The sequence below is a fragment of the Marinobacterium sp. YM272 genome, from assembly GCF_050908845.1.
Classification (GTDB): Bacteria; Pseudomonadota; Gammaproteobacteria; order Pseudomonadales; family Balneatricaceae; genus Marinobacterium_D.
In genome coordinates this window covers 3863045-3978387 of sequence record NZ_CP194171.1, presented here as the reverse complement: position 1 = coordinate 3978387, position 115343 = coordinate 3863045, and the positions used below count along the sequence as shown (strand labels likewise).

Annotated in this window: 101 protein-coding genes, 2 tRNA genes and 1 other RNA gene (1 of these 104 cut by a window edge); 71 read left to right on the top strand and 33 right to left on the bottom strand. The window is 58.3% G+C overall.

Annotation, left to right across the window (positions count from 1 at the left end):
- On the bottom strand, window positions 1–345 hold the start of the coding sequence (gene mltF, locus ACQUQP_RS17725; protein ID WP_432696362.1) for a membrane-bound lytic murein transglycosylase MltF. The gene continues 1158 nt to the left of window position 1, outside the view; only the first 345 of its 1503 coding nucleotides appear in the window; its start codon is at window positions 343–345; its stop codon lies beyond the left edge, outside the window.
- A gap of 106 nt (window positions 346–451) precedes the next feature.
- On the opposite strand from mltF, the gene purL reads away from it, so the two are divergent.
- Window positions 452–4354, top strand: coding sequence for a phosphoribosylformylglycinamidine synthase (gene purL, locus ACQUQP_RS17720; RefSeq protein ID WP_432696361.1), 3903 nt, complete (start codon window positions 452–454; stop codon window positions 4352–4354).
- A gap of 160 nt (window positions 4355–4514) precedes the next feature.
- Here the strand turns inward: purL and ACQUQP_RS17715 are convergent, their stop codons facing one another.
- The 3 genes from ACQUQP_RS17715 to ACQUQP_RS17705 all read right to left on the bottom strand — a co-directional run bounded on the left by ACQUQP_RS17715 (window position 4515) and on the right by ACQUQP_RS17705 (window position 6097).
- Window positions 4515–5117, bottom strand: coding sequence for an OmpA family protein (locus ACQUQP_RS17715; protein WP_432696360.1), 603 nt, complete (start codon window positions 5115–5117; stop codon window positions 4515–4517).
- A gap of 115 nt (window positions 5118–5232) precedes the next feature.
- Entirely contained in the window at window positions 5233–5532 is a 300-nt protein-coding gene (locus ACQUQP_RS17710) for a YciI family protein (protein ID WP_432696359.1), read from the bottom strand.
- Between the two features lie 19 nt (window positions 5533–5551).
- Entirely contained in the window at window positions 5552–6097 is a 546-nt protein-coding gene (locus tag ACQUQP_RS17705) for a septation protein A (protein WP_432696358.1), read from the bottom strand.
- A gap of 52 nt (window positions 6098–6149) precedes the next feature.
- On the opposite strand from ACQUQP_RS17705, the gene ACQUQP_RS17700 reads away from it, so the two are divergent.
- The 4 genes from ACQUQP_RS17700 (at window position 6150) to rluB (ending at window position 9228) form a co-directional block, all read left to right on the top strand.
- Window positions 6150–6986, top strand: coding sequence for a PHP domain-containing protein (locus tag ACQUQP_RS17700; RefSeq protein WP_432696357.1), 837 nt, complete (start codon window positions 6150–6152; stop codon window positions 6984–6986).
- A gap of 142 nt (window positions 6987–7128) precedes the next feature.
- Entirely contained in the window at window positions 7129–7749 is a 621-nt protein-coding gene (locus tag ACQUQP_RS17695) for an L-threonylcarbamoyladenylate synthase (RefSeq protein ID WP_432696356.1), read from the top strand.
- Window positions 7750–7859: 110 nt separating this feature from the next.
- Complete coding sequence (locus ACQUQP_RS17690) at window positions 7860–8252, top strand: H-NS histone family protein (RefSeq protein WP_432696355.1); 393 nt, start codon at window positions 7860–7862, stop codon at window positions 8250–8252.
- Between the two features lie 76 nt (window positions 8253–8328).
- On the top strand, window positions 8329–9228 hold the full coding sequence (rluB, locus tag ACQUQP_RS17685; protein WP_432696354.1) for a 23S rRNA pseudouridine(2605) synthase RluB: 900 nt from the start codon (window positions 8329–8331) through the stop codon (window positions 9226–9228).
- Window positions 9229–9287: 59 nt separating this feature from the next.
- Here the strand turns inward: rluB and ACQUQP_RS17680 are convergent, their stop codons facing one another.
- Genes ACQUQP_RS17680 through ubiG form a run of 3 tightly spaced genes read right to left on the bottom strand, consistent with a single transcriptional unit; the run spans window position 9288 to window position 11451 of the window.
- Window positions 9288–10043 carry a YciK family oxidoreductase gene (locus ACQUQP_RS17680; RefSeq protein WP_432696353.1) on the bottom strand — a complete coding sequence of 252 codons (756 nt, stop codon included), beginning with the start codon at window positions 10041–10043 and terminating at the stop codon, window positions 9288–9290.
- Between the two features lie 26 nt (window positions 10044–10069).
- Window positions 10070–10732 carry an HAD family hydrolase gene (locus ACQUQP_RS17675; RefSeq protein ID WP_432696352.1) on the bottom strand — a complete coding sequence of 221 codons (663 nt, stop codon included), beginning with the start codon at window positions 10730–10732 and terminating at the stop codon, window positions 10070–10072.
- Entirely contained in the window at window positions 10732–11451 is a 720-nt protein-coding gene (gene ubiG / locus ACQUQP_RS17670) for a bifunctional 2-polyprenyl-6-hydroxyphenol methylase/3-demethylubiquinol 3-O-methyltransferase UbiG (RefSeq protein ID WP_432696351.1), read from the bottom strand. Before ubiG ends, ACQUQP_RS17675 begins: the two co-directional genes overlap by 1 nt.
- A 228-nt stretch (window positions 11452–11679) precedes the next feature.
- On the opposite strand from ubiG, the gene gyrA reads away from it, so the two are divergent.
- The 12 genes from gyrA (at window position 11680) to ACQUQP_RS17610 (ending at window position 25410) form a co-directional block, all read left to right on the top strand.
- Window positions 11680–14340, top strand: coding sequence for a DNA gyrase subunit A (gene gyrA / locus ACQUQP_RS17665; protein WP_432696350.1), 2661 nt, complete (start codon window positions 11680–11682; stop codon window positions 14338–14340).
- Between the two features lie 56 nt (window positions 14341–14396).
- Window positions 14397–15479: a 3-phosphoserine/phosphohydroxythreonine transaminase gene (gene serC, locus ACQUQP_RS17660; protein ID WP_432696349.1), complete on the top strand. Its 1083-nt coding sequence runs from the start codon at window positions 14397–14399 to the stop codon at window positions 15477–15479.
- A 12-nt stretch (window positions 15480–15491) separates the two neighbouring features.
- Window positions 15492–16598, top strand: coding sequence for a prephenate dehydratase (pheA, locus tag ACQUQP_RS17655; RefSeq protein ID WP_432696348.1), 1107 nt, complete (start codon window positions 15492–15494; stop codon window positions 16596–16598).
- A 35-nt stretch (window positions 16599–16633) separates the two neighbouring features.
- Complete coding sequence (gene hisC, locus ACQUQP_RS17650) at window positions 16634–17740, top strand: histidinol-phosphate transaminase (RefSeq protein WP_432696347.1); 1107 nt, start codon at window positions 16634–16636, stop codon at window positions 17738–17740.
- Entirely contained in the window at window positions 17734–19944 is a 2211-nt protein-coding gene (locus ACQUQP_RS17645; protein WP_432696346.1) for a bifunctional prephenate dehydrogenase/3-phosphoshikimate 1-carboxyvinyltransferase, read from the top strand. Before hisC ends, ACQUQP_RS17645 begins: the two co-directional genes overlap by 7 nt.
- Complete coding sequence (gene cmk, locus ACQUQP_RS17640; RefSeq protein ID WP_432696345.1) at window positions 19944–20639, top strand: (d)CMP kinase; 696 nt, start codon at window positions 19944–19946, stop codon at window positions 20637–20639. The genes ACQUQP_RS17645 and cmk overlap by 1 nt, the downstream gene beginning before the upstream one ends.
- A gap of 28 nt (window positions 20640–20667) precedes the next feature.
- Entirely contained in the window at window positions 20668–22347 is a 1680-nt protein-coding gene (gene rpsA / locus ACQUQP_RS17635; protein ID WP_432696344.1) for a 30S ribosomal protein S1, read from the top strand.
- Between the two features lie 66 nt (window positions 22348–22413).
- A complete protein-coding gene (gene ihfB / locus ACQUQP_RS17630) occupies window positions 22414–22710 on the top strand; it encodes an integration host factor subunit beta (protein ID WP_432696343.1) in 297 nt (98 codons plus the stop codon).
- Window positions 22711–22730: 20 nt separating this feature from the next.
- Window positions 22731–23036, top strand: coding sequence for a LapA family protein (locus ACQUQP_RS17625; RefSeq protein ID WP_432696342.1), 306 nt, complete (start codon window positions 22731–22733; stop codon window positions 23034–23036).
- Window position 23037: 1 nt separating this feature from the next.
- Window positions 23038–24234, top strand: coding sequence for a lipopolysaccharide assembly protein LapB (gene lapB / locus ACQUQP_RS17620; RefSeq protein ID WP_432696341.1), 1197 nt, complete (start codon window positions 23038–23040; stop codon window positions 24232–24234).
- Window positions 24235–24249: 15 nt separating this feature from the next.
- Entirely contained in the window at window positions 24250–24963 is a 714-nt protein-coding gene (gene pyrF / locus ACQUQP_RS17615; RefSeq protein WP_432696340.1) for an orotidine-5'-phosphate decarboxylase, read from the top strand.
- 171 nt (window positions 24964–25134) lie between these two features.
- The gene (locus tag ACQUQP_RS17610) at window positions 25135–25410 is read left to right on the top strand and encodes a ComEA family DNA-binding protein (RefSeq protein ID WP_432696339.1); all 276 of its coding nucleotides are present in this window, start codon (window positions 25135–25137) and stop codon (window positions 25408–25410) included.
- A 53-nt stretch (window positions 25411–25463) separates the two neighbouring features.
- Here the strand turns inward: ACQUQP_RS17610 and ACQUQP_RS17605 are convergent, their stop codons facing one another.
- From ACQUQP_RS17605 to ACQUQP_RS17595, 3 genes are all read right to left on the bottom strand, one after another.
- Window positions 25464–26357, bottom strand: coding sequence for an AEC family transporter (locus tag ACQUQP_RS17605; protein WP_432696338.1), 894 nt, complete (start codon window positions 26355–26357; stop codon window positions 25464–25466).
- Window positions 26358–26441: 84 nt separating this feature from the next.
- A complete protein-coding gene (locus ACQUQP_RS17600; RefSeq protein ID WP_432696337.1) occupies window positions 26442–26930 on the bottom strand; it encodes a universal stress protein in 489 nt (162 codons plus the stop codon).
- Window positions 26931–26962: 32 nt separating this feature from the next.
- Window positions 26963–29806 (bottom strand): FAD-binding and (Fe-S)-binding domain-containing protein, encoded by a 2844-nt coding sequence (locus ACQUQP_RS17595; RefSeq protein WP_432696336.1) that lies wholly within the window; start codon window positions 29804–29806, stop codon window positions 26963–26965.
- 232 nt (window positions 29807–30038) lie between these two features.
- On the opposite strand from ACQUQP_RS17595, the gene pdhR reads away from it, so the two are divergent.
- The 3 genes from pdhR to aceF all read left to right on the top strand — a co-directional run bounded on the left by pdhR (window position 30039) and on the right by aceF (window position 35707).
- Complete coding sequence (pdhR, locus tag ACQUQP_RS17590) at window positions 30039–30800, top strand: pyruvate dehydrogenase complex transcriptional repressor PdhR (protein WP_432696335.1); 762 nt, start codon at window positions 30039–30041, stop codon at window positions 30798–30800.
- 266 nt (window positions 30801–31066) lie between these two features.
- Window positions 31067–33715 carry a pyruvate dehydrogenase (acetyl-transferring), homodimeric type gene (gene aceE, locus ACQUQP_RS17585; RefSeq protein WP_432698715.1) on the top strand — a complete coding sequence of 883 codons (2649 nt, stop codon included), beginning with the start codon at window positions 31067–31069 and terminating at the stop codon, window positions 33713–33715.
- 42 nt (window positions 33716–33757) lie between these two features.
- On the top strand, window positions 33758–35707 hold the full coding sequence (gene aceF / locus ACQUQP_RS17580) for a pyruvate dehydrogenase complex dihydrolipoyllysine-residue acetyltransferase (protein WP_432696334.1): 1950 nt from the start codon (window positions 33758–33760) through the stop codon (window positions 35705–35707).
- Between the two features lie 235 nt (window positions 35708–35942).
- Here aceF and ACQUQP_RS17575 read toward each other — a convergent pair.
- Together ACQUQP_RS17575 and ACQUQP_RS17570 are read right to left on the bottom strand one after the other, a co-directional pair.
- Window positions 35943–36019 (bottom strand) — tRNA-Pro (locus ACQUQP_RS17575).
- 318 nt (window positions 36020–36337) lie between these two features.
- Window positions 36338–36414: transfer RNA gene (locus ACQUQP_RS17570), tRNA-Pro, on the bottom strand.
- 181 nt (window positions 36415–36595) lie between these two features.
- On the opposite strand from ACQUQP_RS17570, the gene ACQUQP_RS17565 reads away from it, so the two are divergent.
- The 10 genes from ACQUQP_RS17565 to ACQUQP_RS17520 all read left to right on the top strand — a co-directional run bounded on the left by ACQUQP_RS17565 (window position 36596) and on the right by ACQUQP_RS17520 (window position 44028).
- The gene (locus tag ACQUQP_RS17565) at window positions 36596–36955 is read left to right on the top strand and encodes a CidA/LrgA family protein (RefSeq protein WP_432696333.1); all 360 of its coding nucleotides are present in this window, start codon (window positions 36596–36598) and stop codon (window positions 36953–36955) included.
- A 53-nt stretch (window positions 36956–37008) separates the two neighbouring features.
- Window positions 37009–37662 (top strand): LrgB family protein, encoded by a 654-nt coding sequence (locus ACQUQP_RS17560; protein WP_432696332.1) that lies wholly within the window; start codon window positions 37009–37011, stop codon window positions 37660–37662.
- Between the two features lie 89 nt (window positions 37663–37751).
- Window positions 37752–38861, top strand: coding sequence for a cell division protein ZapE (zapE, locus tag ACQUQP_RS17555; protein ID WP_432696331.1), 1110 nt, complete (start codon window positions 37752–37754; stop codon window positions 38859–38861).
- Window positions 38862–39053: 192 nt separating this feature from the next.
- Window positions 39054–39485 (top strand): 50S ribosomal protein L13, encoded by a 432-nt coding sequence (gene rplM / locus ACQUQP_RS17550; protein WP_432696330.1) that lies wholly within the window; start codon window positions 39054–39056, stop codon window positions 39483–39485.
- A 14-nt stretch (window positions 39486–39499) separates the two neighbouring features.
- The gene (rpsI, locus tag ACQUQP_RS17545) at window positions 39500–39892 is read left to right on the top strand and encodes a 30S ribosomal protein S9 (RefSeq protein WP_432696329.1); all 393 of its coding nucleotides are present in this window, start codon (window positions 39500–39502) and stop codon (window positions 39890–39892) included.
- 285 nt (window positions 39893–40177) lie between these two features.
- A complete protein-coding gene (petA, locus tag ACQUQP_RS17540) occupies window positions 40178–40774 on the top strand; it encodes a ubiquinol-cytochrome c reductase iron-sulfur subunit (RefSeq protein WP_132296977.1) in 597 nt (198 codons plus the stop codon).
- Window positions 40774–42030, top strand: a complete 1257-nt coding sequence (locus ACQUQP_RS17535) for a cytochrome b (RefSeq protein WP_432696328.1) — start codon at window positions 40774–40776, stop codon at window positions 42028–42030. The genes petA and ACQUQP_RS17535 overlap by 1 nt, the downstream gene beginning before the upstream one ends.
- On the top strand, window positions 42030–42803 hold the full coding sequence (locus tag ACQUQP_RS17530; protein WP_432696327.1) for a cytochrome c1: 774 nt from the start codon (window positions 42030–42032) through the stop codon (window positions 42801–42803). The genes ACQUQP_RS17535 and ACQUQP_RS17530 overlap by 1 nt, the downstream gene beginning before the upstream one ends.
- 97 nt (window positions 42804–42900) lie before the next feature.
- Window positions 42901–43533, top strand: coding sequence for a stringent starvation protein SspA (gene sspA / locus ACQUQP_RS17525; protein WP_432696326.1), 633 nt, complete (start codon window positions 42901–42903; stop codon window positions 43531–43533).
- 78 nt (window positions 43534–43611) lie between these two features.
- Window positions 43612–44028 (top strand): ClpXP protease specificity-enhancing factor, encoded by a 417-nt coding sequence (locus ACQUQP_RS17520; protein WP_432696325.1) that lies wholly within the window; start codon window positions 43612–43614, stop codon window positions 44026–44028.
- A 7-nt stretch (window positions 44029–44035) separates the two neighbouring features.
- On the opposite strand, the gene ACQUQP_RS17515 is transcribed toward ACQUQP_RS17520, so the two are convergent.
- From ACQUQP_RS17515 to ACQUQP_RS17500, 4 genes are read right to left on the bottom strand one after another with little or no spacing between them, the layout of a single operon-like run.
- Window positions 44036–44611, bottom strand: coding sequence for a BON domain-containing protein (locus tag ACQUQP_RS17515; protein ID WP_432696324.1), 576 nt, complete (start codon window positions 44609–44611; stop codon window positions 44036–44038).
- A gap of 2 nt (window positions 44612–44613) precedes the next feature.
- A complete protein-coding gene (locus ACQUQP_RS17510; protein ID WP_432696323.1) occupies window positions 44614–45201 on the bottom strand; it encodes an SIS domain-containing protein in 588 nt (195 codons plus the stop codon).
- 19 nt (window positions 45202–45220) lie between these two features.
- Window positions 45221–45580 (bottom strand): YraN family protein, encoded by a 360-nt coding sequence (locus ACQUQP_RS17505; protein WP_432696322.1) that lies wholly within the window; start codon window positions 45578–45580, stop codon window positions 45221–45223.
- Between the two features lie 14 nt (window positions 45581–45594).
- Window positions 45595–47349 (bottom strand): penicillin-binding protein activator, encoded by a 1755-nt coding sequence (locus ACQUQP_RS17500; RefSeq protein ID WP_432696321.1) that lies wholly within the window; start codon window positions 47347–47349, stop codon window positions 45595–45597.
- Window positions 47350–47452: 103 nt separating this feature from the next.
- On the opposite strand from ACQUQP_RS17500, the gene rsmI reads away from it, so the two are divergent.
- From rsmI to ACQUQP_RS17485, 3 genes are all read left to right on the top strand, one after another.
- Window positions 47453–48283 carry a 16S rRNA (cytidine(1402)-2'-O)-methyltransferase gene (gene rsmI / locus ACQUQP_RS17495; RefSeq protein ID WP_432696320.1) on the top strand — a complete coding sequence of 277 codons (831 nt, stop codon included), beginning with the start codon at window positions 47453–47455 and terminating at the stop codon, window positions 48281–48283.
- Between the two features lie 51 nt (window positions 48284–48334).
- Window positions 48335–48689: RNase P RNA component class A (gene rnpB / locus ACQUQP_RS17490), an RNA gene on the top strand.
- A gap of 128 nt (window positions 48690–48817) precedes the next feature.
- A complete protein-coding gene (locus ACQUQP_RS17485) occupies window positions 48818–49525 on the top strand; it encodes a hypothetical protein (protein ID WP_432696319.1) in 708 nt (235 codons plus the stop codon).
- Between the two features lie 46 nt (window positions 49526–49571).
- On the opposite strand, the gene ACQUQP_RS17480 is transcribed toward ACQUQP_RS17485, so the two are convergent.
- Complete coding sequence (locus ACQUQP_RS17480) at window positions 49572–50399, bottom strand: peptidoglycan-binding protein (RefSeq protein ID WP_432696318.1); 828 nt, start codon at window positions 50397–50399, stop codon at window positions 49572–49574.
- A 526-nt stretch (window positions 50400–50925) separates the two neighbouring features.
- Here ACQUQP_RS17480 and mraZ point away from each other — a divergent pair.
- The 21 genes from mraZ to ACQUQP_RS17375 all read left to right on the top strand — a co-directional run bounded on the left by mraZ (window position 50926) and on the right by ACQUQP_RS17375 (window position 74940).
- Window positions 50926–51381 (top strand): division/cell wall cluster transcriptional repressor MraZ, encoded by a 456-nt coding sequence (mraZ, locus tag ACQUQP_RS17475; protein ID WP_432696317.1) that lies wholly within the window; start codon window positions 50926–50928, stop codon window positions 51379–51381.
- A gap of 18 nt (window positions 51382–51399) precedes the next feature.
- A complete protein-coding gene (rsmH, locus tag ACQUQP_RS17470; protein WP_432696316.1) occupies window positions 51400–52338 on the top strand; it encodes a 16S rRNA (cytosine(1402)-N(4))-methyltransferase RsmH in 939 nt (312 codons plus the stop codon).
- 29 nt (window positions 52339–52367) lie between these two features.
- On the top strand, window positions 52368–52727 hold the full coding sequence (ftsL, locus tag ACQUQP_RS17465; RefSeq protein WP_432696315.1) for a cell division protein FtsL: 360 nt from the start codon (window positions 52368–52370) through the stop codon (window positions 52725–52727).
- Window positions 52717–54459: a peptidoglycan D,D-transpeptidase FtsI family protein gene (locus tag ACQUQP_RS17460; RefSeq protein ID WP_432696314.1), complete on the top strand. Its 1743-nt coding sequence runs from the start codon at window positions 52717–52719 to the stop codon at window positions 54457–54459. Before ftsL ends, ACQUQP_RS17460 begins: the two co-directional genes overlap by 11 nt.
- The gene (locus ACQUQP_RS17455; RefSeq protein ID WP_432696313.1) at window positions 54456–55952 is read left to right on the top strand and encodes a UDP-N-acetylmuramoyl-L-alanyl-D-glutamate--2,6-diaminopimelate ligase; all 1497 of its coding nucleotides are present in this window, start codon (window positions 54456–54458) and stop codon (window positions 55950–55952) included. Before ACQUQP_RS17460 ends, ACQUQP_RS17455 begins: the two co-directional genes overlap by 4 nt.
- Window positions 55949–57325 (top strand): UDP-N-acetylmuramoyl-tripeptide--D-alanyl-D-alanine ligase, encoded by a 1377-nt coding sequence (locus ACQUQP_RS17450; RefSeq protein WP_432696312.1) that lies wholly within the window; start codon window positions 55949–55951, stop codon window positions 57323–57325. The genes ACQUQP_RS17455 and ACQUQP_RS17450 overlap by 4 nt, the downstream gene beginning before the upstream one ends.
- A 6-nt stretch (window positions 57326–57331) precedes the next feature.
- On the top strand, window positions 57332–58414 hold the full coding sequence (gene mraY, locus ACQUQP_RS17445) for a phospho-N-acetylmuramoyl-pentapeptide-transferase (RefSeq protein ID WP_432696311.1): 1083 nt from the start codon (window positions 57332–57334) through the stop codon (window positions 58412–58414).
- Between the two features lie 9 nt (window positions 58415–58423).
- Window positions 58424–59779 carry a UDP-N-acetylmuramoyl-L-alanine--D-glutamate ligase gene (gene murD / locus ACQUQP_RS17440; RefSeq protein ID WP_432696310.1) on the top strand — a complete coding sequence of 452 codons (1356 nt, stop codon included), beginning with the start codon at window positions 58424–58426 and terminating at the stop codon, window positions 59777–59779.
- Window positions 59770–61038, top strand: coding sequence for a putative lipid II flippase FtsW (ftsW, locus tag ACQUQP_RS17435; protein WP_432696309.1), 1269 nt, complete (start codon window positions 59770–59772; stop codon window positions 61036–61038). The genes murD and ftsW overlap by 10 nt, the downstream gene beginning before the upstream one ends.
- Complete coding sequence (gene murG / locus ACQUQP_RS17430; RefSeq protein ID WP_432696308.1) at window positions 61028–62104, top strand: undecaprenyldiphospho-muramoylpentapeptide beta-N-acetylglucosaminyltransferase; 1077 nt, start codon at window positions 61028–61030, stop codon at window positions 62102–62104. Before ftsW ends, murG begins: the two co-directional genes overlap by 11 nt.
- A 44-nt stretch (window positions 62105–62148) precedes the next feature.
- Entirely contained in the window at window positions 62149–63555 is a 1407-nt protein-coding gene (gene murC / locus ACQUQP_RS17425; protein ID WP_432698714.1) for a UDP-N-acetylmuramate--L-alanine ligase, read from the top strand.
- A complete protein-coding gene (locus tag ACQUQP_RS17420; protein WP_432696307.1) occupies window positions 63548–64504 on the top strand; it encodes a D-alanine--D-alanine ligase in 957 nt (318 codons plus the stop codon). Before murC ends, ACQUQP_RS17420 begins: the two co-directional genes overlap by 8 nt.
- 5 nt (window positions 64505–64509) lie before the next feature.
- Window positions 64510–65334 carry a cell division protein FtsQ/DivIB gene (locus tag ACQUQP_RS17415; protein ID WP_432696306.1) on the top strand — a complete coding sequence of 275 codons (825 nt, stop codon included), beginning with the start codon at window positions 64510–64512 and terminating at the stop codon, window positions 65332–65334.
- Window positions 65324–66592 carry a cell division protein FtsA gene (ftsA, locus tag ACQUQP_RS17410; protein WP_432696305.1) on the top strand — a complete coding sequence of 423 codons (1269 nt, stop codon included), beginning with the start codon at window positions 65324–65326 and terminating at the stop codon, window positions 66590–66592. The genes ACQUQP_RS17415 and ftsA overlap by 11 nt, the downstream gene beginning before the upstream one ends.
- 65 nt (window positions 66593–66657) lie before the next feature.
- Window positions 66658–67842, top strand: a complete 1185-nt coding sequence (gene ftsZ, locus ACQUQP_RS17405) for a cell division protein FtsZ (protein ID WP_432696304.1) — start codon at window positions 66658–66660, stop codon at window positions 67840–67842.
- 94 nt (window positions 67843–67936) lie between these two features.
- Window positions 67937–68854: a UDP-3-O-acyl-N-acetylglucosamine deacetylase gene (gene lpxC / locus ACQUQP_RS17400; protein ID WP_432696303.1), complete on the top strand. Its 918-nt coding sequence runs from the start codon at window positions 67937–67939 to the stop codon at window positions 68852–68854.
- 216 nt (window positions 68855–69070) lie between these two features.
- Window positions 69071–71839 (top strand): preprotein translocase subunit SecA, encoded by a 2769-nt coding sequence (secA, locus tag ACQUQP_RS17395; protein ID WP_432696302.1) that lies wholly within the window; start codon window positions 69071–69073, stop codon window positions 71837–71839.
- Window positions 71840–71942: 103 nt separating this feature from the next.
- The gene (gene argJ, locus ACQUQP_RS17390) at window positions 71943–73160 is read left to right on the top strand and encodes a bifunctional glutamate N-acetyltransferase/amino-acid acetyltransferase ArgJ (RefSeq protein ID WP_432696301.1); all 1218 of its coding nucleotides are present in this window, start codon (window positions 71943–71945) and stop codon (window positions 73158–73160) included.
- A gap of 6 nt (window positions 73161–73166) precedes the next feature.
- Entirely contained in the window at window positions 73167–74120 is a 954-nt protein-coding gene (locus tag ACQUQP_RS17385) for a Nudix family hydrolase (protein ID WP_432696300.1), read from the top strand.
- Window positions 74117–74731, top strand: a complete 615-nt coding sequence (coaE, locus tag ACQUQP_RS17380; RefSeq protein ID WP_432696299.1) for a dephospho-CoA kinase — start codon at window positions 74117–74119, stop codon at window positions 74729–74731. The genes ACQUQP_RS17385 and coaE overlap by 4 nt, the downstream gene beginning before the upstream one ends.
- Window positions 74728–74940: a DNA gyrase inhibitor YacG gene (locus ACQUQP_RS17375; RefSeq protein ID WP_432696298.1), complete on the top strand. Its 213-nt coding sequence runs from the start codon at window positions 74728–74730 to the stop codon at window positions 74938–74940. The genes coaE and ACQUQP_RS17375 overlap by 4 nt, the downstream gene beginning before the upstream one ends.
- Before the next feature lie 151 nt (window positions 74941–75091).
- Here the strand turns inward: ACQUQP_RS17375 and ACQUQP_RS17370 are convergent, their stop codons facing one another.
- The 3 genes from ACQUQP_RS17370 to pilB all read right to left on the bottom strand — a co-directional run bounded on the left by ACQUQP_RS17370 (window position 75092) and on the right by pilB (window position 79040).
- Window positions 75092–75973 carry a prepilin peptidase gene (locus ACQUQP_RS17370; protein ID WP_432696297.1) on the bottom strand — a complete coding sequence of 294 codons (882 nt, stop codon included), beginning with the start codon at window positions 75971–75973 and terminating at the stop codon, window positions 75092–75094.
- Between the two features lie 88 nt (window positions 75974–76061).
- A complete protein-coding gene (locus ACQUQP_RS17365; RefSeq protein ID WP_432696296.1) occupies window positions 76062–77291 on the bottom strand; it encodes a type II secretion system F family protein in 1230 nt (409 codons plus the stop codon).
- A 36-nt stretch (window positions 77292–77327) separates the two neighbouring features.
- On the bottom strand, window positions 77328–79040 hold the full coding sequence (gene pilB / locus ACQUQP_RS17360) for a type IV-A pilus assembly ATPase PilB (protein WP_432696295.1): 1713 nt from the start codon (window positions 79038–79040) through the stop codon (window positions 77328–77330).
- 130 nt (window positions 79041–79170) lie between these two features.
- Here pilB and ACQUQP_RS17355 point away from each other — a divergent pair, with 130 nt between their 5' ends.
- From ACQUQP_RS17355 to ACQUQP_RS17345, 3 genes are all read left to right on the top strand, one after another.
- Complete coding sequence (locus ACQUQP_RS17355) at window positions 79171–80796, top strand: two-component system sensor histidine kinase NtrB (protein ID WP_432696294.1); 1626 nt, start codon at window positions 79171–79173, stop codon at window positions 80794–80796.
- Complete coding sequence (locus ACQUQP_RS17350) at window positions 80786–82138, top strand: sigma-54-dependent transcriptional regulator (protein ID WP_432696293.1); 1353 nt, start codon at window positions 80786–80788, stop codon at window positions 82136–82138. Before ACQUQP_RS17355 ends, ACQUQP_RS17350 begins: the two co-directional genes overlap by 11 nt.
- A 184-nt stretch (window positions 82139–82322) precedes the next feature.
- Entirely contained in the window at window positions 82323–82799 is a 477-nt protein-coding gene (locus tag ACQUQP_RS17345) for a pilin (RefSeq protein ID WP_432698713.1), read from the top strand.
- A gap of 149 nt (window positions 82800–82948) precedes the next feature.
- Here the strand turns inward: ACQUQP_RS17345 and ACQUQP_RS17340 are convergent, their stop codons facing one another.
- The 4 genes from ACQUQP_RS17340 to ACQUQP_RS17325 form a co-directional block, all read right to left on the bottom strand.
- Complete coding sequence (locus tag ACQUQP_RS17340; protein WP_432696292.1) at window positions 82949–83476, bottom strand: transposase; 528 nt, start codon at window positions 83474–83476, stop codon at window positions 82949–82951.
- Window positions 83477–83582: 106 nt separating this feature from the next.
- Entirely contained in the window at window positions 83583–84113 is a 531-nt protein-coding gene (locus ACQUQP_RS17335; protein WP_432696291.1) for a helix-turn-helix domain-containing protein, read from the bottom strand.
- Window positions 84114–84282: 169 nt separating this feature from the next.
- Window positions 84283–84738, bottom strand: coding sequence for a transposase (locus ACQUQP_RS17330; protein WP_432696290.1), 456 nt, complete (start codon window positions 84736–84738; stop codon window positions 84283–84285).
- Window positions 84739–84935: 197 nt separating this feature from the next.
- Window positions 84936–85631 carry a transposase gene (locus ACQUQP_RS17325; protein ID WP_432696289.1) on the bottom strand — a complete coding sequence of 232 codons (696 nt, stop codon included), beginning with the start codon at window positions 85629–85631 and terminating at the stop codon, window positions 84936–84938.
- Window positions 85632–85854: 223 nt separating this feature from the next.
- Here ACQUQP_RS17325 and ACQUQP_RS17320 point away from each other — a divergent pair, with 223 nt between their 5' ends.
- The gene (locus ACQUQP_RS17320; RefSeq protein WP_432696288.1) at window positions 85855–86199 is read left to right on the top strand and encodes a hypothetical protein; all 345 of its coding nucleotides are present in this window, start codon (window positions 85855–85857) and stop codon (window positions 86197–86199) included.
- A 69-nt stretch (window positions 86200–86268) separates the two neighbouring features.
- Here ACQUQP_RS17320 and nadC read toward each other — a convergent pair whose 3' ends face one another.
- Entirely contained in the window at window positions 86269–87108 is an 840-nt protein-coding gene (nadC, locus tag ACQUQP_RS17315; RefSeq protein ID WP_432696287.1) for a carboxylating nicotinate-nucleotide diphosphorylase, read from the bottom strand.
- A 114-nt stretch (window positions 87109–87222) separates the two neighbouring features.
- Here nadC and ampD point away from each other — a divergent pair, with 114 nt between their 5' ends.
- Together ampD and ACQUQP_RS17305 are read left to right on the top strand one after the other, a co-directional pair.
- A complete protein-coding gene (gene ampD, locus ACQUQP_RS17310; RefSeq protein WP_432696286.1) occupies window positions 87223–87789 on the top strand; it encodes a 1,6-anhydro-N-acetylmuramyl-L-alanine amidase AmpD in 567 nt (188 codons plus the stop codon).
- A gap of 107 nt (window positions 87790–87896) precedes the next feature.
- Window positions 87897–88949, top strand: a complete 1053-nt coding sequence (locus tag ACQUQP_RS17305; RefSeq protein ID WP_432696285.1) for an ABC transporter ATP-binding protein — start codon at window positions 87897–87899, stop codon at window positions 88947–88949.
- Between the two features lie 49 nt (window positions 88950–88998).
- On the opposite strand, the gene ACQUQP_RS17300 is transcribed toward ACQUQP_RS17305, so the two are convergent.
- The 3 genes from ACQUQP_RS17300 to ACQUQP_RS17290 form a co-directional block, all read right to left on the bottom strand.
- Window positions 88999–90690, bottom strand: a complete 1692-nt coding sequence (locus tag ACQUQP_RS17300; protein ID WP_432696284.1) for an ABC transporter permease — start codon at window positions 90688–90690, stop codon at window positions 88999–89001.
- Between the two features lie 16 nt (window positions 90691–90706).
- Complete coding sequence (locus ACQUQP_RS17295) at window positions 90707–91726, bottom strand: Fe(3+) ABC transporter substrate-binding protein (RefSeq protein ID WP_432696283.1); 1020 nt, start codon at window positions 91724–91726, stop codon at window positions 90707–90709.
- 248 nt (window positions 91727–91974) lie between these two features.
- Window positions 91975–92688 carry a 16S rRNA (uracil(1498)-N(3))-methyltransferase gene (locus ACQUQP_RS17290; RefSeq protein ID WP_432696282.1) on the bottom strand — a complete coding sequence of 238 codons (714 nt, stop codon included), beginning with the start codon at window positions 92686–92688 and terminating at the stop codon, window positions 91975–91977.
- A 175-nt stretch (window positions 92689–92863) separates the two neighbouring features.
- Here ACQUQP_RS17290 and ACQUQP_RS17285 point away from each other — a divergent pair, with 175 nt between their 5' ends.
- The 3 genes from ACQUQP_RS17285 (at window position 92864) to ACQUQP_RS17275 (ending at window position 96704) form a co-directional block, all read left to right on the top strand.
- Window positions 92864–94207: an MATE family efflux transporter gene (locus ACQUQP_RS17285; RefSeq protein WP_432696281.1), complete on the top strand. Its 1344-nt coding sequence runs from the start codon at window positions 92864–92866 to the stop codon at window positions 94205–94207.
- Window positions 94208–94451: 244 nt separating this feature from the next.
- Window positions 94452–95201 (top strand): acetoacetyl-CoA reductase, encoded by a 750-nt coding sequence (gene phbB / locus ACQUQP_RS17280; protein WP_432696280.1) that lies wholly within the window; start codon window positions 94452–94454, stop codon window positions 95199–95201.
- 102 nt (window positions 95202–95303) lie between these two features.
- On the top strand, window positions 95304–96704 hold the full coding sequence (locus ACQUQP_RS17275) for an IS1182 family transposase (protein WP_432696279.1): 1401 nt from the start codon (window positions 95304–95306) through the stop codon (window positions 96702–96704).
- A 163-nt stretch (window positions 96705–96867) separates the two neighbouring features.
- On the opposite strand, the gene ACQUQP_RS17270 is transcribed toward ACQUQP_RS17275, so the two are convergent.
- Complete coding sequence (locus ACQUQP_RS17270) at window positions 96868–99459, bottom strand: DUF349 domain-containing protein (RefSeq protein ID WP_432696278.1); 2592 nt, start codon at window positions 99457–99459, stop codon at window positions 96868–96870.
- Window positions 99460–99673: 214 nt separating this feature from the next.
- Window positions 99674–100102 (bottom strand): YchJ family protein, encoded by a 429-nt coding sequence (locus tag ACQUQP_RS17265; protein WP_432696277.1) that lies wholly within the window; start codon window positions 100100–100102, stop codon window positions 99674–99676.
- 67 nt (window positions 100103–100169) lie between these two features.
- Between ACQUQP_RS17265 and sbcB the strand changes: the two genes are divergently transcribed.
- Complete coding sequence (sbcB, locus tag ACQUQP_RS17260; protein ID WP_432696276.1) at window positions 100170–101621, top strand: exodeoxyribonuclease I; 1452 nt, start codon at window positions 100170–100172, stop codon at window positions 101619–101621.
- Window positions 101590–102027, top strand: coding sequence for a hypothetical protein (locus ACQUQP_RS17255; protein WP_432696275.1), 438 nt, complete (start codon window positions 101590–101592; stop codon window positions 102025–102027). The genes sbcB and ACQUQP_RS17255 overlap by 32 nt, the downstream gene beginning before the upstream one ends.
- Window positions 102028–102050: 23 nt before the next feature.
- On the opposite strand, the gene ACQUQP_RS17250 is transcribed toward ACQUQP_RS17255, so the two are convergent.
- Window positions 102051–104891: an insulinase family protein gene (locus ACQUQP_RS17250; RefSeq protein WP_432696274.1), complete on the bottom strand. Its 2841-nt coding sequence runs from the start codon at window positions 104889–104891 to the stop codon at window positions 102051–102053.
- A gap of 166 nt (window positions 104892–105057) precedes the next feature.
- On the opposite strand from ACQUQP_RS17250, the gene ACQUQP_RS17245 reads away from it, so the two are divergent.
- Genes ACQUQP_RS17245 through ACQUQP_RS17235 form a run of 3 tightly spaced genes read left to right on the top strand, consistent with a single transcriptional unit; the run spans window position 105058 to window position 108060 of the window.
- Window positions 105058–105441 (top strand): DUF6394 family protein, encoded by a 384-nt coding sequence (locus tag ACQUQP_RS17245; protein ID WP_432696273.1) that lies wholly within the window; start codon window positions 105058–105060, stop codon window positions 105439–105441.
- 7 nt (window positions 105442–105448) lie between these two features.
- A complete protein-coding gene (locus ACQUQP_RS17240; protein WP_432696272.1) occupies window positions 105449–107161 on the top strand; it encodes a potassium channel family protein in 1713 nt (570 codons plus the stop codon).
- Entirely contained in the window at window positions 107158–108060 is a 903-nt protein-coding gene (locus tag ACQUQP_RS17235) for a DMT family transporter (protein ID WP_432696271.1), read from the top strand. The genes ACQUQP_RS17240 and ACQUQP_RS17235 overlap by 4 nt, the downstream gene beginning before the upstream one ends.
- Before the next feature lie 163 nt (window positions 108061–108223).
- Here ACQUQP_RS17235 and ACQUQP_RS17230 read toward each other — a convergent pair whose 3' ends face one another.
- On the bottom strand, window positions 108224–108613 hold the full coding sequence (locus ACQUQP_RS17230) for a universal stress protein (protein WP_432696270.1): 390 nt from the start codon (window positions 108611–108613) through the stop codon (window positions 108224–108226).
- A 191-nt stretch (window positions 108614–108804) separates the two neighbouring features.
- On the opposite strand from ACQUQP_RS17230, the gene ACQUQP_RS17225 reads away from it, so the two are divergent.
- Window positions 108805–109665 (top strand): Tim44 domain-containing protein, encoded by an 861-nt coding sequence (locus tag ACQUQP_RS17225; protein ID WP_432696269.1) that lies wholly within the window; start codon window positions 108805–108807, stop codon window positions 109663–109665.
- 546 nt (window positions 109666–110211) lie between these two features.
- Here ACQUQP_RS17225 and ACQUQP_RS17220 read toward each other — a convergent pair.
- Window positions 110212–111102, bottom strand: coding sequence for a LysR family transcriptional regulator (locus tag ACQUQP_RS17220; RefSeq protein WP_432696268.1), 891 nt, complete (start codon window positions 111100–111102; stop codon window positions 110212–110214).
- A 137-nt stretch (window positions 111103–111239) separates the two neighbouring features.
- Between ACQUQP_RS17220 and ACQUQP_RS17215 the strand changes: the two genes are divergently transcribed.
- Window positions 111240–112802: an NADH-quinone oxidoreductase subunit L gene (locus ACQUQP_RS17215; RefSeq protein ID WP_432696267.1), complete on the top strand. Its 1563-nt coding sequence runs from the start codon at window positions 111240–111242 to the stop codon at window positions 112800–112802.
- 35 nt (window positions 112803–112837) lie between these two features.
- On the top strand, window positions 112838–115219 hold the full coding sequence (locus ACQUQP_RS17210) for a YbcC family protein (protein WP_432696266.1): 2382 nt from the start codon (window positions 112838–112840) through the stop codon (window positions 115217–115219).
- Window positions 115220–115343: the final 124 nt, after the last annotated feature.

Below are 115343 nucleotides of genomic sequence, written 5' to 3'. Positions count from 1 at the left end.
TTTGTCGGAAATAGTCAGGTTTGAAGCCGCCAGGTGGGCGTTGCGCATGCGCATGGTTTCAAACAGGTCGGCAAAGGTCGGTGGGATGACCAGCTCCAGTCGCACGCCGAGATGATCGGCGAATGCGCGCGCCAGCTCATACTCGAACCCGGCCGGGCGGCCTTTGTCGATGTAGTAGGTCATCGGCATGTTGCGGGTGGCAACGCGCAGGACCCCTTTGCTCTTGATCGCTTCCAGTTGTGTTGGTGTGTTTACGCTGATCAAAACCAACAGGAAGGCGATGGCGGTCAGGCCCCAGAAATAGATCAGTGCACGAAAGTGCGGTTTTTGGCGGAGTACAAACATCTCTCAGCTCTTCTGGTTCCCATGTCCGCGATCAGGTAAAATTCGGGCCTTATTATCCGCTGTCACCGCCTGCCCCGGCAGGTCTATCAAGAGGCTCGAAACTAACATGCTCGTACTGCGTGGAGCGCCCGCTCTCTCAGCTTTCCGTCATGACAAACTGCTAACGCTGCTCAGCGAAAAACTGAGCACTGTCACCGGTGTCTATGCTGAATACGTTCACTTCGCCGATCTCTCTGCGGACCTGGACGAGCAGGAACAGCAGGTGCTTGATCGTATCCTGCGATATGGTCCCAACGCCAGTACAGAAGAGCCAAAAGGCGATATATATCTGGTAGTTCCGCGTCCTGGCACCATTTCCCCCTGGTCTAGCAAGGCAACGGACATTGCTCACAACTGTGGTCTCGACAAGGTGCTTCGTCTGGAGCGCGGTGTCGCCTACTACGTTCAGTGCAGCGGGGAGCTGACTGCAGAAGGGCGCGAAACTGTCTCTGCTTTGATTCACGATCGTATGGTAGAAGCCGTACTGGATTCTGTCGATGCTGCAACTGCGCTGTTCCGTCATGAGCAGCCGCGACCGATGTCGACGGTGGATATCCTGGGCGGCGGTCGTGAAGCCCTTGTCACTGCCAACAGCGAGCTTGGCCTGGCGCTGGCGGAAGACGAGATCGATTACCTGGTGACAAGCTTTACCGAGCTGGGACGCAATCCCAACGATGTAGAGCTGATGATGTTCGCCCAGGCGAACTCCGAGCACTGCCGCCACAAGATTTTCAACGCCTCCTGGGATATCGACGGAGAAGCCCAGGAACACTCGCTGTTTGGCATGATCCGCAACACCTACAACGAAGGTGGCGAGAATGTCCTGTCCGCATACAAGGACAATGCGGCGGTGATGGTCGGCCATCATGCAGGTCGTTTTTTCCCGACCCCGCAGAGCCACGAGTACGGTTATTCGCAGGAAGATATCCACATCCTGATGAAGGTGGAGACCCACAACCATCCGACGGCCATTGCACCCTTTTCCGGTGCGGCGACCGGTTCCGGTGGTGAAATCCGTGACGAAGGTGCCACCGGTCGAGGTGCCAAGCCGAAAGCGGGTCTGACCGGCTTTACCGTATCCGACCTTAACATCCCGGGCTTCGAGCAGCCCTGGGAATCCGGCTACGGCAAGCCGGAGCGCATCGTTTCTCCGCTGGATATCATGCTGGAAGGCCCGATCGGTGGCGCTGCATTCAACAACGAATTCGGTCGACCGAACCTGGTGGGTTACTTCCGTACCTTCGAGCAGAAGGTAAACGGTGCTGCCGGCGAAGAGGTACGCGGCTACCACAAGCCGATCATGATCGCGGGCGGCATGGGTAACATCCGTGGCGACCATGTGGAAAAAGGCGAGATTACCGTAGGCGCCAAGCTGATCTGTCTGGGCGGTCCGGCGATGCTGATCGGTCTGGGTGGTGGCGCTGCTTCCTCCATGTCATCCGGCAGCTCATCCGCGGACCTGGATTTTGCCTCGGTTCAGCGCGGTAACCCGGAGCTGGAACGCCGCTGTCAGGAGGTGATCGATCAGTGCTGGCAGCTGGGTGATACCAACCCGATCGCCTTTATCCACGATGTGGGTGCCGGTGGTCTGTCCAATGCGTTCCCGGAACTGGTCAAAGATGGTGGTCGCGGTGGCGACTTTAACCTGCGCAACGTGAACAACGATGAGCCGGGTATGTCGCCGCTGGAGATCTGGTGTAACGAAGCGCAGGAGCGCTACGTTATGGCGGTCAAGCCGGAAGACCTGGCCCGCTTTGAGGAGATCTGCAAACGTGAGCGCTGCCCTTACGCTGTGGTTGGTGAAGCTACAGAAGACCACCACCTGACGCTTGGCGATACTCACTTCGAGAACAAGCCGGTGGATCTGCCGATGAGCGTGCTGTTCGGCAAACCGCCGAAAATGCACCGCAGCGTGGAACGCATCGCATACGAAGTGCCGGAGTTCGATGCCGGCAAAATCGACATGGGTGAAGCGATCGAGCGCGTACTTAAGCTGCCGGCGGTTGCATCCAAGTCTTTCCTGATCACCATCGGTGACCGCTCCATCACCGGTCAGGTGGCACGTGACCAGATGGTCGGTCCCTGGCAGGTGCCTGTGGCTGACTGTGCGGTGACTACCAGCAGCTACGAAGGCTACACCGGTGAAGCGATGAGCATGGGTGAGCGCACGCCGCTGGCGCTGGTCGATGCACCGGCCTCCGGCCGCATGGCGATCGGTGAAACCCTGACCAACCTGGCGGGTGCGCCGATCAGCGATATCTCCGACATCAAACTGTCCGCGAACTGGATGTGCGCCGCAGGCCACCCAGGCGAAGACGAAAAGCTGTATGACACCGTCAAGGCGGTCGGCATGGAGTTGTGTCCGCAGCTGGGGATTACTATTCCGGTCGGTAAGGACTCCATGTCCATGCGTACCGTTTGGGAAGACGACGGCGAACAGAAGAGTGTCACAGCGCCCATGTCGCTGATCATCTCCGGTTTCGCTCCGGTGACCGACGCGCGCGCCGTGCTGACGCCGCAGTTGCGTACCGACAAGGGTGAGACCGACCTGATCCTGCTGGACCTGGGGGGCGGTCAGAACCGTCTGGGCCTGTCTGCGCTGGCACAGGTGTACAACGAAGTCGGCCGTGATGTGCCTGACGTTGATGACGCCGAACAGCTGGCCACCTTCTTCGCGGCCGTTCAGGAGCTCAACAAGCAGGGGCTGCTACTGGCTTACCATGACCGCGCCGATGGCGGTCTGCTGGCAACGGTTGCCGAGATGGCGTTTGCCGGCCGTACAGGTGTGGATCTGAGCCTGGACCTGCTCGCCTCCAATGAATCAGAGCTTGTGGCTGCACTGTTCTCGGAAGAGCTGGGTGCGGTCGTGCAGATTCGTCGCGAGGATACCGAACAGGTTCTGACCGAGCTGAATGCGGCAGGTCTGGGTGATGTGGCCAAGGTGGTTGGTGCTCTGAACCCGGACGATCAGCTGAATATCTTCTTCGATGATGAAGAGATCTACTCGGCCGGCCGGGTACAGTTGCAGCGCTGGTGGGCAGAGACCTCTTACCGTATGCAGGCGCTGCGTGATAACTCCGAATGTGCAGTGCAGGAGTTTGATGCATTGCTGGACCGTGAAGACCCGGGGCTGCATGCCGATCTGAGCTTCGATATCGATGAAGATGTTGCGGCACCGTTCATCGCCAGCGGCGCCAGGCCGAAAGTGGCTGTGCTGCGTGAGCAGGGTGTAAACGGTCAGATCGAAATGGGTGCGGCATTTGATCGTGCCGGCTTCGCTGCTGTAGATGTTCACATGAGCGATATTCTCAGTGGTAACGTCACTCTGGATCAGTTCAAGGGCCTGGTGGCCTGCGGTGGTTTCTCCTACGGTGATGTCCTCGGTGCCGGTGAAGGCTGGGCCAAGTCTATCCTCTTTAACGCCCGTGCACGGGAACAGTTTGCCGGGTTCTTTACCCGCGAAGACACTATTGCTCTGGGCGTCTGCAATGGCTGCCAGATGCTCTCCAACCTGCACGAGCTGATTCCGGGTGCCGATCTCTGGCCGCACTTCGTGCGTAACCAGTCCGAGCAGTTCGAGGCGCGTGTCGCGATGGTGGAGGTTCAGTCCTCACCGTCTATCTTCCTGGAGGGTATGGCCGGCTCCCGGATGCCGATCGCGGTTGCCCATGGTGAAGGTCAGGCCGAGTTCCGTGACGCACAGCACCTGGCTGCGCTGGAGAACTCGGGCGCGGTTGCGCTGCGCTATGTGGATAACCGTGGCGAACTGACGACCCGCTACCCCGCTAACCCGAACGGTTCGCCGAACGGCATCACCGGTATCACCACGCCGGATGGACGCGTCACCATCATGATGCCGCATCCTGAGCGAGTCTTCCGGGCGATTCAGAATTCCTGGGCGCCGGATGAGTGGCAGGAAGATGGTGCCTGGATGCGGATGTTCCGTAATGCCAGAGTACGTCTGGGCTGATAGTCCGGGATTTGAAAAAGGGCGGCCACTTGGTCGCCCTTTTTAGTTGTGGCCAGCTGAGGGAATGATGCCGGTGCCGATGCCCTCGGCGCGAGGGTGAGTTTCCTGCAGATACAAAAAAAGCCGGCAGATGCCGGCTTTTTTGTCAGGAAGCGTGCGATTACTGCTCTACGCGCTTGCTACCCATGATTTCAACGTCTACACGACGGTCCGGACGCAGGCAGGCGATCAGCTCGGCGCCGCGGCCAGTGCAGTTAGCAACCGGAGCGGATTCGCCCAGGAAGCCGATGCTCATTTTGCTGGAATCAACACCAGCGTCTGCCAGTTCAGCGGCAACCGCTTCAGCACGACGCTTGGACAGCTGCTGGTTGTATTCGCTGCTACCGATCGGGTCAGCGTGACCAACCAGGTTTACTTCTTCCAGGCTGGACAGGGTGCCGATGTAGTTAACGATGTTGGAGGTATCGCCAACTTCGGTGCTGTCGAAGTCGAAGTAGAGAGCGAACTTCTTGGTGTCATCCATCATGACATAAGCCGGAGCAACGGGCTTAGGTTCCGGCTCGGCCATGGCAACTTTGCCGTCACAACCTACGACTGCTTTATCTTCAGTCCAGGATGAGTCATGCCAGCACTCACCGAAGCCGGTGCGCCAGATGGTGTCCGCGCTGTTTGTAACGTAACCCGCATTTTCCTCGTGTGCCTGGGCCAGTGATGCGCCCATAGCCAGAGTCAGGCCTGCAGCAATCGCAAATTTTTTCATCATCATCATATCCTTGTGACAGTCTTTATCAATTTGTCTACAACGTATAGACCATTAGTATTGAATTTTCCTTAATCTTGGTAAATACCTTGTTCGTCCTTATTTTACCAGTTTTGCCTCAAGGCAGAACTTTTTTAAACGGTTTCACGGTTACACTTTTGTATACGCCCCCTTGCATATACGGATCGGCATCTGCCCAGCTTTTCGCCTCTTCCAGAGAGTCGAACTCTGCGATGATCAGGCTGCCGGTGAAACCGGCCGGGCCAGGATCGCTACTATCGATGGCGGGGCAGGGGCCAGCCAGCAACAGCTTGCCATGTTCCTTGAGCTGTTCCAAGCGTGCCAAGTGGTCCGGCCGGACCTCAAGGCGTTTGTTCAACGAATTTTCTTTATCTTCCGCTACGATTGCGTAATACATCGTTAATCCCTGTCCATTCTCAGTCTTGGTTGGGTTGTTGCGGCATATGTCGGGAGATGTAGACCCCCTGACCCAGAATAAACAACAGCGTCAATCCCAGCATTCCGAACAGCTTGAAGTTGACCCAGGTGGCCTCGCTAAAGCCATAAGCGACGATCAGGTTAAGGATGCCCATTGCCGTAAAGAACAATACCCAGCCGATATTCAGGCGGCGCCAGGTCTGCTGAGCCAGTTCTATGCTGTTTTCCATCAATCGCTGTACCACCGTTTTGCTACCTATAAAGTGGCTGCCGAGGAAGGCGATGCCAAATAACCAGTTCACGATTGTGGGTTTCCACTGAATAAATGCCTTGTCGTGAAAAATGATCGTAGCTCCACCGAGAAGGACAACCAGCACAAGCGTGACGAGTTGCATTTTTTCTATACGGTGTTGTTTAAACCATGTATAGGCCATTTGAGCGAGTGTGGCCGGAATCAGCACTGCGGTCGCGAGGATGATGTCCCCTGTCATCTTGTAAACGACAAAAAAGACGATAACAGGCAGGAAATCGAGTAGAATTTTCATAGTATCCAAGGATGGTTGTTGTCTCTAATAGTATAAAGGGCGCCCGTAGAGAGTGAAACAGTACGCTGGTTACGATTTACACACTCACAGTACGGCTTCCGACGGGGCGCTGGCTCCCGCGGCCCTGGTCCGGGCTGCCTATGAGGCCGGGGTTCGTCAGTTGGCGCTCACCGATCATGATACGCTGGCGGGGCTGGATGAGGCCGCGCGTGAAGCCAGTGGTTATGAGGATATGCAGTTTTATCCGGGAGTGGAGCTTACCTGCATCTGGCGGGGGCGGGTTATACATCTCCTGGGTGTGGGTATAGACCCGCAAGCGCCGGTCTTTGTCGACTATATGAAAGAGCTGCGTTGCCTGCGTGCAGCGCGGGCGGAAAAAATAGCCGAGCGTCTGGTGAAAAAAGGTTTGCCTGACATACTGGAAGCGGCGCGGAAAATAGCGGGCAGCGGCCAAATAGGGCGGCCTCATTTTGCCCAGGCGCTGATCGATAAAGGTGTGGTAACAACTGCCCAGCAGGCATTTGATCTGTGGCTGGGGGCCGGTAAGGCCGGTGATGTAAAAGCAGAATGGCCCTCTCTCGAAGAGGCGGTGCACCTGGTTAAATCGGCTTCCGGCTATGCCCTTGTGGCCCATCCGACTAAATATAATATGACATTCACGCGCCTGAGGGAGTTAATGGATGCCGTTATCCAGGCCGGTGGGGATGGGCTGGAGGTCAGTTATCCGGGGGTTACGCCCAATCACCTTCGGGATCTGCTCAACCTGGCCGATAGAAAATCACTGCTTGTTTCAGCGGGAAGCGATTTTCACTCGCCGGCACAGCGCTGGACAGCACTCGGTCGCTTTTCTGCGTTTACCAGTTCACGCCACCTGCTAAGCTGTTTATAGAGCTTTTAAGTTATAGAGTCTTTTAGCCTGACATAGGGGCCGCAGGGGCGCTGGTCGACCTGAATGCATGAGTGCGTGTACCCGCACCTCCCCCGATCTTGGTGCTGTATATCCTATGAAAGAGAGTAATCAGGAGTCTGAGTTGAGTCAGCTTTTTCAGATCCATCCCGTTAATCCACAGTCGCGTCTTATTCAGCAGGCTGTCGATATAATTCGCTCGGGTGGGGTTATCGTTTATCCGACCGACTCCGCTTACGCGCTCGGTTGTCATTTGGGTGACAAAAAAGCGGTAGATCGCATTAAGCGAATACGTCAGCTTGATGACAAACACAACTTTACGCTTGTATGCGGCGACCTGTCAGAGCTGTCCACTTATGCCAAGGTGGATAACCAGGCATTTCGTGCGATTAAAGCCCATACTCCCGGGCAGTATACGTTTATTTTGAATGCGACCAGCGAGGTGCCGCGACGTTTGTTGCACCCCAAGCGGAGAACCATCGGTATACGTATTCCTGATAATCCTATTGCACTGGCATTAGCGGATGCCCTCGGCGAGCCGATAATGAGTACGACGCTGCTTATGCCGGGAGACGATATGCCATTAACGGACCCTTATGAAATCAGGGATCTGCTTCAGCATGAGGTTGATCTGGTTATTGATGGTGGCTTCTGTGGTATGGAGGCAACAACCGTGGTTAGTCTCTTAAACGAGCTGCCAGAGGTAATTCGTCAGGGAGCCGGTGATAGTTCTGTCTTTGATTAAAATGGCTTGATCGAGGTTTTTATAAAAACTCTGTCTGGAGTTCTTGCAAATGGTCATTTATTAACGATAATTGCCATTATATTTAGTATCGAATGGCTGAAGAGATTAAAATGACAGACTTCATCAAGACACTTACGCGTAAAAACTCCCTTCGTAAGCAGACTCAGGAACTGGGCGTTGCTGAAATCGAAAAGGTTATGTCTGACCTGACTGATATTCTCGAAGAGCGTCGTGCCGAGGAAGCTGCGCAGGCAGAAGCAGAAGCAGCCAAGGCAGCGGCTATCGATGCGATCCGTAAGCAGATGTTGGAAGCGGGTGTTGATCTCAGTGAACTGGCCGACCAGGTCGACTCATCGCCACGCAAGAGCGTAAAAGCTAAATACGTTATCGAAGTCGATGGCGAAGAACATTACTGGTCTGGTCGCGGACGTACGCCGGTTGTGTTTGCTGACTACATGAAAGAACAAGGTATCGAAAAGGATCAGCTGCCGACTGTTAGCTGATTCTTTACTGTTTTTTAAAAATAAAGCTCTTCGGCCTGAATGCTGAGGAGCTTTTTTAGTTTGAGGCGACGTCAGAATGCAAGATGAAAAGCTGCAAAAGGTTTTGGCGCGCTCCGGTTTGGGCTCACGTCGTGAGATGGAGCGTTATATTAGTGAAGGGCGAGTAACGATCAATGGCGAGTCGGCCCAACTCGGTGATCGTGTGAAAGAGGGTGATGAGGTTACAGTCGATGGCCGTTCCGTGCCGCTTGTATACTCATCCGAAAGTCCCTGTCGCGTACTGATTTACAATAAGCCGGTGGGTGAGGTTTGTACCCGTCATGATCCTGAGGGGCGGCCCACGGTATTTGATAATCTGCCGCCACTTAAAGTTGGGCGCTGGATAGTGATCGGCCGGCTGGATATAAACACCACCGGACTTCTGATTTTTACCACGGATGGTGAATTAGCCAACAGCATGATGCACCCCTCGGCGAATATCGACCGGGAGTATGCGGTGCGTGTGCTGGGTACTGTCGATGAGCCGATGCTGGAGCGTCTTAAGCAGGGAGTGCTGCTTGAAGACGGCATGGCGAACTTCAGTGACGTGCAGTTCTTTGACGGTGAAGGGGCCAATAAATGGTACCACTGTGTCGTCATGGAGGGGCGTAACCGTGAGGTTCGTCGCCTTTGGGAATCACAGGGACTGCAGGTTAACCGGCTGAAGCGGGTACGTTTTGGTCCGGTATTTCTGCCCTCCGACGTGAAGGTCGGTACCTGGCGCGAGTTGGGTGTAACCGAGATCAATGTGCTGCGTGATGAGCTGGCACTGGAACGGATTAAACCCCAGGCCCGCTCCCGGGAAGAGCAGATCGATCAGAAACGTCGTTACACCCGTCAGCGTGCCCGCCAAACCACCGAAAAACAGGTGCCTGAACGTCAGCACACCAAACCTCGGGGCCGGTCGGTGGGGCGCCGTGTAGGTAAGAAGCGCTAAGGCTTATGCATAAAAAACGCTGCTCGAAAGGCAGCGTTTTTTTTGTGGGTGGAATGCTGTCAGGCCTGTCCATTGCCCTGGGCATCCAGAGATTCGCCATTGACCTGTTTGCTGTCCGGCCCCATAAGATACAGGTAGGCTGGCATGATCTCTTCCGGTGTCGGGTTGGTCTCCGGCGGTTCGGCCGGGTAGGCGTAAGCACGCATGGCGGTGCGGGTAGCGCCCGGATTGATGCAGTTCACCCGGATCTGGGACACGTTTTCCAACTCGTCCGCCATTACCTGGCTCATTCCCTCTGTGGCGAATTTCGATACCGCGTACGCGCCCCAGTGAGCACGGCCTTTGCGGCCAACCCCAGAGGAGGTGAAGATGACGCTGGCATCTTCGGCTCTGTGTAGCAGCGGCATGAGGGTCTGGGTCAGCAGGAACGGCGCGTTAACATTCACCTGCATCACCTGCTGCCAGATAATCGGGTCATAGTTTTCCAGCGGTGTTCTGACGCCAAGAATACCGGCGTTGTGCAGGATGCCATCCAGGTGCCCGAATGTCTCTTCCAGCTGGTTGGTCAGTTCGATGTAGTCATGTTCGGCGGCGGTTTCCAGGTTCATCGGCACTATGGCCGGCTGTGGATAACCCTGGGCCTCCAGGTCGTCGTAGACTTTTTCCAGTTTTTCCAGCGTGCGTCCGAGGAGAATGACGGTGGCGCCGTGAGCAGCATAGGCGTGCGCGGCCGCTTTGCCGATACCGTCTCCGGCACCGGTGACCAGGATAATGCGGCCGGCGAGCAGGTCCTGCGGAGCGTTATAGGTGAACATCGTCGTACAGCTTCCTTATCAACTTGTTACAGGCAGTTTAGCAGTGCGCCCAGCTCCCGAGTATCCCGGATGACATGGTCTGCCTGCCAGGACTCGGGGTCATCATCTTTGTGCAGATAGCCCCAGGCGCAGGCAATGGTAGGCATGCCGGCGGCCAGTCCCGCTTCGATGTCGCGCAGGTGGTCGCCCAGGTAGATCGCTTCCTCAGGACGACAGTGAAGTTGCTCGCAGGCGAGGTGGAGCGACTCGGGGTCGGGTTTGCGGTTGCTGACATGTTCGGGGCAGATCAGTGTGGCGCAGCGTCGGTCGAGCTTGAGTTTCTGCAGAATAAGACGGCTGAACCGCTCCGGCTTGTTGGTGACGATGCCCCAGGGGATTTCGCGTGCCTCAAGCTGTTCTAGCAGCTGCTCAAGCCCTTCGAACAGCCTGGCCTCAACCATCAGGTTGTGCTGGTAGAGGGTGAGAAACTCGGTCAGAAGCTGGTCGGTCTGCGCGGTGGTGGCCGGGAGGTCGAACGCCTGGCTAACCATGGCGCGCGCGCCCTCTGAGACGTACTGCCGGAAAGTGGCGCGATCAACAGGCGGGCGCTGTCGATCGGCCAGCATCTTGTCGATCACCCAGTAAAAATCGAGTGCAGTATCGAGCAGGGTGCCGTCCAGGTCGAACAGCACCGCCCGGACGGCTGGCATCAGAGGTCGCCCCGGCGTGTGGCGATCATGTAGTTGACGCTCACATCCTGGCTGTCCAGACGATAGGTCTGGGTGAGGGGGTTGTATACCAGCCCCGACATCTCGGTGATCGCCAGCTGGTTTTGCCGGATCCACTGGCCTAGTTCCGCCGGCCGGATAAATTTCTGGAAATCATGGGTGCCGTTGGGTACCAGCTTCAGGACGCGCTCGGCTCCCAGGATCGCGAACAGGTAGCTTTTCGGGTTGCGGTTCAGTGTCGAAAAGAACAGCTGTCCACCGGGCTTGGCCAGTTTGGCGCAGGCGGCGATGATCGAGGCAGGGTCCGGTACGTGCTCGAGCATCTCCATGCAGGTTACCACGTCGTAAGAGGCGGGCTCGTCGGCCGCCAGCTCTTCCACGGTGATCTGCCGGTAACGTACCTGCACACCGCTTTCCAGGCCATGCAGCTTGGCCACTTTTAACGGTGCTGCGCCCATGTCGATGCCGGTGACCTCGGCGCCGCGCTTGGCCATGGACTCCGACAGGATGCCGCCGCCGCAGCCCACATCCAATACGCGTTTACCGGCCAGGGGTGCAATGCGGTCGATAAAGCCTACACGCAACGGGTTGATGTCATGCAGGGGTTTGAACTCGCTCTCTTTATCCCACCAGCGGCTGGCCAGCTCTTCGAACTTGGCGATTTCCGCCGGATCGATATTTTGGGCCTGGTTTTCGGTCATGGGCAGCTCTCAGCATTCTCGAATAGAAAGGGGCGTAAATCGCGCATTCTAGCACCGCCCTCAAGGCGCGGAAAATTACTCGACCCTGTGAGTGTAAAGAGACCAGGAATTGTGAGTTGGCCCGGGCTGGGGGCGAGTGTATGGAACAGCATTGTGATATACTCGCGCGGTTAAAAATTACAGCGAATTTCCAGCTGTAAGCCTTACGAACCAAGGAAAGCTGAGCGAATGGGTGATCTAGCCAAAGAAGTTCTGCCAGTCAATATCGAAGATGAGCTGAAACAGTCTTATCTCGACTATGCGATGAGTGTCATTGTCGGCCGGGCACTGCCCGATGTGCGCGACGGCCTGAAGCCGGTGCACCGCCGCGTACTCTTCGCCATGAACGAGTTGAACAACGACTGGAACAAGCCTTACAAGAAGTCCGCCCGTGTGGTCGGGGACGTGATCGGTAAATATCACCCTCACGGCGATAGCGCGGTCTATGACACCATCGTTCGCATGGCGCAGGACTTTTCCATGCGCTACATGCTGGTCGATGGTCAGGGCAACTTCGGCTCGGTGGATGGCGACTCGGCGGCAGCAATGCGTTACACCGAGATCCGCATGGCGAAGATCTCTCACGAGCTGCTTGCCGATCTGGACAAAGAAACCGTCGACTACGTTGATAACTACGACGGCACCGAGCGCATCCCCGCCGTACTGCCGACCCGGGTGCCGAACCTGCTGGTCAACGGCTCCGCCGGTATCGCCGTCGGCATGGCAACCAATATCCCGCCGCACAACCTGGGCGAGGTGGTGCGTGGTTGTATCGAACTGATCAACAACCCGGAGCTGACCATCGATGAGTTGATGGAATTCATCCCGGGTCCCGATTTCCCCACCGGCGGCATCATCAATGGTCGCGCCGGTATCCTGCAGGCGTACCGCACCGGTCGTGGCCGTATCTACGTGCGTGCCAAGCATCATATCGAAGATCATCCGAAGAACGGCCGGCCGATGCTGGTCATCACCGAGATCCCTTACCAGCTGAACAAGGCGCGCCTGATCGAGAAAATCGCCGAGCTGGTCAAGGAGAAAAAGCTCGAGGGGATCAGCGAGCTGCGTGATGAGTCCGACAAGGACGGTATGCGCATCGTGATCGAGCTGCGTCGCGGTGAAGTGCCGGAAGTGATCATCAACAACCTGTTTGCCCAGACTGCGCTGCAGAGCGTGTTCGGCATCAACATGGTGGCACTGGTCGACGGTCAGCCGAAGATTCTGGACCTGAAAGGCACCCTGGAATGCTTTATCCGCCACCGTCGCGAAGTGGTGACCCGTCGTACCGTATACGAGCTGCGCAAGGCGCGCGAGCGTGGGCATGTGCTGGAAGGTCTCGCCGTGGCGCTGGCCAATATCGATCCGGTAATCGAGCTGATCAAGGCTTCGCCGACACCGGCAGAAGCCAAAGAAAAGCTGATTGCTACCCCCTGGGCGCCGGGCTCCGTACTCGAGATGCTCGAGCGCGCCGGTGAAGACGCCTGCCGCCCGGACGACCTGGAGCCGCAGTTCGGCATGCACGATGGCAACTACCATCTGTCACCGGTTCAGGCCCAGGCGATCCTCGATCTGCGTCTGCACCGCCTGACCGGCCTGGAACATGAAAAGCTGCTCGGCGAATACCGCGAACTGATCGAAAAGATCGCGGAGCTGCTGGCGATTCTGGGCTCCTACGAACGCCTGATGGAGGTGATCCGCGAGGAACTCGAAGCGATCATCGCCGAATACGCTGACGAGCGTCGCACCGAGATCCAGGCTTCCATGCAGGATCTGACCGTGGCTGATCTGATTACCGAAGAGGATATGGTGGTCACCATCTCCCACGGTGGCTACGCCAAGACCCAGCCGCTGAGTGCATACCAGGCGCAGCGTCGTGGCGGCAAGGGCAAGTCGGCAACGGCAATGAAGGATGAAGACTTCATCGAGCACCTGCTGATCGCCAATACGCACGATACGATTCTCTGCTTCACCAACCACGGCAAGGTTTACTGGCGCAAGGTCTACGAGATCCCGCCGGCGAGTCGTACCTCCCGTGGCCGCCCGGTGGTCAATATTCTGCCGCTGGCCGAGGATGAGTGGATCAGTACCATTCTGCCGGTGAAAGAGTTCGACTCCGAGCGCTTCATCTTTATGGCGACCGCCAACGGCACGGTCAAGAAAACGCCGCTGGAAGCGTTCTCGCGTCCGCGCAGCACTGGCCTGATCGCCCTGGATATCGTTGATGGCGACCGTCTGATCGGCGCGTCCATTACCAGCGGTCATGACGACATCATGCTGATCACCAGCGCCGGCAAGGCGATCCGTTTCAACGAGGCGGATGTGCGCTCCATGGGGCGTACCGCGCGTGGCGTGCGTGGCGTGAAAATGGATGAAAGTGCAGCGGTGATCTCGCTGATCATTCCGCGCGAGGGTGGTCGTATTCTGACCGCTTCAACCCGCGGCTATGGTAAGCAGACCGCTGTTGAGGACTTCCCGATCCGCGGTCGTGGCGGCCAGGGTGTGATCGCCATGCAGTGTACCGAACGTAACGGTGATCTCGCCGGTGCGGTGCAGATGATGGAAGGCGACGATGTCATGCTGATCAGTGATCGCGGCACCCTGGTGCGAACCCGTTCCGAGGAGATATCGGTGCTTGGGCGTAACACCCAGGGCGTGATGCTGATCCGCCTGGCGGAAGAGGAAAAACTCTCCGGTATTGCCCGTATTGAAGAGCCGGATGACGAAGAGATCGAAGATGCTCTGGAAGCCGGTGCTGAATCCGAAGGCGCTGGCGCTGAGAGTAATAGTGGCGAAGAAAACAGTGCTGACGACAGTGCTGAGGACAACGCGGATAGCTCGTCCGAAGAGTGATTGAGCGGGGCCCTCGGGCCCCGCTGCTGTATCTATGTCTGGAGTTGATACCAAAAATGACACGTAAGCATAACTTCAGTGCCGGCCCCGCCGCACTGCCTGTCGAGGTTCTGGAGCAGGCCCAGCAAGAGATGCTGGATTGGCAGGGGCTGGGTTTATCCGTGATGGAGATGAGCCACCGCGACAAGGCATTTGTCGACGTGGCTGAAACGGCTGAGCAGGATCTGCGTGACCTGCTGGCGATCCCGGATAACTACAAGGTGCTGTTCCTGCAGGGGGGCGCTACCAGCCAGTTCGGCATGGTGCCGATGAACCTGCTGCGCGGCGGCAACAGCGCCGACTATATCAACACCGGTGTCTGGTCACGCAAGGCGATCAAGGAAGCTTCCCGATACGCCAGTGTCTCCCTGGCCGCCAGCACCGAAGCGGAGGGTTACACCCGCGTACCGGTGCAGAGCGAGCTGGCCCTCAACGGCGATGCCGCCTACGTCCACTACACCACCAACGAAACCATCGGTGGTCTCGAGTTCGACTATGTGCCGGACACCGGCAGTGTGCCCCTGGTGGCGGATATGTCCTCCGATATCCTGGCGCGGCCGATCGATGTCAGCCGCTACGGCCTGATCTACGCTGGCGCGCAGAAGAATATCGGCCCGGCGGGTCTGACCGTGGTTATCGTGCGGGACGATCTGATCGGTGACACTCTGGCTGGCACGCCGACCATGTTCGACTACAAGGTTCACGCCGAAGCCGGCTCCATGAACAACACCCCGCCGACCTTTGCCTGGTACATGACCGGCCTGGTATTCAAATGGCTCAAGCAGCAGGGCGGTGTTGATGCTATGGCCCTGCGCAACCAGCGCAAGGCGGAAAAGCTGTATGCCGCCATCGATGGCTCCGATTTCTATGCCAACCCGATCGTAAAGCCTAACCGCTCGCTGATGAACGTGCCGTTCACCCTGGCCGACAGCAGCCTCGATGCGCGTTTCCTTGAAGAGGCCCAGGCCAACGGTCTGCTGAACCTGAAAGGGCACCGCTCGGTAGGCGGTATGCGTGCCAGTATCTACAACGCGGTACCGGAAGCATCCGTGGATGCGCTGATCGCCTTTATGCGTGAATTTGAACGCACAGCAGGATGAGCGGCGTAACCGATGAGCGATAGTAAACAGCAGCAGGAGCAGGCGCTGGGTAAAGTGCGCGACCGCATCGACGAGATCGATCGCGAGATCCATCGCCTGCTGAACGAACGTGCACGTTGCGCCCAGAGTGTGGCGGAAATCAAAACCCGCGGCGGCACTGAAGAGGCGGTATTCTACCGCCCCGAGCGCGAGGCTCAGGTGCTGAGAAAGGTGATGTCCCGCAACGAAGGGCCGCTGCCGGATCAGGAGGTGGCACGCCTGTTTCGTGAGGTGATGTCGGTCTGTCTGGCGCTGGAGCAGCCGCTTGATGTGGTGTTTCTCGGTCCCGAGGCGAACTTCACCCAGCAGGCGGCACTGAAGCATTTCGGTCACTCGGCACGTTGCAAGGCGCTGGACAGCCTGGATGCGGTGTTCCGTGACGTGGAGGCAGGGCACGCAAACTATGGTGTCGTGCCGATCGAAAACGCGGAAGATGGCGCAGTCAATCACGCCCTGGATCTGTTCAGCCGTTTTAATCTCGGCATCTGTGGCGAGGTAGAGCTGAGTACCCATCAACATCTGCTGATGACCGATCCGGCTGAGCTGGAGCGTCTCGATGTTATCTATGCCCACCCCTTTGCGTTTAATCAGTGCCGTCACTGGCTGGAAGCCCGCTGTGCCGACGTAAAGTGCGTTGAGGTTGAATCCAACGCCGAGGCGGCGCGTAAAGCGGCCGAGTCCAGCAGCGCCGCCGCGATAGGCGGTGATGTATCGGCGGATCTGTTCGGTTTGCAACTGGCCCAGTCCAACATCGAAGACCAGCCCGATAGCAGAACCCGCTATCTGGTCATCGGTCGTCAGGCGGTGGGCGCCAGTGGGCAGGATAAAACCTCTATCCTGTTGATGGCCCACGACCGTCCCGGCGCGCTATACGAGCTGCTGGAGCCGTTCCGTAAGCGCAACATCAGCCTGACCCGTGTGGAGAGTCGCGCCGCGCCGCAGTCGGCCTGGGATATGCTGTTTTACGTGGATTTTGAAGGCCACGCAGACAGCCCGGAAGTGGCCGAACTGCTGCAGGAGCTGGAATCCGGCTCGGTGGAGTTGAAACGCCTGGGATCCTATCCGAAGGCTGTGTTGTAAAGGCACGTTGTAGAGAGTGGGAGCAGTGCATCTCCATGAGTTTTGATCTTTATAGTCTTGCGTCTGCAGGCGTTTCCGACCTTGCTCCCTATCGTCCGGGCAAACCCGCCGCAGAGCTGGAGCGTGAGCTGGGTCTGACCGATATCGTCAGCCTGGCGAGTAATGAGAACCCGCTGGGCCCAAGCCCGGCGGCGCTGCAGGCGGCGACCGCGGCGCTCAGCGGTATGACCCGTTATCCCGATGCCGCCGGTTTTCGCCTGAAGGCGGCGTTGCGAGAGCGGTTCGGCCTGGCGTCGGAGCGCCTGACGCTGGGTAACGGCTCGAATGAACTGATCAGTCTGGCAGCACGGGTTTTCGTGCGCCCGGGCGAGCAGATCATCTATTCCGAGTACAGCTTTATCGCCTACGCGCTGGCAGCGCGTTTCGTCGATGCGGAGCCGGTCGTTGTGCCAGCGAAGGATGCCGGCCACGATCTGGATGCCATGGCCGCGGCCATCGGCGAGAAAACGCGGCTGATTTTCCTGGCCAACCCCAACAACCCCACCGGTACCTGGTTCACCCGTGAGCAGCTGGTGCGCTTTATGGACGCCGTGCCGCCCCAGGTGCTGGTGGTGCTGGATGAAGCCTATACCGAATATGTTGATCCATCCGCCGGTCTGCCGGACGGTCTGAGTCTGATCGACGACTATGCCAACCTGATCGTACTGCGCACTTTTTCCAAGGCCTATGGTCTGGCGGGGTTGCGGGTTGGTTTCGCTGTGGCGGATCCGGCGGTGACCGATCTGATGAACCGGGTGCGGGATCCGTTCAACGTCAATTCGGCGGCGCTTGCGGCTGCCGAGGCAGCGCTGTTCGACAGTGAACATCTGCAGAAAACCCTGGAGGTAAACCGTAAGGGGGTGGCTCAGCTAAGCGAGGGTTTCAGCCAGCTTGGGCTTGGATACCTGCCGACCCAGGGCAACTTTCTGCTGCTTGATCTCAAGCGTCCCGCTCAGCCGGTGTTTGACGCGCTGCTCAGAGAGGGAGTGATTCCACGCCCGCTGGCGCCCTACGGCCTCAATGATCACCTGCGTGTCACCGTGGGGCTTGCCGAGGAAAACCGCCGCCTGCTGGTGGCGCTGGAAAAGGTGCTGGCGTGTTGAACTTCTCCACTGCACGGGTGCTGGTCATCGGCCTTGGACTGATCGGCGGGTCGCTGGCGCGGGCGCTGAAACAGCGCGACCTCATTGACGAGGTGGTTGGCTACGACCTGAACCGGGCCGAGTGTGAGCTGGGCCTGTCGCTCAATGTCATCGACCGCATCGGTGAGGATCTTGAAACCGAGGTCAGGCAGGCCGGTCTGGTGCTGCTGGCGGTGCCGGTCAAGGTGATGGAAACCGTGCTGGCGACGATCAGGCCCTGGCTGCGCGAAGATACGCTGATCACCGATGTGGGCAGCACCAAGGGTAACCTGGTGATGGCTGCGCGAGCCCTGTTTGGCGAGCTTCCGCCCGGTTTCGTCCCTGGACATCCGATCGCGGGTGCGGAAAAAAGCGGCGTGGGTGCTTCCGACAGTGATCTGTTTGTGCGTCGCAAAGTGATCCTGACACCGCTGCCTGAATCGGATCCGCAAGCCACCCTGGCGATCGCACGACTCTGGCAGGGGGTCGGCGCAGAGGTGTTGCAGATGGATGTGGCGCGGCACGACGAGGTGCTGGCAGCGACCAGTCATCTACCGCATCTGCTGGCGTTTTCCCTGGTCGATACCCTGGCCCATGAGGCAGAAAATACCGATATCTTTCGTTATGCGGCCGGTGGGTTTCGTGACTTTACCCGCATTGCCGCCAGCGACCCCAGCATGTGGCACGACATCTGTTTTGCCAACCGGCAGCAGTTGCTGACGCAGATTGACCGTTTCAGTGGCGGTGTTGCCCGTCTGCGTGATGCCATAGACCGGGGCGACAGCCAGGCGTTGCTGGGCATATTTACCCGGGCGCGCTCGGCGCGCGAACATTTCTCCCGCATTCTGGCACGCTCGGCGTACTCACCCGAGCAGCAGCGACCGGCACGTTTTCTGGTGCGCCCCAAGGGTAAAATTACCGGCACGGTGGCGGTATCGGGCGATCGCTCGATCTCCCATCGCGCCATCATCCTCGCCGCTCTTGCCGACGGTATTACCGATATTGAAGGCTTCGTCGATGGCGAAGACAGCCTGGCGACGCTGCAGGCGTTTCGGGATCTCGGCGTGGTTATCGAAGGGCCCCATCAGGGGCGGGTACGTGTTTATGGCGTCGGGTTGAACGGTCTGCAACCGCCGGTGGGGCCGATCTATCTGGGTTCATCCGGTACCTCGATGCGCCTGCTGTGTGGTCTGTTATCCGCTCAGCCGTTCGCCAGCGAACTTTGTGGTGATGAGGCGCTGAGCGAGGTATCCATGCAGACAGTGGTTGAATCGCTGCGTCTGCTCGGAGCCAAGATTGAAACCGGACCAGGATTCCGCCCACCGTTGAAGATCAGCCCGGCGGAGCTGAAGAGCCCGGCGCAAGCCGTCAAAATCAGCAGCGCTCAGGTCAAATCCGCGCTGCTGCTGGCAGGTCTCTATGCCGAAGGTCCTCTCTGTCTGGAGCAGCTTGGCCGCAGTCGTGACCATACCGAACGTATGCTGGGTCGCTTTGGCTGCGCGCCGGAACAGCTGAATGACAAACTGTGTATCGAGCCGGGTAAACGCCTGCAGGCGACGCAGCTGCGCATACCGGGGGATCTGTCACTGGCAGCCTACTTCCTGGTGGCCGCGACCATAACGCCGGGCGCTGAGCTGACGCTGGAGCACCTGGGAATCAACCCGACGCGCATAGGACTGGTCGAGCTTTTGCGGCTGATGGGCGCGGATATCGAACTCTGTAATGCGCGTGAGGATTGCGCCGAGCCGGTGGCCGATATCCGGGTGCGTTATGCGCCGCTGACCGGGGTGAGGATTCCGGCAGAATTGAGCCGGCTGGCACTGGACGAGTGCCCGGCGTTGCTGGTGGCTGCGGCCTGTGCCCGGGGGGAAACCTGCCTGTCTTTTGCCGGCGCGGAGACGCCGTTGTCAAATAAACGGCTTAAACTGATGGCAGAGGCGTTGCAGCAGGCAGGCGTAGATATATCGATAACAGATAAAGAGTTGAGGCTGAGCGGGGGAGAGATAAAGTCCGGCGTGGTTAATTCCGGCGGCGATCCCCGGGTAGCGATGGCGCTGGTCATTGCTGCTCTGCGCGCCGAAGGCCCTCTCGAAATTACCGGCTGCGAATCGGTTACCTCATTCAGTCCAGAATTTTCGGATCTGGCAAGACGTATTGGAATTGCTTTATTTAAGGAGGAGGACTGATGTCCTGCCAAGAACAACAAGTGCCCGTTATTACTGTCGATGGACCGAGTGGGTCCGGAAAAGGCACTCTGTGTAAACTGCTGGCGCGTTCGCTGGGGTGGCATCTGCTTGATAGCGGTGCACTCTACCGTCTCACCGCCCTGGCGGCGCGGCACCACGGTGTGAGTCTCGATGACACCGAAGCGCTGGAGGTTCTCGCCGCGCACCTGGATGTTAAGTTTATTGCCGGTGACAAGGATGAAGACCTTCAGATAGTGCTTGAAGGAGAAGAGGTTACCCTGGCGATCCGGACCGAAGAGGTCGGTGCCGATGCTTCCGTCGTTGCCGCTCTGGGACCGGTGCGGGAGGCGCTGCTGAGCCGCCAGCGCGATTTTGTACAGCCCCCGGGGCTGGTCGCGGACGGCCGTGATATGGGGACAGTGGTGTTCCCGCAGGCGCCGCTGAAAATCTACCTGGATGCCAGTGCGGAGGAGCGCGCGCGGCGTCGTTATAACCAGTTGATTAGCAAGGGGCTGGGTGCTAGCCTTGATTTAATACTGGACGATATAAAGGCTCGTGACGATCGCGATATGAATCGCGCCGTCGCGCCTCTTAAACCGGCGCCTGATGCAATTATTCTTGATTCCACCAAGATGACGATAGATGAGGTTTTGCTGGCGGTGCTGGACGAAGCGAGACACAGAGGGCTGCGCTGACGCGGCTCCATTTTGAGGACCGAGGGTGATGAGCGAGAGTTTTGCTGAGCTGTTCGAGGAGAGTCTGAAAGACCTGGATATGGCCCCAGGGTCGATCGTAACGGGCACCGTGGTTGCGATCGATAATGATTTTGCCATCGTCAATGCTGGGCTGAAGTCTGAAGGGGTTATCCCGCTGGACCAGTTCCGCAATGAGGATGGCGAGGTGACTCTCCAGGTGGGTGACGAGGTACGCGTGGCGCTTGAGGCGCTCGAAGACGGCTTCGGATCTACCCAGCTTTCTCGTGAAAAAGCCAAACGCGCTGAAGCCTGGGCGGTGCTGGAACAGGCCTATGAGTCTGAAGAGACCGTTACCGGGCACATCACCGGCAAGGTGCGTGGTGGCTTAACCGTCGACGTTAACGGCATCAACGCCTTCCTCCCCGGTTCTCTGGTTGATATTCGTCCCCTGCGTGATACCTCTCACCTCGAAGGGCAGGAGCTTGAGTTCAAACTGGTCAAGCTGGATGCCCGCACCAACAATATTGTCGTCTCCCGTCGTGCCGTGCTCGAGGCTGTATACAGTGAAGAGCGCGAAAAACTCCTTGAGAAGATGGAAGAGGGCCTGGTTCTCAAGGGTGTGGTCAAGAATCTCACCGACTATGGCGCCTTTATCGATCTGGGGGGCATAGACGGCCTGCTGCATATAACCGATATCGCCTGGAAACGCGTGAAGCACCCGAGCGAAGTGCTCAATATCGGCGATGAAATCGACGTTAAAGTGCTCAAGTTTGATCGCGAACGTAGCCGGGTATCCCTGGGCCTCAAGCAGCTTAAGGAAGATCCGTGGAACCAGCTGACCAAGGATTATAACGTTGGCGATAAAGTCACGGCGAAGGTGACCAACCTCACCGATTACGGTTGCTTCGCGGAGATCGCAGAAGGCATTGAAGGCCTGGTGCATGTCTCCGAGATGGACTGGACCAACAAGAACATTCACCCCTCCAAGGTTGTCTCCGTCGGTGAAGAGGTCGAGGTGATGATCCTCGATATCGATCAGCAGCGGCGACGCATCTCCCTGGGGATGAAACAGTGCAAGCAGAACCCCTGGCAGGCATTCGCCTCCAGCTACAAGAAAGGCGACCGTATTAGCGGTGCCATCCGCTCGATCACCGATTTCGGTGTGTTCATCGGGCTGGAAGGGGGCATCGACGGTCTGGTTCATCTTTCCGACCTGTCCTGGGATGAGTCGGGCGATGAGGTCGTCAAGCAGTATGCCAAGGGGCAGGAGGTTGAGGCCCAGGTACTCTCCATCGACCCCGAGCGAGAGCGCATTGCGCTGGGTATCAAGCAGCTTAATTCGGACCCGTTCATCGAGTATGTCGATCAGAATCCGAAAGGGGCTGTTGTCAAAGGTCAGGTAACCGAGGTGACTCCGCGCCAGGCCACGGTCAACTTGCAGGAAGGGATTGACGGGATACTGAAGGTATCGGAGCTGTCCCGTGATCTTATCGACGACCTGACCAGCGAACTCAGTGTTGGCGATGAGGTTGAAGCGGCGATTCAGAGTGTTGATCGCCGTAATCGAGTGATCAATCTGTCGGTCAAGCAGGTGGAGATCCGGGAACAGAAGGAAGCGCTCAAGTCGGTTCAGGAACAGGCTGACGAGTCGGGACCAACCACGATCGGTGATCTGATCAAGGCACAGATGGACAAGCGGGATTCCTGATCGGGCACTCGGGTCAGCCGGCCTGGGGTCGGCGTCCCGGCCCCGTAACTTCGGCGAGGAGCTGATATGACAAAGTCGGAATTGATTGAGCACCTGATAGATGCTCATCCTCAGTTATCGGTTAAGGATGTCGAGCTGGCGGTTAAGACCATGCTGGATCATATGACGGAAGCGTTGGCCGAAGGCGATCGTATCGAGATACGAGGCTTTGGCAGTTTCTCGCTGCATTACCGGGCGCCGCGTATTGGACGTAACCCCAAGACCGGTGAATCGGTCCCCTTACCTGAAAAGTACGTACCCCACTTCAAACCTGGCAAGGAACTCCGCGATCAGGTCAACGATAGCCTTCAGGACGATTCCTGAGGCAAGCTAGAGGTCTTTTTGTGAACTGGATTAAAACCCTGGTAGCCGCGGTGATCGGTTTAGCGATACTTGCCGTGGGTATACTGTTTACCGTACATAACACCGAGCCGGTAACCATAGACCTGGTGTTCTTCACGTTGCCGGAAGCGACCCTTTCCCTCTGGCTTATTCTTGCCTTTGTGGCTGGCGGGTTCTGCGGTGTGTTGTTAAGCAGTCTGACCATCATGGCGCTCAAGACGCGCTTGAGCCGTGCGCAACGCAAAGTGACCCACAGTAGAGAAGAGATAGACCGGCTTCGCGCCATGGCGCTGAAAGACTCAGCCTGAAATGCCCTTTGATCCACTGCTCCTGCTTCTGCTGGTTGTCGCGATAGCGATAGGTTGGTCGCTCGGGCGCGGCTGGCCTCTCTTGGGACACAGAGCCTCCCCGGCGGATAATCAGGCATCAGGTCTGAGCCGGGAGTATTTCCAGGGGCTGAACTACCTGATGAGCGATCGCACGGATGAGGCGATCGAAAGCTTTGTCCGCGCTCTTGAGATAAATTCAGATACCATCCCCGCGCATCTGGCGATCGCCCGGTTACTGCGCCGCAAGGGTGACGTCGATCGTGCTATCAGGGTGCATCAGACACTGCTGGCCCGCCCCGGGCTTGAGCATGCAGACTTTATCCGAATCCAGATGGCGCTCGCCCGTGACTACGAGGCGATCGGACTGCTCGATCGCGCTGAAAATCTGCTCCACGATATAATCCGCGAAAACCCTTCTCCGGAGATGAAAACCAGCGCTCTCGAACTGCTGGTCAAACTCTATGAAAAAGAGGGGGAGTGGAGTGATGCCCTGCGCATGGGGCGGCAGCTGGAGGCGGAAGGGCAGCAGCGTATCGGTCGCGAGCTGGCGCAATATTGCTGTGAACTGGCCGAAAACAGCCTGGCGCGAAAGCGTTGGAAAGAGGTCCAGACCTGCCTTGCCGAGGCGCTCAGATTTAACGCTGACGCAGTGCGGGCCAACCTGCTCCAGGCCCGGATGGCGATGGAGCGTGGTCAGTGGCAGGTGGCGATAACTGCGTTGCGAGCCGTGCGCGAGCAGGACCCGCTGTTCGTATCGGAAACGATTGCTGACCTGCAGCGCTGCTATCGGGAGCTGAATCGGCTTACGCAGTTTGAAAGCTACCTTGAAGAGTGTATGGTTCACGCGCCGTCAACGACGGTGTTGCTGGCCAGGGCAGAACTGCTGCAAGAGCGTGACGGTGTAATGGCAGCCGGGCAATTCATTACCGATGAACTGAAAAGCCGCCCGTCGATACGCGGCTTTAACCGGCTGATAGATCTGCACCTCGAATACGGCGCCAGCAGTGCGCGGGAGAGTCTCTCCATACTGCGCGGGCTTACCGGTCAGCTGGAACTGAGCAAGCCCGTCTATCGATGCGGTCATTGCGGCTTTGCCGGGCGTACGCTCCATTGGCACTGCCCTTCCTGTCGTCAGTGGGACAGTACAAGGCCCATACAGGGGCTGGAAGGCGAATAAACAGGTTTGGAAACGATGAAGAAAATAGAAAAGCCGGTCATTGTTGCACTGGATTATCCGGAACAGGCAGCGGCGCTGGATATGGCCGCCAGGCTGGATCCGTCCAAGTGCCGGGTAAAGGTGGGTAAGGAGCTTTTTACCCGCTCGGGTCCGGCCGTTGTCGAGGCGCTCCAGGCGCAGGGCTTCGATCTGTTCCTGGATCTCAAGTTTCATGATATCCCCAACACGGTCGCCAAGGCGGTGCGTGCGGCAGCAGAGCTGGGCGTCTGGATGGTTAATGTCCATGCCAGTGGCGGGCGCAGAATGATGACCGCCGCGCGGGAAGAGCTGGAACAGGTTTCCGGGGATACCAAGTTAATCGCAGTGACCGTATTGACCAGTATGGAGCGTAGCGATCTTGCCGAGATCGGCCTGGATCTGGAGCCGATGGAACAGGTGCGTCGCCTGGCAGGACTGACCCATGACTGCGGTCTCGATGGTGTCGTCTGCTCGGCGCAGGAAGCCGAGATGCTGCGCCGTGAAATTGCGGGTGAGTTTGATCTGGTGACGCCGGGCATCCGGCCGGCTACTGCCAGTGCCGGCGATCAGCGCCGTATTCTGACACCTGCTGATGCCGTTCGGGCCGGAGCCAGCTACCTGGTAGTCGGCCGGCCGATTACCCAGGCGGCGGATCCGTCACGGGCCGTCGAAGAGATTCTCGCCGAAGTGGATGCGGCGCAGCAGGCTTGATTTAGCGGCGCTCGGGTTTGGGGAGCCTGGTCGAAACCAAGCCCGACATCGACTGAATTTTGCGCTGTGTTGTTGAATTCGTGTTTTGGGGCGATATAGTGGAAGCAGGTCAGGACGACCTGCCGGTGACGTCACGTTGCCGATACATGCACTGAAAAAAGGAATTTTCCCATGCGTAATTTCGTTAAGGCGTTTGGTTTGGCGCTGTCTATCGCTTCCCCGTTCGCTATTGCCGCTCCCGTGGATATCAATACAGCGTCTGCCGAGCAGATTGCCGCCGCACTTAATGGTGTTGGTCCCTCGAAAGCGGCAGCGATCGTGGCGTATCGTGACCAGTTTGGTCCGTTCACCAGTGTCGATCAGCTGGCGGAGGTCAGTGGCATTGGGCCGGCCACCGTGGATAAAAACCGCGATCAGATCCAGCTTGAGGCGGTTGCGCCGCAATAACTGAGTGAACTGAGCGAGTCATTGAGCCGGCCTCTGGGCCGGCTTTTTTGCGTTTACAGAATGAATGCCAGTGTCAACGGAATCACCACAAGGCTGGCGACATTGCCGATCAGTACGATGGAGGCGACCTGGTGTGGCTCCTGGTTGTAACGTTCGGAGACCATATAGTTCAGTACCGCAGGGGGCAGGGCGCCGAAGAGGATAAGAAAGGCTGCATCCCGGCCTTCCAGCCCCAGCAGCCAAATGGTGGGAATCGCCACGATAATACCGCTCAATGGCGTCAGTACCGCTCCCCAGAGTCCCGTTTTCCAGTTGGAGAAATCGATACTGGTCATCCGCACACCCAGCGCAAAGAGCATCAGCGGAATCGCAATCTGCCCCAGCATGTCGATGGGTGTTTTGATTGCCTGGGGAAGCGGAAGGTTGAACAGGCTCCAGGCCAGGCCGGCCACCGTTGCCACAATCATCGGGTTGCGCACCAGTTTCAGCGGGTTGGTCCGGCTATCGAGAATAAACATGCCCACCGTGAAATGGAGCAGGTTTTCCACCACGAACAGTACAACGGCAGCGGCCAGCGCCTCTTCACCGAAAGCCAGCACGATCAGCGGCAGGCCCAGGTTACCGCTATTGTTGAACATCACCGGCGGGACCAGGGTTTTCGGTGACACGCCGATAAAACGACAGAGTGGCCAGACAAGTAACCCGGAGGCAAGGACCACCATTAGTCCTGCCAGCGCCAGGTTCTGATGCGCGATCGGGTCAAAGGATTTTGCTGACATGACGGAAAAAATCAGTGCCGGTGCGAACAGGTCGATATTCAGGCGGTTCGCGACAGACATATCGGTGTGAGTCCGGCGGGCACATAAATAGCCAAGGCCCACGATGGCTACGAGCGGGAAGACAGTCTGAAAAATACGTTCGAGCAGAACTGATACGGTGGCGTCCATCCTAGGTCCTTAAGTTCGGGCGCCGTGAAATGGAGTTAAAACGGTGCCGGGACACCTGAAGGCGTCCCGGCAGGCGTCGAAAAATTACAGGTATTCTTTGCCGGTAGGCACGACAAAGACAGGGATCTTAGCGCGTCTTACCACTTGATGTGTAGTGGCGCTGTGGTGGCCGAAGGTGTTCTCCTGCCCCATTACAATGATGTCTGCATTGAGCTTGGCAGCCTGTGACAGAATGGTATCGGCATGCTGGCCTTCGGCGATCACCGGCTCTACATCAAAGGCGATATCGTGGTCGAGTTCCTTGAGTTCTTCGTCACGGTATTTTTCCAGCCTTTCTTTCATCTGGCCCAGAACCCGATCGATCCCCTCATCGTGCATTTTCGTGATCACATCCTCGGGCAGGTAGGTGTGGATAAGTGCACGCCCCATTTCGCCAACGGGCTCAACCACATGCAGCATCAGCAGATGTGCCTGGAACTGGTTGGCGAGATTCACCGCTTGCCGGAATACCGGACGGGTGTGCTCACCGAGTGATGTGGTGTACAGGATGGTCTTGATCTGCGGTAGTGACATGGCGTTCTCCTTAACCGGCTTTAAGCTGTCGATCAGCGCGCAGCCCGGTCCTCTGTTGGGTTGTATTCGGCACACTGTTCCAGCAGGTACACGAGGGATCGGTACTCGATCCCGCTGTGTTGGCTGAGGCCGATCTCGCAGGTTCGGCTGCTGGAGTAGCCACCGCTGCAGTGATCGACCTGCTCTTTAAGTGTTCGCAGGGCATTGGCGTTGAGTTCCGGCGTGCTGAAGCCTTTATCGCCGGCAAAACCGCAACAGCCGATCCCTTCCGGGATCACCACGTTTCGCGCCAGGCGCGAGGCGATCCGCTTAAGTTTTTCTGCCTGCCCCATACGGGTTGCACTGCAGGTGATATGCAGGGCAATTTCCTCGTCGGTCGGTGTAATCCTGAGCCGTTCCAGCAGAAACTGATCGATAAAGTCGATGCTATCGAAAAGCTGCAGGGCGGGGTCAAGCTGGTCACCGAGTCTCAGACTGCATGGACTGGTATCAGAATAGACCGGGATGCGGCCATTTTCCGTGATATGCAGCAACTCCCGGTTCAGCTCTGCAGATTTTCTGTCGGCCGTATCAAACAGGCCCTTGGACTGGAACGGCATACCGCAACAGAGTGCGTCCAGGTTTTGCGGGTAAAGCACCTCGAAGCCGGCCTTGGAAAGCAGTGCCTCTGTCACCTCCATCAAGCTGGATTGCAGCTCGGTGTCACGTTGCGGCCCCATCACGCGGCTGGCGCAGCTGGGCAGGTAGACGACTTTTTCCCGCTGGCTGGTCACCTCCGGTTTGCGTTGCCTGGGTCTGGAGGCTGCTGTGGGCATGGTTGGCAGCCATTTTTGGACTCTGTTGCCCGATACCCTGCGTGCCGCGTTGGTCAGGCGCTGCATATTGTCGGTGCCAATAAGCCCGTGCAACGCATCGGCACTTTTCAGTGCAATACGCCCGGCCTGGCTGACGCCGCTGAAGTGGTTGGCGATCCAGTTCGCGCTGCCTTCTTTACCTTGGTTGCGTTCGTGACGGATCGCCCGTGTCAGATCGCCGGTATTGATACCAACGGGACAGGCGATGGAGCATAAACCGCAGCCGGCACAGGTTTCCTCGCCATGGTAGGCGTAGTCTCTGCGCAGAGCTTCGAGTCTTTTCGGGTCCTCTCCACTGGCTTCCAGTCGCGCGATCTCGCGCCAGATCGCAATACGCTGGCGCGGTGTGGTGGTCAGTGCACGGGAGGGGCAGGTCGGCTCACAGAAGCCGCATTCTATGCAGGTATCAATGCGTTGATCGGCTGCCGGCATAGGTTTGAGGTTGCTGAGATGGATCTGTGGATCAGAGTTCAGGATGACTCCCGGGTTAAGTATCTCCTGTGGATCGAGCAGGCGCTTCAACTCCCACATCAGCTCGTAGGCATCTGTACCCCATTCAAGCTCCACGTAGGGCGCCATATTGCGGCCGGTGCCGTGCTCTGCTTTCAGAGAGCCGTCGTACCGTCCCGTAACCAGGTTGGATACATCGTCCATCAGCCCCGAGTAGCGCTCGATCGCCTCCCGGGTATCAAATGCCTGGGTGAAGACGAAATGAAGGTTGCCCTCAAGTGCATGTCCAAAAATGATCGCTTCCGTGTAACCCCAGTGCTCGAACAGCTTGTGCAGTTCGGCCACCGCTTCGGCGAGCTGCGGAACCGGCACCGCTATATCCTCGATAATTACCGTGGTGCCGGTCGTTCGAACTGCGCCAACCGCCGGGAAGAGCCCCTTGCGAATGGCCCAGTATTGCGCGCACAGTGCAGGATCTGTTGAGAACTCGACCGGTCGAGTCGTGGGTAACTCACTGATGGCCGCTGAGATCTCGCTGATCTGTTGCGAAAGCGTATGCTCGTCAGCGGCTCGGGTTTCGATCAGCAGGGCGGCGGCGCTGTCCGGCAGCTCCTTTATAAAGGCGGGCATCCCCGCTTTGGTTTCGATAGAGCGAAGGCCGGCCCTGTCGATCAGCTCGACGGCATCGACCGGTGTGGACTTGACCCTGGCGACGGCCTCGCAGGAGGTCTGCAGCTGATCGAAAAACACCAGTGCCGAAGCCTTGTGTGGGTGATCCGGGACGGTGCGGTAGACAATTTCCGAGATGAAGCCGAGCGTACCCTCAGAGCCGATCATCAAGTGCTGAAGAATGTCGATGGGATCTTCGTAATCGATCAGCGCATTGAGCGCGTAGCCGGTGGTGTTTTTCAGCCGGTACTTGTGCGCGATCCGTTGCGCCAGGGGCTCGTTGGTACGCGTCAGCTTGGCGAGGGACTCCAGCGCATCGAGCAAGGCGTGATGACTCTCTTTAAATGCGTCGATGCTCTGCGGGTCGGCAGTATCCAGCACTGTGCCATCGGCTAGAATCAGGCGCATGGAGTCGAGCGTGCGATAACTGTTATGCGCGGTACCACAGCACATGCCGCTGGCATTGTTAGCGGCGATTCCGCCTATCTTGGCGGCATTGATCGAAGCCGGATCCGGGCCGATCTTGCGTCCATAGGGTGCCAGGTACTGGTTGGCCTGGGCGCCGATAACGCCGGGTTGCAGTCGAATGCGTCGGGCGTCATCCAGAATTTCATGACTGTTCCAGCCATCCCCAAGCACCAGCAGCACCGAATCGGTTATTGCCTGGCCCGACAGGCTTGTGCCCGCTGCGCGGAATGTCAGGGCGATCTCGTGTTGCCGGGCGGCGGTGACGATGCGTGCTACTTCGCACTCGCTTTCCGCCTTGACCACAATGCGGGGAATCAGCCGGTAGAAGCTGGCGTCAGTACCGTAGGCCAGTGTCCTCAGTGGGTCGGTCACGAGGCGCTCGGCGGGGATGAACTGCTCTAGGGTTGAGAGAAACTCCCGGTATTCTGCACGCATGGGGTCGGGTACCTCTTTTACAGGTCTTGCCCCTGTGGGGGATGCATTTCCCCAAGGGCGATTTTTTATAGGGATGATAGGGCTGGCGGACAACTTGAAAAATTGGTAATACCAATTTACCATCAGCGTTGGGGTACTGTATTTTTTTTAACCGTGACTTGTCAATTTTCAGCCAGCGTAATAGGTCGTCAGTCCCGGGGAGTCAGGCACCTTCCGTGCCGTGGAGAAGCAGATGAATTATCGCAGCGTGAAGCAGCCCAAGCTCTCGGATGTAATCATGCAAAGAATAGAAGAGATGATTATGGAAGGGGCTTTGCGTCCCGGTCAGCGTTTGCCTCCGGAAAGGGAGCTGGCCCAGGAGTTTGATGTCTCCAGGCCATCGATTCGGGAAGCGCTGCAGAAGCTAGCCGCCAAGGGGTTGCTGGTCAGTCGGCAGGGGGGCGGTACCTTCGTGGCGGAAAATCTGGGCGATGGCCTGGTTGACCCGCTGCTCGACCTGTTCCGCAGCCATCCGGAAGCGCAATATGACCTGCTCGAGTTCCGCCACGCCCTGGAGGGCGTCTCGGCCTACTATGCTGCACTCAGATCGACAGTCGCCGATCGGGAGGTGATAGCGGCAAGGCTTGATGACCTGCAGCGTTACCACGATCGCAAGGAGTTTGATAAAGAGGTGGCGGCCGATGTGGAGTTTCATCTGGCCATCGCCGCGGCGGCTCACAATGTGGTGCTGTTACATATGATGAGAGCGCTGTTCCAGCTGTTACATCAGCACATTGGCGATAACCTGAGCAGTATTTACCCCAAGGCTGAGATCCGTCAGCGTATCCATGAGCAGCATCGGTTATTGATGGAAGCGATCTGTGCGGGGGAGCCTGAACACGCCCGTAAGGCGGCGCACGATCATTTGGTCTATGTTGAAGAGGCTTTGCTGGAGCAGGGGCGAGAAAACTCCCGACTGCAACGTGCATTGCGACGGGTTGAGCTTAATCCGTAAGAGTTGTGTACGAAAATTACATCGGTTGTTGGTGGTTTGTTGATCAATTTGACCTCAAACGCCATTTTGTAGACTGAATGTAATACTCTGTGTAGTATATTTACACACAATTAAAGCACCCTCATCCCCTGTGCTACGCCGCATTCGGGGTTGTAAAAACCAAGAGGTGCGAGCTGAAAGCGCTCGAAACGCATGATCTGCGCATCGGGCGTTTTCTCTGCAAACTGACGGCTTATGGAATCGGAGAAAGCACAGTGCATGATGAGATGATTGAAGATATCGATCCAATCGAAACAAACGAGTGGATGGAAGCGCTTGAGTCTGTCGCCAAAAACGACAGCAATGAGCGCGCGCGCTACCTGCTGACTAAGCTTGGCACTCGTGCCGCTGAAATCGGTGTTGGCAGTGCCGGTACTCTGAACACGCCGTACGTGAACACGATCTCGCCGCGCGACGAAGTTCGCATGCCGGGCGATCTGTTCATGGAGCGCCGCATCCGTTCATTTATCCGCTGGAACGCCATGGCGATGGTCATGCGCGCCAACGATAACGACGAGGGACTGGGTGGTCACATCTCCAGCTTCTCCTCTTCCGCTACCCTCTACGATATCGGTTTCAACTACTTCTTCCACGGTGCCGAGGGCGACCGTGAAGCTGACATGGTTTTCTTCCAGGGTCACATCTCCCCGGGTATCTATGCCCGCGCTTACCTGGAAGGCCGCCTGACCGAAGAGCAGCTGGATAACTTCCGTCGTGAAGTGGACGGCAACGGTCTGTCCTCCTACCCGCACCCCTGGCTGATGCCGGACTTCTGGCAGTTCCCGACCGTATCCATGGGTCTGGGGCCGATTCAGGCGATCTACCAGGCGCACGTAATGCGCTATCTCTCTGCGCGTGATCTGGTTAAACGTGGCGAGCGCAAGGTCTGGGCGTTCCTGGGTGACGGCGAGTGTGACGAGCCGGAATCCCTGGGTGCTATCTCCCTGGCTGGCCGTGAACAGCTGGAAAACCTGGTCTTCGTGATCAACTGTAACCTGCAGCGTCTGGATGGCCCGGTACGTGGTAACGGCAAGATCGTCCAGGAGCTGGAAGGTATCTTCCGCGGCGCCGGCTGGAACGTCATCAAGTGTCTCTGGGGCCGTCACTGGGATCCGCTGTTCGAGAAGGACACCAACGGCCTGCTGCAGAAGCGCATGGACGAAGTCTGTGACGGTGAACTGCAGAACTACAAGGCGAATGGCGGTGCTTACACCCGTGAGCACTTCTTCGGCAAATATCCGGAACTGGCCGAATTGGTCAAGGATATGACTGACGAAGAGATCATGAACCTGAACCGTGGTGGTCACGACCCGTACAAGGTGTACGCGGCATACCACGCGGCGATGAACCACAAGGGACAGCCGACCGTTATCCTCGCTCAGACCGTAAAAGGTTACGGTACCGGTCAGTCCGGCCAGGCGAAGAACGATACTCACTCCCTGAAGAAAGTTGCGATGGACGACCTCAAGTCCTTCCGTGACCGCTTCAATATCCCGCTGGCTGACGATCAGCTGAAAGAAGTTCCTTACTATCGTCCGTCTCCGGATTCAGCGGAGATGAAGTATATGATGGAGCGTCGCAGCAAGCTGGGCGGTTTCTATCCGGCGCGCCGCACCGAGTTTGAAAAACTGGAAACCCCTGAGCTGGAAGCATTCTCCGGTCAGTTGAAGGATTCCGGCGAGCGTACCCTGTCCACCCAGATGGCTCTCAACCGTGTGTTGAGCACTGTGGCCAAGGACAAGAAGATGGGTAACCGCCTGGTGCCGATCGTGCCTGACGAAGCCCGTACCTTCGGTATGGAGGGTATGTTCCGCCAGCTCGGTATCTACTCCTCTGCAGGTCAGCGCTACGTTCCGCACGATTCCGATCAGATCATGTTCTACAAGGAATCCAAGAACGGTCAGATCCTGGAAGAGGGTATCAACGAAGCGGGCTCCATGTCGGCCTGGATCGCTGCGGCGACCTCCTACGCCAACAACAACTGCACCATGGTGCCGTTCTACATCTTCTACTCCATGTTCGGTTTCCAGCGCGTCATGGACCTGTGCTGGGCTGCCGGTGATATGCAGGCGCGCGGCTTCCTGATCGGTGCTACCTCTGGCCGTACCACGCTGAACGGTGAAGGTCTGCAGCACCAGGATGGTCACAGCCACCTGATGGCGCGGATGATTCCGAACTGCGTCAGCTACGATCCGACTTACGGCTACGAGCTGGCGGTGATTGTTCAGGATGGTATGAAGCGCATGTACCAGGACCAAGAGAACAAGTTCTACTACATCACTACACTGAACGAGAACTATCAGCACCCGGCGATGCCGCAGGGCGCCGAGGAAGGTATCGTCAAGGGTATCTACCTGCTGGAAGAGGGCGGCAAGGCTGATCTGCGTGTCCAGCTGTTCGGTTGCGGTTCGATCCTGCGCGAAGTTCGCGAAGGTGCCAAGCTGCTGCGTGAAGAGTTCGGTGTCGAGGCGGATGTCTGGAGCACTACCTCCATCAACGAACTGAGCCGCGAAGCGCAGGAAGTTGATCGCTGGAATATGCTGCATCCGGAAGCTGAAGCGCGCGTTCCTTACATCCAGCAGGTGCTGGAAGGGCATGAAGGTCCGGTCGTTGCATCTACCGACTACATGCGTATGTTTGCCGAACAGTTGCGCGAGTACATCCCGCGTCGTTACAAGGTGCTGGGTACAGACGGCTTCGGTCGTTCTGACACTCGCACCAAACTGCGTGAATTCTTCGAAGTTAACCGCTACTACGTCTGTATTGCTGCCCTCAAGGCGCTGCAGGAAGAGGGTAAGGTTGAACCTGCCGTCGTGGCCAAGGCTATGCAGAAGTTCAATATCAACCCGGAAAAACCGGCTCCCTGGACCGTGTAATCCGGCTACTGAACATCTGAAGGTTAACGAGAGGACAGTATTGTGAGCACAACAACCATTACAGTGCCGGATATCGGTGGCTACGAAGGCGTTGATATCATCGAAGTTCTGGTAAAAGAAGGCGATACCATTGCCGAAGGCGACAGCCTGATTACCCTGGAGACCGACAAGGCCTCCATGGAAGTGCCGGCAACGGTCGGCGGTATCGTTAAAAAAGTTCTGGTCAGCGAGGGCGGCACCTGCAGTGAAGGTGATGCCGTAGTTGAAGTTGAGGCGGAAGGTGCAGCAGCTGCACCGGCTGCCGAAGCGCCTGCTGCAGAGGCTCCGGCCCCTGCGCCTGCTGCTGAGCCTGCACCGGCCGCACCTGCGGCTGCGGGTGGTACCCGTATTGAATCGGTTCTGATTCCGGATCTGAGCGGTGCCAGCGACGTTGATGTTATCGAAGTTCTGGTCAAGGACGGCGATAGCGTCGAAGAAGGCGACAGCCTGATTACCCTGGAAACCGACAAGGCTTCCATGGAAGTGCCCGCGCCGATGGCTGGTGTGGTCAAGTCCATGAAGATCAGCGAAGGCGACAAGGTCAACGAAGGCGACCTGCTGCTGGAGCTCGAAATTGCCGACGCTGGTGCAGCTCCGGCTGCGCCGGCCGCTGCTGCCGAGGCGCCTGCACCGGCTGCTGCAGCACCTGCTGCAAGTGGTGGTGTGGAGTCGGTTCTGATTCCGGATCTGAGTGGCGCCAGTGATGTTGATGTTATCGAAGTTCTGGTCAAGGACGGTGATAGCGTCGAAGAGGGCGACAGCCTGATCACACTGGAAACCGACAAGGCCTCCATGGAAGTGCCGGCCCCGAAAGCGGGCGTTATCAAGTCCATGAAGATCAGCGAAGGCGACAAGGTCAACGAAGGCGACCTGCTGCTTGAGCTTGAAGTGGCAGGCGGTGCGGCTCCCGCACCAGCGGCGACTCCGGCTCAGGAAGCTCCGAAGCCTGCAGCGCCTGCAGCTGCGGCTCCGCAGAAAGCGGCGGCTGCTCCGGTCTCAGGTGCTGACCTGGCGGCAATGGATCAGAAGAACAAGTCTGTTCATGCCGGTCCTGCGGTACGTGCGATTGCCCGTGAGTTCGGTGTCGATCTGACCAAGGTCAAGGGCTCTGCCCGTAAAGGCCGTATCGTTAAGGAAGACGTCCAGGCTTACGTCAAGTCGCTTATCAAGCAGGTCGAGCAGGGTGGTGGTGCCGCGGCTGCTGTGACCGGTGGTTCCGGCATTCCGCCGATCCCGGCGGTGGACTTCAGCAAGTTCGGCGAGACCGAGATGGTCAAGCTGACCAAGGTTGACAAGATCACCCGCGACAACATGTCCCGCTGCTGGCTGAACATTCCGCATGTGACTCAGTTCGACGATGCGGATATCACCGAGCTGGAAGCCTTCCGTAAGTCCATGAAGGACGAAGCGGCCAAGTCTGGCGTCAAGCTGACTCCGCTGCCGTTCCTGATCAAGGCTGCGGCGATCGCTCTGACCCGTCACCAGAAGTTCAATGCGTCGCTGCACTCCGACGGTGAACATATTGTCTACAAGAAATATGTGAACATCGGTATCGCGGTGGATACGCCGAACGGCCTGATGGTGCCGGTGATCAAGGATGCTGACAAGAAGAGCATCTACGAGCTGTCCAAGGAGGCGATCGAGCTGGCTGGCAAGGCCAAGGATCGCAAGCTGAAGCCGAACGAGATGCAGGGTGCCTGCTTTACTATCTCAAGCCTTGGCGGTATCGGCGGCAACGGCTTTACGCCGATCGTCAATGCGCCGGAGGTGGCTATCCTGGGTGTCTCCCGTGCGGATATCAAGCCGCGCTGGAACGGTAAGGAATTCGAGCCGCGTCAGATGCTGCCGCTGTGCCTGTCCTACGATCACCGTGCCATCAACGGCGGTGATGCAGGTCGCTTCCTGACCGATCTGAATGGACTGCTGAGCGATATCCGTCGCCTGGTTCTCTGATCGATCCAGTCTTAGGCTGATTGAAAAAAGACTCCTTCGGGGGTCTTTTTTTTGTCGCTGCTAACCGGCGCGGGAGGGCTGGCCTGGTCTATGTGGCTGACGGTGTTTTTTGTGCCAGGGCAATAAAGGGTAGTGGTGGATTGCGGCGGATAAATAACGAGGTTTCAGGCCCGGATTCTGGGTCTGAATAGATATTGGAGTGGGAAATAAAAAGGGATAAAACTAACAGAAGAAATGGTCGGGGTGACAGGATTTGAACCTACGACCCCTGCCTCCCGAAGACAGTGCTCTACCAGGCTGAGCTACACCCCGACGATGCTGCCGCGTTTTCCAGGGCGGAAATGCGACTCTGGTACTGCTTGTGTCCTGAATGGCGATTTTTTATTCAGGTCGGGAAACCCGATGTGCCGTTCAAGTGAGCGCGAATTATAAGGGTTTTTCTTTTGCTGTCAACAAGATGCGAGTTTTTTCTTGAAAGAAAATTGTGCTGGTCAATCTGTGCTCAGATTCGGTGTGAGCGGCTCCTGTCTAAAACTTTCAGAGAGCGATAAGACGGCAGCTGTGGTTGGAATCTGTGTTGCTGAGGAGAAATAAGCGTGTTGCGGAAAAAGTCGATGAACCGACCAAAGATGGTCGGGGTGACAGGATTTGAACCTACGACCCCTGCCTCCCGAAGACAGTGCTCTACCAGGCTGAGCTACACCCCGACATTTGATTGGAAGGAAGTGCCCGGTAAGGCCCTTCCATAACGCTAGACTTTGGGCGGGTAGCCCTTGCCGATGCGACGCGGCGCATTATAGTGAGCTGTTTGAAACATGCCAAGGGGCTGTGCAGAAAAATGAACGGGTTTGTTCGGGTGTGTGCCTGTGAGAGGGTGGGAGAGGGTCGATGCTGGCGGGTTTGTTGATACTTCTGGGGTTTCAGTTGGCTGGCGAGTTGCTGGTGGTGGCACTGGGGCTGTCCGTGCCCGGGCCGGTTCTGGGGATGCTGTTTCTGGTGATCTATCTGATGCTGAACCGGGGTGTGGTGCCGGAGTCGTTACGCACCGTGGCCGATGCGCTGCTGTCCAATCTCGCCCTGCTGTTTGTGCCGGCCGGGGTTGGGGTTATGGTGCACCTGGACCTGATCGGGCGTCAGTGGCTGGTGTTTGGCGTGACGCTTGTACTGAGTACCGCGATTACCATGGGGGTAACCGGCTGGGTTCTGGTGCGCCTTATGCGTCGGTTAGAGAAAAAGGGCGGTAGATGACTTCGTTCTGGGTATATTTTGCAGCGCGCCCTCTGTTCTGGATTGTGCTGACAATGGCGGTGTTTCTGTTTACGCGCTGGTTACACCGGCGCCTGGGTGGTCTGTCCATTTTTCATCCGGTGTTGCTTTCCATGGCGGTGTTGATCCTGCTGCTGACCGCTACAGGTACCGACTATGACACCTATTTTGATGGCGCACAGTTCATCCACTTTCTTCTCGGGCCGGCCACCGTGGCGCTGGCGGTGCCGTTGTCGGACTATTTCGACAGGTTGCGGCAGATCTGGCTTCCGGTTCTGGTGGCGACCCTCAGTGGCGTCATTACGGCTGTAGTCAGCGCCAGTGGTATTGCCTGGCTTCTCGGCGGTGAGCCGCGCACTATTTTGACCCTGGCACCCAAGTCGGTCACCTCGCCCATCGCCATAGGTATAGTGGAAAAGATAGGAGGGTACCCGTCGCTCGCGGCCGGCATCGTATTGATGACAGGCATTCTCGGCTGTGTGCTGGCACCGATCGTATTCCGGATCTTCCGAATCGATGATGACGAGGCGCGAGGCTTTGCGCTTGGCATGTCGGCGCACGGCATAGGAACGGCTTATGCGTTCGGTTTGAGTGCGATGGCTGGTGCCTTCGGCGGGCTTGCCATGGGCGTGGCCGGGCTGGTGACTGCGTTTCTGCTGCCCTTGCTAGTGTCGCTTGCGGGATTTTGAACGTCGTCAATTTGATAAATATGTTGCACAGCAGTAAAGTTTGCCGCTTCAATCATTGGGTGATATCTATGCTGGGGGTAAGCGTCTAAATGACACCGCTGGAACGTTATAAGCAGGACCTGCAAAGAGAGGATTTTGCCTACGATCCTACCCAGGAGATGGCAGTGGGGCACTTGCAGCGTCTATATGACGATCTGGTGGCTGCCGAGAGCGCGCCGCAGCCCGGCTTTATGCAGCGCCTTACCGGCAAGTTGCGCCGTGAAGCTGTCGAGCCGGTGAAGGGGCTGTACTTCTGGGGCGGGGTTGGTCGCGGCAAAACCTACCTGATGGATACCTTCTACGACAGTCTTCCGATTGAGCGGAAGATGCGCACCCATTTTCACCGTTTCATGCAGCGAGTCCATCAGGAACTGCGCTTGCTCGACGGCACCAAGAATCCGTTGGTGGCGATCGGCCGCAAGTACGCGGATGAGGCGCGCATCATCTGTTTCGACGAGTTTTTTGTCTCCGATATCACCGATGCGATGATCCTCGGCGGATTGATGGAGCAGTTGTTCAACAACGGCGTCGCCCTGGTTGCAACCTCCAATATCGTACCGGACGGCCTCTATAAGGACGGCCTGCAGCGCGCGCGCTTTCTGCCCGCCATTGATCTGCTGAACCGCTACACCGAGGTGGTGAATGTGGATGGTGGCGTCGATTACCGTCTGCGCACCCTGGAGCAGGCGGAGCTTTATCACTGGCCGCTGGATGCCAGTGCCGACGAAAGCCTCAATAGAAGCTTTGAGGGGTTGGCGCCGGACCTGGAAGAGGTGGTCGAGGGAGCCGTGGTCGATGTAAATAGTCGTGGTATTCAGAGTCGCCGGATCTGCGAAGATGTGGTCTGGTTCGACTTTGATGCGCTGTGCAATGGACCGCGCTCCCAGAATGACTATATCGAGCTGGCGAAGATTTTCCATGCGGTCATTTTGAGCAATGTGCCCCAGCTTGGACGTGCCAATGACGATGCCGCGCGACGCTTCATCAACATGGTCGACGAGTTTTACGACAGTGGTGTGAAGTTGATCATGTCAGCGGAAGTGTCGATCGATCAGATCTACACTGAAGGTCGTCTGGAATTTGAGATTCAGCGTACGCAGAGTCGTTTGCTGGAGATGCAGTCCCACGATTACCTGGTTCGCGAACACCGGGCTGGTTAATTGCTTGATCGGGTGTATTCGGTTCTGGATTTCATGTTTTGACTTGTCTATAATTCGCGCTCCTCTGCAAGGGGTAGGGGATAGTGTACGTTGTCAGGCCGCCCTGTGTGACTGGCAACCAATAACTATAAGGTAAGTCGGAAGCCGGATTTTTTTCGGGTTCGAGACTTAAAGGTTCAAGGTACTAGATCAATGAGCACAACTGTTAGCGCTAAGCCAGCCGAAGTAAAACGCGACTGGTATGTTGTTGACGCCGAGGGCAAAACCCTGGGTCGTCTGGCGACTGAAATCGCACGTCGTCTGCGTGGCAAGCATAAGCCGGAATACACTCCGCACGTTGATACCGGCGACTACATCGTTGTAGTTAACGCCGAGAAGGTTAACGTTACCGGTAATAAGCGCAACGCCAAAATGTACTACCGTCACTCCGGTTTCCCGGGTGGTCTGAAGGAAGCCAACTTCAACAAGATGGTTGAAACCTTCCCTGAGCGTACTGTCGAGCTGGCCGTTAAAGGTATGCTGCCGAAGGGCCCGCTGGGTCGTTCCATGTACACCAAGCTGAAAGTGTACGCTGGTGCTGAGCATCCGCATCAGGCACAGCAGCCGAAAGAACTGAACATCTAAGGGGAAGGCGAATAATGGCTACTACTCAGTACTACGGCACTGGCCGTCGCAAAACGTCCACCGCACGCGTCTTCCTGCGTCCGGGTACAGGCAAAATCACTATCAATCAGCGCACTCTGGAGCAGTACTTCGGCCGCGAAACCGCGCGCATGATCGTCATGCAGCCGCTGGAGCTGACTGAAACTGCAGAGAAGTTTGACGTTTACATCACTGTCGCTGGTGGTGGTGGTAATGGCCAGGCTGGTGCTATCCGTCACGGTATCACCCGTGCGCTGATGGAATACGACGAAACTCTGCGCTCCTCTCTGCGTCAGGCGGGTTACGTTACCCGTGACGCTCGTGCTGTCGAGCGTAAGAAGGTCGGTCTGCGCAAAGCGCGTAAGCGTCCTCAGTTCTCCAAGCGTTAATTTCCGGCTGCGGCCTGGTGCCGCAACCTGCTGGAAACACGAAAAAAAGCCCGCGCCATCTATGGTTGCGGGCTTTTTGCGTTTTGTTATCGGCGCTCTGCTGCAGGTCAGTAAACAGTTGATATTTGGTCGTACGCGGCCTTTTTACCTTGTATCTATAGGGTAATTTAATTACCATTTGCGCCATTTGAAAAATCCAGATTTCGTGGTTTTCATGACTGAAAGGGCGGCCATTCTTTTGTGTGTGTGCAAAGCTGGTTCGTCGATTGAGGGGAGATGAAGTTAATGAGCAATGACGGCGTGAACAAAGGTCGGCGCCGGCTCCTGATTGGAGCTACCTCTGCCGTAGGGGCAGTGGGTGCCGTTGGAGCTGCTGTCCCGTTCGTGGCTTCCTGGAATCCGAGTGCCAAGGCGAAAGCCGCAGGTGCACCTGCAAAGGCGGATATCAGCAAGCTGGAACCGGGTCAGCAGATGATTGTAGAGTGGCGCGGTAAGCCTGTGTGGGTTGTTCGTCGCGGACCGGATGCACTGGCAAATCTGGAAAAGATGAACGACCGTCTCGCGGACCCGACCTCCGAAAAGCCGCAGCAGCCTGATTATATCCCGAATACCCCGGCCCGTGCGATTCGCCCGGAAATCGCGGTAATGGTGGGTATCTGCACTCATCTGGGTTGTTCTCCGACCTACCGCCCGGAAGTGGCGCCGGAAGATCTGGGTCCTGAATGGCTGGGCGGCTTCTTCTGCCCCTGTCACGGTTCCAAGTTTGACCTTTCCGGACGTGTCTTCAAAGGTGTGCCTGCGCCAACCAATCTGGTGATTCCGCCGCACATGTACGAAGACGATAACACGCTCGTTGTTGGTGTCGATCAGGAGGCAGGATAATGGCTGGTTCTCGCAACAAAGGAAATCCCGGCCTGATGGGCTGGATCGACGACCGCTTCCCGGCCACGGCCATGTGGGAAGATCATCTCTCCAAATATTACGCACCGAAGAACTTCAACTTCTGGTATTTCTTCGGTTCGCTGGCGCTGCTCGTACTCGTTAACCAGATCCTCACCGGTATCTGGCTGACCATGAGCTACAACCCCAGCGCCGAAGGCGCGTTCGCGTCTGTCGAATACATCATGCGTGATGTGGAATATGGCTGGTTACTGCGTTACCTGCACTCCACCGGCGCATCGGCATTCTTCGTTGTCGTCTACCTGCACATGTTCCGCGGCATGCTTTACGGCTCCTACCGTAAACCACGCGAGCTGGTGTGGATCTTCGGTATGACCATCTACCTGGCGCTGATGGCAGAGGCCTTCATGGGCTACCTGCTGCCCTGGGGTCAGATGTCTTACTGGGGTGCCCAGGTTATCGTTTCCCTGTTCGGTGCGATTCCGGTGATCGGTCCGGATCTGCAGCAGTGGATCCGTGGTGACTACCTGATTTCCGGCATTACCCTGAACCGCTTCTTTGCACTGCACGTGATTGCACTGCCGATCGTCATTCTGGCGCTGGTTGTACTGCACATCATCGCCCTGCACGAAGTGGGTTCCAACAACCCGGATGGCGTTGAGATCAAGGACAAGAAAGACGCAAACGGCAAGCCGCTGGACGGCATTCCGTTCCACCCGTACTACACCGTCAAAGATATCGTCGGTGTCGTCGTCTTCCTGTTCGTGTTCTGTATCGTTGTGTTCTGGTTCCCTGAAGGGGGTGGCTACTTCCTCGAGAAACCGAACTTCGAGCCGGCTAACCCGCTGAAGACGCCTGACCATATCGCTCCGGTCTGGTACTTCACGCCGTTCTACGCGATGCTGCGTGCGGTGACCTACCCGCTGTTCGGTGTAGATGCGAAGTTCTGGGGTGTTGTCGTAATGGGTGCTGCTATCGCAATCCTGTTCGTACTGCCCTGGCTGGATCGCAGCCCGGTTAAGTCCATCCGTTACAAAGGGATGCTCAGCAAGCTGTGGCTGCTTATCTTCGCCGTCAGCTTCGTGATCCTGGGTGTGCTGGGCGCGCTGCCTTCTACGCCGGGACGCACCCTTGTGTCTCAGATTACTACCGTACTGTACTTCGCGTTCTTCCTCCTGATGCCGTTCTATACACGGATGGAAAAGACTAAACCGGTTCCGGAAAGGGTTACAGGATAATGAAAAAGTATCTTATTGCTCTGATGATGGTGCTGGCCCCGGTTACGGCCAGCGCTGCCGGCGGCGCCGGAGTGCCGCTGGATGAGATGAATGTCGATCTGACCAACAAGGCTTCGCTGCAGCGCGGTATGGCCAACTTCGTCAACAACTGCATGGGTTGTCACTCAGCTCAGTATCAGCGTTTCGAACGCGCGGCGACTGATCTGGAAATGCCGAACGACCTGGTTGTGGAAAACCTGATCTTTGACTCTGAAAAGAAAGTCGGCGATCAGATGACCATTGCGATGCCGAAGGAAGATGCTCAGAACTGGTTTGGTAATCCTCCGCCGGATCTGACTCTGGAAGCGCGTCTGCGTGGTCCGGACTGGGTTTACACCTACCTGCGCAGCTTCTACAAGGATGAGGCGCGTCCCTGGGGTGTGAACAACACGGTATTCCCGGATGTGGGTATGCCGAACGTGCTGGAACACCTGCAGGGTACGGTTATCAACCACTGTACTCCGGAAGAGATGCATGCCGGTGGCCATGAGAAAGTGGACCCGCTGACCGGTGACCGTATCGGTGGCTGCATGTCGGTTGAGCCGGAAACCGGTTCAATGAGCGAAGAAGAGTTCGACCGTTACGTCTACGACCTGGTCAACTTCATGGCTTACATGGCTGAGCCGTCGAAGATGGTATCTGGTAAGATTGGTACTTATGTACTGATCTTCCTGGCGATCCTCTTCGTGTTCGCTTTTGCTCTGAAGAAAGAGTACTGGAAAGACGTTCACTAAACACTCGGCTGTTAGTGACCATAAAAACTACGCGGCTCTTCGGGTCGCGTAGATTTTTTGTTTTAGCATCCGACTTATTTTTATGGGGATATAGTAGATGGGCGTAGTGGCTAAGCGTTCTTCCATGACCTTTTACTCGAATGGCGATGATCATTACAGCCACCGTGTGCGTATTGTTCTGGCCGAAAAGGGCGTGGCGGTTGATATCGTCGACTGCAAGGAGAGCGATCTGCCGGAGGATGTCGCGGCACTTAATCCGTACAACAGTTTGCCGACTCTGCTAGACCGCGAACTGGTGCTCTATGAGCCGAATGTGATGATGGAGTATCTCGACGAGCGCTTCCCGCACCCGCCGCTACTGCCGGTGTATCCTGTTGCGCGCGCCGAGAGTCGTCTCTTTGTTCATCGCATTCAGAAGGACTGGTGTGCGCCGGCTGATCTGATTCTGTCCGGTAACGCATCGGACGCCCAGGTCGAAAAGGCACGCAAAGAGCTGCGTGACGGCCTGGTTGCGGTGTCGCCGATCTTTGCTGAGAAGCCGTTCTTCATGAGCGACGAATTCAGTCTGGTGGATTGCTGTATCGCGCCGCTGCTGTGGCGTTTGCCGGTGATGGGTATCGAGCTCCCTGAAGCGCAGTGCAAGCCGTTGATCGGCTACATGGAGCGCCTCTTTGAGCGCGAATCTTTCCAGGCAAGTCTGTCTGATGCTGAACGGGAAATGCGCGACTGATAGCGAGATCTCGATTCGATGCAAAAGGGATGAAGCTGAACACTTCATCCCTTTTTTGTCATGTTAAGGAGGTAACTGATGTCCGTTACGCCAAGTCGCCCCTACTTGCTGAGAGGGCTGTTCGAGTGGCTTAACGACAATGATCTGACGCCGCATCTGGTGGTCGATGCCGGTGTTGCCGGTGTGGCGGTACCCCAGGACTTTGTCCAGGACGGTCAGATTACGTTGAATATCGCCCCGGGCGCAGTACGCAACCTGTTGATGGATAACACAGGCGTCAGTTTTAACGCCCGCTTTGGCGGCGTCCCGATGGATGTGTTCGTGCCGGTAGCCGCTGTGCTGGCTATCTATGCGCGTGAGAATGGTATGGGGATGGGCTTCGGCATGGAGCCGGGTGCTGCGGAGCTGGAGGTCGGTCATGAGACCGAACCTGATCCAGAGCCGCCCGAACCGGGTCCGGGCGGCGGTCGTCCGTCACTTCGTGTTGTGAAGTAACGCCGTATCAATCGATATATTCGAACACCTTCACGATTTTGCGGACACCCGGCACGCTGCGTACGACAGCGACCGTGGTGTCCGCTTCATTTCTTGAAACCAGTCCCATCAGGTAGACCGTGCTGTTCTCGGTGACAACCTTGACGCGGCTTCCCGGTACGTTCTTGTCGGCCAGCAGCTGAAGCTTGACCCGACTGGTCAGGTAAACATCGTTGGTGCGCACGATGCCCGATGTGGGGCCTGCTATCTCAAGCTCATTGTGAATTTTACCCACCTCACGAACCTGGGCGGTGATCGTTTCCGCTTCCCGCTTGATATTTGCGTCGGGTACCTGCCCGCTCAACAGAACCTGGCCGTTGAAGCTGGTGACATTGACGTGGGATTGGCCGAGCTTGGCCGAGCCCTTGCTGATGTTGACCAGGGTTTTGGTCTCAATCATTTCGTCTTCGATATAGTTGCCAAAGGTGCGGCTGCCGGGTTCCTCATCGATCGGGCCCTCCCGCGTGGCGCTCACAATCGATGAGCAGCCGTTGAGAAATGCTGTGCCCAGTAGAAGCGAAAGAACTACCGCGGATCGTTTCATAGTCAGGCTCCAAATAGCTGGTGATCGATCAGATCACACAGGCAGTGCAAAACGAGTAATTGTGTGTGGTAAACCAGCGATTCGTCGTCGCTCGGTACGCAGATTTCGATCTCATCGCGCGCCAGCAGTGCAGTCATGTTGCCGCCGTCGCCCCCTGTCAGGGCGATAACCAGCATCTCCCGGTCGTGAGCGGCCTGTATCGCCTGGACCATACTTGTGCCGCGCCCGTCAGGTGAGATTGCCAGCAGGATGTCGCCCGGCTGGCCGATGGCTCGAATCTGCTTGGCGTAAACCTCGGCAAAACTGCTGTCCTCGGTGATTGCACTCATTACGGCGCTATCGGCGTTCAGAGACAGTGCGGGCAGGCCCGGGCGCTCATGCCTGAAACGACTCAGCAGCAGTGACGAGAAGTGCTGAGCCAGCGCGCCTGCACCGCCGTTACCGACGCAGAGAATCTTGCTCTCGTTGACCAGGCAGTGCAGGAGAAGTTCACTGGCTTCCGCGATCAGCGGTGTGTAGTGCTCGATGGTTTGTGCATTGATTTCCATCGAGTTGTGAAACTGGCTGACGATGCGGTCTTCTAGTTCCATTCGCTCTTGTATCCGGTAGTCATGGGCGGAAGGCGTCTTTATACCACAAGGGCAGGTGTTGAGCCGAACCGCATTCGAACGCGATAACATCGAATCGACAGGGGCGGGTGCTCCAGTCGGGATGTCGTTGTAGTAGTAGCTGCGCGGTCTGGATCAGTTTGCGCTGCTTGATGCTGTCCACGGACTGGGCAGCGCCGCCGAACTGGCTATGGGTGCGCTGGCGAACCTCGATGAAAACGATGGTGTCTGCATCCTGCATTACCAGGTCGATCTCTCCTAGCCGGCAGTTGGCGTTTCTTAACAGCGGCCTCAGTCCTTGCGCTTTAAGAAACTGTTCTGCGGCCTGCTCGGCTTCCTTGCCTTTGGCTCTGCGGTCCATCGCATCTCCTTGTATCAGTTCATGGGCAGGTTTTGCTGCGTTGACTCTAAGGTCTTCGCGGGCTGTACCCTGGGTACACCATCGCTAAAGACAGCCCAGGGCAGCGCGCGTTTGACCTGGCGCTGGTTGTCCAGGCTGAGCTGGCCGGTTTCCCCTTCGATGTAGGCGCCGGGGCTCTGGCTGAGGCTGTACAGGTAGGGGAACACCCGGTAAGCGTCGATCCCCAACGCATAGAGTCTGCCAAAGCGGCTGTCTGTGTCCTGGCGGGTCTGGTTCAGAGCCAGGTGGGCCTCGCTCGGTGGGTTGAGTACCCAGGGGAGGTCCAGGAACTGAATGCCATTCAGGTCCACATCCCGCATCGGGTCCGGGGTGCCTTCGTAAATATGGGAGGTGGCATAGACCGGGATGTCGCCGGCGAAGTGGAATGCCAGCATCGGTTTGATCTGGCGGGCATCCTGCGGCAGTGCCGTGAGCAGTATGGCATCGATGTCATCGCGGGGGCGCTCGTTGAAATCGATACTCTGGCCGATGATACGTCGCACCTCGCGGGCACGGGCCGCACTGCGGTCGGTGAGCAGGAGCTGGCTTATCTGTGAGGAGAAATCCTGTCCGCTCTGGTAGGCAAGCGTCTCCACGACCTGGCCGCCCAGTGAGGTAAAGCTGTCTGTGAGCGAAGAGGCCAGGTGCTTACCCCAGTCGGCATCGGGGACGATCAGGGCGACGCGGCGGTGCCCATCCTGCCAGGCGCGCTCGGCGACGAGTCGCGCTTCCTGATCTGAAGAGAGCTCCAGCTGGTAAAGCGCCGAGCCCGGTGTCGCCTTATTCAGAGCCAGGATCGGCAGCGGAAAGTTTTGAATCTGGCTCAGCTGCATCACATAGTCCCGCGACAGCGGTCCGATAATCAGTTCAAGGCGCTGCTGCTGAGCCAGAGAGGCTAGTTGTGCTGGTGTGGAGATTCGGGTGCTGTCGATCGTCACCACGTCCGGTGCGCTGTTCGGTTGCTGCGACGTCATCATGGCGCTGTAGAAACCCTCGCTGATGGCACGAGCCGGTTCGGCCAGAGGTCCGCTCAGCGGGAGAAGGAGGCCGATTCGGCCTGCATGCAGCGGGGCGATCTGCGGAGTTGCCAGATCCATCGGCGGTAATGCGAAGGCGGGGTGATCTTCCCACAGTGTGCGCCACTGGCTCAGGGCATCGTTGCTCTCGGTCAGGTTTCGGGTATCGCGAGACGCAAGCGCTAGTTCCAGCCAGCCCTGTTCGTAATAACCGTTGTCCCTTGCGCGGGCGGCCTGTTGCAGCTCTGTGGAGGGGGCCTGCTGTAGCAGAGACCAGATGCGATCGTGCATCGCCTGTTTCTGCTCGGGGCTCTGGGGGAAGTTGGCGATCGCGATCAGCTCCAGCGCTGCAGAAAGCGGCTGCGACTGCTGGCTGTAGGCTTCGGCCCGGAGTTCACCCAGCTCCGTTTGCTGGGGTTGAGAAAGGCTGGGCAGGGCGCGGGTGTCCAGCAGGCTGAGCGCCCGTGAGGCGTCATCAGCTTCCAGCGCCTGGTTGACCCGCAAGCGGGTGATATCGAATGCGAGGCTGGGCGGCAGATTCCGGGTGTCGATGCTGTCGAGCAGCGCGACTGCCTGCTCTGTCTGCTGCTGGCGCATCAGCATCTCGGCAGCGCGCAGCTTAAGCTCGGCGGCCTCGATGGGCGGCGCGCTCTCCGCGCGGGCAATCAGCTGTTCAGCGTCGTTGCCCTGGCTGATCGTGCGGGTAGTGCTCATCGGCGCCGCACATGCGGATAACAGAGAGATCAGCAGGATGCAAAGAGGCAGTCTAGTTCTATTCGTCATATACTCGGACACCCGGAAATATGGATGGATAACGATGTCGGAACCTGTTCTCAATATTGTCGCGACACCTATCGGCAACCTGGGCGATCTATCGCCGCGGGCGCTGGACGTCCTGTCGAGTGCTGACCTGGTTGCAGCCGAGGATACGCGTCACAGCGGTCGATTGCTCGCGCACTTTAACATTAAAGCCGAGATGATATCAGTTCATGATCACAACGAGCGCCAACGGGCTGATCTGATCATTCGTTATCTTCAGGAAGGTAAGCAGGTAGTGCTGGTTTCCGACGCCGGCACGCCGCTGATCTCGGATCCAGGATTTTACCTGGTGCGTGCAGTGCGTGACGCCGGCTTCAGGGTGTCGCCTGTGCCGGGGTGCTGTGCCTTTATTGCGGCGCTCAGTGCATCGGGGTTGCCATCGGACCGTTTTCTGTTCGAGGGGTTTTTGCCGCCCAAGAGTGGTGCCCGCAGGCAGCGTCTTGAGCTTCTCTCTAAAGAGACGCCGACGCTGATTTTTTACGAGTCGACTCACCGTATTCTTGCCAGTCTCTCCGATATGGCTGAGGTTTTCGGTCCGGAGCGGTACGTCGTGGTAGCGCGGGAGCTGACCAAAACCTTCGAGACGATCCATGGCGGGGCCCTGAGCGAGGTGATCGAATGGATGCAGGCTGACCCTATGCAGCAGAAGGGGGAGTTCGTTGTACTGGTTCACGGCGCAGCGGAAAAAGAGAACCTCCTCGATGCCGAAGCGGAACGGATTGTCCGTCTTCTGGCGACAGAGCTGCCGCCGAAAAAAGCGGCTGGTCTGGCGGCGGAGATCACGGGTCTGAAAAAAAATCAGTTGTACCAGGTGCTGATCGAGGACTGAGTCTGGCGCTTGGGCTTGCTATCGTCGCGGCAGTGTTTATACTCCGCCGCGGGAGTCAGCCAGGCAATCGCTGCTGCGTTCGCGCAGGGGAGGAAAGTCCGGGCTCCAGAGGGCAGGGTGCCAGATAACGTCTGGGCGGTGAAAGCCGACGGAAAGTGCAACAGAAAGTATACCGCCTAAGCGATCTTCGGATCGCCGGTAAGGTTGAAATGGTGCGGTAAGAGCGCACCGCGTGGGTGGCAACACTCCACGGCGATGGAAAACCCCACTCGGAGCAAGACCAAATAGGGACCCTTAAGGCGTGGCCCGCGCTGGGTCCGGGTAGGTTGCTGGAGGCCTGTGGTGACGCAGGTCCTAGATGAATGATTGTCCACGACAAAACCCGGCTTATCGGCTGACTCCCATTTCTTTCCCGGCCTGTTCAGCCTTTCTCCTCTTTCCTGATTATTCTCTATACCCATACTAAATGTGGGTGCTTACCCGTGTCCGCTTCTTTGCTAAACTGCCCTTTGGGCAGCCAGCTGGAGGTTTGTGATGAAATTTACTCGTATCCTGGTATCGCTCGTTGCGGTGTCCGCGCTGTCGCTCGGCCCCCTGCTGGCAGGGCAGATCATGCCCATCGACTTTGGCCAGCAGGCCCATGCCAAGGGCGGCAACAGTGGTGGCAACGGCGGCGGTAATGGCGGTGGTAATGCCGGCGGGCAGGGTAAAGGAAAGGGGCAGAGTGCCGCCGGAGGCCTCGGTCGCAGCGCTGGCCCGGGTGCTAAAGGCGCTCAGGGTCGTGGCGTCGGCAATAATCGTGGAGCTGTGGCCAGTTCATTGGGTGCGCTGAATGCGGCCCATGCATCGGCAACGGCCCGTGCGCACGCAGCACCGAATTCCCGCGTCGGCTTAATCGCAGCTTATGAGCGTGTCGTTGAGGATGGTATTAGCCTCGCCGATGATATCGGCGATTTGTCTAAAACCGTCGCCGAGCTCGAGGCTGAGCTTAAAGAGCTGGAAGTGGATACCCCGGCTTATAACCAGGTGTCGGCCCAGCTTGCGCAGGCGAAAGCAGAGTTGGACGCCAAAACAACCACGGGGCTGGAAGAGCAGGCTCGGGTTGAAGTGAGTGCCCTGGCTGAGGCGGCAAACAAAACCCTGTCTGCAGAGGTCGTGGCCGAGGTCAATGCGCTGCTCGGGATTGAATCGGTGGTTGCCGAAGAGGTAGAGGCCGAGTTGTCGGAGTCTGATCAGTATTAAGGCGTCTGTAGCGAGTGAGATGCCAGACAGAAAAGCACTGGGGATCTCAGTGCTTTTCCGCTTTTTGGCGTAACGCGTCGACCAGGCTGTCCAGGGAGATGTCACCGGCGTTCATAAACTGGCGCGCGGCTTTTTCGGTCTTACCTCCCCAGAGGCCGTCCTCTGCACCCGCCGGGTAGCCAAGCTGATTCAGCCGGGTCTGTGCATAGCGGATGCGGTATTTGTTGCGCAGGGCGCTGTCAGAGAGGTTGCTGCCCTGGACGGTGACGCCCGTGCTGCTGATATTCAGCTTTTTCATCAGCTCCCTGGCTCTCAGGCTGCCGTTTTGGTGGGCGCTGCGTAGCCATCTCTGCCCCAGTGGCTGGTTCCTGGAGCTGCCGATACCGGACAGAAGGCTGACGCCCATCAGGTACTGGGATTCCGCATAGCCTCGTTCGGCGGCCTGACCCGCCCACTGGACTCCCCAGGCGGGCGCCTTTTCTGTGCCATAGCCGTTGAAATAGATCTCCCCCAGGTAGTGCATCGCTTCGCGGTGATAGGCGCTGGCCGCCTTTTCCAGCCAGAAACGAGCGTCGTCGTAATCGATATTGGTGCCCCGGCCCAGGTAATAGGCCATGCCGAGCATGTACTGGGCATCTGTATGGCCCTGTCTGGCGGCATCCTTGAAATGCATAACGCCCAGGGCGTAGTCCTGCAGCACGTCGGCGCCATTGGTAAAGCGCAGCCCCAATTGATACTGGGATTCGGCATCGCCCTGTTTGGCGGATTCGGCGAGTGCCCGGGTCGGTGCTGAGGAATTGATCAGGCCGATCTGTGTGCAGCCTGATAAAACAGTCGCGATAAAAACAGGGTAAACGAAGAATGACTTGTTCATAAGGCAGAGGGTTCGTTACTTCGTCAGAGGTTGGAACGGTGTTGATAGATATCCACACTAATCGGTCGGTTGCTGAATAGCCACAGCAGTACACTGATAGTTTGAGGCAGACTCATCGATGCAGCGGTGAACCTCAAGCTTGCCTGGGAAGGCTCGGCAGAAGCGATAATAAGGACCTCGTTACCACATCTGCCGTTTCGGGCGAAAAAAACTGATCTTGGATTTCAGACCTGTCCACCGCGCTTTATGGGGTGGCTGGAAATTCCGCCTTTCCCCGTGCCTGGCTTGGGCTCCTGGGGCGCAGATATCCACAACGTATTGTTTCCTATGGCTCTTTGGCTTCAGGTCCCATTTTGTCTGGTGTTGCGCTGCTTTTAAGAGTGCCCTGGCCGACCCCTGGGGCACGAAATCCAGCGCCTAAAGCCCCTGCAATTAACCTTGATTTGGGTAGTGTTGATACCTATAGTGTCGCATAGTGGTACAAAGTGGGTGAAAGTGGTTAATTTTGGGGTGTCCGGTGGGAATCATGTTCCGCGGAGTGAATCCGATCAATATCGATGGCAAGGGACGCCTGGCGATTCCCTCGCGCTATCGTGAGTCGATCTCGGATCACTGCGATGGGCGCATGGTGGCGACCATCGATACCGAAACCAAATGTTTGCTGCTTTATCCACAGCCCGAGTGGGACCTGATCCAGGAAAAGCTTGAAGCGCTGCCCAGTTATGACCCCGGCGCTCGACGTGTACAGCGCTTGCTGATCGGTCACGCCACGGACCTGGATATGGATGCGGCCGGCCGATTGCTGTTGCCGGCTCCGTTGAGGGAGTATGCCGCGCTGGAGAAGCGCATTGTCCTGTTGGGGCAAGGGAAAAAATTCGAGATCTGGAGTGAGGATCTCTGGAACGCGACCCGGGATACGTACCTGCAGGATGAAAATCCGGGGGCGGAGTTGCCTGAGGAAGTCAAAACACTGTCATTATAATTAAAGGGCCGGGGCATAATGCCACAAGCGTTCAGCCACACAACGGTGCTACTGGAAGAAGCCGTAACCTCACTCGTCACCAATCCCTCCGGATTCTATGTGGATGGAACCTTCGGTCGCGGAGGTCACTCCGAGCGTATTCTGCGCGAACTTGATGATCAGGGTCATATTCTGGCGATCGACAAGGATCCCCAGGCGATCGCCCATGCGGGTGAACGCTTTGGTGATGAGCCGCGTTTTTCCATCTGTCACGGCTCCTTTGCCGAGCTTGATCGTTTCGTCGCCGATGCCGGCATGACCGGCAAGGTCGACGGCATTTTGCTGGACCTTGGTGTCAGCTCGCCGCAACTCGATGATCCCGAGCGCGGCTTCAGTTTTCTCAACGATGGTCCCCTGGATATGCGCATGGATACCAGCAGCGGCGAAAGTGCAGCCGACTGGATCAACCGTGCGCCGGAGGCTGAGATCGCCGACGTTATCTACCACTACGGGGAAGAACGTTTCTCCCGTCGCATGGCCAAAGCGATCGTTGCCGCGCGCGAAGAGGAGCCGATTACCACCACGGCGCGACTGGCGAAGATCATCGCCGAGGCAAACCCCCGCTGGGAAAAAGGCAAAAACCCGGCAACCCGTGCGTTTCAGGGAATCCGAATTCACATCAACCGGGAGCTGGAGGATGTCGAGCAGGTGCTGGAGAAGTCACTGGATGTGCTGGCTGTCGGTGGTCGTCTGGTGGTGATCAGCTTCCACTCGCTGGAAGACCGGCTGGTGAAACGTTTTATCCGCAAGTATGTGAAAGGGGATGAGCACCTGCCGCCAGGCATACCGGTCACCGATGAGATGCTGAACCAGCGCCTCAGCAGCGGTGGCAAGGCGGTCAAGGCCTCCAAGGACGAGGTTGCCGCTAACCCGCGGGCGCGCAGCGCCGTGATGCGAGTGGCGGTTAAAAAGGCATGACGGGGCTGAAGGATAAATTCCAACAGCTTTTGTCGGTTTGGACAGAGCCTGCGGCTCAGGCTGCCGGGAATCAGCCCAGCAGTGATGCTGGCCGGTTGCTGGGACTGGCGGATCTGGCAAAGCCGGCCGCTACGCTGGGCCTGCTGGTGCTGTTGGTGATCGGTTCAGCGATGCTGGTGATCTACTCCGCCTATGAGTACCGGCGCTTGTTCAACCAGCATCAGGTGCTCAGCTCCCAGGGGGAGGATCTTCAGGTGGAGTGGGGACAGTTGCTGCTGGAGGAAAGCGCTTGGGCCTCAAACAGCCGGGTGGAGCGTCAGGCGGATAAAAATCTCCATATGACCTCACCGGAAGCGGACAATATCGAGATAGTGCGGCATGAGCGATAAGCAGACAGACAACAGGGCCTCTGTGGCCGCGGTACAGGCAATGGCTGCCAGAGGTTGGCGGCTGTGGCTTGTATTCGTGCTGCTGGCGCTGATTGCTGTCGGGATCCTGGCAAAAATGCTTTCCCTCTCCACCGAGGATCAGGCGTTTTTGCAGAGTCAGGGGGATGCGCGCTCGCTCAGAACCATGTTGCTGCCCGCGCACCGGGGCCTGATTACCGACCGAAACGGCGAGCCGCTGGCGGTCAGTGCGCCGGTGGCTACGATCTGGGCCGACCCGAAAATGACCGATGTAACACACGCCAGCCTGCGTAAGCTGGCGCAGCTGCTGGACATCTCCCGGGAGGAGCTGCTGCGTGACCTGAACGCGGATCGCGATCGCCGCTTCCTGTACCTGAAACGCCAGGTAACACCGGAGCTGGCGCAGAGCGTATCGGCACTGAAAATCCCCGGGGTTCATGTGGATCAGGAGTACAAACGCTACTACCCGGCCGCCGAGGTCGCCACGCACCTGGTGGGCTTTACCAGCGTGGACGGCGAAGGTCAGGAGGGGCTGGAACTGGCTTATAACGACTGGCTCAGAGGTGAGCCGGGTCGCAAGCTGGTGATGAAGGACCGGACCGGTCGAACCATCAAGCATATACGTTCCCTGGCAGCGGCCCAGCCCGGCAAGGACCTGGCGCTGAGCATCGACCTGCGACTCCAGTACATGGCGTATCGCGAGCTCAAGGATGCGGTGAACACCCACAAGGCGGACTCAGGCTCGGCGGTGGTGATCGATGTGCGTACCGGTGAGGTGCTGGCGATGGTGAATCAGCCCTCCTATAACCCCAATGATCGCAGTAACCTGCTGACCTCGGCGCTGCGCAACCGCGCCATGACCGATATTTTTGAGCCGGGCTCGACAATGAAGCCGATAACGGTGGCCACCGCCATGATGACCGGCCGCTATACGCCGGACACCATCGTTGATACCTCGCCGGGCTACATTCGTGTGCGTAACGCTACCATCCGCGATCACCGCAATTACGGCGAGCTGAGTCTCACCGGCATTATCACCAAGTCGAGCAACGTGGGGGTGACCCGGCTGGCACTGGATATGGAGCCGGATGCGATTCGCAACGTGATGCATAACGTCGGTATCGGCCAGGTCAGCGGTACCGGCTTTCCCGGTGAGCGCAGTGGCACCCTGCCTTATCTGAGCGAACGTCAGACCGTCGAGCGCTCGACGCTGTCCTATGGCTACGGCCTCTCCGTGACGGCACTGCAGCTGGCGCACTCCTATCTGCCGCTGGCATCCGGTGGCATTCAGCGCCCGGTGTCGCTGCTTAAAGTGGAGGATGACGAGGCGCAGGCCGGCAAGCGGGTAATGCCGGAGAAGATCGCAGACGAGGTGCTGGCGATGATGGAAACCGTGATTTCCCGTCAGGGTACCGGCCGGCGTGCAGCGGTGGAGGGTTACCGCGTGGCGGGTAAAACCGGTACCGCGCACAAGGCCAGCGGCGGTGGCTATGCCGCGGACCGTTATATTTCGGTGTTTTCCGGCGTGGTGCCTGTGTCGAATCCCCGCATCGTCATGGCGGTGATGGTCAATAACCCGAAAGGACAGGAATATTACGGCGGCGAAGTGGCGGCACCGGTGTTTTCCAGGATCGCGACAGGCGCGCTGCGCCTGCTTAATGTACCGCCAGATAAATGGCCCAAACCGGACGAGCAGCAGGTGGCAGCGAAATGACAGGTGCTCCTGATATTCAACTCCAGCAGCTTTTGCCCCAGGTGCCGCAGCGTATTGCGGCATTGCGCGTTTCCGGGCTTTGCCTGGACAGTCGCTGTGTGCGTCCGGGAGATCTGTTCTTTGCGCGCTCCGGTGTGCGTCATCGCGGCGTGGATTTCATCCCCGAGGCTGCCAAGAAGGGGGCCGTAGCGGCGGTCGTCGACGAGCGAGAAGTCGATGAGCAGCAGGCGCAGAACCTGGGACTGCCGGTGATTCGTGTCGCGGGCCTGGATACCCAGATCGGCATGGCGGCCAGTCACTTTTACGGTGAGCCGACACGGGAGATGCGGGTGATCGGTATTACCGGTACCAATGGCAAAACCTCCTGCGCTCATTTTCTGGCCCAGGCGTTAAACAGCTGCGGCCTCAAGGCGGCGCTGATCGGCACGATCGGCAACGGCTTTCCGGGACAGCTGCGCGAAGCCACACACACCACGCCGGATGCGATCAGTCTGCATGCGGAGATGGCGCGGCTGCGCAACGAGGGCGCCGATGCCGTGGTGATGGAAGTCTCCAGTCACGCCCTGGATCAGGGCCGGGTCGCCGGTGTTCAGTTCGATGTGGCGGCGTACACCAATCTGACCCATGACCACCTGGACTATCACGGCAACATGGAAGCCTATGCGGCGGCGAAGGCGCGGCTGTTTACCGAATACGGTGCGCCGATCCAGGTGCTGAACGCCGACGACGCCGAGTGCCGCCGGCTGCTCGATCAGGCCTGTCCGGCGGGCGGAGAACGTATCGGCTTTTCGGTGCACTCCAGCGCTGCCCCGGTGTACGCCGACCAGCTCGATATGCGGTCCCAGGGGCTGATGTTCGAACTTCATACCCCCTGGGGCGAGGTCATGGCCTCCTCACCGGTGCTGGGGGAGTTCAACCTCTCCAATCTGTTGCTGGTGTCCGCCGTACTCGGTGGCATGGGCTATGAGCTCAGCAATATCGCCTCCGCGCTGGCATCCCTGAAGGCGGTCAGCGGGCGCATGGAGCGGGTCAGCGAATCCCGTCTGCCGGTGGTGCTGGTTGATTATGCGCATACGCCCGATGCACTTGATAAGGCACTGCAGGCGACCCGCGCTCACCTGAATGGACGGGCGCGTCTCTGGGTGGTATTTGGCTGTGGCGGCGATCGGGATACCGCGAAACGGGCGTTGATGGGAGAGATCGCGGCCAGGGGGGCTGACGAAGTCGTGCTGACCAGCGATAATCCGCGCTCCGAAAATCCGCACAGTATTCTTCAGATGATTAACGAAGGTATTTCTGCCGAGCGGTCCGTCCATGTTGAAGCGGACCGGGCCCAGGCTATTGCCTGGACGATCGCACAGGCGAACGACCGGGATATCGTACTTGTCGCCGGCAAAGGTCACGAAACCTACCAGGAGATAAACGGTGTCCGGCAGCCGTTTAGCGACCAGGAACAGGTATTGAAGGCGCTAGACGCCAGGGGGACGGAATGATCGCAGATTTTCGTCTGTCTGCCCTGGCAGAGATGCTCGGCGCTGAAAAGCTGGGCTGCGAGGAAGACGCAGTCTGCCTGCGTGTCTGCACTGATACGCGAAAAGTTGAACAGGGTGATCTGTTCGTGGCACTGAAAGGGCCGCGATTTGATGCCCACGATTATGTCGGCGACGCCATCGGGAAGGGGGCTGTGGCAGCGGTGGTTGACCACCCGGTTGATCAGGCGTTTGCGCAGTTGGCTGTCGCCGACACCTTAGAGGCCCTGGGGGCGTTGGGCGGTTATAACCGCCAGGCGTTCCAGGGATGCCTGTTCGCCGTAACGGGCAGCAGCGGTAAAACCACCGTTAAAGAGATGCTGGCAACGATGCTGGCACAGCGGGGGGCGACCCTGGCAACCCGGGGTAACCTCAATAACGAAATCGGTGTGCCGCTGACGCTGCTTGAGATCGAACAGAAACATGAGTACGCCGTCATTGAACTGGGCGCCAGCGGGCTTGGCGAAATTGCCCGCACCACACGGATGGCGCGGCCCCGGGTGGCTATCCTGACCAACGCCATGGGCGCACACCTGGAAGGGTTCGGCAGCCTGGATAACGTGGTCCGTGCGAAAAGCGAAATCTACGAAGGACTGCAGGCATCTGGCGTCGGCGTGGTGAACCTCGATGACCCGCATGCATCTTTCTGGCTCGGGAAACTGAACGATCTGGGTCGAGCCGTGGTCACTTTCGGGGTCGATAACGATCAGGCCGATCTCAGGGTATGTAATCCACAGCTCGCTACTGCCGGCACCTGGGGTGGCGAGCTGCATTACCGCGATGAAAAAGTCGCGCTCACCCTGGGCGTTATGGGGCGCCACAACCTGGCTAACGCTGCCGCCGCTGCGGCCGCATGGGTCGCCGCCGGCCTGCCACTAGCGCAGGCGGCCACGGGCCTTGAGGCGTTTCGGGCGGTGCCGGGCCGATTGAGCCCGCATCGGCTGGCGCAGGGTGCGCTGCTGATCGATGACAGCTACAACGCCAACCCGGGCGCGGTGAAAGCGGCGATCGATGTGCTGATGGATCAGCCCGGACCGCACACCCTGCTGCTCGGTGATATGGCTGAACTCGGTGACGAAGCGCCTGAGCTGCATGCGGAAGTGGGGCGTTATGCGGGCGAGGCGGGCGTCGAGCGCCTGCTGACAAGTGGTGTGCTCTCTCAGCAGTCGGCAGTGGCGGCGTCCGAAGCGGGTTGTGAAGCCCGGCACTTCGCCCGTTTTGAAGATCTGCTGGCCGAGCTGAAACAACTGGAACTGACTACCGGAACGCTGCTGGCCAAGGGCTCACGCAGCGCCGGTATGGAAAGGGCGGTTAACGCCCTGATGACTGGAGAATAACAACGCATGCTGCTTTTGCTGACCGAGTTTCTGTCCCAGTTTTACAGCGGATTTGCCGTTTTCGGCTATATCACGCTGCGCGGTATTCTGGGCGTTCTGACCGCACTCGGCCTGTCGCTGTTTTTCGGCCCTCGCCTGATCCGCCAGCTCAAGCTGAAGCAGATCGGCCAGGCGGTCCGTGATGACGGCCCGCAGAGCCATCTGAGCAAGGCGGGAACACCCACCATGGGCGGTGCGATGATCATCCTGGCGATCGCTATCAGTACCCTACTCTGGAGTGACCTGAGTAACCGTTATGTCTGGATCACCCTGGGCGTGCTGCTTATTTTCGGCGCGGTGGGCTGGGTCGACGACTGGCGCAAGGTGGTTGAAAAGAATCCCCGCGGTCTGCCGGCGCGCTGGAAGTACTTCTGGCAGTCGGTGGGTGGTTTCGGTGCGGCAGTACTGCTTTATATGACGGCTCAGAGCCCCGTGGAAACCCAGCTGATCGTGCCGTTCGTCAAGGATTTCGCCCTGGAGCTCGGGATAGGCTTTATCGTCTTCACCTACTTCGTCATTGTGGGCAGCTCCAATGCCGTCAACCTGACTGACGGCCTGGACGGCCTGGCGATCATGCCCACCGTTATGGTTGGCGGTGCGCTGGCTGTTTTTGCCTATCTCAGTGGCCACGTGCAGTTCGCCAACTACCTGAATATCCCCTATGTGGCGGGTGCCGGTGAGCTGATCATTTTCTGCGGTGCCATCGTCGGTGCCGGCCTCGGTTTTCTCTGGTTTAACACCTATCCGGCTCAGGTGTTCATGGGCGACGTGGGGGCGCTGGCGCTCGGTGCCGCCCTGGGTGTGGTCGCCGTGATCGTGCGCCAGGAGCTGGTGCTGGTGATCATGGGCGGAGTGTTTGTGATGGAAACCGTTTCGGTGATTCTGCAGGTGGCGTCTTTCAAACTGACCGGACGTCGCATCTTCCGTATGGCCCCGATCCATCACCATTTTGAACTCAAGGGCTGGCCGGAGCCGCGCGTGATTGTGCGTTTCTGGATCATCACCGTCGTACTGGTGCTGATCGGCCTGGCAACACTGAAAATTCGATAGGCAGTAAAGATGAGTCTGATAGCGACAGATAAAAAGCGTGTGGTGATCGGTCTGGGACAGACCGGGATGGCCTGTGCGCGTTATCTGTACCGCCAGGGTATTCCGTTTATTGCCTGTGACACGCGCGAGAATCCGCCGGCGGCCGATCAGTTCCGCCAGCAGTTCCCGGGCGCCCAGCTTTACTGCGGCCCGCTGGATGCAGAGCTGCTCTCGAACGCGTCGGAGCTGCTGTTAAGCCCCGGCGTGGCCCAGTCAGAGCCGGCCATTCGTCAGGCCGTGGAGCGCGGCGTGCGCCTCAGCGGCGATATTGATCTGTTCTGCGAGCAGGCGAAGGCGCCGATCGTTGCGATTACCGGCTCCAATGCGAAAAGCACGGTTACAACGCTGGTGGGCGAGATGGCTATGGCGGCCGGCGTCAATGTCCGCGTGGGCGGTAACCTGGGTACGCCGGTGCTGGACCTGCTGGATGACGCCGCGGAGCTATATGTACTGGAGCTGTCCAGCTTTCAGCTCGAAACCACCAACGACCTGCGCGCCGCGGCGGCCACGGTACTCAATGTGAGCCCCGACCACCTGGACCGTTACGCGTCGATGCAGGCGTATCACGCCGCCAAGCACCGTATCTATCGTGGCTGTGCCTGTGCGGTTACAAACCGTGATGATGCACTGAGCCGGCCGTTGCTGCCGGTGGGCACCAAAGCGCTGAGTTTCGGGCTGTCAAAGCCGGACCTGAACCAGTACGGGCTGATCGACTACCAGGGCGAGACCTGGTTGGCACGGGGCCTTGAGCGTCTGCTACCGGTGAAAGAGATGAAAATCCGTGGCAGCCACAACCAGGCCAACGCCCTGGCGGCGCTGGCGCTCGGAGAAACCGTCGGCCTGCCGGTCGAGGCGATGCTGCAGGCGCTACGCCAGTTTGCCGGCCTGAAGCACCGTTGCCAGTGGGTGGCCAGCCGCTGTGAGCTGAGCTGGTTCAACGACTCCAAGGGCACCAATGTCGGTGCAACCCTTGCCGCCCTCAACGGTCTTGGCGACACCCTCGGCGAGAATGAACGCATCGTGCTGATCGCCGGCGGCGTCGGCAAGGGGCAGAGCTTCACCGAGCTGGATGCCCCCCTGGCCCGTTTCGGTCGTGAGCTGGTACTGATAGGCGAAGATGCTCCGGCGCTGGCCGATGCGGTTGCAGCGGTACCACACCGTTTCGCAACCGATATGGCTGATGCGGTAGAGCAGGCCAGGCGCGCTGCCCAACCGGGTGACATCGTGCTGCTATCCCCTGCCTGTGCAAGCTTCGATATGTTCTCCGGCTATCCCGCCCGCGGCGATGCCTTTGTCAGTGCCGTGGAGGAGCTTGTATGCGACTGAGCCTGCCACGGATGACATGCCCAACGCTGAAGACCGATGCCTGGCTCAAGCGTCTGCCGCTGGTGGGTGGTTCGGGTAATTCTGCGCTGAACAGCGGTACGTTGCCGTTCGACCCCTGGCTGATGCTGGCGACCATTACGCTGATGCTGACCGGCTTCGTGATGATTACCTCGGCTTCCATGGATGTGGCCGCGAAGAATTTTGGGTCGGCCGACTTCTTTATTGTGCGCCACGGCAGTTTCATGCTTCTTGCTCTTGTCGCAGCCCTGGTGACGGCGATGATCCCGATCCGTATCTGGGAAAAGTACGGTGTCCTGCTGCTGTTTGTCGGCCTTGCCATTCTGGTCGTGGTGTTGATCCCCGGTATCGGCCGTGAGGTCAACGGGAGCCGCCGCTGGATAGGGCTGGGGCCGATTAACCTGCAGGCGTCGGAGATCGCCAAGGTGTGCATGGTGATATTCATGGGCGGCTATCTGGTGCGCCGCCTGGGTGAGGTGCGCTCCACCTGGTGGGGGGTGATTAAACCGGCCTTCCCGCTGGCGCTGTATGTGTTCGTATTGATCCTTGAACCCGATTACGGTGCCACGGTGGTATTGATGGGCACGGTAATGGGGATGATTTTCCTCGGCGGCATGCGTGCGTTCCAGTTCTTCATTCTGGTTGTCGTCGCAGGTGTTCTGGTCAGTGCCCTGGCGGTGACCCAGCCCTATCGTATGGAACGTCTGCAGAGTTTTACCGATCCCTGGGCAGATCCCTTTGGTGCCGGTTATCAGCTATCCCAGGCGCAAATTGCGTTCGGGCGTGGCGGCTGGTTCGGCGAGGGGCTGGGCAACAGTGTGCAGAAGCTGTTTTACCTGCCCGAGGCGCACACCGACTTTGTTTACTCCGTGCTGGCCGAAGAGCTTGGCATGATAGGCGCACTGCTGATCTGTGCGCTTTACGGCCTGCTGGTAGCACGCATGTTCCTGATCGGCCGCCAGGCGGAAAAGCAGGAGCAGTTTTTCATGGCGTATATCTGCTACGGCTTCGCGTTCATCATCGCCGGGCAGGCGATGATCAATATCGGCGTCAACGTGGGCGCGCTGCCGACCAAGGGGCTGACGCTGCCACTGCTCAGTTACGGTGGCAGTAGCCTGCTTGCCTGCTGCGGCATGATCGCCATCGTTCAGCGGGTGGATTTCGAGTTGAAGCGGATGCGTATAGCGGCGCCGAAACCGTCCCGACCAAAGCGCCAGCGGGAGGTGAAACATGGCCGCTAAGCGCGTATTGATCATGGCCGGTGGCACCGGAGGACACGTCTTCCCGGCGTTGGCCACAGCGGATGCGCTGCAGCGCCAGGGCATCGAGGTGGAGTGGCTCGGAACCGCTGCGGGGATAGAGGCCGAGGTGGTACCTAAAGCCGGTATCAAACTGCACTGTATTGATGTGAAGGGGTTTCGCGGCAAGGGCCGCCTGAAACAGCTGCTGGCGCCGTTCGGTTTGATGCATGCACTTTGGCAGGCGCTGGGCGTGGTCAACCGGGTCAAGCCGGATGCGGTGCTGGGAATGGGAGGCTTTGCCTCGGGTCCCGGTGGTCTGATCGCCTGGCTCAGGCGCAAACCCTTGGTGATCCATGAGCAGAACGCTGTGGCAGGCACCACCAACCGCATTCTGTCGCATTTCGCGACCCGAGTGCTGCAGGCGTTTCCCGGTGCCTATAAAGGCGAGGACCGGGGCGCGGTGGTTGGTAACCCTGTGCGCGGACCGATTCTCGATGTCGAGGCGCCCGAAGCCCGGTATAGGGAGCGCTCGGGCCCGCTGCGGCTGCTGATTGTCGGTGGCAGCCTGGGTGCCAAGCCGATTAACGATCTGCTGCCGGGCGCTATCGCCAGTCTGCCGGAAGCGGAAAGACCCGAAATCTGGCACCAGAGTGGCAAACGCAATATCGCTGAACTCAGTGAGGCGTACGAGCAGGCGGCAGTTGAGGCGCGGGTGGTGCCGTTTATTGAGCGTATGGATGAAGCCTACGCCTGGGCGGACCTGGTGCTGTGCCGCGCCGGAGCCCTGACCGTCAGTGAGCTGGCGATCGCCGGTGTGCCATCGATTCTGGTGCCGCTGCCGCATGCGATCGATGACCATCAGACGGCGAACGCGGGCTTTCTCAGTGACACCGGTGCCGGTGTGAGGATCAGGCAGTCTGATCTGTCTGCGCAACGGCTGATCGAGCTGCTCAGGCAGCTCAATGACAGAAACGAACTATTAAAGATGGCCCGTGCCGCAAGGGCGCTGGCCAGACCCGAGTCCAGCCAAGAGGTGGCTCGGGTGTGTGTGGAGGTGATGAAGTGAAACCGGCAGAAGCTGCAGCGATCAAGCAGTATGAAGTGCCCGAAATGCGGCGCATCCGCCAGATCCACTTCGTTGGTATCGGCGGCGTAGGCATGTGCGGTATCGCCGAGGTGTTGTTGAACCAGGGCTACCGGATAACCGGCTCGGATATGCGTGCCTCGGCCGTGACCAGCCATCTGGAGAAACTGGGGGCGAGCGTCTTTATCGGTCATAGCCAGGACAATATCGCCGGTGCGGATGTGGTGGTGATCTCCTCCGCCGTGGGTGAAGACAACCCGGAGGTGGCCGCCGCGCGTGAACAACTGACGCCGGTGGTGCGCCGTGCCGAGATGCTGGCGGAGCTGATGCGCTATCGCCACGGTATCGCCGTTGCCGGTACTCACGGTAAGACCACCACCACCAGTCTGGTGGCGTCGATCCTGGCCGAGGCGGGCAAGGACCCGACCTTCGTTATCGGTGGCCGTCTCACCAGCGCCGGTACCAATGCCCAGCTTGGCAGCAGCCGCTACCTGGTGGCGGAGGCGGACGAAAGCGATGCCTCTTTCCTACATCTGCAGCCGATGGTCGCCATCGTCACCAATATCGATGCCGACCACATGGATACCTACGACGGTGACTTCAACAAGCTGAAAAAGACCTTTATCAGCTTCCTCCATCACCTGCCGTTTTATGGACTGGCGGTGATGTGCACCGATGATCCTGTCGTCTGCGAGCTGCTGCAGGACGTGGCCCGCCCGGTACTGACTTACGGTTTCGATGAAGATGCGGATTTCCGCGCGCTGGATCTGAAGCAGGATGGTTTCCGCAGCAGCTTCCGCGTCAGCCGCCCCGATGGACTGCCGGACCTGAACGTCACTCTGAACATGCCGGGGCGCCACAATATTCTCAACGCCCTGGCTGCTATAGCAGTAGCTACCGACGAGGGTGTGGATGACGCCGCTATCTGTCGCGCGCTGGACAAGTTCCAGGGCGTTGGCCGTCGCTTCCAGGTGCTTGGCGAAGTGCCGGTGGACGGTGGCAGCGTAACGCTGGTGGATGACTACGGCCACCACCCGCGGGAGGTGCAGGCGGTGATCAACGCTGTCAGAGAGGGCTGGCCCGGACGCCGGCTGGTGATGGTCTATCAGCCGCACCGTTACACCCGTACCCGTGACCTCTACGAGGATTTCGTGCAGGTGCTCCAGGGCGTTGATCAACTGGTGATGCTGGATGTCTATGCCGCAGGAGAGACGCCGATTCCCGGTGCCGACAGCCGCAGCCTGTGCCGCAGTATCCGTCAGCGCGGTAAGGAGCCGGTGTTTATCGAAAACACCGACGAGCTGCCCCAGGCGCTACGTAACCTGCTTCAGCCCGGCGATCTGCTGCTGACCCAGGGGGCGGGCAACGTGACCGCGATTTCACATGATCTGTCGCAGCGTGATCTCTCCAGTGCGGGAGGTGAGCATGAGTGAGTTCAGGATCGACCAGGCCGAAATGCAGCAGCTCGGGCGCGTCGTCGTTATTTACGGTGGCTTGTCGGCTGAGCGCCCCGTCTCGCTGAAAAGCGGTGCCGAAGTTCTGCGCGGGCTGCTGGCCGCTGGTGTTGATGCCTTCGGTATTGATCTGGGTGGTGAAGGCCAGGATCCCTTGCAGCAGCTGATCGCCAGCGAGTTCGACCGCGCTTTCCTGATTCTGCACGGGCGCGGTGGCGAGGATGGCACCATCCAGGGCGTACTGGAGATGATGGGCAAGCCCTATACCGGCAGTGGCGTGGCTGCCTCGGGTATCGGCATGGACAAGCTCCGCACCAAGCAACTCTGGCATGGGGCGGCATTATCGACGCCGGCGTTTGCGATTATCGACAGCGATACCGATCTTGCTGAGGTCGAAGCTGAGCTTGGCTTCCCGATCATGATTAAGCCGGTGCACGAGGGCTCGAGTATCGGCATGGCGCGGGTGACCAGCGGTGATGAACTGACCGCAGCGGTGGCCGAGGCGCGTAAATATGACGATGCGGTGCTGGCCGAGCGCTGGATCAGCGGTCCGGAATACACCGTGGCGATCCTGGATGGGCAGGCACTGCCGATCATCAGGCTGGAAACACCGCACCAGTTTTACGATTTCAACGCCAAATATGAAGCGGATGATACCCGCTATCTGTTTGATACCCAGCTCAGCAGTGCCGAAGAAACCGAGCTTAAACAGCTGGTGGAGCAGGCATTCCGGGTGGTCGGCTGTCGCGGCTGGGGCCGGGTCGATGTGATGCTGGATGACCAGGGCTGTTTCCAGCTGCTCGAGGTCAATACCGCACCGGGCATGACCGATCACAGCCTGGTCCCCATGGCTGCACGTGAGTCGGGTATAGGTTTTGAAGAGCTGGTGGTGCGCATACTGCGCGGCACGCTGGTGGAGCAGGAGTAAGAGTCATGCTGATGACGCTGCCGTGGAGGAACCGTTCGCAGGAGGCGCTGGAAACAGCACCTGCGCGTGGCGCCGTGCGTGCAGCCGAGCCGGCCCCGGCGCCGGCGGACAGTGACTGGTACTGGCGTCCGATGGTGCTGCTGACGCTGCTGGTGGTGTTCTGCGGAATACTCACCTCAGGGTCGCGGGATCTGTGGCGCTGGCTCGATGGCCCGGTGGCGCAGATCGAGGTGGTGGGCGCAGTCCGTCACCTGGATAAGGCGGCGATCGCCAACGAGCTGGCGGCCAGTCTGGACAAGCCGCTGCTGGAGCTTGATCTTGCGCCCCTGCGGGAGCAGGTGATCGCGAACCCCTGGGTGCATGATGCCAGCATCAGCCGGCAGTGGCCGCCGTCGCTGGAGGTCCGACTGGTCGAAGAGGTACCGGTGGCGCGCTGGAGTGACAAGGGGCTGTTGAACCACCAGGGCGACATCTTCTGGCCGGCGCTCAAACCCGAGTACGCCAGCCTGCCGATGTTGAGTGGACCGGCCCATGAAACGGTCAGGATCATGGAGCAGTTTCACGACCTGAACCGTATGTTTGCGGCAAGCGGGATGAAACTGACCGGCCTGACGCTGGAACCCCGCGGGGCCTGGACCATCGAACTGGACAACGGTATCCAGGTGGTGGCCGGCCGGGAAAAGCTTATTCCACGATTGAAGCGTTTCCTGACCGTATATCAGCTCAGTCTGGCGGACAGGTCAGAACAGATAGAACAGATCGACATACGTTATACCAACGGCATCGCCGTGCGTTGGCGGGCCGAAGAGAAGAGTGAAAATGCAGGATAAAGGGGCGGTAAGCCAGAGCAGCATGATCGTCGCGCTGGACATAGGCACCTCCAAGGTGGTGTGTCTGGTGGGCGAAATAACCGATACCGGCGCGATCGAGATCGTCGGCGTCGGATCACATCCGTCACGGGGGCTGAAGCGTGGCGTGGTGGTGAATATCGAGTCCACGGTGCACTCGATCCAGCGCGCCGTGGAAGAGGCGGAGCTGATGGCCGGGTGCAAGATTCACTCGGTGACGGTGGGGATTGCCGGCAGCCATATCAGCAGCCACAACTCTCACGGCATCGTGGCGGTGAAGGACCGGGAGGTTTCCGAGTACGACCTGGAGCGGGTCATCGATGCGGCCCGGGCGGTGGCGATTCCGGCGGATCAGAAGATCCTCCACATTCTGCCGCAGGAGTACCTGATCGACCATCAGGAGGGGATCCGCGAGCCGCTGGGGATGTCCGGTGTGCGTCTCGAGGCCAAGGTTCACCTGGTCTGCGGCGCGATCAACGCGGTGCAGAACATCGAGAAGTGTATCCGCCGTTGCGGTCTTGAGGTCGACGCGGTGGTACTGGAGCAGCTGGCCTCCAGCTACTCGGTGCTCACCGACGATGAAAAAGACTTGGGTGTCTGCATGGTCGATATCGGTGGCGGCACTACCGATATCGCCGTTTTCACTGGTGGCGCGATCCGCCACACCGCGGTGATTCCGGTGGCCGGCGATCAGGTTACCAACGATATCGCCATGGCGCTGCGTACGCCGACGCTGAACGCGGAGCAGTTGAAGATCAAGTACGCCTGCGCGCTGGCCCAGCTGGCGCGGCCGGAAGAGATGATCAAGGTGCCCAGCGTTGGGGACCGTCCGGCGCGGGATCTGTCGCGGCAGGCGCTGGCCGAGGTGGTCGAACCGCGTTACGAAGAGCTTTTTACACTGGTTCAGGCGGAACTGCGCCGCAGTGGATTCGAGGATCTGGCAGCGGCGGGAATCGTTCTGACCGGTGGTACGTCAAAAATGGAGGGCGCGGTCGAGCTGGCGGAGGAGATATTCCACATGCCGGTGAGGCTGGCCCGTCCGCAGGGAGTCAGAGGCATGGAAGATCTGCTGGGCAACCCGATCTATGCGACCGGCATAGGCTTGTTGCATTACGCGCGCTCGGACCAGGGTCCGAGCGCGCCGGAATTGATTCAACAGGAGGCCGATGTGACGAAAGCAAGCCGCTCTGGGCCGGGCTTTATGCAGCGCATCAAGACCTGGTTGCAGGGTAATTTCTGAATTTTTTGAAAAGTTAATGGTTAGGAGCCGGAAGGTAGTCGCAGGCCCTGACGGGAGGAGTGAATATGGAATTCGAACTGATTGAAAATATCCAGCAGAGCGCCGTTATCAAAGTTGTAGGCGTTGGCGGTGGTGGCGGTAACGCTGTGCAGCACATGGTCGACAATACCGTCGAGGGTGTCGAGTTTATCTGCGCCAATACCGATGCCCAGGCGCTGAGCCGGATGGCATCCCGAACCTCTCTGCACATCGGTGGCGACCTGACCAAGGGGCTGGGTGCCGGTGCAAACCCGGAAGTGGGCCGCACGGCTGCGCTGGAGGACCGCGAGCGTATCGCTGAAACCCTCAATGGCGCCGATATGGTGTTTATCACCGCCGGCATGGGGGGCGGTACCGGCACCGGTGCGGCACCGGTCGTCGCTGAAATCGCCCGTGAACTCGGCATTCTTACGGTTGCCGTGGTGACCAAGCCGTTCCCGTTCGAAGGCAAGAAGCGGATGAAGATCGCCGAAGAGGGGATTCGTGAGCTGCGTGAAAACGTGGACTCCCTGATCATCATCCCGAACGAGAAGCTGATGCAGGTGCTGGGCAAAAACTGCTCGCTGATCAACGCCTTCAACGCTGCCAACAACGTCCTCAAGGGCGCAGTGCAGGGTATTGCCGACCTGATCACCCGTCCCGGCATGATCAACGTCGACTTTGCCGACGTGCGCACCGTGATGTCCGAAATGGGTATGGCGATGATGGGTACCGCCGTTTCCCGTGGCGACAACCGTGCCCAGGAAGCGGCTGAAGCGGCGATCCGTAGCCCGCTGCTGGAAGATATCGATCTCAAGGGGGCCAGCGGCATTCTGGTCAACATCGCCGCCGGCGAAGACCTGAGCCTCGGTGAGTTCACCGAAGTGGGTAACATCGTCGAGGAGTACGCCTCTGAAGATGCCACTATTGTGGTCGGAACGGTTATCGATCCGGAACTGGGCGAAGATATCAAGGTCACCGTAGTGGCTACCGGCCTGGATCGCGATGCGGAACAGGAACTCAAGGTGGTTCACTCCAAGACCGGCAACGGCCGCAAGGCGGATGGTTCCCTGGATCTCGACGAGATCGAGCTGCCGACCATTCTGCGCCGTCAGCGTGAGGAAGCGCTGGTCGAGAAGCCGGGCGAGAAAAGCGCCGGTGAAAAGAGCCGTGATGGCAATGACTACGGTTCACTGGACATCCCGACCTTCCTGCGCAGACAGGCTGACTGAGTAGTGGTTGCGGAGTGATCAGAAGTGGTGGGGCTAGCATAGTTTTGTTACACTAGCCCGTTAATTTTGACCGACTAATCCAACGGCATGACGAATGATCAGACAGCGCACTCTCAAAAACAGCATTAAAGCCACCGGTTTGGGCCTGCACACAGGGCAGAAAGTCTATATGACCCTGAAGCCTGCTGCGGAAAACACCGGTATTGTCTTTCGCCGTACGGACCTGGACCCGATGGTCGAGGTCAAAGCGTTTGGTCTGAATGTTGTTGATACGACGCTGTCCAGCAACCTGGCCAATGACGGTGTGCGCATCGCCACGGTAGAGCACCTGATGTCTGCGCTGGCAGGCCTCGGTATCGATAATGTCGTGGTCGAGCTCAGCGCCGAAGAGGTGCCGATCATGGATGGTAGCGCAGCGCCGTTTGTCTTCCTGATTCAGTCGGCCGGTATTCTTGAGCAGGATGCGCCCAAGCAGTTCATCCGCATCAAGAAAGAGGTCAGTGTCAGCAACGATGGCAAGACCGCGAGCTTCAAACCGTTCAACGGTTTCAAGGTTGGCTTCTGCATCGATTTTGATCATCCGGCCTTTGCCAACAGTCACAAGGAAGCCTGTCTGGATTTTTCCAGCACCTCCTTCGTCAAAGAGGTGTCCCGGGCGCGCACTTTCGGTTTCATGCGTGATATCGAGTACCTGCGTTCGCAGAACCTGGCCCTTGGTGGCAGCTTCGATAACGCCATCGTTGTCGATGATTACCGCGTGTTGAACGATGAAGGGCTGCGTTACGAGAACGAGTTCGTCAAACACAAGATTCTGGATGCCGTGGGCGATCTCTATCTGCTGGGTAAAAGCCTGATCGGAGAGTTCTACGGCTACAAGTCCGGTCATCACCTGAATAACCTGCTGGTGCGCGAGCTGTTGGCCAACGAGGATGCGTTCGAAGTGGTCACCTTTGAAGACAGCGAAGAAACAGCGCCGATCTCCTACCAGCGTCCGGCTGCTGCTGCCGTTTAACCCTTTTACCGGTCACTTTCCCCGGTGAATACCCGATCAAGGGCTGAACGCAGGTTCGGCCCTTTCGTTTTTCAGGGCGCCAGGTCCTTATTTCTTAACACTTGTCATTCTATTCTGAGGCCCAATATAGGTAGAATGCTTCGTTAATCCTGTCATGCAGGCCCCACTCGGGATGAGCCCGACCCGCTTTGCATTCAACCGGTTAAAAGTCGAATTATGCTGACATCAATGCTCAAGAAAGTTTTCGGAAGTAAAAACGATCGCGAACTCAAACGGATGGGACGGATCGTTAAACAGATCAATGCACTGGAGCCGGAGTACGAAAAACTCTCCAACGAAGAGCTCAAGGCACTGACTGAAAGCTTCCGCCAGCGGCTGGCTGACGGGGAGGACCTGGACAAGCTGCTGCCGGAAGCTTTCGCCAACGTGCGTGAGATGTCCAAGCGCGTCATGGGTATGCGCCACTTCGATGTGCAGCTGATCGGCGGTATGTCCCTGAATGACGGCAAGGTCGCCGAGATGAAAACCGGTGAGGGGAAAACGCTGGTGGGTACACTGGCGGTCTATCTGAATGCGCTGCCCGCCAAGGGCGTGCACGTTGTCACCGTGAACGATTACCTGGCCAGCCGTGACGCCGAGTGGATGCGCCCGCTGTATGAAGCGCTTGGTCTGAGTGTTGGTGTGATCCAGAACGGCCAGAGCCCTGAAGAGAAGCGCGCGGCTTATAACGCCGATATCACCTACGGTACCAACAACGAATTCGGCTTCGACTATCTGCGCGATAACATGGCGTTTAGTATCGCCGACAAGGTACAGCGTGATTTCAATTACGCCGTGGTCGATGAGGTGGACTCCATCCTGATCGATGAAGCACGTACGCCGCTGATCATCTCCGGACCGGCGGAAGACAGCTCGGCGACCTACCAGGCGGTTAATCAGCTGATCCCCCAGCTCAAGCAGTTCCATGGCGAGATCGACCCCAAGGATACCGAGCAGGTTATCGAAGAGCACTTTAGTGTTGATGAGAAGAACCGCAGTGTCGAGATGACCGAGGCGGGGCATCAGCTGGTCGAGGAGCTGCTGATCAAGGCGGGCCTGCTACAGGAGGGCGAGAGCCTCTACGCACCGCAGAACCTGAACCTGCTGCATCATGTACTCGCAGGGCTGCGCGCCCACTACCTGTTCCAGCGCGACAAGGACTATATCGTGCAGAACGGGCAGGTGGTGATTGTCGACGAACACACCGGCCGTATCATGCCGGGCCGCCGCTGGTCTGAGGGCCTGCATCAGGCGGTAGAGGCAAAAGAGGGTGTACAGATTCAGCAGGAGAGCCAGACGCTGGCGTCCACCACCTTCCAGAACTACTTCCGCCTGTACGAGAAACTCTCCGGTATGACCGGTACCGCCGATACCGAGGCGTTCGAGCTGCGTCAGATCTATGGTCTGGACGTGGTGGTGATACCGACTAACCGTCCCATCGCCCGTATCGACTACAACGACCTCGTTTACCTGACCATGCAGGAGAAGTACGAGGCGATCGTCAAAGAGATCGAACACTGCCGCGAGAAAAACCGCCCGGTGCTGGTGGGTACCGCATCGGTGGAGTCCTCCGAACTGATCTCCGCACTGCTGAAAAAGCAGGGTGTGCCGCATAACGTACTGAATGCGAAGAACCACGGCCGTGAAGCGGAAATCATCGCTGAAGCGGGTCGTCCGGGAGCGGTCACCATCGCCACCAACATGGCCGGCCGTGGTACCGATATCAAGCTGGGCGGCAAGCTGGAAGCGGAGCTCGATGCCCTGGCTGAGGGCAGCACAGAAAGCGACGTGACCCAGGCCACAGAAGAGTGGCGTAAGCGCCACGATATCGTTATCGAAGCGGGTGGTCTGCATATCATCGGTACCGAACGTCACGAATCCCGCCGTATCGACAACCAGCTGCGTGGTCGTGCCGGTCGTCAGGGTGACCCGGGCTCCTCCCGTTTCTTCCTGTCGCTGGAAGATGATCTGATGCGTATCTTTGCCTCCGAGCGCGTGCGCCAGTTCATGCAGGCGCTGGGGATGGAAAAGGGCGAAGCGATCGAGCACAAGATGGTCAGCAACGCCATCGAAAAAGCCCAGCGCAAGGTGGAAGGACGCAACTTCGATATCCGTAAGACACTGCTGGAATACGATGATGTCGCCAATGACCAGCGTTCCGCCATCTACGATCAGCGTAATCAGATTATGGCCACCGATGACATCTCCGATACGGTGGATGCGGTGCGCAGCGAAGTGGTCGATAACCTGATCAGCGAATTTATTCCGCCGCAGAGCCTGTCGGAAACCTGGGATGTGGCCGGACTGGAGAAATCCCTGGAGACCGAATTCGCTGTCAAACTGTCGGTACAGCAGTGGCTGGATGAAGACTCCAACCTGCACGAGGAGCCGCTGCGCGAGCGTATCCAGGAGGCGATTCTTGGCCAGTACCGTGCCAAGGAAGAGGCGGTCGGCGCCGAGACCATGCGCATGTTCGAGAAGCAGGTGATGCTGCAGGTACTCGATACCCTGTGGAAAGAGCATCTGCAGACCATGGACCTGCTGCGTCAGGGGATCCACCTGCGTGGTTACGCGCAGAAAAACCCCAAGCAGGAGTACAAGCGTGAGGCGTTCAACCTGTTCCAGACCCTGCTTGAAAACATCAAGCGCGACGTGGTGCGTATTCTCAGCCATGTGAAAGTACGCCAGCCGGAAGACGTGGAAGCGATGGAACAGCAGCGTCGCGAACAGGCCGAGCGTCAGCAGATGGACTTCCAGCATGAGCAGCGCACCGCGGCGGACGCGGAGCAGCAGGCTGCACAGACACAGGCTGAAGCCGAGGGTGAGCAGGCGGTCGCTGAGGCGCCGAAGACGGTGGTACGCGACCATCCCAAGGTGGGGCGCAACGATCCCTGCCCCTGTGGCTCCGGTAAAAAATACAAGCAGTGCCACGGCCGTCTTGGTTAAGACGTCGCGGCGCTGCTAGACGCTACGAAAAGAGACGCTAGACTCAACTACATTTACGCCGGCCCAGTGCCGGCGTTTTATCCACCATGAATGAGGAAACACCATGGCTGTCGGTCCCGATACCTTGCCAGAACTTAAATCCATTGATGGCTTTCGCATCGGCGTCGCATCCGCCGGCATCAAGAAGCCGGGGCGCCGCGATATCGTCTTGATGGAGATCTGCGAGGGCGCGACGGTTGCCGGGGTGTTCACCAAGAACGCGTTTAGCGCCGCGCCCGTAGTGCTGAGTAAAAAACATCTGGCCAGCACCGCGGCACGTTACCTGCTTGTCAACACAGGCAACGCCAATGCCGGTACCGGTGAGCAGGGGATGCTTGATGCCAAGAGTTGCTGCAATGCTGTGGCTGAGCGCACCGGTGTGGCGGTGGAGGCGGTGCTGCCGTTTTCTACCGGTGTTATTGGCGAGCCGCTGCCGGTTGATAAAATTATCGCTGCCCTGGACGATGCCAAGGCCGACCTGCGTGAGGAGAACTGGCTGAACGCCGCTCACGGCATCATGACCACCGATACCCGTGCCAAGGCCGCCTGCGAACAGTTCGAGCACGATGGCAAGACTGTGACCCTGACCGGTATCTCCAAGGGCGCCGGTATGATCATGCCCAACATGGCGACCATGCTCGGCTACGTGGCCACGGATGCCGCGGTGGATCAGGCCCAGCTGCAGGCCTGGCTCAGTGCCGCTACCGAGAAATCGTTCAACCGTATTACCGTAGATGGTGATACCTCCACCAACGACTCCTGCATCCTGGTAGCCACCGGCCGTAGTGGTGTTAACGTAAGCGCGGCCGATGCGCAGCTGGCGGAGAAATTCGACACTGCGCTGAACGGGATCATGCTGGAGCTGGCGCAGGCGATCGTCCGTGATGGCGAAGGCGCAACCAAGTTTGTCGAGGTGCGTGTAGAAAAGGCCGCCGCTGTCCAGGAAGCGCTGGATGTGGCCTATACCATCGCTCACTCGCCGCTGGTAAAAACCGCGCTCTATGCCTCGGACCCCAACTGGGGGCGTATCCTGGCGTGTGTAGGTCGTGCCGGTGTGGATAACCTGGATCTGAACGCCATCGAAATCTACCTGAACGATGTCTGTATCGTCGAAAAGGGCGGCCGTGCAGCCAGCTATACCGAGGAGCAGGGGCAGGCGGTGATGAACGGTGAAGAGATCCTGATTCACGTGGTTCTCAACCGGGGAGACGTGAAAGAGTCGGTCTGGACCACAGATCTTTCCACCGATTACGTGCATATCAATGCGGACTACCGCAGCTGATCGGCCATGTCGGATTCAAGGTTGATACATGTAGCGGCGGCGGTGATCGTCGATGAACAGCAGCGTATCCTGATAGCCAGACGCCCCGATGACAAACATCAGGGCGGTCTCTGGGAGTTCCCGGGAGGCAAGGTAGAGTCTGGCGAGCCGGTCCAGATGGCGCTTTCGCGTGAGCTCGATGAAGAGTTGGGTATCCAGGTCGAGCAGGCCCGGCCGCTGATCCGTATCTCGCACCACTACCCGGATAAATCGGTACTGCTCGATGTCTGGAAAGTCACCGGCTTTGCAGGGACCGCTCACGGTCGTGAAGGTCAGCCGGTGCAGTGGGTAAGTGCCGGCGAACTCTGCAATTACACCTTTCCGGCGGCGAATAGACCCATCGTCAAAGCGGCTCAACTTCCGCCGCGATTGTGGATAACCGGCGCGCTCGACAGTATCGAACTGAGCACTCTGAAACATAACATTGCGATTGCAGCTGAACGAGGGCCTTGCCAGTTTATGCTGCGCGACCCGGCGCTGGATGAAGCCCGGCTGGCGCAGATTTACCGGCAGTTAAAGCCCTGGTGCGACGCAAACGGTTATCCGCTGATTCTTAACGCTAGTGTAGAGCTTGCTAACGAATTAAACGCCGACCGTCTTCATTTGAGTTCGGCGCGTCTTAATGAGCTGGAAAGCCGCGCAAGCTTTTCCGGTACCTGGCTGAGCGCCTCCTGTCATAACGAAACCGAACTGAATCGCACCGCAGAGCTGGGACTGGATTTCGTGACCTTGTCACCGGTCGCACTGACCGCTTCCCATCCGGATGCCGAGCCCTTGGGCTGGCCCCGTTTTTACGGGTTAACCGAGCAGGCTGTGATTCCTGCTTACGCCCTGGGCGGTGTCGGTGAGGTCGATCTCGCCGAGGCCTGGCAACAGGGTGGCCAGGGTATAGCATCGATCTCGGACTGGTGGCGCTCGTGAGCGGTAAAACGTTAAAGGTCGGCCTCACCGGTGGCATCGGCAGCGGAAAAAGCGCCGCGGCAGATATGTTCTCTGCGCTCGGTGTGCCTCTGGTGGATGCCGATGTGGTTGCCCGGGAGGTTGTTGAACCCGGCGAGCCCGCGTTGGAGAATATTGCCGCGCATTTCGGTCCCGAGGTTATACAGCAGGACGGCAGGCTTGACCGTAAGCGGCTCCGTGAGCTGGTTTTTAAAGAGGCAGAGCAGCGAAAGTGGCTCGAAAACCTGCTTCATCCGCTTATCAATAAGCGAATTCGTGAGAAGCTGGCCAGCTTTCAGTCGGCCTATGCGCTCCTGGTCTCGCCTTTACTGATCGAGTCAGGGCAGGATAGCCTTGTGGATGAGGTTATCGTGGTTGATGTGGATGAAACCACCCAGATAGAGCGCACGCTGGCCCGCGATGGCGTAACCCGGGAGCAGGTCGAGCGTATCCTGGCTTCCCAGGCCACAAGGCAGGCGCGGCAGGCGACAGCAGATTACCTGCTGGATAACAGCACCAGTCTTGAACATCTGCGTGAGCAGGTTGAGACGCTTCACCGCCGGTTGCAGCAGAAAAGCGGAGAGAGTGAATGAGTATGAAGATCAAATGCCCGCAGTGTGGCAAGCAAACCGTCTACAGCCAGGAAAACACCTTCAGACCCTTCTGCAGCAAACGCTGCCGGCTGATCGACCTGGGAGAGTGGGCCAGCGAGGGCTACCAGATAGCGGCGGAACCCTCCATCGATGATTACAGCAGTGGCCTGGATCCGGAAGAGCAGCCCTTTACGCCGACTAGGCATTAAACCGACCCACGGCCCTGTATACCCAATCGGCAGGGGTTCGTGCCTCCTGTCGGTTCTTTCCCGTCGTAGGAGGGGCGCCCCCGCCCCGATCACCCGCCATGGTTTTGAACCATCACCGTGCCAGCCCAAATCGGCACGAGGGCATGCCATCCTACAGCAGCATCCCCAGATACCAGGCATTAATCTGCTCACCCCAGATCAATGCAATCCAGCCGGCAATCGCCAGGTAGGGACCAAAAGGCAGAGGGTTGGCCGCCTTGTGTCTTTTCGCCGCCATCAGTACGAGAGCCAGCAACACGCCAACCACGGACGAGAGTAGAATGGTCAGCGGCAGAACCTCAAAACCGCCCCAGGCACCAATGGCCGCCAGCAGCTTGAAATCACCATAGCCCATCCCCTCCTTGCCGGTCAGCAGCTTGAAGATCCAGTAAACGCTCCAGAGTACCAGGTATCCGGCCGCTGCACCGATGACCGCGTGCTCAAGCGAGGTGAAAAGCCCCTGAGTATTCAGCAACAAGCCCAGCCATATCAGCGGCAGGGTGAGCCGGTCCGGCAGTAGCTGGTGGTCGATATCGATAAAGGTCAGGGCGATCAGAACCCAGGTCAGCGCAAGCATCGCTATACCGGTCAGTCCCAACCCGAATTGCCAGCCGATAAAGGCCCCCAGCAGGCCCGTGGCCAGCTCGATGGACGGGTAGCGCAGGGAGATTCTTTCACCGCAACCGCTGCATTTTCCTCGCAAAGCCAGGTAGCTCAGCACGGGAATGTTCTCGTACCAGCGGATCCAGTGCCCACAGTGGCTGCAGCGTGAAGCGGGCACCGCCAGGTTGAATGGCTCGCTATCTGTTCCATCGCTTGAGCTGGTGTCGACAGAGGCTGTCATCGCCTCCCATTCTCTTTCCATCATTACCGGCAGGCGGTAGATCACCACATTAAGGAAGCTGCCGACCATCAATGAAAGCATAAGCCCCGCAACAAGCGAGAGAACGCTTGGCTCGGCCAGGATGGCGTAGACGGTGTAAATAGAGGACAAAACGGGTCTCTTTAAGGCGCTTGCTTAAAATAAAAGGCCTCTGATCAAGAGGCCTTTAACAATACGGATTCAGATCCTGTGGGGTTCCTTACACCACGTTACCGAGCTGGAAGATCGGCAGGTACATGGCTACAACCAAGCCACCGACGAGTACACCGAGAATGCACATGATCAGAGGCTCAAGCAGGCTGGACAGGTTATCTACCGCATTATCGACCGCCTCCTCGTAGAAGGAAGCAACCTTGTCGAGCATCATGTCCAAAGAGCCGGACTCTTCACCTATGGAGGTCATCTGCACCATCATCACCGGGAATACGCCGGTCATATTGATCGCGTTGGTCAATGACTGGCCGGTGGATACGCCGTTACGGATCTGCAGCGTAGCATTGCGATAAACCACGTTACCAGCGGCTCCTGCAGTCGAGTCCAGCGCCTGCACAAGGGGGACGCCGGCGGCAAAGGTGGTGGCCAGGGTGCGGGCGAAACGGGCGATAATCGCTTCATTAATGATACCGCCAATGATAGGTATCTTTAACAGCGCACGGTCGACAAAATCGGCAAACTTCTGTGATCGCTTCTTTGCCTGAACAAAGGCGACGATCGCGGCGATAATTCCGAGCAGAGCAAAGAACCAGTACTGTTGTGCAAACTCCGATAAGCCGATAACCCAGAGCGTAAAGGCGGGGAGGGCGGCGCCGAAGCTGCTGAATACTTCATCAAAGACCGGAACCACTTTGACCAGAAGGATCGCGGTAACGATGATCGCGACGATAATAACCGCTGTTGGGTAGGTCAGCGCTTTCTTGATCTTGGCCTTCAGCGACTCGATCTTTTCCTTGTAGGTGGCAACGCGGTCGAGCATGGTCTCAAGTTGACCCGAGGCTTCACCGGCCTGGATCAGGCTGCAAAACAGGTCATCGAAGTGATCCGGGTGTTTGGACAGTGCGGTGGAAAAATCGTTACCGCCGCTGACATCGGCGCGGATCGTGTAGATCAGCTCCTTAAGCTTCACCTTCTCGGCACCCTGGCCCACGATATCCAGTGCCTGGATGATCGGCACGCCCGCTTTCATCATCGTGGCCATCTGGCGGGTAAAGAACGCAATATCCAGAGGCTTGATCGGCTTGTTGCGTCCGCCGCTGAACAGTGAAGCTCGTTCCTTGGTCACCTTGCCCGGGTTGATACCCTGTTTGCGCAGCAGTGTCTTGGCGACAGCAATACTCTCAGCATCGATCTTGCCTTTGCTGACGTTGCCGCTTTTGTCCTTGCCCTGCCACGCGAAGGTGACGCGTTTTGCTTCTTTGGTTCTTGTCGCCATAATCTTGTCTGCCTATAGGTTCCAGTCAGCGGGGTATCAGACCTTGATAACGCGGTTCATCTCTTCAAGGCTGGTCAGTCCGCTGGCAACCTTGCGCAGTCCTGACTGACGCAGGGTCTTGAAGCCCTGGTCTCGTGCTACCCGCAGAATATCCAGCGAGTTACCGTTTTCCATGATGCATTCAGCGATTTCCGTGGTCATCATCAGCATCTCATAGATACCGACACGACCCTTATAACCTCGGTTGCACTTGTTACAGCCATCGGGGTTGGCTGCGAAGATTTTCAGTTCACCTAACGCCTCCGGTTTGAAACCTTCCTCCAGGAGAGCAGCTTCCGGCAGACTATGCGGCTGCTTACAGGACTCACAAAGCCGACGCGCCAGGCGCTGTGCGATGATAAGGCTCACCGAGGTGGCGATGTTAAACGATGGGACGCCCATGTTACGCAGACGGGTTAGGGTTTCGGGGGCGCTGTTGGTGTGCAGGGTCGAGAGCACCATGTGACCGGTTTGTGCCGCCTTGATGGCGATCTCCGCGGTTTCCAGATCTCGGATTTCACCCACCATGACCACGTCCGGGTCCTGACGCAGGAAGGAGCGCAGCGCCTCGGCAAAGGTCAGACCGACCTTTGCGTTCACATGGACCTGGTTGATGCCTTCCATATTGATTTCCACCGGGTCCTCTGCGGTGGAGATATTGCGCTCTTCGGTATTGAGAATATTGAGGCCGGTATACAGAGTAACGGTCTTACCGGAACCGGTGGGGCCGGTGACCAATACCATCCCCTGGGGACGCTCGAGCGTCTTCAGGTAGACCTCTTTCTGATCCGGCTCGAAACCAAGCGCATCGACACCGATGGTTGCACTGGTGGGATCCAGAATACGCAGTACGATCTTTTCGCCCCAGAGTGTGGGCAGGGTGTTAACACGGAAATCGATGGCGCGTTTGGCGGAAACCTTGAGCTTGATACGCCCGTCCTGGGGAACGCGTCGTTCGGCGATATCCATATTGGACATCACTTTGAGACGGGCCGAAAGCCGCGATGCCAGGTTTGTGGGAGGTTTGCTCACCTCCTGCAGGATACCGTCGATACGGCAGCGAATCCGGTAAGCCTTCTCGTAAGGCTCGAAATGGATATCGGAGGCACCGTTCTTGATCGCATCCAGCAGAATCTTGTTGATAAAACGGACTATAGGTGCGTCGGAGGTGGCTTCCTCGGCGGACTCCTCCTCCTTTTTTCTGGAGTCGTCTTCCGTGTCGATATTATCGAGGTCTGCATCGTCCAGGTCTTCCAGAGCCTCGGTGCCGGCATCCAGGAAGGTTTCGATGCGGCGGGAGAGCTTGTCCTCCTCGACGATCACCGCCTCGGTGGTGATACCGGTGTGAAACTTGATCTCGTCCAGCGCCTGGATGTTGGTCGGATCCGCAATCGCGACGAACAGCCGGTTTTCCCGCTGCATCAGCGGCAGGGCGCGGTGGCTCTGGATCAGATTTTCGGCAATCAGCCCCTGGGGAATCGCATCACCGGCGAAGGCATCCAGGTCAAGCAGCGGCAGGCCGAACTCTTCCGACGCGGCGCAGGCGGCACGGTGGGAGCTGACCAGACGCTGGGATATGATGTAGCTGACAAAGCTCTGATTGGCATTGCGGGACTGAGTCAGCGCTTCCATGGCGACTTCGGCGGAGAATGCGCCATCGTTGACGAGGCGCTTAGCGAGACCGCTAAGTGGTTGAAATCCGTTTGACAACTGCCTTACCTTACTTTTGCAAATCAGACCAAAGAAACGGTGTTAAGGATACTCTATAGTAGCCTCCGGATACTGGCAAATGGGTAGTGGCAAATATGATTAGACATAACTTGACCAGGGTCTTTTTCTGATGGGGGCAACGTCGGATCGGCGGGCGCTACGGCTGTTCAACTTTTACCGGATGGTGCTTGGCGGATCCCTGGTCACCCTGCTGCTGATTCCTGTCGCCAGCCTTCCCTTTATCAATCACGACTCCAGCATCTTTGGTATCACGGCGCTGATCTACCTGGTGCTGTCTATCGGTTTCAGCTTTGGTCTTCTGCGCAAAGAAGCGTCGAGACAGGTGCAGTTCGTGTTTCAGATGCTGGTCGATATCACCGTGCTGTCTTTACTGGATTATTCCAGCGGTAACAGCCCGGGAATATTCGCCACGCTGACTTTGCTGCCGGTGATTTTTGCCGGTTTCTGGCAGCCGGGGCGCTGGACACAACTCTATGCAGTACTTGCCATTGTCGGGATTGTTGCAGCGTCGTTGTCAGCGCAGAGGTTTCTTGGTCACAGTATTTCCGTCGCAGATATCGGCGTACTGGCGCTTGCACACCTCACCATAGCCCTGGTCAGCGGTGTCGTTGGCCGGTCGGTTGAAGAGTCCCGTGCCCTGATGGGGGAGCGTGAGCTCGACCTGCAAAGCCTGACCCAGCTCAACGCACTTATCGTTCAGCGTATGGAGGAGGGGGTGCTGGTTGTCGATAAGCAGGATGTGGTCCGCATGATCAATCCGGCAGCGGCGGAGCTGTTTGGTATCCGGCCTGAAAACGCGCTGCACCGCCCCTTGGTTGAACTCTCCGGTCCGTTAGCGGAGCTATTACGCAATTGGCGGTTGGGGCAGCCCCTCAACGCTGAAAAAATACTGCCGCTGCGTATCCAGTTGACAGCCACCGGGCCGGGACGCAATCAGCGGGCGTTGATGATGCTGGAAAACACGGAGCAGCAGGACTCCCGCCTGCAGCGTGAGAAACTGGCAGCGCTTGGCAGACTGACCGCCAGTCTTGCCCATGAGATCCGTAATCCGCTGGGGGCGATCAGCCATGCGTCCCAGCTGCTGGCAGAGTCGCCGGCAATGTCGGATAAGGAGCAGCCGTTGATTTCGATTCTGCTCAACCAGGTACGGCGTCTTAACCGCCTGATTCAGGATGTGCTTACCCTGTCTCGTCGAAAGGTGCCGCGCTGGGAGGATATAGATCTTTCGGCCTGGTTGCAGGGGCTGCAGGAAGAGTGGCGCCTCAGCTGGCCTGATCTGTACCGTTCGCTGCGCGTCAGCATCGAAGAGGATGGTGTGCCGGTTCAGGTGCGTGCCGATCCCGATCACCTGCGGCAGCTGCTGACGCTGTTGCTCGACAATGCGCTCCGCCATGGCGCGCCAGAGCAGGGGGAGGCGATTATCCGGTTGACGCTTTACCGGGCCGAGCCCAATGCCACACCCTGTATCGAAATCTGGGATAACGGGCCGGGTGTGCCCAGGGATATCCAGGCGATGATCTATGAACCCTTCTACTCCACAAGGCACGAGGGTACGGGCTTGGGGCTGTATATCGCCCGTGAACTGTGCGAAGCAAACTACTGTGAACTGCGGTACTGTGAAGGAATGCGTTATAGTGCCGGTAATCGAAAGGGCGGTTGCTTCCAGGTCAGCTTCCCGATGGAAAGGCCGGTAACTGCAGTCAATGATGTAAAGGAAACAGCAAGTGCAAGTTGAACGGACAGCTGAGCAGCCACGTGTGCTGGTTGTTGATGACGAGGCCGATATTCGTCAGCTGCTGGAGATTACTCTGGAGCGGATGGGGGCCGAGTGCCGTGCCGCTGCAACGCTACGGGAAGCGCGGGAGCTTCTAGCCGAGCAGCCGTTTGATCTCTGTCTGACCGATATGCGCCTGCCCGATGGCCGGGGTATGGAGCTTGTCGAACAGATCCAGAAAAAGCATCCGGCCCTGCCGGTGGCGATTATCACAGCCTATGGTGATATGGAACTGGCGGTAGAGGCGCTGCGCAAGGGGGCGTTCGATTGTGTCTCCAAGCCGCTGGAGATTGACCAGCTGAGGGCGCTGGTAAACCAGGCGCTGGTTAACGCCGCATCGCCGATCGGCAGTGATGATCTGGTGGGTGATTCAGCGCCTATGCTGGCGCTGAAGTCACGTATCGACAAGTTGGCCCGAACCCAGGCGCCAGTGTGTATCTTTGGTGAGTCAGGCACCGGCAAGGAGATTATTGCCCGCCAGATCCATGCCCGCAGTCATCGCGGCGCGGGACCTTTTGTGGCGGTCAACTGCGGCGCTATCCCCGAAGATCTGATCGAATCGGAGTTCTTTGGTCACCTGAAGGGGAGCTTTACCGGCGCTGCCGGTCAGCGTGAGGGTTTTTTCCAGGCGGCAGAGGGCGGCACCCTATTTCTCGATGAGATCGGTGACATGCCGATGTCGATGCAGGTCAAGCTATTGCGGGCCATCCAGGAGCGTAAAATTCGCCCAGTGGGGGCGGAACACGAGCAGGCGGTGGATGTACGTATTCTCAGTGCCAGTCATAAGCAGCTGCATGAAGAGGTCAGCCTAGGTAACTTCCGCCAGGACCTTTATTACCGCGTCAACGTTATTGAGCTTCAGGTCCCGCCGCTAAGGGAGCGGCGGCAGGATATCCCAGTGCTTGGAAACGCCCTGCTGCAGCGTATCGTCAACAGAAACCGCGAGGGTGGTATAAGCTGCTCGGCCCAGCTGACCGAAGAGGCCGTCGGCGCACTCTGTGGCTACGCCTTCCCCGGTAACGTTCGTGAACTGGAAAATATTCTGGAGCGAGCCCTGGCTCTCTGTGAGGATGGGCGAATTAGCGCTGAGGATCTGGCTCTGTTGGATAGGCCATCAACGGCGGGGCATTCGGTGCCGCTGTCGGAAAATGATGAATGCGAACAGCTGGTTGCAGTGCTGGAGCAGTTCCGCTGGAACCGCTCCGCGGCGGCGCGTCAGCTGGGCCTGACCCTGCGACAGCTGCGCTACAGAATTCAGAAGTACGGGCTGGATCAGGACGTGGATCAAGAGTTTAAACACTAGTTTGTCAAAATCTGACACTGGGGGTGACAGATTGTCAGCCTTTGCCTTAGCATCGCTAACACGCACAGGGTCCAAGGCCTCAGAAAACGGGAAAGTTTGATGTTGGCACTACTCTTGCTGTGAAACCTTTGAATGGCAAGCTGCCGTTTAATTACAGGAAGTTAAACTCGCTGGAGAGATAATGATGAAAAAACAATTTGCGAAACAGCAGGGCTTTACGCTGATCGAATTGATGATCGTTGTAGCGATCATCGGTATTCTGGCTGCGATCGCGCTGCCGGCTTATCAGGATTACACGATTCGTTCGAAGCTTTCCGAGGCGCCTTCTATTTTCGGGACGAATAAGATCGCTGTAGAGCAGTTCTTTTCCGAAGAGGGAGACTTGACTAACGTAGCAGCTGATGCTCAAGGTTATGAAGCGTCCCTCTTCGGTTCTCATGTAGACATGACGATTGTTGTAAGTGGCGCTGCTGTTTCTACGGCAGGTTTCGTCGCTACCGTCTTTGAGGCTGGCGGAGCCGCTGCTGATGAAGTCGACCCGTCAGGCGGCAACGACGTAATTACCTTTACAGCAACTGAAACTAATGCGGGCAACCTAGCGTGGACTATGGTTTGCGATCCCGCTACGATCGATCCTAACCGCTGCCCGCAGCGTGACTAAGAGAGATCGAAATAAAAATTGGAAATCGGGGTCAGAGTAACATTTCTGGCCTAGCCCCGAGTTCAGCAGAGAGGATCGCTTCGGCGGTCCTTTTTGTTGTGGAGCACGCCTACCTTTCTTTCTCTTGGAAATCGGGGTCAGAGTAAAATTTATCCCTCCTCCTTCTTTTTCTTCCTTCCCGCCTTCAACATTTTCTGACGAACACCAGTAAGTATCTCGATTTCATTACGGAAGCGGTCGTTGCCTAGCGCTAACCCTTGGTTGACCGACTGCTGAATCCGTTGCAGCTGCTCACTGGGCAGTGGGTTAACGAACAGCGCTTGATAATGTTGTTGCCGCTCTGTCCCGTTTTTCCCTAGGCTTAAATACAGCTCATGTGGTGTCCACAGTTCGGTATCGATTCCCTGAGCGTGTGCGTGGTAGCTGCTCCAATGGTAATCGGCAGGGGGTCCTACCATTCGGGCTCTGACGGGGTTCAGCTCGATGTATCGCTGGCAGGTCAGCAAATACTGCTCGGACTGAACGAGGCAGGATTTAAATCGGCCTTCCCATAAGGTGCCTGTGCGCTGATAGGCTCTGTTGAAGTAGCGCACATAGTGCCGCCCCAGGTGTTGCATCATGGCCGAGACAGCACCTGCCTTCAGGGGCGTAGCCAATAGATGAACGTGGTTGGTCATAAATACCCAGGCGCGAAATCGGGGTCAGAGTAACATTTATTCCTTTCTTTTCTTCCTGCCAGGTTTAAGTAGTTGCTGGCGTACTGCGGTAAGTCGCTCGATCTCATCACGAAAGCGGTCGTTGCCTAGTGGCCACGGTGGCATATCGATGCCCTTTGAAGAGCGCGAACTCATCCATGATCAGTCGTCGTAGCTGACTTAGATCCGGCGCCTGCACCTCGCGACTCAGGCGCTGATGATCAATCGCCTTCACCGTATGCCAATGCAGGCCAAGCAGCTCTGCCACTTGCTTAATCGGCAGCAACGACGCCAATACTTCCACTTGCCGAATCATAGCCTGTGTCAGTCCTCGGCGCCCCGGAAGCCAATGTATTTGTTCACGCCGAATACCACAGCCAACACAACGCACACGGCGCACGGGTACATCAAGCCAAACGCGGTAGTCGAACAGGTCGCGCTCACGCACGTGTCGTCTGCTGACATCGTGAACCAACAGCGTGGCCTGACCACAACCACTACAGACAGGAGGTTGTGAAGAGCGCGGTTGTAGTCGAAGGGAGAGTGTATTGGAGGTGGTGACTTCGTAGCTTTCAAGCTCGAAGCCTTCCCAGAAAAGGCTCAGCAGATTAGCATCCATGACGTCGGCAGCAGTTGAGTTGTAGGTCGAGTTTTGGCGAACACAACCTTAACCCTTCTTGCTGCCGCACTTCTCACTTTCCCGCTAATCTGCGAAGAACCTAAATTAAGCCCATCCAGCATTGTTTCTGCCGTTTCCTGACAGTACGAAACCGGGGGCAGAGTAACATTTATTCCTTTCTTTTCTTCCTGCCAGGTTTAAGTAGTTGCTGGCGTACTCCGGTAAGTCGCTCGATCTCATCACGAAAGCGGTCGTTGCCTAGGGCTAAACCCTGATTGAAAGACTGCAGTATCCGCTCATCGGGCAATGGTTTTTTGAACAGCTCTTTATAGTTCCGCTGCCGCTCCGTCATATTCTTCCCCAGATTCAGATATTGCTGATGAGGCGTCCACAACACAGAATCGATACCCTGTGCATGTGCCTGGTAGCTGCTCCAGTGATATTGGGAAGGGTGCTCCACCATTCGAGCTTTCACTGGATTCATTTCAATATATCGTTGGCAGGCCAACAGGTATTGCTCTGGTTGAATGAGCCAGGATTTGAAACGGCCTTCCCACAAGGTTCCTGTTCGTCGGTATCTGCTGTTGAAATAGCGAACATATCGCCTGCCAAGATGCTGCATCATTGACGATAGCGCTCTTTCTTTAAGGGAAATCGGGGTCAGAGTAATATTTCTGCCGCCCCTTATCCCCAAAATCGGGGTCAGAGTAACATTTCTGGCCTAGCCCGGGTTCTTCAGAGAGGATCGCTTCGGCGGTCCTTTTTGTTTCGAATTCGTGTTTCGCGAAATCGGGGTCAGCGAAATCGGGGTCAGAGTAAAATTTATCCCTCCTCCTTCTTTTTCTTCCTTCCCGCCTTCAATATTTTCTGACGAACACCAGTAAGTATCTCGATTTCATCACGGAAGCGGTCGTTGCCCAGCGCTAACCCTTGGTTGACCGACTGCTGAATCCGTTGCAGCTGCTCACTGGGCAGTGGGTTGCTGAAAAGTGCCTGGTAGTATTGTTGCCGCTCTGTGCTGTTTTTACCTAGGCTTAAATACAGCTCATGTGGTGTCCACAGTTCGGTATCGATTCCCTGAGCGTGTGCGTGGTAGCTGCTCCAGTGGTAATCGGCAGGGTGTCCTACCATTCGGGCTCTGACGGGGTTCAGCTCGATGTATCGCTGGCAGGTCAGCAAATACTGCTCGGACTGAACGAGGCAGGATTTAAATCGGCCTTCCCATAAGGTGCCTGTGCGCTGATAGGCTCTGTTGAAGTAGCGCACATAGTGCCGCCCCAGGTGTTGCATCATGGCCGAGACAGCACCTGCCTTCAGGGGCGTAGCCAATAAATGAACGTGGTTGGTCATAAATACCCAGGCGTGGATATGTACTTCGAAGCGTTGAGATGCGTCGGTTAGCCACTGTGCATAGGCTGCGTAATCCTCATCACCAACGAAACAGATCTGCCGATTATTGCCACGTTGAATAATATGCTGAGGGATGCCTGCTGGGCAGGCTCTTGGTCTTCTTGCCATAGCTCTTCCTTGAGTCCAGCTGGCCCCGATTCCTTTCAGGGCCTGGCGTTGAGGGTAACATAGCCAGAGGTGGTGAATGTGTCGTAGCCACGTGGAATGCAGTGGATGCCGTAGTATTTTTACTCTGACCCCAATTTAGGCTTTAGTCCGGTTGCCAGCCGGGGAGCATCCCGGCACACTCCCAAGCCAAGAATAATGCCAACCCGCGATGGAATTCCCCGTAATGAACAAACGCCTGATGGTCCTTATCCTGATTGCCCTGAGTATCGGGGTAACCTGGTACATAGAAACCGGTCGTAAAGAGGTGTCTGCGGAGGTGCGTGATAAGGTGGCGACCGAGGTGATGCAGACGCTGGACCTGCCGGCTCAGCCCGTTTGGTGGGACAAGGGGCGCCGGCTGGGGATTGGAGTGATTCCCGATGGTTCCAATCGTGATGCCGAGGCGCGTGATGCCTGTTCAATCATGCTGCAGAACGGTATCAGTCCCGCTCAGGTAGAGGTGTTCGATGTGCTGCAGATTCAGAATGACGACGAGTGGGTGCAGATAGGTGCCGCCAGCTGCCAGTAAATCTGACTAGAAAATCGCAGTGAGTCGTTTAAGGCCAGCACAGTAGCTGGCCTTTTTGTATCAAGAGAATTAAACCAGGCGCATCGACAGGTCGACCGCCCGGCAGTGTTTGGTCAGGGCGCCGATTGAGATGTAGTCCACGCCTGTTCTGGCAAACTCCACCAGGGTCTCGTCGGTGATGTTGCCGGAGGCTTCCAGCTTGGCGCGTCCCGCCGTGAAGGTCACGGCATCGATCATTTCATCGGGACTGAAGTTATCCAGCATGATGATATCGGCCCCGGCTTCCAGCGCTTCAGCGAGCTGCTCGCGGTTTTCCACTTCGACTTCCACCGGCTTGTCTGCGTGCATGCTGCGGGCTGTGCTCACTGCCGCAGCGATACCGCCACAGGCGAGAATATGGTTTTCCTTGATCAGGAATGCGTCGAACAAGCCGATGCGGTGGTTGTGGCAGCCACCGCAGCTGACGGCGTATTTCTGCGCCATACGCAGACCCGGGATGGTCTTGCGGGTATCCAGCAGTCTGACGCCGGTATCGGCGACGCGGTCGGCATAGCTGCGGCTCAGGGTTGCGGTGCCCGACAGGGTCTGCAGGAAGTTGAGCGCCGCGCGCTCGCCGGTCAGCAGGCTGCGTGATGCGCCTTCAAGCGTAAACAGGGTCTGGTCCGGTTCGACCAGGTCACCGTCTTTTACTTTCCACTCGATACTGACGTCAGGATCCACCTGCCGGAATACTTCATCCACCCATGCGGTACCGCAGATAACCGCTTTTTCCCGGCTGATAACACGCCCCTGGCTTTGATCAGACTCGGGAATCAGAGCGGCGGTGATGTCGCCACTGCCCACATCTTCAGCGAGTGCATGGCGGACGTTTTCTTCGATCACCGGTTTCAGGTCGGTCAGGTTCAGCATGGGGAGTTCCGTTGCGGGTGTTGTTCGGGGCCGATATTCTAGCGAAACCGCATCGAGGCGAGAACAGGTGCGGTGGTTATTTTAGCGCTGCCGGAGAAGGTACCCGGATCCATCATGACAACTCTATTTTCGATTAAGGCACATCGGCTGGAGGGGGCGACCCAGTGCCCCTCGGCCAACCAAAATGAGCGGCCTAATTGCGAGATCTCGCTGCTGGTTATCCACAATATCAGCCTGCCGCCGGGTCAGTTCGGCGGGCAGGGGATCCGCCAGCTGTTTACCAACTGCCTGGATCCGGATGAACACCCCTACTATCGCGATATTCACCAGTTGGAGGTATCGGCGCATCTGTTGATCGACCGTCATGGAAAGGTCACCCAGTTTGTGCCCTTCGACAAGCGGGCCTGGCATGCCGGGCGCTCCTGCTTTGACGGAAGGGAAGCGTGTAACGACTTCTCCATCGGTATCGAGTTGGAAGGAGCCGACGACACACCGTACACCGATGCGCAGTACCGCGTGCTGGCCCAGATCACGGCTACGCTGATGCAGGCCTATCCGCAGATAAACCTGGATCGGATCTGCGGTCACAGTGATATCGCTCCGGGGCGCAAGACGGACCCGGGTCCGGCGTTTGACTGGCGTCGCTACCGGACGTCACTGGTTGCTGGTAATCAAGAATGATTTTCAATTATTATTATCCCCTGGTTTTACAGGTTTTTAGGCCGTCCGTTGCGCATTTCGTCTCCTGCTAGCGAGGCTGATTGCGCCGGATTGAGAGCAGGATATCTATGCGCGAACTTCTTTCCGTTGAAAAACTTCAGTGTGCCTATGAGGGAAACCCGGTACTGCAGTCGGTCAGTTTTTCCATTCAAGAAGGCGAAATCGCCTGTCTGCTTGGCCCCAGCGGTTGCGGAAAGACCACGGTTCTTCGCGCTATCGCCGGCTTCATCGAACCCGAAGCGGGCGCCATCTTTATTAACGGCGAGGTGATCAGCGATGCCAGCCAGGTGGTGCCGCCGGAGAAGCGCGGCATGGGGATGGTGTTCCAGGATTATGCGCTCTTCCCACACCTGACCATCGCCGAGAATATCGCCTTTGGCCTCAAGGGCTGGAGCAAGCGGGAAAAGCAGCAGGCGGTCGACGAGGTGCTCAACCTGGTTGAGCTGCCGGATCTTGGCAAGCGCTATCCCCATGAACTCTCCGGCGGTCAGCAGCAGCGTGTTGCTCTGGCCCGCGCGCTGGCGCCGAAGCCCCGCCTGCTGCTGATGGATGAGCCGTTCTCCAACCTGGATACGGATCTGCGCCGGCAGCTGTCCGCGGAGATGCGCCGGATTCTGAAGAAGCAGCAGATCGCCTCGATCATGGTGACCCATGATCAGCAGGAAGCGTTCACGATCAGTGATCGTCTTGGGGTGCTGTCCCAGGGACAGGTGCAGCAGTGGGGGACACCAGAGGAGCTGTTCTACCAGCCGGCAACACCGGAAGTCGCTTCATTTGTCGGTAAGGGGGTGATGCTGGCGGGCACGGCGCTCTCCACCGACCGCCTGTCCTGCGAGCTGGGTGACCTGGAATTTGCCGAGCCCTTTGGCGCGGACGGCTGTGAGGGGCTAGGGCTGAAGTTGTTTCTGCGGCCCGGGGATATCCAGTTAAGCCATGAAGGGGATGTCAGGGCCGAGGTGCTCAGTTGCGAGTTCCAGGGCAGTCAGACCCTCTACCATCTGAAACTTGCGTCAGGCAAAGAGCTGCAGGCCGTGGAGAGCGGTATGCACCGTTACCCGAACGGTGAGCAGGTGTCCCTGCATGTGGCACCGCACCGGCCGATAGTATTCTTCGACCGTTAATAGCTTTCAGCAGGCTTTGCAAACTGGCGTGCGTTGCGGCGCGCGCCGCTTACCGGCTTGCTCGTGTCGCGGTAATCGTGCGGCTTAGCAGAATCACCGGAATTATCCCCACCAGTACGATCAGCAGGGCTGCCGGCGAGCAGCTCTCGATCTGCTCGTCCGATGCGTACTGGTAAACGTAGGTTGCCAGCGTATCGTAGTTGAAAGGGCGCAGGATCAGCGTTGCCGGCAGCTCCTTCATACAGTCCACGAACACCACCAGCAGGCCGGTAAGCAGGCCGCCGCGAATCAGCGGCAGGTGGACCTCTTTCAGGGTTCTCAGCGTATTGGCACCGAGTGAGCGTGATGCCATATCCATGCTGGGCGTGACCTTGCCGAGCGATGAATCCACGGCGCCGCCGGAGACGGCGAGGAAACGCACACAGTAGGCAAACACCAGCGCGAACGGTGTGCCGCTAAGCAGCAAGCCGGTACTGATACCGAAATGCTCACGCATAAAGCTATCGATGCTGTTATCGAACGCGGCCAGCGGGATGATCACGCCGATCGCCAGGACAGCACCCGGCAGGGCGTAACCCAGGTTGCTCATGCGCGCTGCCACCTGCAGCGAACGTTTGTCTGCATAGAGGCGCTTGCTGTAGGAAAGCACAACGGCGATCGCCGCCGCCAGCAGGGCGGTGACGCTGGACAGCGTAAAGCTGTTGGTAGCAAAGCCGAGGAAGTCGCTGTCGCTGAACTGGTCCAGGTGGGCCAGGGACATATCGGTCAGGCTGATAAAGGGTACGACAAAGCCGAATAGAACCGGCAGGGCACAGGCCAGAGAGCAGAGCCAGGCACGGGTGGGCGTCAGCCGGTAGCGCTCGATGGTGCGGTAGCGATCGGCGCTGGTGTACTGACGTGACTTGGCCCGCGCCACCCGCTCCAGAGTGATCAGCACCACGACAAAGATCATCATCAGGCTGGCGATCTGTGCCGCGGCACCCACATTGCCCATGTTGAGCCAGGCATCGTAAATGCCCGCGGACATGCTTTTAACGGCGAAGTAATCCACGGTGCCGAAGTCGTTGATCGTTTCCATGGAGACCAGCGACAGGCCCACGGCGATGGCGGGGCGCGCGATCGGCAGGGATACACGGTAGAAGCTCTGCCAGGGCGTGCAGCCGAGCATGCGGCTGGCATCGCGGATGCTCATCGACTGTTCCAGGAAGCTGGCGCGGGCCAGCAGGTAAACGTAAGGGTAGAGCACCAGCGTCAGCATCAGGATCGCACCGCCGATACTGCGGATCTCCGGGAACCAGTAGTCACGGGCGGTTTCCCAGCCGAACAGGTCGCGCAGGAAAATCTGCAGCGGGCCTGCATATTCGAGCAGGTCGGTGTAGATATAGGCGATTACATAGGCCGGAATGGCAAAGGGCAGCAGCAGTGCCCATTCAAACAGGCGTCGCCCGGGGAAGTTACACAGCGTCACCAGCCAGGCGGTCCCCACGCCGATCGCCACCGACAGGGCACCGGTGCCGACCATCAGGATCAGCGTCGATTTGATATAGACCGGTAATACCGTTGAGGCCAGGTGAGGCCAGATATTTTCGGTGGGGAAGAGTGCCAGCCAGAGCACGGCCAGCACCGGTAACATGACCAGCAGAGCGGTGCCCCAGCCGATACTGTACCAGCCGGGCAGCAGCCCCCTTAGGCGGGGCAGTGTCCGGGACTCGGTCAGCGTGGTATCGGCTGTGGCTGTCATCCGCTACTCCATAGAATCAGTTATCGAAGCCAACCTTGTCGACCAGCTTGGCAGCGGCAGCGCGCTGAGCACCGATCTCACCCAGGTTGATCTCGTCGCCATCAAAACCGCTCATCTTCTCTTCCAGCAGATCGGACCAGGGGGTGTTTGGGCGCACCGGGAATTCGAAGTTGGCCTCGGCGTAGAGCTCCTGGGCCTGTTTCTGAGTCAGGAATTCTACCAGTTTCACCGCTGCTTCCGGATGCGGGGCGTACTTGGTCAGGGCGGCGCCGGAGATGTTCATGTGAGTACCGCGATCATCCTGGTTCGGGAACACCAGGTTGGCGGACGCGGCCCACTCTTTCTGTTCCGGCTCTTTCTCGTTGGTGGCCATCTTGCCGTAGTAGTAGCTGTTGCCCAGCGCCAGGTCACAGACCCCTTCCTTGATCGCTTTAACCTGGGCACGGTCGTTACCCTGAGGCTTGCGGGCCAGGTTGGCTTTGACGCCTTCGAGCCACTGTTCGGTTTCAGCTTCACCGTGATGGGCGATCATGGAGCCGATCAGCGAGAGGTTGTAGGTGTGCTTGCCGCTACGGGTGCAGATGCGACCCTTCCATTTCGGATCGGCCAGCTCTTCGTAGGTTTTAATTTCGCCTGGCTCAACGCGATCCTTGGAGGCGTAGATGATACGTGCGCGGCTGGTCAGCCCCACCCATTTGCCATCTTCTGCACGGAAGTGTGCGGGCACGTTGCGCTCGATAATCTCGCTCTGAATCGGTGCGACCAGGTCACGCTCGGTGGCGTCGTACAGCGGGCCGATGTCGGCGGTGAGCAGCAGGTCAGCCGGGGTGTTGCGGCCTTCGTGCTCCAGGCGCTCGAGCAGACCTTTCTTGGAGAAGACCACGTTGACCTTGATGCCGGTCTCTGCGGTGAACGCTTCCAGCAGGGGCTTGAGCAGAAATTCCTGACGGTAAGAGTAGACGTTTACCTCTTCGGCCTGGGCGAAGGAGCTGAACGTGGCGCTCAGTACGGCAGCGGATAAAAGAGCTTTTTTCATCGGCGCGGACTCTCTCGGTAGTTCGTTGGAAAATGGATAGCTGTTCGCTGGATCGCGAGGCGTTGTCGCTGAACCAATAATGCGAATTGTTATCATTTTCTCTTCGTGCGTCAACGGTATTAAGTCTGATTCTTATTTACTTTTCGCATATTAACCGAAATAAACCGTATAGTTCATGGGTTTTTGCATGACTCAGATCAAAGAAAGTCGGCGGCACTCTCCATGCCAGGTGTCGACTCAATCCTGCCTTAAAAAGTGAACAGCCTTGATAGCAGCACCGGTACTGCGGTTTCGACCCGCAGTATTCGGGGGCCCAGGTGCACCGGGCTTAAACCGGCTTGCACCAGTTTTTCGACCTCGTAGGGAATAAAGCCGCCCTCCGGACCCACTGCCAGCAGGGTGGGTTCAGCTGAGGCTGAAGGGCAGGGCTCGGCATTATACGGGTGTGCGAGCAGTGCTCTTTTCTCCCGGCACAGGTCTGGCAACTCGTCTTCGACAAAGGGTTTAAAACGTTTGCGCAGGTGCACCTTCGGTAGCATCGTATCGCCCGCCTGCTCCAGCCCTAGCAGCAGTTGCTCTCTAAGCCCGGCATCGGTGAGCAGCGGAGAACCCCAGTAACTTTTGTCCACCCGGTAGGAGTTGATCAGCCAGAGGTCCTTTACGCCCATGCTGGCCACTGCCTGAAGTGTACGCTTGAACATCTTCGGGCGTGGCAGCGCCAGGATCAGGGTGAGTGGCAGGGCAGGCGGCGGTGCGTTATCCAGCTCCACCCGCATGACCGCTTCATGTTCGGATATAGTCAGCAGGCGGCCGCTTCCGAGGGCGCCATTGATCATGCCAACCCTGAGCCGGTCGCCCGGCTCGGCCCTGTGCACTTCGCGGATATGTGTCAGGCGGCGATCATGCAGGTGGACCTCACCCGGCGCGGTGAAATCGTCTTCGAACAGCAAAATAAGATTCATGGTGAGCCCGTTTTCTACAGCAGCGGGGATAATACTACAGCTGAAGATCGCTATGTCAGGGGTAGCCAATAAGCGCGGGTATTCGGGCTGTCGACAAGGCCCGGCCGGCCTGACGGCTTAGTCAGTTTCCGGGCGCTATGGTAAACTGCGCCTCCGTCTGTGAACCGGCCCGCTCATGTCTCCAGCTCCCGATATTCTCAACGCCCCGATCCGCTCCACGCTCGTGCGCATGACCCTGCCGATGATGGTCGGCATCGTCAGCCTGATGCTGTTCAACATTGCGGATATCTGGTTCGTGGGTCAGCTGGGCACCGAGCCGCTGGCGGCGCTGGCGTTCACCTTCCCCGTCACCTTTTCCGTGACCAGTCTGGCGATCGGGCTGGGTGTCGGCACCTCGGCCACCCTGGCGCGGCTGATCGGTGCGGGTGAAACCCGTAACGCGTCGCGAATGGCCACCGATAACCTGATTATGACTGTTGTGCTGATGTCGGCGGTGGGCATTGGCGGGCATTGGATTATCGATCCCGTGTTCCGTGCGATGGGAGCAGAACCGCAGCTGATGCCCTATATCCACGCCTACATGACGGTCTGGTTTTCCGGTTCGGTGTTCCTGGTGTTGAACATGGTGTGCAACAGCATTTTCAGGGCCGCCGGCGATACGCGCATGTCCGGCATGGTGATGCTGGTCTCCGCACTGTTGAACCTGTTGCTTGATCCGCTGTTGATCTTCGGCTGGGGACCGATCCCGGCCCTGGGGATTCAGGGCGCGGCCATCGCCAGCGTTCTGGCCTGGAGTACCACCACGGTGCTTGCGCTTTACCTGCTCTATATCCGGCGCCGCATGTTGTTGCTGGTTTGGCCCGATCTGCGGGAGATGCTGGGTCACTGGAAACAGCTGATGCAGATAAGCCTGCCGGCCGCGCTGTCGAACATGATGACGCCACTGGCGAACGGTGTGTTGACCGCGGTGGTAGCGGGGCATGGCGCCGAGGCTGTCGCCGCTTACGGGGTGGGTAACCGGGTAGAGTCGCTGTCGCTGCTGGTCTGCCTGGCATTGTCCATGACCCTGCCTCCCTTTATCAGTCAGAACTACGGTGCGGGTCAGGTCGAGCGGGTGAAAAAAGCCTATATGTGGGCGGTGCGTTTCGCGCTGATCTGGCAGGGGCTGGTCTATCTGCTTCTGTTTCTGTTCGCGGATCCGATGGCGGCTCTGTTTACCGAGGATGCCGATGTGTCCCGCTGGCTGGCGCTTTGGATGGTGCTGGTCCCGGCGGGATTCGGCTTTCAGGCGATCACCTTCCTTAGCGCGTCTTCGTTCAACGCGTTGCACCAGCCGATGCGGGCTATGCGCATCAGCCTGTTCAGACTGTTTATCATGTATGTACCGCTCGGCTGGCTCGGCAGTCTGCTGTTTGGTTTGGACGGCATGTTCGCTGCGCTGGTGATCGCCAACGGTATCACTGCGACCCTCGCCTACACCTGGATGCGTCGTTACCTGTCGCGGCTAGAGAAGCATTGAGCCGGCCGAGAGAATCTCCGTCTGACCGGAGGTGTCATGGACCTATTCACCGCATCCTTCCCTGGCTGTCATCATTAAGTCAAACCCCGTCGGTATGCTTTTGTAGCTGAACAACAGATTAACGGTTGTTTGTTAGACCATGTGCGTACTATGATCAAGGGAAGATCACGTACAAAATCTAATACAAATTCGAAAACCGGATTTAACTGGTTCGTTATAAGTAAACACAGAGGGGTGCGATATTATGAGTCAGAAAGTAGCTCTGGTAACCGGTGGAACCGGCGGTCTTGGTACGGCGATCTGTCGTCAACTGGCTGATGCGGGATACCGCGTAGTCGCTGGTTACAACAGCGGCGGTAAGCACGAAAAGGCCAAGGCCTGGCAGGAAGAGCAGAAGAAAGACGGCTACGAAATCGAGGTGGCATACGGCGACGTAACCGACGCCGAATCCTGTGCCCAGTGTGTGGCCACGGTCAAAGAACTGACTGGCGGTGACATCAGTGTACTGGTAAACAACGCGGGTATCACTCGCGACGGTACCTTCAAGAAGATGAGCTGGGAGCAGTGGGACGAAGTCCTGACCGCCAACCTGGACTCCATGTTCCACATGACCCGCCTGGCGATTAACCCGATGCTGGAAGCCGGCTTCGGTCGCGTGATCAACATCTCCTCCATCAACGCTCAGAAAGGCCAGTTCGGTCAGTGTAACTACTCCGCTGCCAAGGCCGGTATCCACGGCTTCACCAAGGCGCTGGCGCAGGAAGTTGCCTCCAAGGGTGTGACGGTTAACACCGTTTCTCCGGGCTACATCATGACCGCGATGGTTGCCAAGATCGATGAAGAGGTACTGAAGAAGATCGCCTCCAACATCCCGGTAGGTCGTCTGGGTACACCGGAAGAGATCGGCCGCATGGTTGCCTTCCTGGCGGACGAGCACTCCGGCTATATCACTGGCGCCGACTTCTCCATCAACGGTGGTCAGCACATGCACTGATGCGTTAGCTGCATCGATAAAAAAACCGGCTTTGATGAGGGTGTGTAAAAACACTCTCTATACCGACAAAATACCCGCACCAATAAGTGCGGGTATTTTTTTATGCGTCATCTCAAAGGGGAACCCCGGCAGCAGAGCACTCTGTTTCCAGAAAGCTTAGATGATTATGTCTCGGCAGATAATCCTGTCAGGGTTATCGATGCCTACATGGATTCATTGGATATGCTAGCTCTGGGCTTTACTCAGGCCGCTACCAAACACACCGGTCGCAAACCCTATGACCCGGCCGACCTCCTTAAACTCTATACCTACGGGTACCTCAACCAAGTGCGCAGTACCCGCAGACTAGAGAAAGAGTGCCACCGCAACGTCGAAGTACTGTGGCTGATGAAGCGATTGGCGCCCGACTTCAAGACACTGGCTAACTTCCGTCAACAAAACAGCAAAGCCATACGCGAGGCCTGCCGCGGCTTCATTCAGTTTTGCCGTGACGCGAGCCTACTTGATAGTCGGATGATAGCGATTGATGGCAGCAAGTTCCGAGCGGCCGCCAGCATGAGTAAAACGTATAACCGTAAGCAGTTCGACGCGCTCCAGAAACGTTTAAACCGAAAGATTGATGATTACCTGCACCTGATGGCTAAATCCGAGCAATCGGATATGAACGAGAAAGGCTCCATCCACGAGGCATTGGGTCAGCTCCAGAAGCGCAAAGTAAAGCTCGACGGGCTCTCAAGCTCTCTAGATGAAGGGGCATCACAGTGCTGTGAAACCGAGCCTGAGGCCAAGCGTATGCGCTCCGGCCGGGAAGGCATTGTGGTTGGATATAACGTACAAAGTGCCGTTGACGTAGAGACTGGCCTGATCGTCCATCATGATGTCACGACCGAAGGTAGCGACAACCGTCAATTGGAGCCGATAGCAACGGCTGCAAAGTCGGAGCTTGGTGCAGATACACTTCAAGTTCTCGCCGATGCAGGCTACTCCAATGGGGAGCAGTTGGAGCGATGTGAGGAGCAAGGCATCGAACCCGCAGTTCCGGTCAATCGCGCTGTTAACAATAAGGGGAACTACTTCCAGAAAAGTGAGTTCACCTACGACAGTGAGCAAGATCAGTTTACTTGCCCAGCCGGTCAGTTGTTGACCTACCAGACCTACAATCGCAAGAAAAAGCACCGCCTATATGCCCGGACTGGTTGTAACGCCTGCCCCTTGCAGGGCCGGTGCACAAGCGCTGATAAACGCTGGGTCACCCGACACTTCAATGAAGACGCACTGGATCGTTCCCAGCAAAGAGTTGATGAAAATCCAGGTTTAATGCGGTTACGAAGTGCCGTTGTCGAGCGTCCGTTTGCTCAACTTAAGCACAATATGGGTATGCGGCGTTTCGGATGTTGGGGGCAATCCGGTGCAGAATCAGAAATGGGGTTGGCGGTTATGGCTTACAACTTAAATCGCATGATCAATGCTCTTGGGGTCCAGAGAATGCTGCAACTGATCTGATAGATGGGTTGTAAATTAGCCGCGCTCAGAAACAAAGAACCCTGCCAAATGACAGGGTTCTTTACCCGGGCCTGAGGGAACTGTGTTTTTACACAGCCTCTTGATAGCCGGTTTTTTATTGCCTGACGGTTGGTCAGGCAGTCTTGCGACTGCTGCCGGTTGCTTATTCCGTGCGCTGTTTAAGCTGGTTGAAGCGCTGCTGCAGCTGCGGGAAAACGCTGCTGAACGGAATGGTGCGCCATTCCAGCTCAAGCTCAAGCACATCGGCTGTGGATGGATTACGGCTCTGCTCGTCGAGGGCCTGCTGCAGCCGTAGCATCTGGTATTCCATGCGCTGGGCCTGATCCTCGTCGGGAGAGGGCTGGCCAAGCAGGATCTCCAGGCGGATGCAGAGTTCGCGCAGCTGGTGTTCGCTGTCGCTGAGCTGCTCTTCCAGCCCCTGGGGGGCGGTGATCAGCGGTTCAATGGCATCGATGCGCCGGTTCAGAGCGCTTTGCCACTGATCGGGTACCTGGCTGAGGGATTCACGGATGGCGCCAAGCAGAGTATCGAGCATGCCGAGATCGCCGTCGAGAATCGCTTTCTCCGCCTTGCTCAGCAGGTCGGCACAGCTCGTCAGTCGCGACAGATCCTCTTCTTTCAGCAGCGCGGGAGCCTGGTCGACCTTGATCGGGTCGGTTGGCATACCGCCGCTCTTGAGGCGGTCAAAGATGGTATCGCAATGCTCGCGGAAGCTTTGCCAGAGTGCGCGTTCCGTGGAGCGAAACGCCGGTCCCGTCTCTTTCCACTGGCGCTGCAGCGCCTTGGCTTCCTGAGCGGCCGCGCTGACGTCGTCCCACTCGGTCAGTGCCGCTGCGGCATCGATCAGGGATTGTTTGCTGGTGGCGCACTGCTGGTGCCAGTCACGCAGACGCGCGTCCAGGTCACGGATGATTTGGTTAAAGCGCTGCTGCACGACTTTGCCCGGGGCGCGATCCACCGGCGAAAACTGTTTCCACTCCCGCTTGGCGGTATGGCAGATGCGTTCCAGTCCGGGCCAGTCCGCCTCGTCCCAGTTGATCGATCCGATCAGCGTTTCCAGCTGATGGCAGATCTCTTCACGCTGGGCCAGGTTTTGCTGACGCTTCTCTTTCTGTGCACCGAAGTGTGCTTCGCAGGGCGCGTAGGCGGCCTCGGCGGCGCTGCGGAAGCGCTGCCAGAGTTTCTGCGAGTGCACGGCAGAACCGGAATCCAGTTCCTTCCACTCTTTCTGCAGTGCCCGGATCTGATCTGCCAAGGGCTGCGGCGGCAGCGTTGAGTCGACCAGTGCTTCCATCTGTTCGCACAGCTGCTCTTTCTTGCCGTTGACCGCGAACCCCTGCCAGTCCTTCATCTCCTGCAGACGTGCGACCAGAGCCCTGTGGCGCTGGTCCAGTTTTTCCGGCAGCTTTGCGCCCAGTGTGCGCATCTTCTGTTCGGCGCGTTCACTCTGCTTAAGCGCGGTACGTATTTCACCGCGCTCGATTGCGGCTTCCAGGTCGGTCAGTCGCGCATCGAGCCGTGCTACCAGCTCTAGATGCTGCTGCTTGAGCTGCTGCTGGTTCTGGCGAGATTCGTTCAGCAGTTGCTGCGCCTGGTTTAGCAGGGCTGGCGACTGCAGTCCCTGTGGCCAGTCGATGCTGGACAGGAAACCGACCAGTGCTTTGTCGCTGTCCTCTAGCGGTGATTCCAGCTGTTCGCGAAGGCTGGCTTCAACCTCGTCAAGGCGCAGCAGGGACTGGCAAAGCTTTTCGGCCAGTACCGCCTTGTCCTCGAGTGCCCTGGAGACCGGCGCGGTTTCGCGGAAACTGTTTACCTCTGAGATAGCTGCCTGTAGCTCTGGCAGTAACTCAGCCGTTTCAGCGCTGCGAAGGCAGAGTGCTTCGAGTGTTTCGGTCAGGGCCAGGTCCTGGCGCTCGCGCTCGATGCGGGCATTTTCCTCTGCCTCGGCCTGGGCTTTGCGTGCTGCCTCATCAGCGATAAACCGCTCAGCCTGGGTCTTGAGTGTGTTGTATCGCGTCACCTGGGCGGCATCGTCGTGGGAGAGCTGTTCCCACTCGCGATGGATAACGTCGAAGCGGGCCTGGAACAACTGATGGTCCTGACCGTTTACCAGGCTGTTCAGAGCCTCAAGCAGTTCCTGGCGACGCGCCTGGAGGCGGGCTTCTTCGCGCTTTTGATCGCGCAGTGTCTGCAGTGCTTCCCGGGCGATACGGTGCACGGCCTTGTCGCTGCCCTTGCTTTCGCGGCTGAGGATCTCAAGCTGTTCCGGGTCGGTAATGCGCAGGGCGGCTTCGCGACGCGTCTGCGCCGTGGCGGCCTTGGTCGCGATGCTGATCAGGAACCTCTGTTCGTCGATCAGGTCGATAAGGTGGCTACGTAGTGTTGAGGAGATATCCACCAGCGCCAGTTCGACACGGCTCTGGTTATCGGGAATCTGTTCGGCCCATGACAGCTGTTCGTTCATGGACAGGGCGGAAAGCTGATCGGCAACGGCGCTGGCGGCGTAGCGACGAAGCTCCTGATCCTGCTCAGAGACGAGTGCCTGAATCAGCAGGGAGAGATCGCTGATACGCTCGATAACGGCCCGGCGCACCTCGCAACTGTGATCATCCAGCAGCAGGCTGCGGAGGATGTCGGAGTGAGCGGGGCGGTCGGAGCGCAAGCGGTTGACTGCGCGGACGCGGACATCAGGGCTTGAATGACGCCACTTGGGTTTAAACAGATTTGCAAACATCAATCACCACAAACCGGCGCTGTGCGCTCGGCTACTCAATCGTATATCCGGGGCTCGGGAGGAACGCCTTACGGCTTTCATACTTCAACCGACTGACCCGTGAGTGCGGCCGCTCAAAGAGCATCCGGACGGGCGGGCACCTATTCTACCGGTGTCCTGTGACGCAGGAAAAGCCTTGACATGACGCAAATAACGGCCAGAAATCGATGCCTGATCAGCCGGGCAGCAGTTCCACATCACCGTCCACGTAGACCCAGCGCTGTGCATCGCGGCGGAACCGGGAGTGTTCGCGCAGCACACCCTTGCTAGGGCCTGATTCGAAGCGGGCTTCGAAACTCACCTCACCCAGAGAATCATTTTCTGTTCCGTTACGTGTGGACAGGATCTTCAGACCAGTCCAGGTGGTCACCTGAGTCTGTTCGGTCAGCAGTTCGGCATCGCCTTCCTGGCGTTTTTCCGGGGCGATGGTCTGGAGCAGGTACTCCACGGCGCCAATCGCAAAGGCGCAGTAACGTGAGCGCATCAATGCTTCGGCGGTGGGGGCCGGGCGGGTCCCGTTCAGGGCGGGTTCGCAGCATTGAGCGAAGGTCTTGCCCGAGCCGCAGGGGCAGGGGGAAGCGCCGGTTAACTGATCGTGGAGCATGCCAGGGGAACCCTTTCGATGTTAGTGTAGGCATCGATTATACACGATAGACACCAACGGACCTGCAATGGCAAACGCTGAACAGACATTCTTCTGGCATGACTACGAAACCTTTGGCACCGATCCAGCTAGGGACCGGCCTGTCCAGTTTGCCGGCGTGCGTACCGACGCCGACTTCAATGTGATCGAAGAGCCGTTGGTTGTGTTTGCCAGCCCGTCGGAGGATATATTGCCGCATCCGCAGGCGTGCCTGGTGACCGGTATCACCCCGCAGCAGGCGCTGGCCGAAGGTGTCTGCGAGGCAGAGTTTATCCGCCAGATCCATGAGCAGCTGGCGCGCCCCGGAACCTGCGCCGTGGGCTATAACTCCATCCGTTTCGATGATGAGGTCACCCGCAACACCCTGTACCGCAATTTTTATGACCCCTATGCCCGGGAATGGCAGAACGGCTGCTCACGCTGGGACATTATCGATATGCTGCGCCTGACCCGTGCACTGCGCCCGGAAGGGATAGAGTGGCCTACGTACGAAGACGATACGCCGAGCCTGCGCCTGGAGGATCTCAGCAAGGCCAACGGCCTGGCTCACGATCAGGCGCACGATGCGTTGTCGGATGTGTACGCCACCATCGCCGTAGCCAAGCTGGTGAAAGAGCGTCAGCCCAAGCTGTTCGATTATGTGCTTGCCAATCGCGGCAAGCGGGCGGTGCAGGCGAAGCTGGACGTGCCGGCGATGAAGCCGGTGCTGCATGTGTCGTCCAAGTATCCGGCTGAGTGGGGTAACGCCGCCGTGGTGGCGCCGCTGACCTGGCATCCGGTTAACCGCAACGCGGTGGCGGTCTGGGATCTGCGTATCGATCCGACGCCGCTGTTCGAACTCAGTGTCGAGCAGATCCGCGAACTGCTGTATACGCGCCACGATGAGCGTCCGGCCGATGCGCCGCAGATGGCGCTCAAACTGCTTCACACCAACCGCTGCCCGATCGTCGCGCCGGCGGGCATGCTCAATGGCGAGGAAGCCGCACGGCTCAATATCGATGGTGATACCTGTCGCCGGCACCTGGCCATGCTGCGCGCTGAGCCGGGGCTGCAGGAAAAGCTGATCGCGCTGTATACGGATGAGCATCCGCCCGCCGATGGCGACCCGGATCATATGCTCTACTCGGGCGGATTTTTCGGTGACTCGGACCGGGCGCTGATGGAGCAGATCCGTAATGCGCCACCAGAGGAGCTGGCGGTCATGGAGCCGCCGTTCCAGGATCCGCGCCTGGAGGAGATGTTGCTGCGCTACAAGGCGCGTAACTTCCCGGAAACCCTGCGTGAAGAGGAACACCAGCGCTGGGAGGAGTACCGCTCCAACAAGCTGCTGGGTGAAAACAACCAGGGTTACCTGACGATTCCGCGGTTTTACGAAGAGCTAAATAAATTGGCGCAGCAGCCGACTCTATCAGAACGAGACAAACTCATTCTGGAAGAGCTGGCGTTCTATGCCGAATCGATCTACCCGCTGGAGTATTAAGCAAGGACATCCGGCTCAAATTACCAGCAGCCTGCTGGCGTTGACCGTCGTATCCGCGCCGCTGGTTGCCGCCGAGATCACTCCGCGCCTGGCAGAACGCTACGCCTCCGAGATCAACTACGCCGTGGTTACCCCGGGTGAGCCCAGGGCTCTGCCGCCGGTGACCGTGGTGGCGCCGTCCGACCCGCCGCCGGTGCATGAGGTGGTGGTCGCGCCGGATGCTGGCGTACAAATCAGCGGTGAAGACCTGGTATTTGCCCGGATTATGCAGCAGGAGGCGGAACTTGGCTGTAAGCCGGGCGAGCCCTGCATGGTTCCGCTCGAACCGGATATCACCGATCCCCCCGGAGAGTCGCTGACGCCGGAGGCGCCTTTCGGCACCCGGCGCAGTGTCATCGAACTCTGAGTTGACGCTTGATCGGCGAGCGTTCAGGGTGCCCCGGTGCCCGGCACAAACTTCTCGTCGGCTTTCAGCGCATTTAGCAGCTCATCATCATCGTGGGAGCCCTGGGTCTGTTTACCGGCGTAGCTGCGCAGTGCCAGTTCACGGCTGCGAAGCTCATCCAGGCGTGTCAGCAAGCGTTCCCGATCGATATCGAGTGTAGCTTCAGTCAGCTCCTCGCGGGTGTTGAAATCCGGGTTGTCCCGGTCCAGTTCACGCCAGAGGCGGGAGGAGCGCTCTTTCAGGGTTTTGTCACTCTGGTTGATCCTTGAGATCAGGCTCTGTTTGAAGCTGGCCAGCTCCGCATCCGAGAGTTCAGCAAGACGCGCTTCCATCCCGTCCAGAAACTTATCGTAGGCCTGTTCCAGCTGGTCCGGGTTGGCTACCGGTGATTGCACCACCAGGGCGAGCCCCGGTACATCCTGCATCGGCAGGGGGGTGGCGAACACGATATAGCCCAGCTGCTGCTCGGTACGCAGGTCGGAATAGAACGGCGTTTTGATAATCTCGTTCAGCAGTGCGACCTCGGCGCGGGCAGTCACCGCGGTGCTGTCACCCTGCAGGTAAAGTGTCAGCGCCGAGTCGTTATGCTCGATATCCAGGGTGTTGTAGAGGCGCTGGCCGGCGGGCAGCTGTACCACCGGTAACTGCAGGGCGCTGGCGGCAGGATCATCGGCAACCAGGGTTTGATAGGCTTTGCTGGCCATCTGGTGAGCGCTCTCCGCCGTGATGTTGCCGTGGGCCAGGCTGCGCAGGTAGAGGTCGGAGAACAGCGTCGGCAGATAGGATTGCAGGTCTGTAAGTGTCAGCGCCTCAAGGGCCTGCAGCTTTTCCTGTTCAGACCACTGCGGCATCAGCGAGGTGTACAGCGCGCTGAAGGTCTGGTTATAGGGTTTCTCTTTGGCTGCATTCTGCAGCTCTTCGGTCAGTGCCGTCTTGATGCGGCGGAAGCGGGCCTCTGACGCCGGTTGCTGCTTGAAGGCGTCAAGGATGGTGTCCAGCAGAACCGACTGGCGCTGGTTGTAACCGGAGATACGGATGCCGAAACCGCGCATATGTGGGTAGATCGAGGCTGATAGCCCCGCCAGGGTGGCGTCGTAGAAAGTTTCGTTGAGGCGGTCATCCAGTATCCGTGCAAACAGCGTAGTCAGCACACTGTTGCGCGGTGTGCGATTGGCGTTTTCCGACAGGAAAGTGAAATAGAGGTTCGCCCTGGGCACATTGAAACTGCCATCCTGCAGATACCAGAGTTCGGCGCCGTCCGCTGTCCACAACGCCTTGGGCTTGTCGTCCTGTTCGCTGGTCTGCTGCAGCAGTTCCAGGTTGTCCGCCACGTAGGGGTTCAGATGCCTGATGGCCAGCGCCTCGGGTGCGGTGGGCTGGTTCCAGCGTTTCTGGTCCGCGGCAGAGGGCGCGCCGAGACGGTAGTCGATGGCGTAGCGATCGGTGCTGCTGTCGGTGTCGAGCGATGGTGCTGCCCGGGTCAGGATCAGGTTATCCGGTGTCAGCTGCTCCAGGTAGCTTCGGATCAGCGCCGGATCGAAATGGTCGTAGCGGTAGGGGCCATCCAGCAGGTGGATGGTCGGATAGTCCCGCATGCGGGCGGACAGGCGCATCACCTCGTGGGCCGGTTCGCCAAACTCGCGGAAACGGAAGTCGGTCGCCGCGAGGCGGCCCTCTTCGTTATAGAGCTCTTCGCGGATACCCTGGCTCTTCAGCTCCTCGACAAAGGCAAAGAACAGTTCGACTACCTCGGCGTAGTGAGTGAGGCCCGACTCGGTCAGCTCTATGCCCACATCGAAGGTGGCCTGGCCGGGCAGACTGATGCCGGCGGATGCGCCGAGCGCCCGGGCCCAGCCTTTCTCTTTCAGCAGGCTCAGCAGACTGCCCTGGCCCTCGTAACCGACCAGGCTGGCAATATAGCTCACCGGTTTTTCCCGCCAGTGCTCGCGCAACCCGGCGATCGGAAAGCGCAGCGTCAGCTGGCGTGTTTCCATGTTGGTGACCACATCCAGCTGGATCGGTAACTGCCCAGGCTTATACAGCGGCTCAGCGGAAACCCTGTCTTCCAGCTTGCGGTTGGGCACCGCGCTGAAGTACTGATCCACCATTGCGCGCAGCTCGGCGGTGGGCTGCCTGCCGATCACCACCAGGTCCATCAGGTTGGCGGAGTAGTGGCTTTCATAGAAGCTGATCAGCTGATCGCGCACATCGGAGCCGGGCCGGTCGCCCAGCGTGTCCAGGTTACCGACGAAGAAGCGACTGTAGGGGTGGTCCGGGTTCATCGCCAGCTTGCTGGCGCTGTAAAGGCGACGGCCATCGTCCTGCAGCTGGGATTTGAACTCGGAGTGCACGGCGTGGCGTTCGCGGTCCACATATTTCTGGGTGAACAGCGGTGCGATGAAAAATTGCGAGAAGCGGTCGAGCGCGCCCGGGAGGGCGTCGGCCTTAACATCGAAAAAGTAGTTGGTGTTCTCAAACGAGGTATAGGCGTTGTGGCTGCCGCCGTTGGCGTTGATAAATTCCTGGTAGGCGCCGGATTCCGGGTACTTTTCGGTGCCAAGGAACAGCATGTGCTCAAGAAAGTGTGCCAGACCCGGACGGTCTTCCGGGTTGTCGGCGCTGCCCGCCATAATGTTCATCGAGGCGGCGGCCTTGTCCGTATCCGGGTCGGAAATGACGACCACCTGCAAACCGTTATCGAGGCGGAAATTCTCGTACTGGCGCTGGTCGTTCTGGCTCTGGATCAGCGCCGCATGGGCAACGCCGGTGAAGATAAGAAGCAGAAAAACGGCACTGACGGCCTGGGCAACTCGCCTGAAATGCATGTGAATCCTGATCCCCGTTTGTTTCACGATAGTGCTCGATAGTAGCTGTCAGACCTCGGCTTTGCGCCTGAGTTTCCAAGCTGTAGGTTAAAAACGTCGCCTGTCGGGTGCGTATATCCGCCAGGCTGGATACAATCCTTATATCTCAAGCAGGGAGTTTCAACGGATGAATCGCGAGAAAGTGATATTCGCTTTTTTTATTGTGCTGGCATTAACGCTGAACTTTGGTTTTTTTGTTGGCGAGATCGATAACCCTGATCACCACGATGTCCTCGAACTCTTCCTTGCGCTGGTGGTAAGCCTTATCTGTACGGTGCTCAAGTTTGGCGATCGCAGCCACCTGGGCGCGCTGATGCTGGCGACCAGTCTGGTGGCCGACCTGCAGCTGATTATCGCCGCCGGTATCTGGGGCTACGGCGAGCATATCGCCGCCTCCGGCATGGAAGCGGAAGTGATGGCCAGCGTGGTCTCCTTTGCCGGCGGGGCGCTGCTGGCGAATATCACCTCGGTGATTCTGCTGATGGTTGAAACTGTCCTGATCCGGCGCTGATCGCTCCATGTACGATATTCTTTATGTGCTGCTGAGACGGTTGCGGGCGCCGCTGATCACGCTGATCGTGGTCTACGCGGTGTCGATTCTTGGCTTTATTCTGATCCCCGGCCAGGATGATCAGGGCAACGTCTGGCACATGAGTTACTTCCACGCCTTCTATTTCGTCTCCTTCATGGGTTCTACCATCGGTTTTGGCGAGATCCCCTACGCCTTCACCGATGCCCAGCGGATGTGGACCCTGTGTACCATCTACGCCTGCGTGGTGGCCTGGCTGTACGGCATAGGTACGACGCTGGCGGTGTTCCAGGACTCCGGTTTCACCCGGCTGCTGCGTCTGCGCCGGTTCGTCAATCATGTGCGCAACCTGACCGAGCCGTTCTACCTGATCTGCGGTTATGGCGTGACCGGTTCCAACCTGGCGCGGGCGTTGACCGAACGCGGTGTCCGGGTGGTTGTGGTGGATATCGACCAGGACCGCATCGACGAACTGGAACTGGATGGCCTGTGTCTGCCGGTACCGGCGCTGTGCGGCGATGCCTCACTGCCGGATATTCTCGATCACGCCGGGCTGCAGCAGTCGAACTGCGCAGGCGTGCTGGCGCTGACCAACAGTGACAAGGTCAACCTGGCGGTGTCGATCGCCAGCAAGGTGCTCAAGCCCAAACGTCTGGCGATCAGCCGCTCGGAAAACGATATTACCACCGCCAATCTGGCCTCCTTCGGCACCGACCTGATCGTCGATCCGTTTCGCTCCTATGCCGAATACGTGGCGTTGGCGGCGCACAGTCCCCATCGTCACCTGGTGTTTGACTGGCTGATGAACCCTGAACACCGCAACCTGGCGAGCGTCTATCGCCATGCCAAGGGGCGCTGGATCATCTGTGGCTTTGGCCGGTTCGGCAGCAATATCAGTCGTGAGCTGAAACAGGAGGATACCGAGGTCACGATTATCGATCCGGATCCGAACAACATCCGCGATCTGCCCGGTGCGGTACTCGGCGTCGGTACCGAGGCGGTGACCCTGCAGCAGGCGGGCGTCGAGGACGCTGTAGGTATTGTGGCGGGTACCGGCAACGATGCCGATAACCTGTCGATCATCATGACCGCGCGGGAACTCAACCCCAAACTGATCACGGTGGTGCGCCAGAACCTGAGTGCCAACGACCTGGTGTTTGAAAACTCCCGCTGCGACTTCATCATGCAGCCGGGACAGATCATCGCCACCCGCATCATGGCGCAGCTGAAAACGCCGCTGCTGTCGGTATTCCTCGACCAGCTGATGTTGCAGGACGAGGTCTGGGCCCACACTCTGCTTAACCGGATGAACGCGACCGTGGGCGAAGAGCCTCTTGAGAGTCGCTCGGTCTGCATCGGTGAAAAGGAAGCCCCGGCGGTGCTGGAAAAACTGCGGGAAGGCACGGAGGATGATAAAGCACCGATCAAACTGATCGCGCTTCTGAAAAATCCCCTCTATCGCAAGGAAACCCTGCACTGCTTCCCGCTGATGATCCGCCGCGGCGACGAGGTGAAACTGCTGCCGGGCGAGTTGACCGAGCTGCAGGAGGGCGACGACATCCTGTTCTGTGGTCGCAAGGGGGCGCTGGATCGCATGGCCTGGACCGCATTCAACTACAACACCCTGCACTATGTGCTGACAGGTAACGATGCCACCCAGAGCCGGCTGCAACGCTGGCTGCAGGGGGGCGATACGAAGTGAAGGCTTATCTGCTGCTGGCCCTGACACCGCTGTTCTGGGCCGGCAACGTGGTCAGCGCACGTGCCATCCATGCCGATCTCGACCCGGTGGCGCTGGCGTTTCTGCGCTGGCTGCTGGTGCTGTTGCTGATCCTGCCCTGGGGTCTGCCGCGACTCTGGAGGAGCAGGGCGGTTATCCGCGCCCATCTGCCGATTCTACTGTTGCTCTCGGTACTCAGCGTGACCTGCTTCAACACCTTTATCTATCTGGGGTTGCAGGATACCACCGCGGCCAACTCGGCGATGCTGCAGTCGGCGGCCCCGGTGGTCATCGTACTGCTTAACTTTATGCTGCTGCGTGAGGGGCTTAGTCTGCGTCAGTGGGCGGGTACCCTGGTGTCACTGGCGGGCGTTACTGTACTGGTGAGTCAGGCGGACCTGTCGTTAGTGCTGGGGCTCGACTTCAATCGTGGCGATATCTGGATAGGTGTCGCTGTTTTGGCCTGGTCGCTTTACTCAGTGGCGCTCAGAGGACGGCCGGAAGGGCTGGACGGATTTACCCTGTTTGCCTTCAACGTGCTGATCGGCACTCTGCTGCTCGCCCCCTTCGCGCTGGGTCGACTGGGTGGCCCAGTGGAGATTCAATGGAACCTGCCGGTGGTCTCCGCCGTTATCTACATGGCTATTTTCCCGTCCATTCTTGCCTACCTGTTCTGGAACAGGGGCGTGGCGGAACTGGGGGCTGCGCGTGCAAGCCTGTTTATCCATCTGATTCCGGTATTTGGCGTGCTGATGTCGGTACTTTTTCTTGGCGAATCTTTGTACCTTTTCCACGGAGTGGGTATTCTTCTGATCTTTACAGGTATCTATCTTGCAACAATACGACGGACAACCGGGCGTAAAGCAGGAACCAAAAGCTAGCCAATATCCAGACTGCCGACCCTGTGTGACTATCAGAACAGTCAAAACAGCTGTAGGTAGGTCTGGCTGAAAAGGTTGGATCGCGGCGCGGTAAAAACAGGCAAGGCCAGCTGCAAATAAAACTGGCCTTGTGCGGTCCTTGCCTGTTGCTAAGGGGTAACGGCTAGTCGTCGAGATAGACAATCAGCAGGTCGGTTTCGACGGCGTTGACGACTTTGGGAATGGACGAGAACAGACGGCTCAGCACTTTATGATGATGGCCGCACACTACCAGATCGATATCCATCTGTTTCACCAGACCTTTCAGTTTGGGAGACAGATCGCCGACTACGACTGAAACGTCACTGACCGTGTAATCGCATTCATCGGCCAGTGACTGGAGTTTGGCGTGGAGTTCCTGTTCTTCCTTTGGTGGTAATGCCATGCTGTCGACTTCGACATACACCAGAGAAAGTTGGCTGTTGTCGCTTTTGGCGACGGCAACGGCTTTGTTAATGACAGCCTGACTGGATGGAGATAGGTCAACGGCCACCAGTATGTGTTTAAAGCTCATTAGGTTTCTCCCGATTCGCGGTTAGGGATGTATTCTCAGTCTAGCAGCCGCAAAAGATGGTGAAGAACGCTGAAAGATAGGGGCGGTATGAAGAAGCCTGGCGACCCGGGTTTGTTCATGTTTTTCCTAAATTGAGGATTCCCATGAGGATTTTGACAGTTAGTCTTTTTGCTTTTCTTCTCAGTGTGCTAATGCCTGTTGAGGACGCCCATGCCAAGCGGCTCGGGGGTGGCTTCTCTCTTGGCAAGTCGTATACGGCACCCAAGAAAACCTCGCCGGCGCCGACCGCCAACAAGCAGCAGGATGCCCAGCAAACGACCAATACCACGCAGGCAGGTGCAGCGCCGCGCCGTTCCGGCTTTGGTGGTCTGATGGGTGGTCTGCTGGCCGGCGGTTTGCTCGGTGCGCTGTTCTTCGGCGGCGCGTTTGAAGGTATCCAGATCATGGATATCCTGATCGTCGCTGTGATCGCCTTCGTGCTGTTCAAGCTGTTTGCCGGCCGCCGTCAGGCGCAGCAACAGCAGCAGGCCTATGCAGGGGCGGGGCCGCAGCCCGATATGGGGCAGTGGCGCACCTCTCATCAAGAGCCGCACCAGGAGCAGCCGCAAGCCCAGCCGCAGCCAGCCCCCGCTTTTGATGCAGGCATGGGTGGTTCACTGGCTGAGCCGGACCTGAACCTGCCGGAATGGTTTAACAAGCGTGCGTTCCTGGATCAGGCCTGCAACCACTTTACCGGCCTGCAGAAAGCCTGGGACGAGTGCAACTGGGAAGAGATCAGCAGCTACACCACGCCGGAACTGTTTGCAGAGCTGAAAGCCCAGCGTGGCCGCTTCCCCGAGCGTCAGACCACCGAAGTGGAATCGGTGATGGCGGACCTGATCAACTTCATCGACGAAAAAGATCAGGTCATCGTCTCGATCAACTTCTACGGCTGGCTGCGTGAAGACGAGCAGTCCGGTCTGTCCGAGTTCAGCGAGATCTGGCACCTGAGCCGCGATATGAGCGTTGAAAACGCCGACTGGTTTATCGTCGGTATCGAACAGCCGAAGTAAATGTGACGGCACCGTCGCAATAGAAAAGGGCCCGCAGCGATGCGGGCCCTTTTTCGTTGGTGTCGCTCTTAAACCACCTCCTATGGAGGTGGTGATCGTCTAATCGAGGCTTGGCCTTTATGGGGCCTTGGTGAAGACAGGGCTCGATGTCTCATTGCTGCCTGAGCGCAGCAATCCATCCCCTTTGGCGCAGCCGAGCATCGCAGGCTGAAAGAGAACAAGGGACAGGCTGTTTGAGCAGCAAAGCTGCGAGTTTCCTGTCCCGCTCTTTCAGATGAGAAGCGCAGGGTAGTCGGCGTAGCCGACCAAGCAATAGGGGCGGTTTGGGATTGCAAAGGGACTTGTCCGTACAAGTCCCTTTGCTCGGCAGCAGCCGAAACCGGCCTCGAAAAGGAAGCGGATATGGGTGATCCCAGCGTTAGTCGGTAGGTCTACCCAGGCTCCGTTAAAGCGAGCTTCATGCAAAGCCACTTTCTATGCAGGTGGGTTTTTACTGCCTTGAATCAACTTCTGCAGAAGCAGTGAACCGAAGGTCGTGGAGGTGAATCAACCCTCCCGCTCCAGCACCTCGCCCTCCATCAGGGTTGATAACAGCTTGGGTGCGAACTGGCGTTTGCCCATAATGGCGTAGAAGTTTTCCTGCACAGTCGGCAGCGAGCGGTAGTTGCGCAGCAGGCCCTGCTGCAACTCATCCTGTACCACGATCTCCGGCACCACCGTGACCCCGCCGGAGTCTCGGGCGAGCAGACGCAGCATCGCCATATCCTCCACCTCGGCATGGTAATGCACATTCAGCCCCTGCTCCTCGCACAGCAGGTCGAACTGACTGCGGATGTCGCTGCCCGGGGCGGGAGCCAGCAGCAGGACATTTTCCAGATCCTCCGGATAGCGGAAACTGTCCGCACCCTCCGGCGGGCCTACCAGGCACGCGCTCTGCTGGGCGATACGGCGGCAACGCCAGGGTGTAGTGGCATCGGCGGCCACGGCACGGTTGGAAAGGATCAGGTCCAGCTTGTGTACCCGCAGCCGTTCCAGCAGCTCCTCGAGTGTGGCGGATTCAACCACCAGTTGCACGTCCGGTGAGCCGATGACCGGGCGCAGAAAGTTATCCTGGAAGTTACGCGACAGGGTCGTCACGGCGCCGATACGCAGGCGCTGTACCTGATGATGCTCACCGCTTTCCAGCATTGCCAGCAGCTCGCTGCCGAGACCAAAGATATTCTCGGCATACTCCAGCACCCGATGCCCCACCGTGGTCAGCTCCAGTTTGCGTCCCTCGCGCTCGAACAGGCGTTGCCCCAGCTGCTCCTCCAGCTGTTTGATCTGGGATGACAGGGCGGACTGGGAAACGTGCAGCTGCTGGGCCGCGCGGGTCAGGTGGCCCTCTTTGGCGACGGTCCAGAAGTAATAGAGATGGTGGAAGTTCAGGTTGCGCATGGCGTGACCTTATATCGAGATGGCTTTTGTTCTTTAAAATAGAACGATTTATTCGAATCAATCTATTTTACAAAATAAGACCCCCACAGCACCATACGCGCCATCGGAATTCGTTATTTTCCCCCGGAGGTACAACCTTGAATTCAGCGCTGCCCTGGCTGCTACCGCTGGTATTTGGTGCGGCTTTTTTACTCTCTCTCGTTGCGGCTGATCCCTGGAAACCGGCCCGTATCGCGGCCAATATCGGTCTGCCGCTGACGCTGGTCACAGCGATAGGTGGAGTCGTTGCCGCTGCATCCGGCAGTGCGGTGATCGATGGACTGGGCCTGACCACGGCGCTGCTGATCGCGGTGCTTGCCTGGGTCATTATCCGTTTTTCCTTCCGTTACCTTCAGGGCGAGCCGAACCAGCGTCGCTTTGTCAGCGCCATGCTGTTTACCCTGGCTGCCGTGGGTGTGCTGGTGCTGAGCCGTCACCTGGCGGTGATTGTTCTGGCCTGGGGCGCCACCAGCGTGGGCCTTCATTTCCTGCTGACCTTCTATGCCGAGCGCAAGACGGCTCAGGTGGTCGCCCACAAGAAATTTCTCGTCAGCCGCATGGCCGATGCCTGTCTGCTGGTGGCGCTGGGCCTGATCTACAGCGTGACCGACAGCCTGTCCCTGGATGTGATTCAACGCGAGCTGGCGTCCTGGTCGACGCTGCCGACCTCCATCCATGCGGCGATGGTGCTGTTTGCGCTGGCGGCGATCCTCAAGTCTGCGCAGCTTCCGCTGCACGGCTGGCTGATCCAGGTGATGGAAGCACCGACCCCGGTGTCGGCGCTGTTGCATGCCGGAGTGGTCAATATGGGCGGCTTCGTCATGATCCGCCTGGCGGGCCTGCTTAGCCTGGCACCGGTGGCCCAGTGGCTGCTGGTGATCGTCGGTAGCCTGACCGCGGTGCTGGCGGGCCTGGTGATGATGACCCGCATCAGCATCAAGGTGCGCCTGGCCTGGTCCACCTGCAGCCAGATGGGCTTTATGCTGATGGAGGTTGGCCTGGGTCTGTACGAGCTGGCGATGCTGCACCTGATCGCGCACTCGTTCTACAAGGCGTACTCCTTCCTCAGCAGCGGCGACACCGTGGCGCAGGTGCGTGCCCAGGATCTTTACCGTCATACCGCACAACCTGGCGTGTTCTCGCGGATGCTGCTGGCGCTGGTGTTAAGTGCCGCGCTGGTGATCCTCTCGGCAACCAGCTGGCACTGGGCTATCGGCCTTGAGCTGCCGGCGGTAGTGGGCCTGATCCTTGTGCTCGGCTTTGCGCCGCTGCTCTGGCAGGCCGGTGAGCGCTCGCTTATCGCTTTTGGCCGGGCGTTGCTGCAGGTGTTCGCGTTGACCCAGCTTTACCTGATCTGGCACCTGGTGTTTGCCGCGGTGGTGCCGGCAGCGCCGCTGGAATCGGCTCTGTTGATCGGCTGGGTAGCCGTCTGCTTTATCGCGCTCTACCTGCTCCAGGCCCAGCTGCAGAGCAACCCGCGCGGCGCCCTGTCGCGTCGCCTCTATCCCTGGGTCTATAACGGTTTCTACCTGGATGAAACCTTTACCCGGCTGACGTTCAGGTTCTGGCCGGTCAGGCTCAATGAGCATCAGGCAAAAACCCGGGTCAATCACCGACAGTTCGATCATAGATCGGCCAATGCAGGGGAGTTCTCATCATGACGTCGTTGGCTAACACAGGAGCTGGCGCCGCAGCAATGAAAGACGCGATCGATGCGGCCTGTGGGTCTATCGCGCCCAACTGGCCGCTGGACCGGATGATTGCGGTGAACCCTTACTGGGGCATGGTCGACAACAGCTTTGAAACCACTCACCGCCGACTGGCATCCCTGGGCGGCTCCAGCCTGTTCATGCCGTTGAGCTACTACGCAGAGCAGTGGCACAAGGGGGAGATTACCGAAGAGGATCTGCAGGCCGCCATCGATGAGCAGGGGGAATCCCTGACACCGTCTGCGCTGGTGGCAGCACTGGAGCGGCGCTTTCCGCAACGCTATTCGGCACCGCTGCTCAGCGACCTGTTCGACTCACGGCGTGACCTGAGCCACGAGCCCGCCTGGTGTGACACTATCACCCACCAAGTGTCGCAGTTCTGCGGTGCCTGGTTTGACCGTGATCAGGCGGACTGGCGCCCGGAGGATGACGCCAGCCTCTTCAGTGGCTGGCGCGAGGTGATGCTGTTCGGCCACAGCGTGGAGCTGCTGATGCAGTCGCCCTGGATCGCCGAGCGCGTCCGGCAGCTGCCGGAACAGCCGCTGGAACTGATTGAACACGCGCTGGCACGTCTCGACGTGGATCGATCCGACTGGCAGCCGTTCCTGCACGCGGTGCTGCTGCGAATCAGTGGCTGGGCGTCCTGGTGTGCCTATCGTCGCTGGCTGGCTAATCAGCAGGGCGCGGATGACGATGCCATCGTCGAGCTGCTGGCGATCCGCCTGGCCTGGGAATGCCTGCTGGATGATGGCAATCGTGGTGAGGCTTCGTTGCTGAAGCAGTGGCACTCGCGCTGGGAACGTCACTTCCTCACGCTGGATGATGTTGCCGTGCAGACCCACAGTCTCTGGCAACGGGCGATGGAAATGGGCTATCAGCGCCGCCTTGCGAAAGCCCTGGCCGAAGCCCCCGGAACCCCGATGACCGCTCGGCCGACCGCCCAGGCCGTGTTCTGTATCGATGTGCGTTCGGAGGTGTTCCGCCGTCATCTGGAGGCGGCGGAGGATATCGAGACCCTCGGCTTCGCCGGTTTCTTTGGTCTGCCCATCGACTACACGCCCCTGGGTACCCAGGCCACAAGGCCGCAGCTGCCGGGTCTGCTGGCGCCGGCTCTGTCGGTGACTGAAAGCAGCGGCGATGCGGCCAAAGACAAACAAACCGCCGCCGCTCATCAGCGCAGGCTGGCACGCAACAGCACTTGGCGGCCCTTTGCCTCCATGCCCGGTTCCGCCTTCAGCCTGGTGGAAACCCTGGGCCTTGGATACCTGGGCAAACTGATCAAGCGTAGTAAACCCCACACACGGGGCGGCTTACCGGAGCAGAAGCTGCTGAAACCGAGCGCTGGCGCCAAGCCCCAACTGAGCGGTATCGACCTGGCTACGCAAATCGGGCTGGCGGCCAGGGTGCTGGGTGGTATGAACCTGACCGAGCGGGTGGCGCCGCTGGTGCTGCTGATCGGTCACGGCAGCCACAGCGAGAACAACCCGCACAAGGCAGGTCTGGACTGCGGCGCGTGCTGTGGTCAGACCGGCGAGGTGAACGCCCGTGCGCTGGCAAACCTGCTGAACAATCCACAGGTGCGCGAAGGTTTGATAGCCGAGGGGATTAACCTGCCGGAAGATACCTGCTTTATCGCCGGGCTTCACAACACAACCACCGAAGAAGTGGGCCTGTTCGATACCGATCTTGAAAACGAATCCGCACAGAAACTGGCCTACGTGCGTCTGCAGCTGGCCGCCGCCGGAAAACAGGCCCGGCGTGAGCGCGCAGTGTCACTGGGGTTGGAAAAGCTGGCAGATGACCCGGAGGCGCTGCTGAAAAAGGTGCGTCAGCGCAGCAACGACTGGGCTCAGACCCGCCCAGAGTGGGGTCTCGGCAACAATGCCGCCTTTATCATCGGCCCGCGCTGGCGCAGCCGTGGTGCCGACCTGCAGGGACGTGTCTTCCTGCATGAATACGACCCGCAGGGCGACACTGAAGGCGCCTTGCTGGAGCAGATCATGACCGCACCGATGGTGGTGACGCACTGGATCAACATGCAGTACTACGCCTCCACTGTGGATAACCGCCGCTACGGCGCAGGTAATAAAACCCTGCACAATGTGGTGGGCGGCCGTATCGGCGTCTTCGAGGGCAACGGCGGTGACCTGCGGATAGGCCTGGCGATGCAGTCCCTGCACGATGGCAAAAACTGGCGCCACCAGCCGCTGCGCCTGAGCGTAGTGATCGATGCACCGCGCGAGCGGATCCAGGCCGTGATCGACAAACACGAAGTGGTGGCCAGACTGGTCAACAACGGCTGGCTCTACCTGATGCGCTTTGGCGATAATGGGTTGGAACCTGTAAACCAGGCTAAAACTAAGGCCTAAACGGTGGAACAGTCGTGCTTAGGGCTGCTGTTCTTATTCCCCTTCTGCGCAGCCGATCAAGCAGCAGGGGCGGTTTGGGATCGCTAAGGGACTTGTCCGCACAAGTCCCTTAGTTCGCCAGTAG

Excerpts from the sequence above, each read along its gene's own strand:
- ACQUQP_RS17515 (WP_432696324.1), bottom strand. The coding sequence starts at position 44,611 with ATGAAACGATCCGCGGTAGTTCTTTCGCTTCTACTGGGCACAGCATTT.
- murC (WP_432698714.1), top strand. The coding sequence starts at position 62,149 with ATGCGGCGCATCCGCCAGATCCACTTCGTTGGTATCGGCGGCGTAGGC.
- lapB (WP_432696341.1), top strand. The coding sequence starts at position 23,038 with ATGCCCTTTGATCCACTGCTCCTGCTTCTGCTGGTTGTCGCGATAGCG.
- ACQUQP_RS17415 (WP_432696306.1), top strand. The coding sequence starts at position 64,510 with ATGCTGATGACGCTGCCGTGGAGGAACCGTTCGCAGGAGGCGCTGGAA.
- serC (WP_432696349.1), top strand. The coding sequence starts at position 14,397 with ATGACACGTAAGCATAACTTCAGTGCCGGCCCCGCCGCACTGCCTGTC.
- ACQUQP_RS17375 (WP_432696298.1), top strand. The coding sequence starts at position 74,728 with ATGAGTATGAAGATCAAATGCCCGCAGTGTGGCAAGCAAACCGTCTAC.
- ACQUQP_RS17385 (WP_432696300.1), top strand. The coding sequence starts at position 73,167 with ATGTCGGATTCAAGGTTGATACATGTAGCGGCGGCGGTGATCGTCGAT.
- ACQUQP_RS17340 (WP_432696292.1), bottom strand. The coding sequence starts at position 83,476 with ATGACCAACCACGTTCATCTATTGGCTACGCCCCTGAAGGCAGGTGCT.
- ACQUQP_RS17605 (WP_432696338.1), bottom strand. The coding sequence starts at position 26,357 with ATGGACGCCACCGTATCAGTTCTGCTCGAACGTATTTTTCAGACTGTC.
- ACQUQP_RS17450 (WP_432696312.1), top strand. The coding sequence starts at position 55,949 with ATGATCGCAGATTTTCGTCTGTCTGCCCTGGCAGAGATGCTCGGCGCT.
- rpsA (WP_432696344.1), top strand. The coding sequence starts at position 20,668 with ATGAGCGAGAGTTTTGCTGAGCTGTTCGAGGAGAGTCTGAAAGACCTG.
- murD (WP_432696310.1), top strand. The coding sequence starts at position 58,424 with ATGAGTCTGATAGCGACAGATAAAAAGCGTGTGGTGATCGGTCTGGGA.
- ACQUQP_RS17355 (WP_432696294.1), top strand. The coding sequence starts at position 79,171 with ATGGGGGCAACGTCGGATCGGCGGGCGCTACGGCTGTTCAACTTTTAC.
- pheA (WP_432696348.1), top strand. The coding sequence starts at position 15,492 with ATGAGCGATAGTAAACAGCAGCAGGAGCAGGCGCTGGGTAAAGTGCGC.
- mraZ (WP_432696317.1), top strand. The coding sequence starts at position 50,926 with ATGTTCCGCGGAGTGAATCCGATCAATATCGATGGCAAGGGACGCCTG.
- petA (WP_132296977.1), top strand. The coding sequence starts at position 40,178 with ATGAGCAATGACGGCGTGAACAAAGGTCGGCGCCGGCTCCTGATTGGA.
- ACQUQP_RS17295 (WP_432696283.1), bottom strand. The coding sequence starts at position 91,726 with ATGAAAAAAGCTCTTTTATCCGCTGCCGTACTGAGCGCCACGTTCAGC.
- secA (WP_432696302.1), top strand. The coding sequence starts at position 69,071 with ATGCTGACATCAATGCTCAAGAAAGTTTTCGGAAGTAAAAACGATCGC.
- argJ (WP_432696301.1), top strand. The coding sequence starts at position 71,943 with ATGGCTGTCGGTCCCGATACCTTGCCAGAACTTAAATCCATTGATGGC.
- ACQUQP_RS17505 (WP_432696322.1), bottom strand. The coding sequence starts at position 45,580 with ATGGACCGCAGAGCCAAAGGCAAGGAAGCCGAGCAGGCCGCAGAACAG.
- ACQUQP_RS17335 (WP_432696291.1), bottom strand. The coding sequence starts at position 84,113 with ATGGATGCTAATCTGCTGAGCCTTTTCTGGGAAGGCTTCGAGCTTGAA.
- ACQUQP_RS17345 (WP_432698713.1), top strand. The coding sequence starts at position 82,323 with ATGAAAAAACAATTTGCGAAACAGCAGGGCTTTACGCTGATCGAATTG.
- ACQUQP_RS17500 (WP_432696321.1), bottom strand. The coding sequence starts at position 47,349 with ATGAGCACTACCCGCACGATCAGCCAGGGCAACGACGCTGAACAGCTG.
- cmk (WP_432696345.1), top strand. The coding sequence starts at position 19,944 with ATGTCCTGCCAAGAACAACAAGTGCCCGTTATTACTGTCGATGGACCG.
- ACQUQP_RS17245 (WP_432696273.1), top strand. The coding sequence starts at position 105,058 with ATGAATCGCGAGAAAGTGATATTCGCTTTTTTTATTGTGCTGGCATTA.
- purL (WP_432696361.1), top strand. The coding sequence starts at position 452 with ATGCTCGTACTGCGTGGAGCGCCCGCTCTCTCAGCTTTCCGTCATGAC.
- ftsA (WP_432696305.1), top strand. The coding sequence starts at position 65,324 with ATGCAGGATAAAGGGGCGGTAAGCCAGAGCAGCATGATCGTCGCGCTG.
- ACQUQP_RS17265 (WP_432696277.1), bottom strand. The coding sequence starts at position 100,102 with ATGCTCCACGATCAGTTAACCGGCGCTTCCCCCTGCCCCTGCGGCTCG.
- rluB (WP_432696354.1), top strand. The coding sequence starts at position 8,329 with ATGCAAGATGAAAAGCTGCAAAAGGTTTTGGCGCGCTCCGGTTTGGGC.
- ACQUQP_RS17240 (WP_432696272.1), top strand. The coding sequence starts at position 105,449 with ATGTACGATATTCTTTATGTGCTGCTGAGACGGTTGCGGGCGCCGCTG.
- nadC (WP_432696287.1), bottom strand. The coding sequence starts at position 87,108 with ATGCTGAACCTGACCGACCTGAAACCGGTGATCGAAGAAAACGTCCGC.
- lpxC (WP_432696303.1), top strand. The coding sequence starts at position 67,937 with ATGATCAGACAGCGCACTCTCAAAAACAGCATTAAAGCCACCGGTTTG.
- ACQUQP_RS17255 (WP_432696275.1), top strand. The coding sequence starts at position 101,590 with ATGCCGAATCGATCTACCCGCTGGAGTATTAAGCAAGGACATCCGGCT.
- hisC (WP_432696347.1), top strand. The coding sequence starts at position 16,634 with ATGAGTTTTGATCTTTATAGTCTTGCGTCTGCAGGCGTTTCCGACCTT.
- ACQUQP_RS17530 (WP_432696327.1), top strand. The coding sequence starts at position 42,030 with ATGAAAAAGTATCTTATTGCTCTGATGATGGTGCTGGCCCCGGTTACG.
- ACQUQP_RS17610 (WP_432696339.1), top strand. The coding sequence starts at position 25,135 with ATGCGTAATTTCGTTAAGGCGTTTGGTTTGGCGCTGTCTATCGCTTCC.
- ACQUQP_RS17290 (WP_432696282.1), bottom strand. The coding sequence starts at position 92,688 with ATGAATCTTATTTTGCTGTTCGAAGACGATTTCACCGCGCCGGGTGAG.
- ACQUQP_RS17325 (WP_432696289.1), bottom strand. The coding sequence starts at position 85,631 with ATGGCAAGAAGACCAAGAGCCTGCCCAGCAGGCATCCCTCAGCATATT.
- ACQUQP_RS17535 (WP_432696328.1), top strand. The coding sequence starts at position 40,774 with ATGGCTGGTTCTCGCAACAAAGGAAATCCCGGCCTGATGGGCTGGATC.
- ACQUQP_RS17250 (WP_432696274.1), bottom strand. The coding sequence starts at position 104,891 with ATGCATTTCAGGCGAGTTGCCCAGGCCGTCAGTGCCGTTTTTCTGCTT.
- ACQUQP_RS17220 (WP_432696268.1), bottom strand. The coding sequence starts at position 111,102 with ATGCGCAACCTGAACTTCCACCATCTCTATTACTTCTGGACCGTCGCC.
- pyrF (WP_432696340.1), top strand. The coding sequence starts at position 24,250 with ATGAAGAAAATAGAAAAGCCGGTCATTGTTGCACTGGATTATCCGGAA.
- ftsW (WP_432696309.1), top strand. The coding sequence starts at position 59,770 with ATGCGACTGAGCCTGCCACGGATGACATGCCCAACGCTGAAGACCGAT.
- ACQUQP_RS17710 (WP_432696359.1), bottom strand. The coding sequence starts at position 5,532 with ATGTATTACGCAATCGTAGCGGAAGATAAAGAAAATTCGTTGAACAAA.
- ACQUQP_RS17510 (WP_432696323.1), bottom strand. The coding sequence starts at position 45,201 with ATGGAACTAGAAGACCGCATCGTCAGCCAGTTTCACAACTCGATGGAA.
- ACQUQP_RS17520 (WP_432696325.1), top strand. The coding sequence starts at position 43,612 with ATGTCCGTTACGCCAAGTCGCCCCTACTTGCTGAGAGGGCTGTTCGAG.
- rsmH (WP_432696316.1), top strand. The coding sequence starts at position 51,400 with ATGCCACAAGCGTTCAGCCACACAACGGTGCTACTGGAAGAAGCCGTA.
- ACQUQP_RS17705 (WP_432696358.1), bottom strand. The coding sequence starts at position 6,097 with ATGAAAATTCTACTCGATTTCCTGCCTGTTATCGTCTTTTTTGTCGTT.
- murG (WP_432696308.1), top strand. The coding sequence starts at position 61,028 with ATGGCCGCTAAGCGCGTATTGATCATGGCCGGTGGCACCGGAGGACAC.
- sspA (WP_432696326.1), top strand. The coding sequence starts at position 42,901 with ATGGGCGTAGTGGCTAAGCGTTCTTCCATGACCTTTTACTCGAATGGC.
- zapE (WP_432696331.1), top strand. The coding sequence starts at position 37,752 with ATGACACCGCTGGAACGTTATAAGCAGGACCTGCAAAGAGAGGATTTT.
- ACQUQP_RS17675 (WP_432696352.1), bottom strand. The coding sequence starts at position 10,732 with ATGCCAGCCGTCCGGGCGGTGCTGTTCGACCTGGACGGCACCCTGCTC.
- mraY (WP_432696311.1), top strand. The coding sequence starts at position 57,332 with ATGCTGCTTTTGCTGACCGAGTTTCTGTCCCAGTTTTACAGCGGATTT.
- aceE (WP_432698715.1), top strand. The coding sequence starts at position 31,067 with ATGATTGAAGATATCGATCCAATCGAAACAAACGAGTGGATGGAAGCG.
- ACQUQP_RS17680 (WP_432696353.1), bottom strand. The coding sequence starts at position 10,043 with ATGTTCACCTATAACGCTCCGCAGGACCTGCTCGCCGGCCGCATTATC.
- phbB (WP_432696280.1), top strand. The coding sequence starts at position 94,452 with ATGAGTCAGAAAGTAGCTCTGGTAACCGGTGGAACCGGCGGTCTTGGT.
- ACQUQP_RS17565 (WP_432696333.1), top strand. The coding sequence starts at position 36,596 with ATGCTGGCGGGTTTGTTGATACTTCTGGGGTTTCAGTTGGCTGGCGAG.
- ACQUQP_RS17210 (WP_432696266.1), top strand. The coding sequence starts at position 112,838 with ATGAAAGACGCGATCGATGCGGCCTGTGGGTCTATCGCGCCCAACTGG.
- ftsZ (WP_432696304.1), top strand. The coding sequence starts at position 66,658 with ATGGAATTCGAACTGATTGAAAATATCCAGCAGAGCGCCGTTATCAAA.
- sbcB (WP_432696276.1), top strand. The coding sequence starts at position 100,170 with ATGGCAAACGCTGAACAGACATTCTTCTGGCATGACTACGAAACCTTT.
- ACQUQP_RS17305 (WP_432696285.1), top strand. The coding sequence starts at position 87,897 with ATGCGCGAACTTCTTTCCGTTGAAAAACTTCAGTGTGCCTATGAGGGA.
- ACQUQP_RS17595 (WP_432696336.1), bottom strand. The coding sequence starts at position 29,806 with ATGCGTGCAGAATACCGGGAGTTTCTCTCAACCCTAGAGCAGTTCATC.
- ACQUQP_RS17460 (WP_432696314.1), top strand. The coding sequence starts at position 52,717 with ATGAGCGATAAGCAGACAGACAACAGGGCCTCTGTGGCCGCGGTACAG.
- ACQUQP_RS17225 (WP_432696269.1), top strand. The coding sequence starts at position 108,805 with ATGCCTGTTGAGGACGCCCATGCCAAGCGGCTCGGGGGTGGCTTCTCT.
- ihfB (WP_432696343.1), top strand. The coding sequence starts at position 22,414 with ATGACAAAGTCGGAATTGATTGAGCACCTGATAGATGCTCATCCTCAG.
- ACQUQP_RS17560 (WP_432696332.1), top strand. The coding sequence starts at position 37,009 with ATGGCGGTGTTTCTGTTTACGCGCTGGTTACACCGGCGCCTGGGTGGT.
- ACQUQP_RS17330 (WP_432696290.1), bottom strand. The coding sequence starts at position 84,738 with ATGATGCAGCATCTTGGCAGGCGATATGTTCGCTATTTCAACAGCAGA.
- ACQUQP_RS17455 (WP_432696313.1), top strand. The coding sequence starts at position 54,456 with ATGACAGGTGCTCCTGATATTCAACTCCAGCAGCTTTTGCCCCAGGTG.
- rsmI (WP_432696320.1), top strand. The coding sequence starts at position 47,453 with ATGTCGGAACCTGTTCTCAATATTGTCGCGACACCTATCGGCAACCTG.
- ACQUQP_RS17230 (WP_432696270.1), bottom strand. The coding sequence starts at position 108,613 with ATGAGCTTTAAACACATACTGGTGGCCGTTGACCTATCTCCATCCAGT.
- ACQUQP_RS17480 (WP_432696318.1), bottom strand. The coding sequence starts at position 50,399 with ATGAACAAGTCATTCTTCGTTTACCCTGTTTTTATCGCGACTGTTTTA.
- ACQUQP_RS17600 (WP_432696337.1), bottom strand. The coding sequence starts at position 26,930 with ATGTCACTACCGCAGATCAAGACCATCCTGTACACCACATCACTCGGT.
- rplM (WP_432696330.1), top strand. The coding sequence starts at position 39,054 with ATGAGCACAACTGTTAGCGCTAAGCCAGCCGAAGTAAAACGCGACTGG.
- gyrA (WP_432696350.1), top strand. The coding sequence starts at position 11,680 with ATGGGTGATCTAGCCAAAGAAGTTCTGCCAGTCAATATCGAAGATGAG.
- ACQUQP_RS17275 (WP_432696279.1), top strand. The coding sequence starts at position 95,304 with ATGCGTCATCTCAAAGGGGAACCCCGGCAGCAGAGCACTCTGTTTCCA.
- ACQUQP_RS17485 (WP_432696319.1), top strand. The coding sequence starts at position 48,818 with ATGAAATTTACTCGTATCCTGGTATCGCTCGTTGCGGTGTCCGCGCTG.
- ACQUQP_RS17715 (WP_432696360.1), bottom strand. The coding sequence starts at position 5,117 with ATGATGAAAAAATTTGCGATTGCTGCAGGCCTGACTCTGGCTATGGGC.
- ACQUQP_RS17365 (WP_432696296.1), bottom strand. The coding sequence starts at position 77,291 with ATGGCGACAAGAACCAAAGAAGCAAAACGCGTCACCTTCGCGTGGCAG.
- pdhR (WP_432696335.1), top strand. The coding sequence starts at position 30,039 with ATGAATTATCGCAGCGTGAAGCAGCCCAAGCTCTCGGATGTAATCATG.
- ACQUQP_RS17420 (WP_432696307.1), top strand. The coding sequence starts at position 63,548 with ATGAGTGAGTTCAGGATCGACCAGGCCGAAATGCAGCAGCTCGGGCGC.
- rpsI (WP_432696329.1), top strand. The coding sequence starts at position 39,500 with ATGGCTACTACTCAGTACTACGGCACTGGCCGTCGCAAAACGTCCACC.
- ACQUQP_RS17270 (WP_432696278.1), bottom strand. The coding sequence starts at position 99,459 with ATGTTTGCAAATCTGTTTAAACCCAAGTGGCGTCATTCAAGCCCTGAT.
- ubiG (WP_432696351.1), bottom strand. The coding sequence starts at position 11,451 with ATGACCGAAAACCAGGCCCAAAATATCGATCCGGCGGAAATCGCCAAG.
- ACQUQP_RS17285 (WP_432696281.1), top strand. The coding sequence starts at position 92,864 with ATGTCTCCAGCTCCCGATATTCTCAACGCCCCGATCCGCTCCACGCTC.
- ACQUQP_RS17690 (WP_432696355.1), top strand. The coding sequence starts at position 7,860 with ATGACAGACTTCATCAAGACACTTACGCGTAAAAACTCCCTTCGTAAG.
- ampD (WP_432696286.1), top strand. The coding sequence starts at position 87,223 with ATGACAACTCTATTTTCGATTAAGGCACATCGGCTGGAGGGGGCGACC.
- ACQUQP_RS17300 (WP_432696284.1), bottom strand. The coding sequence starts at position 90,690 with ATGACAGCCACAGCCGATACCACGCTGACCGAGTCCCGGACACTGCCC.
- ACQUQP_RS17320 (WP_432696288.1), top strand. The coding sequence starts at position 85,855 with ATGAACAAACGCCTGATGGTCCTTATCCTGATTGCCCTGAGTATCGGG.